The organism is Ottowia sp., from assembly GCF_046348305.1.
In the GTDB taxonomy this organism is placed as follows: domain Bacteria; phylum Pseudomonadota; class Gammaproteobacteria; order Burkholderiales; family Burkholderiaceae_C; genus Ottowia.
Map to the genome: position 1 here is coordinate 509129 of NZ_JAXMEM010000003.1, position 115343 is coordinate 624471.

The 115343-nt window shown below is 67.2% G+C and carries 97 protein-coding genes, 4 tRNA genes, 1 other RNA gene, 1 pseudogene, 1 CRISPR repeat array and 1 riboswitch (2 of these 105 running past the window's edge); of the genes and pseudogenes, 61 read left to right on the plus strand and 42 right to left on the minus strand.

All coding sequences use genetic code 11. The annotated features are described in order from the left end of the window. The 5 genes from U1F38_RS02500 to U1F38_RS02520 all read left to right on the plus strand — a co-directional run. Positions 1-71 carry the 3' portion of a glutathione S-transferase N-terminal domain-containing protein gene (locus U1F38_RS02500; protein WP_409985475.1) on the plus strand. It extends 625 nt beyond the left edge of the window, so 71 of the gene's 696 nt are visible here — the last part of the coding sequence; the start codon falls outside the window, past its left edge; it ends in the stop codon at positions 69-71. Between the two features lie 34 nt (positions 72-105). Continuing rightward, positions 106-182 (plus strand) — tRNA-Pro (locus tag U1F38_RS02505). Positions 183-227: 45 nt separating this feature from the next. Beyond that, positions 228-304, plus strand: a tRNA-Arg gene (locus U1F38_RS02510). A gap of 316 nt (positions 305-620) precedes the next feature. Continuing rightward, positions 621-1865: a tyrosine-type recombinase/integrase gene (locus U1F38_RS02515; protein WP_409985476.1), complete on the plus strand. Its 1245-nt coding sequence runs from the start codon at positions 621-623 to the stop codon at positions 1863-1865. A 324-nt stretch (positions 1866-2189) separates the two neighbouring features. Then, positions 2190-2783: a hypothetical protein gene (locus tag U1F38_RS02520; RefSeq protein ID WP_409985477.1), complete on the plus strand. Its 594-nt coding sequence runs from the start codon at positions 2190-2192 to the stop codon at positions 2781-2783. Here U1F38_RS02520 and U1F38_RS02525 read toward each other — a convergent pair. After that, on the minus strand, positions 2764-3990 hold the full coding sequence (locus tag U1F38_RS02525; RefSeq protein WP_409985275.1) for an ISL3 family transposase: 1227 nt from the start codon (positions 3988-3990) through the stop codon (positions 2764-2766). The genes U1F38_RS02520 and U1F38_RS02525 overlap by 20 nt on opposite strands. A gap of 188 nt (positions 3991-4178) precedes the next feature. Here U1F38_RS02525 and U1F38_RS02530 point away from each other — a divergent pair, with 188 nt between their 5' ends. The 10 genes from U1F38_RS02530 (at position 4179) to U1F38_RS02575 (ending at position 16101) form a co-directional block, all read left to right on the plus strand. Then, complete coding sequence (locus tag U1F38_RS02530; protein WP_409985478.1) at positions 4179-6053, plus strand: DEAD/DEAH box helicase family protein; 1875 nt, start codon at positions 4179-4181, stop codon at positions 6051-6053. Next, positions 6050-6664: a restriction endonuclease subunit S gene (locus U1F38_RS02535; RefSeq protein WP_409985479.1), complete on the plus strand. Its 615-nt coding sequence runs from the start codon at positions 6050-6052 to the stop codon at positions 6662-6664. Before U1F38_RS02530 ends, U1F38_RS02535 begins: the two co-directional genes overlap by 4 nt. 136 nt (positions 6665-6800) lie before the next feature. Then, a complete protein-coding gene (locus U1F38_RS02540; RefSeq protein ID WP_409985480.1) occupies positions 6801-8162 on the plus strand; it encodes an ATP-binding protein in 1362 nt (453 codons plus the stop codon). Then, positions 8159-10105, plus strand: coding sequence for an N-6 DNA methylase (locus U1F38_RS02545; protein WP_409985481.1), 1947 nt, complete (start codon positions 8159-8161; stop codon positions 10103-10105). The genes U1F38_RS02540 and U1F38_RS02545 overlap by 4 nt, the downstream gene beginning before the upstream one ends. 72 nt (positions 10106-10177) lie before the next feature. Continuing rightward, positions 10178-10957 carry a hypothetical protein gene (locus U1F38_RS02550; protein WP_409985482.1) on the plus strand — a complete coding sequence of 260 codons (780 nt, stop codon included), beginning with the start codon at positions 10178-10180 and terminating at the stop codon, positions 10955-10957. 67 nt (positions 10958-11024) lie between these two features. Beyond that, positions 11025-11351, plus strand: coding sequence for a helix-turn-helix transcriptional regulator (locus U1F38_RS02555; RefSeq protein ID WP_409985483.1), 327 nt, complete (start codon positions 11025-11027; stop codon positions 11349-11351). A 9-nt stretch (positions 11352-11360) separates the two neighbouring features. Next, entirely contained in the window at positions 11361-13010 is a 1650-nt protein-coding gene (locus tag U1F38_RS02560) for a DNA-primase RepB domain-containing protein (protein ID WP_409985484.1), read from the plus strand. A gap of 165 nt (positions 13011-13175) precedes the next feature. After that, positions 13176-14402 (plus strand): ISL3 family transposase, encoded by a 1227-nt coding sequence (locus U1F38_RS02565; RefSeq protein WP_409985275.1) that lies wholly within the window; start codon positions 13176-13178, stop codon positions 14400-14402. Positions 14403-14429: 27 nt separating this feature from the next. Continuing rightward, the gene (locus U1F38_RS02570; protein ID WP_409985485.1) at positions 14430-15362 is read left to right on the plus strand and encodes a hypothetical protein; all 933 of its coding nucleotides are present in this window, start codon (positions 14430-14432) and stop codon (positions 15360-15362) included. Positions 15363-15504: 142 nt separating this feature from the next. Continuing rightward, positions 15505-16101 carry a hypothetical protein gene (locus U1F38_RS02575; RefSeq protein WP_409985486.1) on the plus strand — a complete coding sequence of 199 codons (597 nt, stop codon included), beginning with the start codon at positions 15505-15507 and terminating at the stop codon, positions 16099-16101. A gap of 129 nt (positions 16102-16230) precedes the next feature. On the opposite strand, the gene U1F38_RS02580 is transcribed toward U1F38_RS02575, so the two are convergent. Then, complete coding sequence (locus U1F38_RS02580) at positions 16231-16914, minus strand: NUDIX hydrolase (protein ID WP_409985487.1); 684 nt, start codon at positions 16912-16914, stop codon at positions 16231-16233. Positions 16915-16956: 42 nt separating this feature from the next. Between U1F38_RS02580 and U1F38_RS02585 the strand changes: the two genes are divergently transcribed. Further along, entirely contained in the window at positions 16957-17943 is a 987-nt protein-coding gene (locus tag U1F38_RS02585; RefSeq protein ID WP_409985488.1) for a metallophosphoesterase, read from the plus strand. Next, positions 17940-18503 carry a hypothetical protein gene (locus U1F38_RS02590; RefSeq protein WP_409985489.1) on the plus strand — a complete coding sequence of 188 codons (564 nt, stop codon included), beginning with the start codon at positions 17940-17942 and terminating at the stop codon, positions 18501-18503. The genes U1F38_RS02585 and U1F38_RS02590 overlap by 4 nt, the downstream gene beginning before the upstream one ends. Here U1F38_RS02590 and U1F38_RS02595 read toward each other — a convergent pair. Beyond that, on the minus strand, positions 18491-19717 hold the full coding sequence (locus U1F38_RS02595) for an ISL3 family transposase (RefSeq protein WP_409985275.1): 1227 nt from the start codon (positions 19715-19717) through the stop codon (positions 18491-18493). The genes U1F38_RS02590 and U1F38_RS02595 overlap by 13 nt on opposite strands. Positions 19718-19745: 28 nt before the next feature. On the opposite strand from U1F38_RS02595, the gene U1F38_RS02600 reads away from it, so the two are divergent. Continuing rightward, positions 19746-20120: a hypothetical protein gene (locus U1F38_RS02600; RefSeq protein ID WP_409985490.1), complete on the plus strand. Its 375-nt coding sequence runs from the start codon at positions 19746-19748 to the stop codon at positions 20118-20120. On the opposite strand, the gene U1F38_RS02605 is transcribed toward U1F38_RS02600, so the two are convergent. Further along, positions 20095-21276, minus strand: coding sequence for a hypothetical protein (locus U1F38_RS02605; protein WP_409985491.1), 1182 nt, complete (start codon positions 21274-21276; stop codon positions 20095-20097). The genes U1F38_RS02600 and U1F38_RS02605 overlap by 26 nt on opposite strands. Before the next feature lie 324 nt (positions 21277-21600). Here U1F38_RS02605 and rpmB point away from each other — a divergent pair, with 324 nt between their 5' ends. The 8 genes from rpmB (at position 21601) to U1F38_RS02645 (ending at position 27512) form a co-directional block, all read left to right on the plus strand. Next, the gene (gene rpmB, locus U1F38_RS02610; protein WP_293219891.1) at positions 21601-21834 is read left to right on the plus strand and encodes a 50S ribosomal protein L28; all 234 of its coding nucleotides are present in this window, start codon (positions 21601-21603) and stop codon (positions 21832-21834) included. Positions 21835-21858: 24 nt separating this feature from the next. Then, positions 21859-22029 carry a 50S ribosomal protein L33 gene (gene rpmG, locus U1F38_RS02615; RefSeq protein WP_006298735.1) on the plus strand — a complete coding sequence of 57 codons (171 nt, stop codon included), beginning with the start codon at positions 21859-21861 and terminating at the stop codon, positions 22027-22029. 103 nt (positions 22030-22132) lie between these two features. Beyond that, a tRNA-Ser gene (locus U1F38_RS02620) sits at positions 22133-22220 on the plus strand. Between the two features lie 102 nt (positions 22221-22322). Beyond that, complete coding sequence (locus tag U1F38_RS02625) at positions 22323-23633, plus strand: replication-associated recombination protein A (protein ID WP_409985492.1); 1311 nt, start codon at positions 22323-22325, stop codon at positions 23631-23633. Positions 23634-23859: 226 nt separating this feature from the next. Beyond that, a complete protein-coding gene (locus tag U1F38_RS02630; RefSeq protein ID WP_409985493.1) occupies positions 23860-24789 on the plus strand; it encodes a branched-chain amino acid ABC transporter permease in 930 nt (309 codons plus the stop codon). A 19-nt stretch (positions 24790-24808) separates the two neighbouring features. Further along, the gene (locus U1F38_RS02635) at positions 24809-25996 is read left to right on the plus strand and encodes a branched-chain amino acid ABC transporter permease (protein WP_409985494.1); all 1188 of its coding nucleotides are present in this window, start codon (positions 24809-24811) and stop codon (positions 25994-25996) included. Positions 25997-26017: 21 nt separating this feature from the next. Continuing rightward, a complete protein-coding gene (locus U1F38_RS02640) occupies positions 26018-26794 on the plus strand; it encodes an ABC transporter ATP-binding protein (RefSeq protein ID WP_409985495.1) in 777 nt (258 codons plus the stop codon). 1 nt (position 26795) lies between these two features. Beyond that, positions 26796-27512, plus strand: a complete 717-nt coding sequence (locus U1F38_RS02645; RefSeq protein ID WP_409985496.1) for an ABC transporter ATP-binding protein — start codon at positions 26796-26798, stop codon at positions 27510-27512. A gap of 67 nt (positions 27513-27579) precedes the next feature. On the opposite strand, the gene bktB is transcribed toward U1F38_RS02645, so the two are convergent. The 9 genes from bktB to U1F38_RS02690 all read right to left on the minus strand — a co-directional run bounded on the left by bktB (position 27580) and on the right by U1F38_RS02690 (position 36058). Next, the gene (gene bktB / locus U1F38_RS02650) at positions 27580-28764 is read right to left on the minus strand and encodes a beta-ketothiolase BktB (protein WP_409985497.1); all 1185 of its coding nucleotides are present in this window, start codon (positions 28762-28764) and stop codon (positions 27580-27582) included. Positions 28765-28923: 159 nt separating this feature from the next. After that, the gene (locus U1F38_RS02655; RefSeq protein WP_409985498.1) at positions 28924-29697 is read right to left on the minus strand and encodes an SDR family NAD(P)-dependent oxidoreductase; all 774 of its coding nucleotides are present in this window, start codon (positions 29695-29697) and stop codon (positions 28924-28926) included. A gap of 233 nt (positions 29698-29930) precedes the next feature. After that, positions 29931-30542 carry a YSC84-related protein gene (locus U1F38_RS02660; RefSeq protein WP_409985499.1) on the minus strand — a complete coding sequence of 204 codons (612 nt, stop codon included), beginning with the start codon at positions 30540-30542 and terminating at the stop codon, positions 29931-29933. Positions 30543-30681: 139 nt separating this feature from the next. Next, complete coding sequence (locus U1F38_RS02665; RefSeq protein ID WP_409985500.1) at positions 30682-31362, minus strand: RluA family pseudouridine synthase; 681 nt, start codon at positions 31360-31362, stop codon at positions 30682-30684. A gap of 131 nt (positions 31363-31493) precedes the next feature. Continuing rightward, entirely contained in the window at positions 31494-32645 is a 1152-nt protein-coding gene (locus U1F38_RS02670; protein ID WP_409985501.1) for a hypothetical protein, read from the minus strand. 93 nt (positions 32646-32738) lie between these two features. After that, positions 32739-34037, minus strand: a complete 1299-nt coding sequence (locus U1F38_RS02675) for a c-type cytochrome (protein WP_409985502.1) — start codon at positions 34035-34037, stop codon at positions 32739-32741. After that, positions 34034-34726: a c-type cytochrome gene (locus U1F38_RS02680; RefSeq protein WP_409985503.1), complete on the minus strand. Its 693-nt coding sequence runs from the start codon at positions 34724-34726 to the stop codon at positions 34034-34036. The genes U1F38_RS02675 and U1F38_RS02680 overlap by 4 nt, the downstream gene beginning before the upstream one ends. 205 nt (positions 34727-34931) lie before the next feature. After that, entirely contained in the window at positions 34932-35525 is a 594-nt protein-coding gene (locus U1F38_RS02685) for an OmpA family protein (RefSeq protein WP_409985504.1), read from the minus strand. Next, the gene (locus tag U1F38_RS02690; RefSeq protein ID WP_409985505.1) at positions 35522-36058 is read right to left on the minus strand and encodes a FecR domain-containing protein; all 537 of its coding nucleotides are present in this window, start codon (positions 36056-36058) and stop codon (positions 35522-35524) included. Before U1F38_RS02690 ends, U1F38_RS02685 begins: the two co-directional genes overlap by 4 nt. Before the next feature lie 181 nt (positions 36059-36239). Between U1F38_RS02690 and U1F38_RS02695 the strand changes: the two genes are divergently transcribed. From U1F38_RS02695 to U1F38_RS02715, 5 genes are all read left to right on the plus strand, one after another. Next, positions 36240-37259 carry a tRNA dihydrouridine synthase gene (locus tag U1F38_RS02695; protein ID WP_409985506.1) on the plus strand — a complete coding sequence of 340 codons (1020 nt, stop codon included), beginning with the start codon at positions 36240-36242 and terminating at the stop codon, positions 37257-37259. A 100-nt stretch (positions 37260-37359) separates the two neighbouring features. After that, entirely contained in the window at positions 37360-37596 is a 237-nt protein-coding gene (locus U1F38_RS02700; RefSeq protein ID WP_409985507.1) for a type II toxin-antitoxin system ParD family antitoxin, read from the plus strand. Continuing rightward, entirely contained in the window at positions 37593-37952 is a 360-nt protein-coding gene (locus U1F38_RS02705; protein ID WP_409985508.1) for a type II toxin-antitoxin system RelE/ParE family toxin, read from the plus strand. Before U1F38_RS02700 ends, U1F38_RS02705 begins: the two co-directional genes overlap by 4 nt. A 1010-nt stretch (positions 37953-38962) precedes the next feature. Next, positions 38963-39973 (plus strand): IS5 family transposase, encoded by a 1011-nt coding sequence (locus tag U1F38_RS02710; protein WP_409985509.1) that lies wholly within the window; start codon positions 38963-38965, stop codon positions 39971-39973. Between the two features lie 165 nt (positions 39974-40138). Further along, complete coding sequence (locus tag U1F38_RS02715; protein WP_409985510.1) at positions 40139-40327, plus strand: hypothetical protein; 189 nt, start codon at positions 40139-40141, stop codon at positions 40325-40327. 70 nt (positions 40328-40397) lie between these two features. Here U1F38_RS02715 and U1F38_RS02720 read toward each other — a convergent pair whose 3' ends face one another. Next, entirely contained in the window at positions 40398-41951 is a 1554-nt protein-coding gene (locus tag U1F38_RS02720) for an acyl-CoA synthetase (RefSeq protein ID WP_409985511.1), read from the minus strand. Between the two features lie 28 nt (positions 41952-41979). Further along, positions 41980-42867, minus strand: coding sequence for an NUDIX hydrolase (locus tag U1F38_RS02725; protein WP_409985512.1), 888 nt, complete (start codon positions 42865-42867; stop codon positions 41980-41982). 58 nt (positions 42868-42925) lie between these two features. On the opposite strand from U1F38_RS02725, the gene U1F38_RS02730 reads away from it, so the two are divergent. After that, positions 42926-43843 carry an SDR family NAD(P)-dependent oxidoreductase gene (locus tag U1F38_RS02730; RefSeq protein ID WP_409985513.1) on the plus strand — a complete coding sequence of 306 codons (918 nt, stop codon included), beginning with the start codon at positions 42926-42928 and terminating at the stop codon, positions 43841-43843. An 85-nt stretch (positions 43844-43928) separates the two neighbouring features. Then, positions 43929-45491: a glutamate--cysteine ligase gene (gshA, locus tag U1F38_RS02735; RefSeq protein WP_409985514.1), complete on the plus strand. Its 1563-nt coding sequence runs from the start codon at positions 43929-43931 to the stop codon at positions 45489-45491. A gap of 117 nt (positions 45492-45608) precedes the next feature. Here gshA and lapB read toward each other — a convergent pair whose 3' ends face one another. From lapB to gyrA, 9 genes and pseudogenes are all read right to left on the minus strand, one after another. Further along, the gene (gene lapB / locus U1F38_RS02740; protein WP_409985515.1) at positions 45609-46769 is read right to left on the minus strand and encodes a lipopolysaccharide assembly protein LapB; all 1161 of its coding nucleotides are present in this window, start codon (positions 46767-46769) and stop codon (positions 45609-45611) included. Next, positions 46759-47058, minus strand: a complete 300-nt coding sequence (locus U1F38_RS02745) for a lipopolysaccharide assembly LapA domain-containing protein (protein ID WP_409985516.1) — start codon at positions 47056-47058, stop codon at positions 46759-46761. Before U1F38_RS02745 ends, lapB begins: the two co-directional genes overlap by 11 nt. A gap of 20 nt (positions 47059-47078) precedes the next feature. After that, on the minus strand, positions 47079-47378 hold the full coding sequence (locus U1F38_RS02750) for an integration host factor subunit beta (protein ID WP_409985517.1): 300 nt from the start codon (positions 47376-47378) through the stop codon (positions 47079-47081). A 61-nt stretch (positions 47379-47439) separates the two neighbouring features. Next, a pseudogene (gene rpsA, locus U1F38_RS02755) lies at positions 47440-49121 on the minus strand (30S ribosomal protein S1). A 231-nt stretch (positions 49122-49352) separates the two neighbouring features. After that, positions 49353-51356, minus strand: a complete 2004-nt coding sequence (locus tag U1F38_RS02760; protein ID WP_409985518.1) for a bifunctional 3-phosphoshikimate 1-carboxyvinyltransferase/cytidylate kinase — start codon at positions 51354-51356, stop codon at positions 49353-49355. Positions 51357-51623: 267 nt separating this feature from the next. After that, on the minus strand, positions 51624-52496 hold the full coding sequence (locus U1F38_RS02765) for a prephenate dehydrogenase (RefSeq protein ID WP_409985519.1): 873 nt from the start codon (positions 52494-52496) through the stop codon (positions 51624-51626). After that, positions 52489-53595: a prephenate dehydratase gene (pheA, locus tag U1F38_RS02770; RefSeq protein WP_409985520.1), complete on the minus strand. Its 1107-nt coding sequence runs from the start codon at positions 53593-53595 to the stop codon at positions 52489-52491. The genes U1F38_RS02765 and pheA overlap by 8 nt, the downstream gene beginning before the upstream one ends. 55 nt (positions 53596-53650) lie before the next feature. After that, positions 53651-54271, minus strand: coding sequence for a hypothetical protein (locus U1F38_RS02775; protein WP_409985521.1), 621 nt, complete (start codon positions 54269-54271; stop codon positions 53651-53653). Between the two features lie 6 nt (positions 54272-54277). Further along, a complete protein-coding gene (gene gyrA / locus U1F38_RS02780; RefSeq protein WP_409985522.1) occupies positions 54278-56935 on the minus strand; it encodes a DNA gyrase subunit A in 2658 nt (885 codons plus the stop codon). Positions 56936-57166: 231 nt separating this feature from the next. Here gyrA and ompA point away from each other — a divergent pair, with 231 nt between their 5' ends. The 4 genes from ompA (at position 57167) to ssrA (ending at position 59743) form a co-directional block, all read left to right on the plus strand. After that, positions 57167-57823, plus strand: a complete 657-nt coding sequence (gene ompA / locus U1F38_RS02785; RefSeq protein ID WP_409985523.1) for an outer membrane protein OmpA — start codon at positions 57167-57169, stop codon at positions 57821-57823. A gap of 143 nt (positions 57824-57966) precedes the next feature. Beyond that, positions 57967-58686: a bifunctional 2-polyprenyl-6-hydroxyphenol methylase/3-demethylubiquinol 3-O-methyltransferase UbiG gene (gene ubiG / locus U1F38_RS02790; RefSeq protein ID WP_409985524.1), complete on the plus strand. Its 720-nt coding sequence runs from the start codon at positions 57967-57969 to the stop codon at positions 58684-58686. After that, positions 58683-59354, plus strand: coding sequence for an HAD family hydrolase (locus tag U1F38_RS02795; RefSeq protein WP_409985525.1), 672 nt, complete (start codon positions 58683-58685; stop codon positions 59352-59354). The genes ubiG and U1F38_RS02795 overlap by 4 nt, the downstream gene beginning before the upstream one ends. A gap of 13 nt (positions 59355-59367) precedes the next feature. Next, positions 59368-59743, plus strand: a transfer-messenger RNA (tmRNA) gene (gene ssrA / locus U1F38_RS02800). Between the two features lie 47 nt (positions 59744-59790). Here ssrA and U1F38_RS02805 read toward each other — a convergent pair. The 3 genes from U1F38_RS02805 to U1F38_RS02815 are packed head-to-tail and all read right to left on the minus strand — an operon-like array spanning position 59791 to position 61945. Beyond that, positions 59791-60213, minus strand: coding sequence for an acyl-CoA thioesterase (locus tag U1F38_RS02805; RefSeq protein ID WP_409985526.1), 423 nt, complete (start codon positions 60211-60213; stop codon positions 59791-59793). Beyond that, positions 60210-61106, minus strand: a complete 897-nt coding sequence (locus U1F38_RS02810; protein ID WP_409985527.1) for a DMT family transporter — start codon at positions 61104-61106, stop codon at positions 60210-60212. The genes U1F38_RS02805 and U1F38_RS02810 overlap by 4 nt, the downstream gene beginning before the upstream one ends. 56 nt (positions 61107-61162) lie before the next feature. Continuing rightward, positions 61163-61945: an SDR family oxidoreductase gene (locus tag U1F38_RS02815; RefSeq protein ID WP_409985528.1), complete on the minus strand. Its 783-nt coding sequence runs from the start codon at positions 61943-61945 to the stop codon at positions 61163-61165. 146 nt (positions 61946-62091) lie between these two features. On the opposite strand from U1F38_RS02815, the gene U1F38_RS02820 reads away from it, so the two are divergent. From U1F38_RS02820 to U1F38_RS02830, 3 genes are read left to right on the plus strand one after another with little or no spacing between them, the layout of a single operon-like run. Beyond that, positions 62092-63792 carry an electron transfer flavoprotein-ubiquinone oxidoreductase gene (locus tag U1F38_RS02820; RefSeq protein WP_409985789.1) on the plus strand — a complete coding sequence of 567 codons (1701 nt, stop codon included), beginning with the start codon at positions 62092-62094 and terminating at the stop codon, positions 63790-63792. Positions 63793-63824: 32 nt separating this feature from the next. Next, positions 63825-65018: a PLP-dependent aminotransferase family protein gene (locus tag U1F38_RS02825; protein WP_409985790.1), complete on the plus strand. Its 1194-nt coding sequence runs from the start codon at positions 63825-63827 to the stop codon at positions 65016-65018. Positions 65019-65034: 16 nt separating this feature from the next. Beyond that, positions 65035-66537 (plus strand): glycosyltransferase family 39 protein, encoded by a 1503-nt coding sequence (locus U1F38_RS02830; protein ID WP_409985529.1) that lies wholly within the window; start codon positions 65035-65037, stop codon positions 66535-66537. A 71-nt stretch (positions 66538-66608) separates the two neighbouring features. On the opposite strand, the gene U1F38_RS02835 is transcribed toward U1F38_RS02830, so the two are convergent. Beyond that, positions 66609-68171, minus strand: coding sequence for a glycosyltransferase family 39 protein (locus U1F38_RS02835; protein ID WP_409985530.1), 1563 nt, complete (start codon positions 68169-68171; stop codon positions 66609-66611). Positions 68172-68336: 165 nt separating this feature from the next. Between U1F38_RS02835 and trxC the strand changes: the two genes are divergently transcribed. Together trxC and U1F38_RS02845 are read left to right on the plus strand one after the other, a co-directional pair. Then, positions 68337-68783, plus strand: coding sequence for a thioredoxin TrxC (trxC, locus tag U1F38_RS02840; RefSeq protein ID WP_409985531.1), 447 nt, complete (start codon positions 68337-68339; stop codon positions 68781-68783). Between the two features lies 1 nt (position 68784). Continuing rightward, positions 68785-68934, plus strand: coding sequence for a hypothetical protein (locus U1F38_RS02845; protein ID WP_409985532.1), 150 nt, complete (start codon positions 68785-68787; stop codon positions 68932-68934). A gap of 9 nt (positions 68935-68943) precedes the next feature. Here the strand turns inward: U1F38_RS02845 and U1F38_RS02850 are convergent, their stop codons facing one another. From U1F38_RS02850 to U1F38_RS02865, 4 genes are all read right to left on the minus strand, one after another. Next, positions 68944-69549 carry a hypothetical protein gene (locus tag U1F38_RS02850; protein ID WP_409985533.1) on the minus strand — a complete coding sequence of 202 codons (606 nt, stop codon included), beginning with the start codon at positions 69547-69549 and terminating at the stop codon, positions 68944-68946. A gap of 10 nt (positions 69550-69559) precedes the next feature. Further along, positions 69560-70009, minus strand: coding sequence for a transcriptional regulator NrdR (nrdR, locus tag U1F38_RS02855; protein WP_409985534.1), 450 nt, complete (start codon positions 70007-70009; stop codon positions 69560-69562). An 85-nt stretch (positions 70010-70094) separates the two neighbouring features. Further along, entirely contained in the window at positions 70095-71339 is a 1245-nt protein-coding gene (glyA, locus tag U1F38_RS02860) for a serine hydroxymethyltransferase (RefSeq protein WP_409985535.1), read from the minus strand. Between the two features lie 33 nt (positions 71340-71372). Then, a riboswitch (ZMP/ZTP riboswitch) is annotated at positions 71373-71517 on the minus strand. A gap of 60 nt (positions 71518-71577) precedes the next feature. Continuing rightward, a complete protein-coding gene (locus U1F38_RS02865; RefSeq protein WP_409985536.1) occupies positions 71578-72405 on the minus strand; it encodes a transglycosylase SLT domain-containing protein in 828 nt (275 codons plus the stop codon). An 840-nt stretch (positions 72406-73245) separates the two neighbouring features. On the opposite strand from U1F38_RS02865, the gene U1F38_RS02870 reads away from it, so the two are divergent. From U1F38_RS02870 to cas3, 3 genes are all read left to right on the plus strand, one after another. Next, the gene (locus U1F38_RS02870; protein ID WP_409985791.1) at positions 73246-77553 is read left to right on the plus strand and encodes a DUF748 domain-containing protein; all 4308 of its coding nucleotides are present in this window, start codon (positions 73246-73248) and stop codon (positions 77551-77553) included. A 100-nt stretch (positions 77554-77653) separates the two neighbouring features. Then, positions 77654-80662, plus strand: coding sequence for a DUF349 domain-containing protein (locus tag U1F38_RS02875; protein ID WP_409985537.1), 3009 nt, complete (start codon positions 77654-77656; stop codon positions 80660-80662). Positions 80663-80828: 166 nt separating this feature from the next. Then, positions 80829-83492 carry a CRISPR-associated helicase Cas3' gene (cas3, locus tag U1F38_RS02880; RefSeq protein ID WP_409985538.1) on the plus strand — a complete coding sequence of 888 codons (2664 nt, stop codon included), beginning with the start codon at positions 80829-80831 and terminating at the stop codon, positions 83490-83492. Here the strand turns inward: cas3 and U1F38_RS02885 are convergent. Further along, complete coding sequence (locus U1F38_RS02885; protein WP_409985539.1) at positions 83483-83851, minus strand: DUF86 domain-containing protein; 369 nt, start codon at positions 83849-83851, stop codon at positions 83483-83485. The genes cas3 and U1F38_RS02885 overlap by 10 nt on opposite strands. Next, positions 83848-84138, minus strand: a complete 291-nt coding sequence (locus U1F38_RS02890; RefSeq protein WP_409985792.1) for a nucleotidyltransferase family protein — start codon at positions 84136-84138, stop codon at positions 83848-83850. The genes U1F38_RS02885 and U1F38_RS02890 overlap by 4 nt, the downstream gene beginning before the upstream one ends. Before the next feature lie 187 nt (positions 84139-84325). Here U1F38_RS02890 and U1F38_RS02895 point away from each other — a divergent pair, with 187 nt between their 5' ends. The 7 genes from U1F38_RS02895 (at position 84326) to cas2e (ending at position 90399) form a co-directional block, all read left to right on the plus strand. Next, the gene (locus U1F38_RS02895) at positions 84326-85903 is read left to right on the plus strand and encodes a type I-E CRISPR-associated protein Cse1/CasA (protein WP_409985540.1); all 1578 of its coding nucleotides are present in this window, start codon (positions 84326-84328) and stop codon (positions 85901-85903) included. Beyond that, entirely contained in the window at positions 85896-86459 is a 564-nt protein-coding gene (locus U1F38_RS02900; protein WP_409985541.1) for a type I-E CRISPR-associated protein Cse2/CasB, read from the plus strand. Before U1F38_RS02895 ends, U1F38_RS02900 begins: the two co-directional genes overlap by 8 nt. A gap of 81 nt (positions 86460-86540) precedes the next feature. Further along, complete coding sequence (cas7e, locus tag U1F38_RS02905; RefSeq protein WP_409985542.1) at positions 86541-87725, plus strand: type I-E CRISPR-associated protein Cas7/Cse4/CasC; 1185 nt, start codon at positions 86541-86543, stop codon at positions 87723-87725. A 3-nt stretch (positions 87726-87728) separates the two neighbouring features. Further along, positions 87729-88439: a type I-E CRISPR-associated protein Cas5/CasD gene (gene cas5e, locus U1F38_RS02910; protein ID WP_409985543.1), complete on the plus strand. Its 711-nt coding sequence runs from the start codon at positions 87729-87731 to the stop codon at positions 88437-88439. Further along, positions 88436-89206: a type I-E CRISPR-associated protein Cas6/Cse3/CasE gene (locus U1F38_RS02915; RefSeq protein ID WP_409985544.1), complete on the plus strand. Its 771-nt coding sequence runs from the start codon at positions 88436-88438 to the stop codon at positions 89204-89206. The genes cas5e and U1F38_RS02915 overlap by 4 nt, the downstream gene beginning before the upstream one ends. 10 nt (positions 89207-89216) lie before the next feature. Beyond that, positions 89217-90110, plus strand: a complete 894-nt coding sequence (gene cas1e, locus U1F38_RS02920) for a type I-E CRISPR-associated endonuclease Cas1e (RefSeq protein WP_409985545.1) — start codon at positions 89217-89219, stop codon at positions 90108-90110. Next, complete coding sequence (gene cas2e, locus U1F38_RS02925; protein ID WP_409985546.1) at positions 90082-90399, plus strand: type I-E CRISPR-associated endoribonuclease Cas2e; 318 nt, start codon at positions 90082-90084, stop codon at positions 90397-90399. Before cas1e ends, cas2e begins: the two co-directional genes overlap by 29 nt. A gap of 55 nt (positions 90400-90454) precedes the next feature. Further along, positions 90455-97862: a CRISPR direct-repeat array (repeat unit 29 nt; unit sequence GGTTGCCCCGCGCGAGCGGGGATAGGCCC). A gap of 226 nt (positions 97863-98088) precedes the next feature. Here the strand turns inward: cas2e and U1F38_RS02930 are convergent. Beyond that, positions 98089-98173, minus strand: a tRNA-Leu gene (locus U1F38_RS02930). A gap of 41 nt (positions 98174-98214) precedes the next feature. On the opposite strand from U1F38_RS02930, the gene cysM reads away from it, so the two are divergent. From cysM to U1F38_RS02965, 7 genes are all read left to right on the plus strand, one after another. Continuing rightward, positions 98215-99117 (plus strand): cysteine synthase CysM, encoded by a 903-nt coding sequence (cysM, locus tag U1F38_RS02935; RefSeq protein ID WP_409985547.1) that lies wholly within the window; start codon positions 98215-98217, stop codon positions 99115-99117. A 65-nt stretch (positions 99118-99182) separates the two neighbouring features. Then, positions 99183-99731: an NUDIX hydrolase gene (locus U1F38_RS02940; protein WP_409985548.1), complete on the plus strand. Its 549-nt coding sequence runs from the start codon at positions 99183-99185 to the stop codon at positions 99729-99731. Positions 99732-99771: 40 nt separating this feature from the next. After that, a complete protein-coding gene (locus U1F38_RS02945; protein WP_409985549.1) occupies positions 99772-100713 on the plus strand; it encodes a metallophosphoesterase in 942 nt (313 codons plus the stop codon). Positions 100714-100737: 24 nt separating this feature from the next. After that, positions 100738-102390, plus strand: a complete 1653-nt coding sequence (locus U1F38_RS02950) for an AAA family ATPase (protein WP_409985550.1) — start codon at positions 100738-100740, stop codon at positions 102388-102390. A 125-nt stretch (positions 102391-102515) separates the two neighbouring features. Continuing rightward, positions 102516-103124: a YqiA/YcfP family alpha/beta fold hydrolase gene (locus U1F38_RS02955; protein WP_409985551.1), complete on the plus strand. Its 609-nt coding sequence runs from the start codon at positions 102516-102518 to the stop codon at positions 103122-103124. A gap of 73 nt (positions 103125-103197) precedes the next feature. Beyond that, positions 103198-103962, plus strand: a complete 765-nt coding sequence (locus U1F38_RS02960) for a hypothetical protein (RefSeq protein WP_409985552.1) — start codon at positions 103198-103200, stop codon at positions 103960-103962. 82 nt (positions 103963-104044) lie between these two features. Beyond that, positions 104045-104272, plus strand: a complete 228-nt coding sequence (locus U1F38_RS02965) for a sulfurtransferase TusA family protein (protein WP_409985553.1) — start codon at positions 104045-104047, stop codon at positions 104270-104272. A gap of 110 nt (positions 104273-104382) precedes the next feature. Here the strand turns inward: U1F38_RS02965 and U1F38_RS02970 are convergent, their stop codons facing one another. The 5 genes from U1F38_RS02970 to U1F38_RS02990 form a co-directional block, all read right to left on the minus strand. Then, the gene (locus U1F38_RS02970) at positions 104383-106548 is read right to left on the minus strand and encodes a DUF262 domain-containing protein (protein WP_409985554.1); all 2166 of its coding nucleotides are present in this window, start codon (positions 106546-106548) and stop codon (positions 104383-104385) included. Between the two features lie 57 nt (positions 106549-106605). Next, positions 106606-107598, minus strand: coding sequence for a helix-turn-helix transcriptional regulator (locus U1F38_RS02975; protein ID WP_409985555.1), 993 nt, complete (start codon positions 107596-107598; stop codon positions 106606-106608). Positions 107599-107603: 5 nt separating this feature from the next. Next, positions 107604-109100, minus strand: coding sequence for a DUF2779 domain-containing protein (locus tag U1F38_RS02980; RefSeq protein ID WP_409985556.1), 1497 nt, complete (start codon positions 109098-109100; stop codon positions 107604-107606). Positions 109101-109196: 96 nt separating this feature from the next. Further along, positions 109197-109514, minus strand: a complete 318-nt coding sequence (locus U1F38_RS02985) for a type II toxin-antitoxin system ParD family antitoxin (RefSeq protein WP_409985557.1) — start codon at positions 109512-109514, stop codon at positions 109197-109199. A gap of 221 nt (positions 109515-109735) precedes the next feature. Beyond that, positions 109736-111766 carry an AAA family ATPase gene (locus U1F38_RS02990; protein ID WP_409985558.1) on the minus strand — a complete coding sequence of 677 codons (2031 nt, stop codon included), beginning with the start codon at positions 111764-111766 and terminating at the stop codon, positions 109736-109738. Positions 111767-111927: 161 nt separating this feature from the next. Between U1F38_RS02990 and U1F38_RS02995 the strand changes: the two genes are divergently transcribed. After that, complete coding sequence (locus tag U1F38_RS02995; RefSeq protein WP_409985559.1) at positions 111928-112155, plus strand: sulfurtransferase TusA family protein; 228 nt, start codon at positions 111928-111930, stop codon at positions 112153-112155. Between the two features lie 4 nt (positions 112156-112159). Here the strand turns inward: U1F38_RS02995 and galU are convergent, their stop codons facing one another. After that, positions 112160-113047 carry a UTP--glucose-1-phosphate uridylyltransferase GalU gene (gene galU / locus U1F38_RS03000; protein ID WP_409985560.1) on the minus strand — a complete coding sequence of 296 codons (888 nt, stop codon included), beginning with the start codon at positions 113045-113047 and terminating at the stop codon, positions 112160-112162. Between the two features lie 101 nt (positions 113048-113148). On the opposite strand from galU, the gene U1F38_RS03005 reads away from it, so the two are divergent. Beyond that, positions 113149-114105, plus strand: coding sequence for an NAD(P)-dependent oxidoreductase (locus tag U1F38_RS03005; protein WP_409985561.1), 957 nt, complete (start codon positions 113149-113151; stop codon positions 114103-114105). A 258-nt stretch (positions 114106-114363) separates the two neighbouring features. Here the strand turns inward: U1F38_RS03005 and U1F38_RS03010 are convergent, their stop codons facing one another. Continuing rightward, positions 114364-115343 carry the 3' end of a valine--tRNA ligase gene (locus U1F38_RS03010; RefSeq protein WP_409985562.1) on the minus strand. It continues 2038 nt past the right edge of the window, so 980 of the gene's 3018 nt are visible here — the last part of the coding sequence; its start codon lies off the right edge, out of view; the stop codon is at positions 114364-114366.

Below are 115343 nucleotides of genomic sequence, written 5' to 3' on the forward strand. Positions count from 1 at the left end.
GCCGCAAGGCCCAGCGCACCCAGGCCGAGAAAGAAGTGCTGTTCGGCGCCACCCAGTACCAGCGCCACTGAAACGGCGCCCGGCACGGTAGAATGCGCCCCTTGTCGGAACGTAGCGCAGCCTGGTAGCGCATCTGCTTTGGGAGCAGAGGGTCGCGAGTTCGAATCCCGCCGTTCCGACCACCGAACTCACACAGGCCCGCATTCGTCGGGCCTGTTTTCGTTTCACTGCCCGTAGCTCAACTGGATAGAGCAGCTGCCTTCTAAGCAGCAGGTCGGGGGTTCGAGTCCCTCCGGGCAGGCCAAATTCCCACATCACCAGACTTCAGGCCATCTCAAAACCCGCATGATCACTGGCTTTGCGGGTTTTTTGTTGCATCACATCCTGTCAGGACCTATCATCACATACCAACAGTTTGTTGGTATTTGTGTTGGTAGTTTGGATCGCCAGCAGGACACATACCAACAAATGACGGCGATGGCCCTGGCGAGCACCGCGCGCCACGCGCATCGAACACGCGGCCAGGACGACCCGCGGGATGGCGACCAAAACGTCTTCGTGCCGGGCTCGTGTTGGTATTTCGGGCCACCGGCGGGACAGATACCAACAGGGGATGGAACATGGCGCTGACGGACACCTTCGTGCGACAGGTCAAGCACAGCGGCCGCGCGGCCGGTGACAAGCATGCGGACGGCGGCGGCCTGTACCTGCATGTGTTGGCCGCCGGCAAGTATTGGCGGCTGGCGTATCGCTTCGACGGCAAGCAAAAGGTGCTGTCGCTGGGCGTCTATCCCATCGTGACCCTGGCTGCGGCACGGCGCAAGCGCGATGATGCCAAGCACCTGTTGGAGGCCGGCACCGACCCCGGCCTGGCCAAACGCATTGCCAAGGTCACGGCGCGCGCGTGCGCCAGCAACACCTTCGAGGCCGTGGCCACCGAATACCACGCCAGCAAGTCGCCGGCGTGGTCACCCGCGTACGCCGAACGCTGGCTGCGGCTGCTGCGCAAAGACCTGTTCCCCTACATCGGTGCCATCCCGTTGGCCGACATCACCGCGCCAATGGTGCTGGACGCGCTGCGCAAGGCGGAAAGGCGCGGCGTGCTGGAAGTGGCCCACACCCTGCGCCAAAGTGCCGGCCAGGTCTTTCGCTACGGCGTGCAGACCGGCCGCTGCGCCCACAACCCGGTCACCGACCTGCGTGGCGCCCTGACGCCCACCGTGGTCAAGCACATGGCCGCCGTGCTGGAGCCCGCCAAGGCGGGCGAACTTCTGCGCGCCATCGACGGCTACACCGGCCAGCCCATGACCCGCGCCGCGTTGCTGCTGTCCGCCCTGCTGTTTCAGCGCCCCGGCAATATCCGCGCCATGGAATGGTCGTGGCTGAACCTGGACGACGGCGTGCTGACCATCCCCGCCGAATCCATGAAGCGCCGCCTGCACGAAAAGATCAACGGCCGTCCGCACTTCGTCCCGCTGGCGCCACAGGCCGTCCAGGTGCTGCGCGCGCTGCAACCGCTGACCGGTCATGGCCGCTACGTCTTCCCCAGCCTGCGCACCGGCGAGCGGCCGATGAGCGAGAACACCGTCAACGCGGCGCTGCGGCGGCTGGGCTTCGGCAGCGAAGAAATGAGTGCCCACGGCTTTCGGGCGATGGCGCGCACCCTGATCGTGGAAAACATCCCTGGCATCCACCCCGACGTGATCGAAGCCCAGCTTGCGCACGGCAAAAGCGGCCCCCTGGGCGCCGCCTACGACCGCGCCGAATTCATGCAGCAGCGCCGGCAAATGATGGTGACCTGGGCCGACTACCTGGACAAACTGCGCACCGGCGCGGACGTGATCCCGCTGCACCGCACCGGCTGAGCGCCTGCGCGCCCACACCACATACCCAAGCGACTCGCATGCCGTTGCGCGGGACCGCACCTCCTGGCCGTTGATCTCTCAATCCAGTCAGGGTACAGAAAAGCACGGCCCCGCAAACGGGGGCGGTTGCCTTCTCCGCTTAGACTTTCAGAACCTTGGGTTGTCCTTGGACCGCCACATAAATCAAGGGCACATCGCCTGCCGCAGGAATTCTTCGCACACCGACTGTGCAGCCGCCGAGTGTGTCAAGGCCGAAGGCGTCCAGGGTAAACGTTTGAATTGGGGATCGGAAATGACGATGAAGGCAAGGGAGGAAAAATCTGCATGAGCATGAACGAAGCAGACACGCGCTTTCACCTGATCGATCCGGTGCTGCGCGACAAGGGCTATACCAGCCGCGATCGCATCACGCTTGAAACCATAGAGACGCCCGCGCCCGTCGAGCCGACCGGGCCGAAGGGCCGGCGCCGAAAGGGCACGGGCCGCACCGACTACCTGCTCTGCGTGCAGGTCGGTGACATGCCCAAACCGCTGCCTGTTGCCGTGCTTGAAGCCAAACGTGAAAGCGAAGACCCCCTCAAGGGCATGGAGCAGGCCAAGGGCTACGCCGACTGCGCGCGCTTCGACGTGCAATACGTGTTTGCCAGCAACGGCCACCTGTATGGCGACTACGACAAGCCCAGCGGCATCCAGACCGGCCCGCACCCGCTGCAAGACTTCCCGCCGCACGCCGACTTGTGCGCGCGCTACGCCAAGGACAAAGGCATCGACCTGGCCTCGCCCGATGCCGCGCTGCTGTTTCAGGCCGACAGCCCCGCGTGGTCGCAAAGCCGCTACTACCAGGACGCCGCCATCCGCGCCGCGTTTGAAAAAATGGCTCTGTTGAAAATCGAGTGGGTTACCGGGCATGAGGGTTGACGGCATGGAAGTCGAGCTTGCCGGCGATCAGGAAGACGACGACCTTGATCGTGTTGAAGGTCGCGAAGCCGCGGGCTCGGCGCTTGGCGGCTTGGAACAGGCCGTTGAGTGCTTCGAGGAAGCCATTGGTCTGGCGGGTTTGTGCCCAGGCGACGATGCCTTCGATGTGACGCCGCACGAGGGCGGCGACGTCTTTCATCGGCTCGACCTTGGAGCGCATGACGCAGGTGCACCAGTGCTCGAGCATCGAGCGCACGACGTTGATCTGCTTGCGCTCGAGGATCTCGCGCAGCCGTTCCTTGTAGACCCAGGCGCGAGCCGTGCGCACCGTGGTCATCCTGGCGACCAGCGCATCGAGATCGGCAGCGGCCTCGGGGTTGAGACTGGCGCGATCCTTCAGCAGCGACCAGCGCAGCCCCTTGAGCGACTTGTCGCTGCGCTGCTCGATGCGCCGCATCTTGTCCACGGCCGCATTGGCATGCCAGACGACGTGGAACTTGTCGAACGTGATGCGGGCGTTGGGCAACTCATCGGTGCAGCCCTTGATGAACGCCGGCGACATGTCGATGCTGACCGAGTCGATTTGCTCGGGCGGGCAGCCGTGCTTGGCCAGTTCGCCAGCGATGGTTGTGATCGTCTTGGCATCGCGTCCTTCGGTCACGGCCAGCACTCGGCGTTTTTGCGCATCGGCGGCCAGCGTGATGTAGTCGTGGCCCTTGGCGCGCGAGGTCTCGTCGATGGCCAACGCGGTGACGTCACTGAAATCGGCGGCCTCCAGCGCCAACTCGACATAGCGACGGCAGATGGCCAGCACCCGGTACGCCGAGATGCCCACGATGCGCGCCACCGCCGCAAACGGCATCTGCGGCGCCAGCATCAGCACCAGCGCCTCGAACAAGAGCGTGAAGCCCGAGAGTTTACCTGCGAACGGCGGCTTGATCAGCGCTACCCGCCCGTCGGGCAGCCTCACGCGCGGCGTGCGCACCTGCAGCACGCATTCGTGCTGGAAGAAGTTCAGGTGCCGGTAGACCTTGGTCACGGTGTCGTGCACCGGATGCTCGCCGGCCACCGCCTCGACGGCAAAGCAGCTGCCGGCGGTGAAGTCGATACCCACCGTCAAGACCTTGGAGGCCTCGTCGAAGCGGACGCCGGCAACGAACCACGGCTGCGTGATGCCGAGCGCCGCTTCGAACAACTTGTCATGCATGCGAATCGCTCCCTGTTTGTCATGGCCGATGCGTCAACGTGCCGCATCGGCCAAGACGACAGCGTACCGGTTGCTGGCCAGCGTCAAGGGTTCGCTGCGCCGGGCTTCGCCTGCCCTTGACCCCGGCCAGCAACCAAAACACCCTCGATTCCGCCCACTCAAAATTCAAGAGAGGCGAAAAAATCATCTTGCAGCGCCAGGCAGTCCAGGCCCCGCGCGTGCTGCTCACGCTCGCCACCGGTGCGGGAAAAACCATCATCGCCACCAACCTGCTGTGGCGCATGACGCAGGCGGGGCTGTTGCCCAAGCCCGCCCTGTTCCTGTGCGACCGCGACGAACTGCGTGAGCAGGCCTACACCAAGCTCAAGGCCGCTTTTGGCGGCAATGCCCGCATCGTGCAGACCGAGCGGGGGCAAAACTCAGCCGCCAACGCGCGCATCCACATCGCCACCTACCAAACACTGGGCATCGACGAAAACGGCGACGGCAGCTTCCTCACCGACCACTATGGCGAGGATGCCTTCAGCGTCATCGTCATCGACGAATGCCACCGCAGCGCCTGGGGCAAGTGGTCGCAGGTGCTCACGCGCAACCCCAGCGCCATCCACATCGGCCTGACCGCCACGCCGCGCAAGCTGAAAGAGCCCAGACGCGCAAAGCAGTCGCAAGAAATCGAAAAAGCCATCGCCGAAGACGACGCCATCACCGCGCACAACGTCCAGTATTTCGGCGAGCCGGTGTACGAATACACGCTGGCGCAAGCGCAGGAAGACGGCTATCTGGCGGCGTGTGAAATCGTCAAGCGCAAGGCCGACATCGATGCGCGCGTCTTCACCCGAGCGGAAATCCTCCAGGCCGGCGTGCGCGACATCAAAACCGGCAAGCCGCTCACCGAGGACGACCTGAGCAAGCAGGAATACACCGGCAAGGACTTCGACGACGAGCTGTTCATCGACCTGCGCACGCCCAAGATGTGCGAAGACCTGTTCCAGCTGCTGTGCGCCAACGGCGGGCCGGAGCAAAAGGCCATCATCTTCTGCACCCGCGACCTGCACGCCGACCGCGTGGCCATGCAGATGAACAACCTCTACGCCCAGTGGTGCAAGGCCAACGGCCAACCGCGCAAGGACGACTACGCCTTCAAATGCACCGCAGCGGGCGGCGCGGACAAGATCGAGGTCATGCGCGGCAGCGGCCAGCGCGCCTTCATCGCCTGCACGGTGGATCTGCTCGAAGCCGGCGTGGACATCGAGCGCCTGAATGCCGTGGTGTTCTTCCGCTACCTGCAGTCGGCCATCAAGTTCTATCAGATGGTCGGGCGCGGCACGCGCATCCACGAAGAAACGCAGAAGTACAAGTTCTGGCTGTACGACTACACCGGCGTGACCGACCTGTTTGGCGCAGAGTTCATCACCAACCCGCCGCGCCCCGGTGGTGGGGGCGGTGGCGGCGGCAACAGCGGCGAGGACGAAGGGGAGGGTGAGGGCGACGGCCCCGCCGTGCCCGTCATCGGCGGGCAGCCGGTCATCATCAACGCCCAGGGTCGCTTCATCCTGGGCAATCGGGGTGGTGTGGCCACGCCGATTCCGGTGGACGAATACCGCCGCGAAGTCATCACCCGCGTGCTGGCCGAGGCGCACAACCTCGACGATTTCCGTGCGCTGTGGGTCACCGCGCAAAAGCGTCGCCAACTGATTGACCACCTGCTCGGCGACAACTTCAGCCCCGACGTGATCCGCGAGGTGGATCAGATGGGCGACTTCGACCTGTTCGACTTCTTCGGCAAGCACGGCTACCACGCCCGCGCCCTGCGCCGGCCGGAGCGCGGCGCGGAATACGTGAGCGCGAATGCCGCATGGTTTGCGGGCATGGATGCCAAGTCCGCCATCGTGCTGCGCGGCCTGGGCACGCAGTTCGCGCAGGGCGGCACCGATGCGCTGGAATCGCGCGCACTGTGGGCCGTGCCAGAGATCGCGCAGGCGGGCGGGTTGGATGCGTTGCGTCCATTGGGCGCGCCGGTTCAGGTGATGCAGGACGCGAAGATGAGGTTGTTTGGGGTATGAGCGAGAACTTCAAGCTTGGCGATGTTCTGCATGACATCCAGACCGGCAAGAGCTTTTTGACGTCCGAAGTTTTGGCTCGACCCGATGAATTGGGCGTGCTGAAGGTCAGCGCAGTGTCGTGGTCGGAATTTCTCCCCAATGAGGCGAAATCCTTGACCGGCGACTACACGCCAGCCGAAAGCCACAAAGTCCGAAAAGACGACCTACTGATTTCCCGGGCCAATACAAGGGAACTCGTTGGCGCCGTAGTGCTGGTTGAGCGCGACTATCCGATGCGTCTGCTCTCGGACAAGACCTTACGCCTGATCGTGGACGAAGGCCGAGCCTGCAAGGACTACTTGCTGTTCGCGTTGCGCTCGGCGCAAGCACGAGAACACATCGAACTTTACGCCACTGGCACCAGTGACTCGATGCGCAACATTTCTCAGGATGTCATCAAGGCAATTCCTGTGTGGTTGCCGCCGATATCGGTACAACGCCGCATCGCCGCCCGTCTGAAAGCCCAACTGGCCGAGGTGGAAACCGCGCGGCAGGCCGCTCGCGCCCAACTGACCGAAATCGAGCGCCTGCCGCAGCGCCTGCTGGCCCAGGCGTTTGACGGCAGCGCCTGAGCCGGGCGGCCATCCGGACGTGCTAGAGTTAAGCACAACAACCTGTGCTTAACCCATATTTAACGTGAAAGACGTTTCAAATCAACAAGTTGCAGAACATCTTAAGCGGCTGAACCCGTGGTGGCAGAGCGCCGCGATGGACGGCGCGACCCTGGCCCTGCGCCCGCGCGCTTATCTGGACCCCGTGCGACAGCTGCTGCTGGAGCCCAGCCTGCGCCGGGCCGTGGTGCTGCTGGGGCCGCGCCGGGTGGGCAAGACCATCCTGATCCGGCACCTGATCGCCGATCTGCTGGCGCGCGGAACGCATCCGCAGCGCATCGCCTATGTGGAAATGGACCACCCGCTGCTGCACGGGCAGTCGCTGGAGACTTTGATCCGCCAGATCGAGGACGCCGCGCCCGGCGGCGAGGGCGTGCGCCATCTGTTTTTCGACGAGATCCAGTCGCACAAGGACTGGGAAAAGCACCTCAAGCCGCTGGTGGACCACCGGCCCGATCTGCGCATCCTGGTGTCCGGCTCGGCCGCTGCCGCGCTCAAGCGGCAAAGCACCGAATCCGGCGCGGGGCGCTTCACCGACTTTCTGCTGCCACCGCTGACCTTCTCCGAGTACCTGCACCTGCGTGACGAACCGGCGGCGATCCGCGAGGAGACGCCGGGCGTCTATCTGCTGGAAGACATCGCGCGGCTGAACACGCAGTTCGCCGAATACGTCAACTACGGCGGCTACCCGGAGCTGGCGCTGTCGCCGCTGGTGCGTGGCAACCCGGAGCGTTTTGTCAAATCCGACATCGTGGACAAGGTGCTGCTGCGCGACCTGCCGCAGCTGTACGGCATCAAGGACATCCAGGAACTCAATTCGCTGTTCACCCTGCTGGCCTTCAACACCGCCGAGGAGGTGGCGCTGGAGCCGCTCTCAAAACGCAGCGGCGTCGGCAAGCAGACCATCCAGAAATACATCGAATACCTGGAGGCGGCCTTCCTGATCAAGCGCGTGTTTCGCGTGGACCAGGACGGCAAGCGCTACCAGCGTGAGCGCAACTTCAAGGTGTACCTGACGAACTCGGCGATGTACACCGGCCTGTTCGGCGCCAAATCGCCGGATGAACCCGAGTTCGGGCATCTGGTCGAAACCGCGCTGTTCGCGCAGCGCTTTCACGAGGATGCGCGGCTGAACTACGCGCGGTGGGGCAACGACGACTGCGAGGTGGATCAGGTGGAATCGTCGCCGGCGCTCAAGCCGGTGGCGGCGCTGGAAATCAAGTGGAGCGACAAGTACGCGGATCGACCGGAGGCGCTGAAGGGACTGATGCGCTTCGCCCGGGGCAACCGGTTGTCGCTGGCCTGGGCCACCACCCGCAGCCGGGTGCGGCAACAGACGGTCGATGGCGTCGAAATTCGGCAGTGGCCGGCCGCGGCGCTGGCATTTCATTACGGCGTGCGCGCCGTGCAGGGCCGCTTGGCGGGCTTTGAAGCACAGATCAAGGAAATCGTCGAGTGACCACCGCAGTCAAGACCCGCAAGACCACTGCGCCGAAATCGGTCAGGGCCATCGCCAGCACGCAGTCACTGTCTGCATTCGTGAAAAGCATCTGCGACGTGATGCGCCGCTCCAACTGCGCCAGCGCCTTGCAGTATGTGCCGGAGCTGACGTGGATTCTGTTTTTGCGCATTCTCGACGCGCAGGAGGCGCGCGCGGCGGAGCAGGCCGAGGTGCTGGGCGCGGACTTCTCGCCCGCGCTGCGCTCGCCTTGGCGCTGGCAGGACTGGGCCGCGCCTTGGTCGGACAAGGCCGACCACCCAAAAACCTCCGACGGCAGGGCGCAGGGCTGGAAGCGGCAGGAGCTGTTTGCCGCCGGTGATGGCCGCTTGTTCGACTTCATCAACAAGGAGCTGCTGCCGCACCTGCACGCACTGGATGTGGACCCCGCTACCCGCCTGCCCAACCCGGCGGCCAGCCCCAAGCAACGCATCATCGGCCGCATCATGACGGCGGTGGAGCGCGTGCGCGTGGACGATGAGGCGAATCTGCGCGACATACTCGACCGCGTGCACGAGATCAGCATCGACGACATCGACGACACGCATTTCTTCACGCTGTCGCAGGTGTACGAAGACCTGCTGCTGAAGATGGGCGAGAAGAACTCTGACGGCGGCCAGTTCTTCACCCCGCGCGAGGTGATCCGTGCGATGGTGCATACGGTGAACCCGGCCCTCGGCCAGACGGTGTACGACCCCTGCTGCGGCACGGGCGGCTTTCTGACCGTGGCCTACGAGCACATGGCGCGCAAGCTGGGCAACGCGGCGGCAAGTATCGACATCGAGAAGCTGAAACACGAGACGTTCTTCGGGCGCGAGAAGGAAAACCTGGTGTTCCCCATCGCGCTGGCGAACCTGGTGCTGCACGGCATCGACCAGCCCAACCTGTGGCACGGCAATTCGCTGACGCGCCGGGCCACCTATGCCGCGCTGTTCCAGCAGGCGCCCGCGCAGTTCGACGTGATCCTGACCAACCCGCCCTTCGGCGGCAAGGAGGGCCGTGACGCGCAAAAGAACTTTGCCTTCGAGACCAGCGCCACGCAGGTGCTGTTCGTGCAGGACATCCTGGCCGAACTGGCGCCGGGCGGAACCTGTGCCATCGTGCTGGACGAGGGGCTGTTGTTTCGCACCAATGAATCCGCTTTTGTCGAGACCAAGCGCAAGCTGCTGGATGAGTGCGATCTGTGGGCCATCGTCAGCCTGCCGGGCGGTGTGTTTTCCACGGCGGGCGCGGGCGTGAAGACCAACTTGCTTTTCTTCACCAAGGGCCGCCGGACCGAGCGCATCTGGTACTACGACCTGTCGTGGGTGAAGGTGGGCAAGAAGACGCCGCTGACGCTGGCGCACTTCGGCTTCGCGCCGGACGGTTCGGTGTTGGACGACGCGCAACTGCCCGCTGCGCTCATGGCCGACTGGCGGGCCGACGAAGCCAATGCCAGTCAGCCTTTCCCAAGTTACGCCCGCCAGTTGGGCCGACGCGGCACCGCCAAGGCCGATAGCCGGTGGTCATGGACGGCGGAGTTTGACGCACGCCGATCCAAGGCGCGCGCAGACATGCAGCCGCTGCTGGACGATGCGTCTGCCCTGAGAACCGAAATCGTGGACCTCAAGGACAAGGTGAGGCGTCTGAAGAAGGACGGGACAGCTGTTGAGTTTTTGCAGGCGCATGAAGCGCAGATTCGCAAAAAGGACAAGGCAGCACACGACCTGGAGGTGCAGGCGGCCGACATCGATGCCGCGGTGTTCGATCTGAAGGCAGTCAACCCGAACACCGTTGCCACAGTGGATCAGCGAACATCGGCCCAGATCATCGACAGCATCAATGCACAGGGGCACATCGTCGCCGAAGCCTTGGCGCGATTGAGCGCGCTGCTGGCCAGCGATGCACGGTCGATCCGGAATTGATGGTGCTCCGCCGCAATTGTCACAAACCCCAAGGGCGGAATCGTTGTCGAGTTCGATGACTGGGAGAAAATTTTGAATCTGGTGATTCCGATCAACGACCGGGAGGCCATTCCGGTGCGGGCGATACCGTTGCTGACGTACTGGGAGGTTCTTTCGCCTGATGACCTGGCCGCGGCGCTGACAGGCGAGGATGATTTCAACCAGTCATTCAAGGAGCTGCAGGCACATAAATTGCTCGACGGCGGCACGTCCAAGCCGGTAGCTAAGAGCTTCTGGGCGAACTTCATGGTGCGCGAACTCGCGGCTGTGAGCGATCGCATCCAGCATTCCGAGGTGTCGCATGAAGACGGCTACGACCAGTGGCGTCGTGAATCGCTGGTGACGCTGCCAGCAGGGGTTTTTGTCTGGCGCGACGAGTTCGAAGAGTGCTTTTGGCGCAAGTTCGGGCCAGACGGTGAAATGACCTGGATTTCAGGCGACACGCGCGCACCGAGGAACGAGTCGATTCAACTGGACTTCGACCCCTTCATTCCCAGCTTCGAGTTGCAGGGGGTGGTGATGGAGGGGTTCTCGCCAGCGACGCCCGGTGCCGCAGCGACCTCCACTCGGACGATGCCAGCAGCGAGCCCCAAGGCCAGCGACGGGAAAGCGCTCGGCACCAGGGAGCGCAATACCCTGCTCACCATCATTGCTGTGCTGTGCAAGGAAGCCAAGATCGACTTCGAGAAGCACGCGAAGGCAGGAAATTTGATCGAGGGAATGGCAGCTCGAATGGCGCTTCAGATCGATGAAAAGACGATCTCGCTGCATCTGAAGAAAATCCCGGGTGCCCTGGAAAGCCGCATGAAATAACGGTTTCGACGGCAATTACCTATTTGCTTTCGGTAATTACCCCCTTTCGATGGGAGGTAGGACGACAGTGCGGCCCATCAACTTCATGGGACCGCACAACATGGCACTCCACCTCAAGAAGCCGCTTGCCGCGACAGCCACGAACACTGCATTGGCGACCGAGGCGATCTGCCCTTCGTACTTCGACGCCCTGCCAGACACCGCCTTCATCCGCGAAGCGCAATTGGTGCAAAGCCCCAGACGCCCGGACAACCTGGCCCCCTTGCCCTTCAGCGCACCCACGCTGTGGCGCAAGGTGAAGGCAGGCACCTTTCCAAAACCCGTCAAGTTGTCCCAGCGCGTGACCGCGTGGAAGGTGGGCGAGGTGCGGGCGTGGATTGCAGCGCAATCGTAAGGGTGCGTCATGTCTGAGCCGACACTTTCTGCCAGCGGTCTGACGCAAACCCCTGAAACCGCTGAAACCACCAATCAGGCCTTCCTGGAAGCCATCTTTGGCCCCTGCAACCCCGCCGCAGACGTGCGCCCGCTGCTGTGCGCGAAACACGGCGACCCGGACGACAAGAAAGCCGGATGGGCGCCTCAACCGTGGGGTGAAACCCCGCCCGAGAATCCGGACCTGAACTGGTACGTGCAACCGAGCACTTTCGCCAGCATCGACGGCAAGTGGAGGGCGCAGAAAGCCGCCGTCGTGGCCGTTCACGCCGTCATGCTGGATGACGTGGGCACCAAGGTTCCGCTGGTTCGCCTGACCGCCTGCCCGCCGTCCTGGCTGCTGGAAACCTCGCCTGGAAACTTTCAGGCGGGCTACATCTTCAGCACGCCCATCGATGACGGCAAGCAGGCCGACGCGCTCAAGGAGGCGCTGATCGATGCCGACCTCTGTGATTCCGGCGCGTCAGGTGGAGCGGCCCGCTGGATGCGCCTGCCTGTGGGCATCAATGGCAAAGCCAAGTATGTACAGTCTGACGGCACTCCGTGGCGCTGCCGCCTGAGCGAGTGGCATCCCGAGCGCCGTTACAGCATGGACGAGCTGATCGAGCGCCTGGAACTGACACCGCCTGCGCCGCCCGGACGCCCAAAGCGCCAAAAAAAAGCCAAGGTGACCGGCGAGCGCCTGGCCGAGCTGATCGAACAGAGTGCAGACAACGTGCATATCCCCCGCGCGGCAGAGAACCCTGTCCTGGCCGCGCTGGCGCAGCGTGGCCTGTACAAACGCCCGCTGGGTAGTGGCAAGCACGACATGACCTGCCCGTGGGCGCATGAGCATACGGACGGCATCGACCACGGCAGCGCCTACTTCGAACCGACCGACCTCTACCCCATCGGCGGCTTCAAGTGTCAGCATTCGCACGGCGACAAGAAGCGCATGGGCGCCCTTCTGGAGTGTCTCGGCGTCACGCCTGCGCAGGCAAAACACAAGGCGGTGATCCGGGTCAGCGCGGGCGAACTGGATCGTGTGGTGGACGCCGCAGAGCGGGAGTTGGCCGCCAGCGGTAGGTATTACCAGCGTGGAAACCTGATCGTGCGTGTGCTGACCGATCCCGGCTCGCAGGAGACACGCATCAAGCCGTTGACCGGCAACGCCCTGACCCGCGCGCTGTCGGAGTGCGCGAACTGGGAGCGCTACGACGGCCGTACAGGGGATTTTGTCCCCAGTGACCCGCCCGCGCGTCATACCAGTGTGCTGTTCGATGCCGAGGCCTATAACCACCTGCCGGTGCTGCAAGGCATAGCCCGCCAGCCGTACCTGCGCGCCGACGGCAGCCTCATGACCGAGGCCGGCTTCGACTCCGTCAGCGGCATGTTCGGCGCATTCGACGTGCGCGCGTTTCGCGTCCCCCAGGCACCGACGAAAGCGGACGCGCAGCGCGCGCTGGCGGAGTTGAACGGGCTGCTGTCGGAGTTTGCCTTTGCCAACGCCACCGCCTGCAGCGCCGCCCTGGCCGCGATGTTGACCGCCGTCGTGCGGCCGGCCCTGCCTGTAGCGCCGATGTTCCATGCACTTGCGCCGCAGATTGCCAGCGGCAAGACCTACCTTTTGAGCCTCTCTTGAATTTTGAGTGGGCGGAATCGAGGGTGTTTTGGTTGCTGGCCGGGGTCAAGGGCAGGCGAAGCCCGGCGCAGCGAACCCTTGACGCTGGCCAGCAACCGGTACGCTGTCGTCTTGGCCGATGCGGCACGTTGACGCATCGGCCATGACAAACAGGGAGCGATTCGCATGCATGACAAGTTGTTCGAAGCGGCGCTCGGCATCACGCAGCCGTGGTTCGTTGCCGGCGTCCGCTTCGACGAGGCCTCCAAGGTCTTGACGGTGGGTATCGACTTCACCGCCGGCAGCTGCTTTGCCGTCGAGGCGGTGGCCGGCGAGCATCCGGTGCACGACACCGTGACCAAGGTCTACCGGCACCTGAACTTCTTCCAGCACGAATGCGTGCTGCAGGTGCGCACGCCGCGCGTGAGGCTGCCCGACGGGCGGGTAGCGCTGATCAAGCCGCCGTTCGCAGGTAAACTCTCGGGCTTCACGCTCTTGTTCGAGGCGCTGGTGCTGATGCTGGCGCCGCAGATGCCGTTTGCGGCGGTGGCGCGCATCGTGGGCATCTCGGCGTACCGGGTGCTGGCCATCTGCCGTCGCTATGTCGAGTTGGCGCTGGAGGCCGCCGATTTCAGTGACGTCACCGCGTTGGCCATCGACGAGACCTCGCGCGCCAAGGGCCACGACTACATCACGCTGGCCGCCGATGCGCAAAAACGCCGAGTGCTGGCCGTGACCGAAGGACGCGATGCCAAGACGATCACAACCATCGCTGGCGAACTGGCCAAGCACGGCTGCCCGCCCGAGCAAATCGACTCGGTCAGCATCGACATGTCGCCGGCGTTCATCAAGGGCTGCACCGATGAGTTGCCCAACGCCCGCATCACGTTCGACAAGTTCCACGTCGTCTGGCATGCCAATGCGGCCGTGGACAAGATGCGGCGCATCGAGCAGCGCAGCGACAAGTCGCTCAAGGGGCTGCGCTGGTCGCTGCTGAAGGATCGCGCCAGTCTCAACCCCGAGGCCGCTGCCGATCTCGATGCGCTGGTCGCCAGGATGACCACGGTGCGCACGGCTCGCGCCTGGGTCTACAAGGAACGGCTGCGCGAGATCCTCGAGCGCAAGCAGATCAACGTCGTGCGCTCGATGCTCGAGCACTGGTGCACCTGCGTCATGCGCTCCAAGGTCGAGCCGATGAAAGACGTCGCCGCCCTCGTGCGGCGTCACATCGAAGGCATCGTCGCCTGGGCACAAACCCGCCAGACCAATGGCTTCCTCGAAGCACTCAACGGCCTGTTCCAAGCCGCCAAGCGCCGAGCCCGCGGCTTCGCGACCTTCAACACGATCAAGGTCGTCGTCTTCCTGATCGCCGGCAAGCTCGACTTCCATGCCGTCAACCCTCATGCCCGGTAACCCACTCGATTTTCAACAGAGCCCCTTTTGAACATGGTCGCCACCCTGGCGGGGCCGGGCACGGTTTCGGCCTACGCCTTTCCGACCAAGGACGAGGAGTGCAGCAAGCTGCTGCTGTCGGCGTTCCTGGAAGGCCCTGCGGTGGTCATGTTCGACAACCTGACCAGCAACCTGATCCCGTTCAAGAGCCTGTGCAGTGCCCTGACCTCGGAGCAATTGACGGATCGCATTCTCGGGATCAGCAAGACCGCCACCGTCAACACCCGGGCGCTCATGCTCAGTAGCGGCAACAACGTCGGGCCGGTGGGCGACATGACCCGCCACACCGTGACGATTGCCCTCGATCCTCAGTGCGAGACACCAGCGACAAGGCAGTTCAACGACGACCCGCTGGCCAAAGTGCAGTCGTGTCGCGCCCACTATGTCAGCCTCGCTCTGACGGTGGTGCTGGCCTATCTGCACGCTGGCGCACCCGCGGTGGCTGTTGACGGCAAACCGTTGCAACCGCTGGGCAGCTACGCGCAGTGGACACGCCTGGTACGGTCGCCGCTGGTATGGCTGGGTCAGCCCGACCCAGCGGTACCGGTGTTCGATCGCATGGCAGACGATCCCGACCGCGAAACACTGGGGCGCCTGCTACAGGCCTGGCACGCCAAGTTCGGCAAATCTCCTACTGCGGTGCGCGAGGTCGTGGCCGCAGTGGACGCCATCGTGCCCGACCCGGAACTGGCGGAGGTGGTTCACGAGGTTTCGGAGGAGCGTGGCGTCGTCAATCGTCGCCGTCTGGGCCGATGGCTCGCCCGACATCAAGGCCACCTCGTTGACGGCATGAAGTTGGTCAGGGCCTCCAGGATCAGCGGTAGCGAACGCTGGCAGGTGGTTATGGGGGTTCCGGCGGTTTCCCGCAGCCGACCCGAAGAAAGTGTCCACGCGCAAGAGAACGCAGAGGTTGAAGCATGAGTTCCAGCAAAGGACAGCCCGCTGCCGATTCCGGTCACCCATGGCGCCTACGTGGCAACTTGCATGCGGCCCCGGATGCGCCAGCCATTGGTGAAATTTGCCAAATGATTTCGGAAAATTCTGCTGGGAAGGAGGTCTGACCATGGGTGGCTTTGGCAGTGGACGCAAGTGGGGCAAACCAACGGTTGACGACCGGCGCTCGCTGGATGTGCGGCGGCTGGCGCGTGACGGTCATCTGACGCCAGGCACGGCCTGTTCATGGGAATGGACGCGACGCGGTGAGGTGGTGTCGTCCATCGGCTTTTATGTGCAGTGCGATCGGATTTGGCTCACCTACCAACACCAGGAACGCGGCGGTGAATGGCGGAACATGAGTTACCCGGTGATCCTCGATCGAACGCCATGCCATCTCGGCGGTCAGCGCGTCTGGTGGCGATGCCCTGCACGCAACTGTGGGCGCCGGGTGGCCGTCCTGTACGCGGGCGAGGTATTTGCATGCCGGCACTGCTACAAGCTGGCGTATCCAAGCCAGCGCGAAACCTGTGACGACCGGTCAAGCCGGCGCGCGAACACGCTGCGCCGGCGGCTGAAGTGGGAGCCAGGCATTCTCAACGGCAACGGAGTCAAACCCAAGGGAATGCACTGGCGCACGTTCTGGCGGCTGCAAGCCCAGCACGATGCCTTCGTCAACGTGACGCTGACCGGCTTGGCTCGGCGGTTCAGGTTGCTGGACAATTAGACCCGGCATGGGCACCTGATTTGCTGGATTGCTCGGAGCAAGAGCGCCGACCAGCCTGGTACCCATGGCGGACCGGCGCCAAGAACGATGAACTCGACAGCCTCCAGCTTCTTCATTGGCGCGAGTCGCTCACGCGATCCGCCACACCTGCGCCGGCCGATGCGCCCCGCCAATCATCTTGCCCGGCACCTGCTTCAAAGCTCCAGCTTCTTCGATCCGGCGCCTGAAGGTCACCTTGTTGAGCGGCGCGCCCAGCACCGCCTCGCACCGGGCCTGAAGCTGCGGCAGCGTGAACTCCTCGGGCATGAACCCCGGCGCAAACTGCAGCGCCAGCAACTCGGCCCGCAGCCCCGCGATGGCCTGCCCTACCAACTGTTCATGATCAAACGCCAGGCTTTCGTCCCGGCTGGCCTGATGGGCATCCACCCACAGCAATTCCTGCACGCGCTTTCCCGGTTGCACCGGCAGCTCGTCACTCAACACGGCCCGGTACACCACCGTCATCGCCCACGGCGCCCGCGGGTCGCGCTTGGCCCCACCGACCGCCACCACCTGTCTGACGTGAGGCAGGGTTGTTCCCAGACGCTCCTGCGCCACCCGCTGCGCCGCTGCCTCCAGTGAAGCATCCAGGTCGATTCGGAGCACTCCCCCTGGCAACCCCAGCTTTCCCACGAACGGCGCCTGCTGCCGCTTGGCCAGCAATACCTGGAGACGGTCGGCCTCTACCCGAAACACGATCAGGTCCAGCCGTACCAGCGGCATCGGGTGGATGGGACCCGCTGGGATTTCGCTGTTGCGCTGCGGAGACGACATAGTTTTCAAATTGATCTAACTAAGTTATACTTAGTTTATCCGATGAACGAACAAGCAACAAGAAAGGTGATTGTCATGAGACTGGGTTATGACGTGATCGGCGACATCCACGGCCATGCCGACAAGCTGGAAGGGCTGCTGGAATCCATGGGCTATGCGCGGACCGGCTCGGGTTACCGGGCGCCCCACGGTCGCCAGGCGGTGTTTCTGGGCGACTTGATCGACCGCGGGCCGGATCAGGTGCGTGTGCTCTCGATCGTGCGTTCGATGGTGGATTCGGGTGCGGCGCGTTGCATCTTGGGCAACCACGAGTTCAACGCCATCGGCTACCTGACGGACGATCCAGGCAAACCGGGTGAAGCCTACCGGCCCAACCGGGTCGAAACGCCCAAGGCGATCAAAAATCGCAAACAGCACGCTGAGTTTCTGGCTCAGGTGGGCGAAGGTTCGGCCAGCCACCAAGACTGGGTGCGCTGGTTCCGCACGCTGCCGGTGTGCCTGGACCTGGATGGTGTCCGCGTGGTTCACGGGGGTTGGGACGACGGCTCGGTCGCTGCGCTGCAAAGCGCCGGCTGGGTGGATGGCGTTGCTCTGGACGACGCGCTGTTGCACCTGGCCTATGACGAAGAGGGCGCCGTGGGCAAGGCGCGCAAGCGACTGACTTGTGGGCTGGAACTGGCCTTGCCGCAAGGCCGCTTCATCCGGGACAAGGCTGGCCACGAACACCAGGATGTGCGGGTGGCCGACTGGCGGTACGAAGCGACGGACTTCAGCCAGGTGGCGTTGGTGCCGCCCGGCCAAGAAGAACTTCTGGATGGGATGGACTGGCCTGCCGGGCTGGAGCTTCGCCCCATCGAGGGCTCGCCGATCCTGATCGGCCACCACTGGTTCCAGGGCGTGCCGAAGGTGGAATGCCCCAAACTCGCCTGCCTCGATTGGTCGGCTGCCAAGGACGGGCCGCTGGTCGCCTACCGGTGGGACGGTGAAGATGAGTTGAGCGACGAAAAACTGTTCTGGGTGCAAGCATGACGAATCTTGAGGAACAGCGCAAGGCGCTGCAGCGCCAAATGGAGTGGTTGCTGGAGGACGTGCCGATCAAGAACGTCCTGCAGGAACTGCGGATTCAATCCGTCAGCGATGGTTCAGCCTTGCAAGGCTTCATCGCGCTGAAGGGCAGGCGTCTGCAAGTGAATGCCGAAGTCGGTTGGGATGGGCGCTGGCGCGTGGTTGGAACCGGCTTCAACCAAGGCGGCGACTCGTTTCTCTGCGACGAGCGGATGCTGCCAGCCCGTCAGGAAAGGGGAAGAACCGTTCTGGCCGTGCTCGAAATGTGGCAGGCGCTGCATGGCGCCGATGCATCAACGCCCGAAGCCTTGCAATTCGGCCAGCAGTATGCGCACGCCAAGCGCGCGCTGAGTGGGTTTGCACTCCAGATGCCCGCGCTTGCCGTGGATGGCGTCGCTTTGCGGCACGCGCTCAAATGGATCAGGAGGCGCTGTGAAGCTGATTTGGTGCAAGCAGAAGGCAAAGACCGGCAGGTCCATCTAAATTTTGGCTCTGTTGAAAATCGAGTGGGTTACCGGGCATGAGGGTTGACGGCATGGAAGTCGAGCTTGCCGGCGATCAGGAAGACGACGACCTTGATCGTGTTGAAGGTCGCGAAGCCGCGGGCTCGGCGCTTGGCGGCTTGGAACAGGCCGTTGAGTGCTTCGAGGAAGCCATTGGTCTGGCGGGTTTGTGCCCAGGCGACGATGCCTTCGATGTGACGCCGCACGAGGGCGGCGACGTCTTTCATCGGCTCGACCTTGGAGCGCATGACGCAGGTGCACCAGTGCTCGAGCATCGAGCGCACGACGTTGATCTGCTTGCGCTCGAGGATCTCGCGCAGCCGTTCCTTGTAGACCCAGGCGCGAGCCGTGCGCACCGTGGTCATCCTGGCGACCAGCGCATCGAGATCGGCAGCGGCCTCGGGGTTGAGACTGGCGCGATCCTTCAGCAGCGACCAGCGCAGCCCCTTGAGCGACTTGTCGCTGCGCTGCTCGATGCGCCGCATCTTGTCCACGGCCGCATTGGCATGCCAGACGACGTGGAACTTGTCGAACGTGATGCGGGCGTTGGGCAACTCATCGGTGCAGCCCTTGATGAACGCCGGCGACATGTCGATGCTGACCGAGTCGATTTGCTCGGGCGGGCAGCCGTGCTTGGCCAGTTCGCCAGCGATGGTTGTGATCGTCTTGGCATCGCGTCCTTCGGTCACGGCCAGCACTCGGCGTTTTTGCGCATCGGCGGCCAGCGTGATGTAGTCGTGGCCCTTGGCGCGCGAGGTCTCGTCGATGGCCAACGCGGTGACGTCACTGAAATCGGCGGCCTCCAGCGCCAACTCGACATAGCGACGGCAGATGGCCAGCACCCGGTACGCCGAGATGCCCACGATGCGCGCCACCGCCGCAAACGGCATCTGCGGCGCCAGCATCAGCACCAGCGCCTCGAACAAGAGCGTGAAGCCCGAGAGTTTACCTGCGAACGGCGGCTTGATCAGCGCTACCCGCCCGTCGGGCAGCCTCACGCGCGGCGTGCGCACCTGCAGCACGCATTCGTGCTGGAAGAAGTTCAGGTGCCGGTAGACCTTGGTCACGGTGTCGTGCACCGGATGCTCGCCGGCCACCGCCTCGACGGCAAAGCAGCTGCCGGCGGTGAAGTCGATACCCACCGTCAAGACCTTGGAGGCCTCGTCGAAGCGGACGCCGGCAACGAACCACGGCTGCGTGATGCCGAGCGCCGCTTCGAACAACTTGTCATGCATGCGAATCGCTCCCTGTTTGTCATGGCCGATGCGTCAACGTGCCGCATCGGCCAAGACGACAGCGTACCGGTTGCTGGCCAGCGTCAAGGGTTCGCTGCGCCGGGCTTCGCCTGCCCTTGACCCCGGCCAGCAACCAAAACACCCTCGATTCCGCCCACTCAAAATTCAAGAGAGGCTAAATTTTCAAGCCGGTCTGCTGCGACTCGATGTGGCTGGGCAGGTCTACGGTTGCGCGGCGCGCGGTGTCTGGGCTGTTCCGGCAGCGGTGCGATTGGACGACCTTCTGGCCGCCCCGCCATGGTCACTTCGCGGTGGATGGATTCGACTGAATTGGGCGACCGACGGTCTGCACATCAACGGATGGCTTGCCGGCGCGATCAAGGAAGGCAGCGCGCATGGCTGATAACAGCAAATTCGTACCGGTTAAAATCGAACCGTTCGGAGGCGACTTCTAGCCCGAGGCGGTCAGGGTGCAGCGAAGATTCCTTGGCGACGGCAATTGAAGGTGACGCGGCTGCGACGTCACGGATTGGGAAGGTTAGGCGCCCAATCCTCTCCGAATTCCCCCACAAGTTCTGCGCATTGGTGAACGGGCGCACAGTCGTGATCGAATAGTGATCGCCGCGCCAGCCCGCCACCACGGCTTGCTTCATTTGGTGGTTCGCAAAAACGTAACCGCGACCGTCGTGGTGTACCGTTGAAACCCCGCGCAGCACGGCAACGGCCTGTCGCGCCAAGTCTTCCGCCAACTCCCCGGTTTCAGCCGTTGGCGCGCGCGCTGTATCGCGTCTGGCGTTGTCTGCCATGTGTTCGATGCCACGACCGCGATGCTGGCCTTCGGCCACGCCCACTGACAACCGAATCGGCCCCGCCTTGACGGTCTTACCCGCCGGCACTTGCGCTAGATCGCCGGTCAGGTTGCCCTCGTACTCGGGCGTCTCGGGAATCACCGAATCGTTCACCGTGCGGTATCCGTCACGCACAATGCGACGCGCCAGCATCGCCGCAGCCGGGTTCTTGCCGCGCCACTGCGCCATCAGCGACTCCAGCCCGTCGAAGTCGGCCAGCGCCATCGCGTCGGCGTTTTCGTAGCCCCGCTGGGCGGCCTGCTTGTTCAGCCACCGCGCCTGCTGTTGCGCGTCCACGGCCATGCTGCGCACCTTCGGCTTGCGCCCGGCCAGGTGCTCGCGCGCCGCCGTCATCAACTCAGCGGCCAGCAGGTCGGCGCGCTGCTGATCGGACAGCCGGCCATCCAGCCAGCGCTCCATGCGCGCGGCCAGCGCCGTGAAGCCCGAGCGCGCCAGCCATTGCTGCACCTTGGGGGCCACCCGGCGCCAGCCCTTGAGCTTCACCAGATCGGTTGCATCCACCAGCAGTTCCTCGGCCGCCGTGGTGACTGGGATGATCAGGCGTTTGGCCAGGGCGTTGGCCCGGAGGTTCAGGTCGTCGTTCAGGTTCAGCAGCGACTGCATCATCCGCGTGCGATCATCGCCCAGGATCGCGGCCAGACCGGCGTGCCCGGCCTCGTGCGTGGCCAGCACGTGCTCGGCGCGCTCCATGCTCGCCAGGTTGTCGGCAAGAGGTAGCTGCCGGTGAAACGACCTCCACCCAGCGCCAGCGCTTGTTGGTATTTTTGTTGGTATCTTTCAATCCAAATTGATCAAACGCGAGTACACATGCGGCACGGCGCATGAGGTTCGATTTCCTCCGGGGCCAATTTCGGGCTATAATCCAAGGCTTTTCGATTTTTGCTTTGCCCAGTCAGGTTGGGCAGCGCAAACCCCCGGGGCCACCGCCACCCCTTTCATGGCGAGGTGAGGCCGAGGCGAGTCGCGTTGTCATGCGGCGCCAAGCCGCGGCCGGTTTGACTGGAGAGTGATGACATGGCACGTGTGTGCGAAGTCACGGGCAAGAAGCCCATGGTCGGAAACAACGTTTCCCACGCCAACAACAAAACCAAGCGCCGGTTTCTGCCCAACCTGCAGTACCGTCGCTTCTGGGTCGAGAGCGAAAACCGCTGGGTGCGCCTGCGCGTGTCCAGCGCCGCGCTGCGACTGATCGACAAAAACGGCATCGAGTCCGTGCTCGCCGACATGCGCGCACGCGGCCAAGCCTGATTCACTTAGCCAAAGGAGCACATCATGGCCACCAAAGGCGGACGCGAAAAAATCAAGCTGGAATCCACGGCCGGCACCGGTCACTTCTACACCACCAGCAAGAACAAGAAGACCATGCCCGAGAAGATGTCGATCATGAAGTTCGACCCCAAGGCACGCAAGCACGTCGAGTACAAGGAAATCAAGCTGAAGTGAGCTTCGGCACCTGACCCGACGGCAACCCGCTGCGCCCGCAGCGGGTTTTTTTTGCCTGGAGCAGGGCACCCAACCGATAAAATTTCAAACTTCGCCCATTTTCGGAAGCGTGGCAGAGTGGTCGATTGCACCGGTCTTGAAAACCGGCGACGGGCAACCGTCCGTGAGTTCGAATCTCACCGCTTCCGCCAAGACCTCTCATTGATCCAAACAGCGATGGTGCCAGCGGGGTTCGTCATGCGTCGGCCTGACCGTGCCGAGGCTGCTGCGACGGTCATCCCGACGAGAACGCGATGACGGCGGCATCGACGCCCCCCAACCCGCTGCAACCCTTGGCGGAACGCCTGCGCCCGCGCAGCCTGGGCGAGGTTGTGGGCCAGCAGCACCTGCTGGGACCGGGCATGCCGCTGCGTATCGCGTTCGAGTCGGGTCGCCCGCACAGCTGCATCCTGTGGGGGCCGCCGGGCACGGGCAAGACGACCATTGCGCGGCTGATGGCCGACGCGTTCGACGCGCAGTTCATCGCCATCAGCGCGGTCCTGGGCGGCGTCAAGGACATTCGCGACGCGGTGGCGCTGGCCGAAAGCGCGCGTGACGGACTGCAGCGCCAGGCCACCATCGTGTTCGTGGACGAGGTGCATCGCTTCAACAAGAGCCAGCAGGACGCGTTTTTGCCGCACGTCGAAAGTGGCCTCTTCACCTTCATCGGCGCGACCACCGAGAACCCCTCGTTCGAGGTCAACTCGGCCCTGCTGTCGCGTGCCACGGTGTACGTGCTGCACGCGCTCACCGAGCAGGATTTGAAGCAAATCGTCGCCAAGGCCCAGGCGGAACAAGCGCTGCCAGCTATCGAATCGGAAGCGTTGGAGCGTTTGATTGCCTACGCCGACGGCGACGCGCGGCGCCTGCTGAACACGCTGGAGACGGTGGCCGTGACGGCCGCGGCCGAGCAGCGGGATACGGTGGACGACGCCTGGCTGCTCAAGGTGCTGGGCCAGCAGCTGCGCCGCTACGACAAGGGCGGCGAGCAGTTCTACGACACCATCAGCGCGCTGCACAAATCGGTGCGCGGCTCCGACCCCGACGCTGCGCTGTACTGGCTGGTGCGCATGCTGGATGGCGGCGCCGAGCCGCGCTACCTGGCGCGGCGCCTGGTGCGCATGGCCAGCGAGGACATCGGCCTGGCCGATCCGCGCGCGCTGCGTCTGGCGCTGGACGCGGCCGAGGTGTACGAGCGCCTGGGCAGCCCCGAGGGCGAGCTGGCGCTGGCCGAATGCGTGGTGTATCTGGCCGTGGCGCCCAAGAGCAACGCGGTCTACAAGGCCTTCAACGCGGCGCGCGCCTTCGTCAAGCAGGACGTGACGCGGCCCGTGCCGCTGCACCTGCGCAATGCGCCGACCAAGCTGATGAAGGAGCTGGACTACGGCAAGGGCTACCGCTACGCGCACGACGAGGAGGGCGGCTTTGCCGCCGGCGAGCGCTACCTGCCCGAGGGCATGGCCGAGCCCGGTTTTTATCAGCCGGTGCCGCGCGGGCTGGAGATCAAGATCGGCGAGAAGCTGGCCGAACTGCGCCGCCGCAACCGCGATGCAGGCCCCCGTTGACGGGTTTTGCGATGTGGGAAAAACAAGGCTTGACGAAGGGTAAACCCGCGTCAGATCGTTGGTGGATGCGGGGCGGGGCCCGATAAAATCGCGCACACTTTTTGCCCGTGGCGTTGTTGGGGGCGGATTGGTCTGACGGCCGAAGGCGCCCACAAGGCAGCCGACGGCCATCGCGCAAACCCGGCTGGCCTGGAGACAACGGGCCGGTCACAAGAGGAAAGTTGTTATGGACATTCTGCTTCAGCAGATCATCAACGGGCTGGTGCTTGGCAGCATGTACGCCCTGATCGCCCTGGGCTACACCATGGTGTACGGCATCATCCAGCTCATCAACTTCGCCCACGGCGAGGTGCTGATGGTGGGCGCCCTGACGGCCTGGTCCGTCATCGGGTGGTTGCAGGGCGTCGCGCCCGGCATGCCCGCCTGGGTCATGCTGCTGCTGGCCACGCTGGCCGGCTGCGTGGTGGCCTCCATCGTCAACGTGCTGATCGAGAAGTTCGCCTACCGGCCGCTGCGCAACGCGCCGCGCCTGGCGCCCCTGATCACCGCACTGGGCATGTCGATCCTGCTGCAGGCGCTGGCCATGATGATCTGGAAGCCCAACGTCAAGTCATTCCCCTCCATGCTGCCGACCGACCCGTTCTTCATCGGCGAGGCGGTCATCACGCCCACGCAGATCATGATCCTGGTGGTCACGGTCATGGCGCTGGCGGTGCTGACCTGGATCGTCAACTACACCAACATCGGCCGCGCCATGCGCGCCACCGCCGAGAACCCGCGCGTGGCCTCGCTGATGGGCGTCAAGCCCGACTCGGTGATCTCGGCCACCTTCGTCATCGGTGCGGTGCTGGCGGCCATCGCCGGCGTGATGTACGCGTCCAACTACGGCACGGCGCAGCACTTCATGGGCTTTCTGCCGGGCCTGAAGGCCTTTACGGCGGCGGTGTTCGGTGGCATCGGCAACCTGGCCGGCGCGGTGGTGGGCGGTGTGCTGCTGGGGCTGATCGAGGCCATCGGCTCGGGCTACCTGGGTACCCTCACCGGCGGCTTCCTGGGCAGCGACTACACCGACATCTTTGCCTTCATCGTGCTGATCATCGTGCTGACGCTGCGGCCCTCGGGCCTGCTGGGCGAGCGCGTGGCGGATCGCGCCTGATTCGAGGGGATTGCAAATCATGGCGCAAAAAAACAAGCTCGTTTTCTTTCTGCTGTGCGCGCTGGCGCTGCTGGTGCTGCCGCTGGTGCTGCAGGGCTTCGGCAACGCGTGGGTGCGCATCGTCAACATCGCGCTGCTCTACACCATGCTGGCGCTGGGCCTGAACATCGTGGTGGGCTATGCGGGCCTGCTCGATCTGGGCTACGTGGCCTTCTTCGCGGTGGGCGCGTACCTGTACGGGCTGCTGGCCTCGCCCCAGCTCACCGACAACTTCCCCGCCATCGCGGCGATGTTCCCCCATGGCCTGCACTTGTCCATCTGGCTGGCGCTGCCGCTGGGGCTGCTGGTGGCGGCCACCGCAGGCGTCCTGCTGGGCATCCCTGTGCTCAAGCTGCGCGGCGACTACCTGGCCATCGTGACCCTGGGCTTCGGCGAGATCATCCGCATCTTCATGAACAACCTGGACCACCCGGTCAACATCACCAACGGGCCCAAGGGCGTCAACCAGATCGACCCGGTCCACTTCTTCGGCATCAACCTCAGCAAGCCGCTGCACCTGTTCGGCTTCGACGTCGCTTCGGTGTCGCTGTACTACTACCTGTTTCTGGTGGCGGTGATCATCACCCTGATCATCTGCAAGCGCCTGGAGGATTCGCGCATCGGGCGCGCATGGATGGCGATCCGCGAGGACGACGTGGCGGCCAAGGCCATGGGCCTGAACGTGCGCAACCTCAAGTTGCTGGCCTTCGGCATGGGGGCGTCGTTCGGCGGCGTGTCGGGTGCGCTGTTCGCGTCGTTTCAGCAGTTCGTCTCGCCCGAGTCCTTCAGTCTGATGGAGTCGGTGATGATCGTCGCCATGGTTGTGCTGGGTGGCCTGGGCCACCTGCCGGGCGTGGTGGTGGGCGCGCTGCTGCTGTCGGCGCTGCCCGAGGTGCTGCGCTACGTGGCCGGCCCCCTGCAGCAAATGACCGACGGCCGCCTGGACGCCGCCATCCTGCGCCAGCTCTTCATCGCGCTGGCCATGATCATCATCATGCTGCTGCGCCCGCGCGGCCTGTGGCCCTCGCCCGAGCACGGCAAGGCCAAGATCGACCCGGCCGACAAGGTCATGCCGCTGACGGCCCAGCAAGACCCGCCGGGCATCGACTTTCCGTCCGACGCCACGCCCGGCGCGGTGGCGGTGCGCCAAGACGCCATCAACCCCTGACGGCCCGCGGAGACGAATGTCATGAGCAACACCGATATCGTTTTGCAAGTCCAGGGCGTGTCCAAGCGCTTTGGCGGCCTGCAGGCCCTCACCGACGTGGGCATCACCATTCGCCGCGGCCAGGTCTATGGCCTGATCGGCCCCAACGGCGCCGGCAAGACCACCTTCTTCAACGTGCTGACGGGCCTGTACACGCCCGACAGCGGCAGCTTCGAGCTGGCCGGCCAGCCCTACAAGCCGCAGGCCGTGCATCTGGTGGCCAAGGCCGGCATTGCCCGCACCTTCCAGAACATCCGGCTGTTTGCCGAGATGACCGCGCTGGAAAACGTCATGGTGGGGCGCCACGTGCGCACGCATTCGGGCCTTTTTGGTGCGGTGTTTCGCACCGCCGGCTTCAAGGCCGAGGAGGCCGCCATTCGCGCCCGCGCGCACGAGCTGCTGGACTATGTCGGCATCGGCAAGTATGCGCACTTTCGCTCGCGCACCCTGTCGTACGGCGACCAGCGCCGCCTGGAGATCGCCCGCGCCCTGGCCACCGACCCGCAGCTGATCGCCCTGGACGAGCCCGCCGCCGGCATGAACGCCACCGAAAAGGTACAGCTGCGCGAGCTGATCGACCGTATCCGCAAGGACAACCGCACCATCTTGCTGATCGAGCACGACGTGAAGCTGGTGATGGGCCTGTGCGACCGCGTGACCGTGCTGGACTACGGCAAGCAGATCGCCGAGGGCACGCCGGCCGAGGTGCAGAAAAACGAAAAAGTCATTGAAGCCTATCTGGGCACCGGAGGACATTGAGATGGCCCAGACCTTGTTGAAAGTTTCGGGCCTCAAGGTGGCCTACGGCGGCATCCAGGCCGTCAAGGGCACCGACTTCGAGGTGCGTGAGGGCGAACTGGTGTCGCTGATCGGCTCCAACGGCGCCGGCAAGACGACGACGATGAAGGCCATCACCGGCACGCTGCCGCTGGCCGGCGGCGACATCGAGTACCTGGGCAAGTCCATCAAGGGCCAGGGCCCCTGGGACCTGGTCAAGCAAGGCCTGGCCATGGTGCCCGAGGGCCGCGGCGTGTTCACGCGCATGACCATCACCGAGAACCTGCAGATGGGCGCCTACATCCGGCGCGACAAGGCGGGCATCCTGCAGGACATCGAGCGCGTGTTCAGCATCTTTCCGCGCCTGCGCGAGCGCAAGGACCAACTGGCCGGCACCATGTCCGGCGGCGAGCAGCAGATGCTGGCCATGGGCCGCGCCCTGATGAGCCGCCCCAAGCTGCTGCTGCTGGACGAGCCGTCCATGGGCCTGTCGCCCATCATGGTGGACAAGGTGTTCGAGGTGGTGCGCGACGTGTTCGCGCAGGGCGTCACCATCCTGCTGGTCGAGCAAAACGCCAGCCGCGCGCTGGCCCTGGCCAACCGCGGCTACGTGATGGAGTCGGGCCTGATCTCGATGACCGGTTCGGGGCAGGACTTGCTGGCCGACCCCAAGGTGCGCGCCGCATATCTGGGCGAGTGACGCCCCGGCGCAAAAAAGCCGGCTGCAAGGGCCGGCTTTTTTGCGCGTGTTCAAGACATCGGTGCGGTCACATGCGCTCGAACACCGCCGCAATCCCCTGGCCGCCGCCGATGCACATCGTCACCAGCGCGTACTTGCCCTGGATGCGCTGCAGCTCATACAGTGCCTTGACGGTGATCAGCGCGCCGGTGGCGCCGATCGGGTGGCCCAGCGAAATGCCCGAGCCATTGGGGTTGACCTTGGCCGGATCGGCGCCCAAGCCCTTGGTGACGGCGCAGGCCTGGGCCGCGAAGGCCTCGTTGGCTTCGATCACGTCCATCTGGTCCAGCTTCAGGCCCGTGCGCGCCAGCACCGCCTTGGTGGCGGGCACCGGGCCGATGCCCATGATCCTGGGGTCCACGCCGGCATGCGCATAGCCCACCAGGCGCGCCAGCGGCTTGGCCCCGCGCGCCTTGGCGGCGCCGGCTTCCATCAGCAGCACGGCGGCGGCGGCGTCGTTGATGCCGCTGGCGTTGGCGGCGGTGACGGTGCCGTTTTCCTTCAGGAACACCGGCTTCATCTTCTGGAAGTCCTCCAGCTTGGCGCCGGCGCGGAAGTGCTCGTCCTTGTCAAAGGCCACCTCGCCCTTGCGGCTCTTGAGCATGATGGGCAGGATCTGGCCGGCAAAGCGCCCCTCGGCCCACGCTGCTTCAGCGCGCTGGTGGCTCGCCAGGGCCAGCGCGTCCTGCTCTTCGCGCGTGATGCCGAACTCCTTGGCCACGTTCTCGGCCGTCACGCCCATGTGGATGGTCTGGAAGGGGTCGTGCAGTGCACCCACCATCATGTCCACCATCTTGGTGTCGCCCATGCGCGCGCCAAAACGCGTGGCCAGGCTGGCGTAGGGTGCGCGGCTCATGTTCTCGGCGCCGCCGCCGATGGCCACGTCGCAGTCGCCCAGCAGGATGGACTGGCTGGCGCTGACGATGGCCTGCAGGCCCGAGCCGCACAGGCGGTTGACGTTCATCGCCGGCGTTTCCTTGGGGCAGCCACCGTTGATGGCCGCCACGCGCGACAGGTACATGTCGCGCGGCTCGGTGTTGACCACGTGGCCGAACACGACGTGGCCCACGTCCTTGCCCTCGATGCCGGCACGGGCGATCACCTCCTTGACCACGGCGGCGCCCAGATCGACGGTGGGAATGTCCTTCAGGCTGCCGCCAAAGGTTCCGACGGCGGTGCGCACGCCAGCGGCGACGATGACTTCACGGCTCATGATGCAAGGCTCCTTGGTTGAGTGATGTAAAGGGTACTGCGCGAGCCTCGAGTATGCCGCGAACAGGGCGGGATGTTGCGTCGCAGCATGTTTGTGGCGCCGCGGGTCGGGCAGAGGCCTCGCTCCCTCCGCCCGATGAAGTGCGCAGGCCGAATGCGCTCAGGCCGGATCGCGCACGTCGGCCACCGGGTTCTGGCCGAAGTCGGGACGCTGCAGAAAGGCCAGCACGCACTGCGCGGCTGCCTCGGGCGAGGCGAGGGCGCCATCGGACTTGAGTTGCTCGAAGCGGGCGCGATCGGGAAAGGCCTGGGCATCGGCGCTGCGCAATTGCACCTGCATGTCGGTGTCGATCACGCCCGGCGCCAGCGAGCACAGCCTGGCGCCATTGGGCTGGTCGGCCTCGTCCAGCGCGGCGCAGCGGGTGAACAGGTCCATCCCGGCCTTGGCCGCGCAGTATGCGGCCTGCGAGGCCATGGGGCGGCGCCCCAGGCCCGAGGAGATGTTGAGCACGCGGCGCTTGCCGCGCCAGGCGCGCGTGGCGTCCAGGAACGCGGCCGTCAGCAGCATGGGTGCTTCCAGCCCCACGCGCAGGGCACCCAGGGTGCCTTCGTCCGGCGCATCGCGCAGCGGCACGATGGCGGGGATGGCGCCGGCGTTGTTGATCAGCGTGGCCTGCTCGAAGCGATCGCCCGGCAAACTGGCCAGCCACTGGCGCAGGCGCTGGCTGACGGTGCGGGCGTCGGCCAGATCGACCGGCCATTGCGTGAGCGTGGCGCCCGCATCCCGTGCCTGGTTGGCCAGCGCGGCGTCGGGATGGCGCGCCAGGGTCAGCAGGGTGTGGCCGGGCGCCAGCAACTGACGGGCCATGGCCGCGCCCATGCCGCGCGAGGCGCCGGTGAGAATGGTGAGGGACTGGGGGGCGGGTGGGGTCATGTCCGCAATCTAACGCATGAACAGAGCAACGAGCGTCGCGCACGGGGAAACGCGCACTCTGCATCTCGATGGTTCATCGCGCTGCGCGCACCCGCAGCGCATCAAACCCAAGGGGTCGAAAGACCGCGGAGCAGGCCAGGCCAGCGGACGCCGTGGAACGGGCTTTGCCCGGCCACCGGCGTCGTCCCCCTTCAGGGGGAAGGCGCCGAAGGCGACGCAGGGGGTGGTCTATTTCATGGGGTGATCGGGCTGATCTTGGCGCCGGTGAGCGACACGCCCACTTCCAGTCCCACGTTGTTCATGACGAAGCTGACCACCGGTTGACGCACGGTTTCGGAGTCGACCGAGCCGTTGGCGCTGACCTTGCCGATGGCCACCGTGGCGTCGGCACCGACAGTCCAGCCCTTGCTGGCCTGGAATTTCTGCAGCGCCTCGCGCGTGCTGAACACGTAGACCACCGCCTTGGACTGCCCACCGACCTGCCAGCCGACCGAGGCGCCCGTGGTGCTGTAGTAGCCGGCCGTGCGCCCGCGCACGCGCAGCGCGCCGCGCCCGTGCTCGGCGCCGACGATCAGTGCGCCGCCGATGACCTCGGGGAACACCAGCACGCCGGCGGCATGCTGCACCATCTCGCGCGATCCCGGGGCGACCCGGTACAGGCGATCGAGCGTGGCGGTGACGGCGCTGTCGAGCTTGGCCTGGGTGCTGAAACTGCTGGCTTCGGCCGCCGGCGGCGCGGTGTCCGTCGTGGTCGTGCAGGCGCTCAGGCCCAGGGCGCCGGCGGCCAGGGCCAGCACCAGGCCGGTGGGGCGTGACCAGGATGCGAGGGTGCGGGAGGTTTTCATGGGGGCTCCTTGTGATTCAAGTTTTGGAGGAGAAAGATCCTCGATGGCAACTGTAAGCGCTTGGCGATGGCTTTGTGCGCGTCCGTGAAAAGCCGAACGTAAGCGCATGTCATCAGGTGTCCGCGGGCGCTTCACGCCGTCAAAACGGTGCAGGGCGCGACAGCACCAGCGCTCGCCCCGACACCGGGTGCGTCAGCGCCAGCGTGCGGGCGTGCAACATCAGGCGCGGCGCGCCGTCTGCGGGGCCGTACAGCGCGTCGCCGACGATGGGGTGGCCGATGGCCTGCAGATGAACGCGCAACTGGTGCGAGCGGCCGGTGACGGGCTCCAGCTCGACGCGGCTGGTGGCGCTGGCGGCATGGTGATCCAGCACGCGCCAGCGGGTGCGGCTGGGTTTGCCGTGCTCGGCATCGACGATGCTGCGCGGGCGGCGCGGCCAGTCCAGCCGCAGCGGCAGCTCGATCTCGCCCCAGCCGTCGGCGCCGTCGGGCGCGGGGGGCCGGCCGTGCACGATGGCTTCGTAGCGCTTGCGGATGCGGCGCTCGGCAAAGGCGGCGCTGAGCGCGCGTTGCATGGCGGCGCCCCGCGCCAGCAGCAGCAGGCCGCTGGTGGCCTGGTCGAGCCGGTGCACGACCAGCGCGTCGGGCCAGCGTTGGCGCGCCCGGGCGCTCAGGCAGTCGGCCTTGTCCGGCCCGCGCCCGGGCACCGACAGCAGGCCGGCGGGTTTGTCCAGCACCAACAACGCCTCGTCCTCGTGCACCAGCCATTCATCGTCCAATGGGCCGATGGCGCTGGATGGAAGGGCGCTGTCAGCTATCATTAATGTAGTTGTCTGGGGCGTATCCGGACCGGCGCCGATTGACTCGCGGGGGCTTCACGTTCAAGGAATCAGGACGCCGCGGAGCAGGCCGTGCCAGCGAACGCCGTGGCGCGCAGCGACGCAGGGGGAGTTCACAGAACCCTGCAGAGCTCGAACACCAGCGCCGGCCCCAGCGCCTGGCCGAGCGCCGCCGCGGACACGTGGCCGGTGGACTCGTTGCCGACGGAGGAGGCGTGAAAGTCGGCGGCGCCAACCTGATCGTGGATTTCGATGAAGGCTGCGGGCGTGCCGGCGTTCTCCAGCAGTTGCCCGCGCAGCAGGCGCACGTCGCGGGCCGAGACGCTGGCGTCGTAGATCACGGCGTCGGGCAGGCGCTGCAGCGCCGGTTGCTGCGCCTGGTGCGTGTCTTCGGCGGTGTCGATGATCAGGCCGTAGCCGGCCAGCGCTTGCAGGCACTGGGCGCGCCGCTGGGCGTTGCCCGACACGATGAGCACGCGGCAGCCTGAGATGCCCGCCGACACGCTGGAAGGCTCCACCTGCGCCTCGGCCGCGTGGGCGATCTGCTCGGGCGTGGCCGCCGGCAGGCTGACGCTGATGCGCACGTGCCGCTCTTTCAGGTCCAGCTCGGTTTGCGCCCCCAGGGTGCGCGCCAGCTGGTGCCACAGCACCCAGCGCACGCCGCGCCAGACGGCGGCCGGCGCGGCCGAGGGCGCGCGCTGCGAGATCACCTGCAAGCGCGGGCGGCCGCTGGCCTGCGTCGCCTCGACGGTGACGGAAATGTCGGCGCCGAGCTGGCCCACCCACAGCAGCAGCTCGTCGATCAACTGGTAGAGCAGGGCCGCGTCGGCAAACACGGGTGCGGGCGAAAAACCCTTGCGCACGCTGATGCGGCGCAGGCGCAGCCAGTCGCTGCGCGCGGTCAGCGCGGCGTGCGCCACGTCGGCCAGGTTGAGCACCTCGCGGCGCTGCGGCGGCGGGTCTTCGCACAGGCGCAGCACGTGCTGCGCGGCCATGCCGGCCTGGCGCGCGCGCTCGACCGCGTCCTGCACGGGGCCCAGGCTGCGCACCAGGCCGGGCTCCAGGCGGTTCAGGCGCGCGAGTTGCTCGGTGGCGCTGTTCAGCGAGGTGGCCACTTCCTCGCCCAGCTGGCGCACCATGTCCTGCCAGGACGGCGTGAGCGCGTCAGCGCCGCCGCCGGCGGATGGCCCCGGCATCAGATGGTCGGCGTCGGGCGGCTCGCTCGAGGCGCGAACCACCCGGCTGGAAAACCAGTTCAACCCCATGGACAACTCCCCCACATGGCGCCGCCGGCCGAGGGTTTGCCGGTGCGCCGATCTTGTGGCCGAAGTATAGGCACGGCAGGCACTTCTGTCGCGTCAGCGCAGCGCCGCGGTGGCCGTGCGCGAGCGCAGCGCATGCACTTGCGCGGCGCTGACCTCGCTGGCCCGGTTGCCCCAGGCCGTGCGGATGTGGCTGAGCGTGGCGGCCAGCTCCTGGTCGCTGAGCGTGAGCAGGAAGGGCGGCATGCCGAAGGGGCGCGGATAGCCCGCGGTGGCGGCGTTGAAGCCGCCGTACAGCACGACCTGCAGCAGGTTGTCCACGGATTCGAGCGTGACGGCGCGGTTGCCCGCCAGGGGCGGGTAGGCCTGGCCCTGCCCCTGGCCCTGCTCGCCGTGGCATTGCGCGCAGTGCTGCTCGTACAGCTTGGCGCCCGCCGCGGCCAGGCGGCTGCGGGGCGCGGCGGCCGGTGGCGGCGCGGGCGCGGCTTGCGGCAGGGCGCGCAGATACACGGCCATGGCAGCGGCGTCGCTGTCGCTCAGGTGCTGGGTGCCGTGAAACACCACCTCGGCCATGGGCCCGCTGGCGCGCCCGCGCTCGGCCACGCCGGTTTGCAGCAGGCGGGCAACCTCGGCCACCGACCAGTCGGCCAGGCCGGCCTGGCGCGGGTCGTGCAGGGAGGGCGCGTACCAGCCCTGGGCCGCCATCCGGCCGCCGTGCAGGTCGCGCCAGTCGGCGCCGCCCAGCGCGTCGCGCGTGGCGTGGCAGGCCGAGCAATGCGCCACGCCGCGCACCAGGTAGGCGCCCTGGTTCCAGCGCGCGTCGTGCGCGGGCTCGGGGGTGTAGGAGCCGGCGCGAAAGTACAGCGCGCGCCACACGGCCAGCGCGGCCTGCGTGCCGTAGGGCCAGCGCAGTTCGTGCGCTGGCGTGGGCGTGCTGCTGGGCGGCAGGCTGCCGAAGTAGGCCCACAGCGCGTCCGAGTCGGCGCGCGTGAGCAGGGTGGTGTGCGTGTAGGGAAACGCCGGCACCAGCAGCCGTCCGTCCTGCGAGCGCCCGTGGTGCAGCGCGCGCCAGAACGCGGCAGCGCTCCACTGGCCGATGCCGTGCGCGGGGTCGGGCGTGAGGTTGCTGCTGAAGGCGGTGCCGAACCCGGTGGCGATCGCCTGGCCGCCGGCGCCGGGAGCGCCGCCGCGCGCGGTGTGGCAGGCCAGGCAGTTGCCCACCTGCGCCAGATACGCGCCACGCGCCCGCTGCTCGGGTGGGCTCAGGCGGGCGGCTGCGGCCGCGGCCGGCCCGTCGATGTCCACCCCGTCGTTGAAGTTGGTTTGCCACAGCCATGCGGCTGCGAGCATGGCCAGCACGGCCAGGCCCAGCAGGGCGCGCAGCAGGATTTTCATCTTGACGCGTTGGCCGGCAGGGCGGCGCTGCCGCAGCGCAGGTCGGCGGCGGGTGGCCGGGGCGCAAGGGGCGCGTCAGCGGCCTGGGTCTGGGCCGGCACCGGCTGGCTGGCCAGCCAGCTGACCACGGCGAAGGCGTCGGCATCGCTCAGGCGCTCGGCGATGCGCGCCATGCAGTCGGGGTTGGCGGCGCGGCGCTGGCCGGTCTTCCAGCCACCGAGCTGGGCCGTCAGGTAGTCGGCCGGCAGGCCCAGCAGGGCCGGGAAGTGCGTCTGCACCCCCATCAGCGCGCGGCCGTGGCAGTCGGCGCAGGCCGGCAGGCGCCGCGCGGCATCGCCTTGCAGCGCCAGCGTGCGCCCGCGTTGCAGCACCTCGGGCGCAGCGCGCTGGGTGGGCGGCGCAGGCGGCGGATAGGGCACCTGCAGGGACGCGAAGTGGCTTGCGATCTCGAACAGGTAGGCGTCGCTGAGCACGTCCACCATGTGTGTCATCAGCCCGTAGTGGCGCCGTCCGTCGCGGAAGTTGAGCAACTGGTTGTACAGATAGCCGGCGGGCTTGCCGGCCAGCCGCGGGTAGTAGCCGTCGGGTCCGGCGCGGCCCTGATCGCCATGGCAGGCGGTGCAGGCCAGGGTGCGCTGGGCGATGCTGTCTTCAAATGCGGGGGCGGCATCCGAACGGGTGATCAACACGAGGCCGCAGGCCAGCGAGCAAACGACCGTGCACAGGGACTTGATGGAGCACCACATCGGCACGACCAAGGCAGGAGTCAGAGGGCCGCGGAGCAGGCCGTACCAAGGCACCCCTGGCCGGGGTTCCCCCGGTCAGTGGGTGCGCCCCCTCGAAGGGGGGAAGCGCAACAACGCGCAGCGTGTGGAGCTTGGGGGTGGGCCATTTTTAGCGCACGATGACTTCGGTGCGCCGGTTGCGCGGCTCGGCCACTTCGTCGTCGGTGGGCACGGCGGGGTCGCGCTCGCCGCGGCCGGCCGCCGTGATGCGGTTGGGATCGAAGCCGTCGGCGATGATCGATTCACGAACGGCGCGCGCGCGTTGCAGCGACAGCGCGTCGTTGCTCTGCACCGAGCCGACGCGGTCGGTGTGCCCGATGACGGCGATCTCGCCGCCCGGGCGCTCGCGCGCCAGCGCCAGCAGGGTCTTGAGCGCGGCCTCGGACTGCGGCGTCAGCACAACCCCACCGGTGTCGAAGTACAGCGTGAAGTCCTGCGCCGGCGCGGGCTGCACGGCCAGCAGCGGGGCGTAGCGCGTATTGACCTGCGCGGCGTCGAGCTGCTGCGCGGTGATGGCGCCGCTGGCCTGCACGGTGGCCTCGGCGTAGCCGCGGTCGATCCGCTGGCTGCCGGCCGCGGTGCTGACCTCGACCGCGCCGGCGCCGCCCGGCTGGGGCAGCAGGATCACCTGGGTGGGAGGGGCGGCGCAGCCGGCGCACACGAGGGCCGCCAGGCCCGTCAACAGGAGGGCGGTGGCTTTCATGGGTTCTGCTCCACGATGAAGTCGGTGCCGCGCACCCCGATCACGGTGGTGGGCGTGGTCACCTTGACCTGCTCGGGCCGCAGCTTGGCGATCAGGCCAGTGACCAGGCGCAGGCTGCCCTTGGCCAGGGCGATCAGCACATTGCCCTCGTGGGTGGTGGCATCGAACTGGAACTGCGCCAGATCGACCGTGCTGTCGGCGCCGATGGACAGCACCGTGCCGTCGCGCAGCGTGACGGCAGCCGCGCTCTTGGGGCCGCTGGTGATGCGGTCGCCCTGCCACAGGGCGTCACCCACCTGGGCCGGGCCGCTCTGGCCGCCATGGGTGCGGGTGATCTGGCCCTGCACGGTCTTGAAGGTGCCCTGGCGGTCGTCGCCCGGCGTCAACGTCAGGGCAGGCGCCGCCGCGGACGCGGCGCTGGCCTCGGGCGCGGGCGGCGTTGCCGGCTGCGCCCCTGCGGTGCCGGCGAGCAGCAGCAACGCGAGCAGGGCCGCGGGCGCGGCCCGGGCGGGCAGGGTGTTGGTCGTCATCATCGTGTTCATCCCCTTGGTGTGGGCGCGCTCGGCCAAAGGGGTTGCAGAAACCCGCTCGCGCATCGGTGCAAAAAACAGGGCATGGTAGCCCAGATCGACCCGCCCGCCGGGTGCTGCGGGCGCGGGTGCGGCGACAATCATCGCTTTGCCCGCGTCGCCCGGGCCTCACGCCGCATTCGCCATGCTGATTCTCGCCCCGATGGAAGGCCTGCTCGACCACGGGCTGCGCACCGTGCTGACGCGCGTCGATGGCGTCGACCGCTGCGTGTCCGAGTTCATCCGCATCACCGACCAGTTGCTGCCCGTGCGCAGCTTCACCCGCGTGGTGCCCGAGCTGCTGCACGGCAGCCGCACCGCCAGCGGCGTGCCGGTGCGCCCGCAACTGCTGGGCAGCGACCCGGTGTGCCTGGCCGAGAACGCCGCGCGCCTGGCCACGTTGCAGCCGGCCGGCATCGACCTGAACTTCGGCTGCCCCGCCAAGACCGTGAACCGCCACCGCGGCGGCGTGGTGCTGATGGACGAGCCCGAGCTGATGCACGCCATCGTGGCCGCCGTGCGCCGCGCGGTGCCGGCGCACATCGCCGTGTCGGCCAAGATGCGGCTGGGCATCGACGACGACTCGCGCGCGCTCGAGTGCGCGCAGGCCGTCGAGGCCGGCGGCGCCGGCGAGCTGGCCGTGCATGCGCGCACCAAGGCGCAGGGCTACCGGCCGCCGGCGTACTGGGAGTCGATTGCCGCGGTGCGCGAGCGCGTGCGGCTGCCGGTGATCGCCAACGGCGACATCTGGACGGTGGAGGACGCCCTGCGCTGCCGCGCGGTGACGGGCTGCACGCAGTTGATGCTAGGCCGCGGCCTGGTGCGTCGGCCGGCCCTGGCGCGCGCCATTCGCCAGCGCGATGCGGGCGTAACCAATGACCGGGCGGACCTTGATCCCACCGTCGCCGCGCTGCCCTGGCCGCAGGTCGTGCCGCTGCTGGCCGAGTTCTGGCAGGACGTGTGCGGCCGGGTCGAGCGCCGCCACCGTGCCGGGCGGCTGAAGCAATGGCTGAACTACCTGCGCCATGCCTACGCCGAGGCGCAGCAGGCGTTTGATGCGCTGCGGCTGGTGAGCGAGCCCGAGGCCATCAGCGCCTGGTTACTATTGAATCAGGAGCTGGTTGCGCATGTAGATCAAGCGCTGGAGCCGGAAAATATCATGTGAATAAAGTGCTGCACGAACGGGAGCATGGCCGTGGATTCCCCACCAAGCCGAACAAAACGGGATATTTGCCAATTTTTGCCATGCGCTTTAACATCGCCAAATGAGCACGATGAACATTTCCCTGCCCGACATGCTCAAGACCTTTGTCGACGAGCAAGTCAGCCAGCGCGGCTACGGCACCAGCAGCGAATACGTCCGCGCGCTGATTCGCAAGGAGCAGGAACGCCAACAGTTGCGCGGCCTGCTGCTGGCGGGCGCGGCGTCCGAGCCGACCGAGGCGGTGGATGGGGCGTACTTCGACGCGCTGCGCGCGCGAGCCGGGCAGACGCGGGGATGAAGGCGCTGCCCATCATCCCCAGAGCCTTGGCCTTGCGGGATGTGGAGAGCGCGATCGACCATTACCGTGATGAGGCGGGTAGCGCGGTTGCGGTCGGCTTTGTCGAGGCGCTGCAACGGGCTTACGGTCACATCGCGCGCGCGCCCGTCACGGGTTCGTTGCGCTACGCGCATGAGCTGAATTTGGCAGGCCTGCGCTTCTGGCCGCTGCGGCGCTACCCCTATCTGGTGTTTTATTTTTTGCACCCGGGCCACGTGGATGTTTGGCGCGTGCTGCACGGCGCCCGGGATCTGCCGGCATGGCTGGCAATGGGCGTAGCGGGCGGCGCAGAGGATGACCCCGACGCACCCGCATGATGTCGTCCAAGTCCGTGACCTGCGGTTTCGCCCAGTCCGGAAAAGTTGAGCCCAATCGGCTTCTGGCTGCCACGCAACAAGCGCAGAAGGCTATTTTTTTTGTAGCGACAATACGCTTCGTGACGTCGGGCTGTCAACGCTGGGGAAAATTTTTATCTGACCCCATTTTCCCTCAATTTTCCCCGCGTTTGAACGGCTCTGGGCTTGGACGGCGTGAGGAAGTATTTCAGCAGCCTATTGGGGCCATCGCCTCTCTCGTACCGGGCGACCGTATTGATCCATATGAATGCCTGGTCCATAGGCGTTTGGCTTAATTTTTAGATGTTCCCCCGGAACCCCCCTGCCTTGCGGCGTCAAGGTGATTGCTTGTCCATACTCATTCATGTGAATACTAGGACCGTACGCATCGGGCACAATCACCTTTTTTCCAGACGCACTACTGGACCTCGGTAGCCGTGAGATAGTATTGACATGAATCTCCTGATCAAGAATACCACCAGGTAAACTTCCGCATGTAGAAATAACATCTGAAACCGTAAACCCTGATCGCCGAAGCCGTTCGATAGTTTCAGCGTCGCACGCTCCGGTTGGATGTACGTCGCCCTCATTGAACAATGCTGTACAGGCAGCGTATAGTCCCGCGTTAGATGCTCGTGCGCGCCCAGGATTTTTGTCGCTGGACGTTTCAAACACAACGCTTGAGTTGCTTGCATAAAATTTTCTGAAACCTATATAGGCACCAGATAAATTTTTCGCATTCACTTCGCCGCAGAGTATCCTTCCACCCTGGAAAGGTTTGATACGCACATCCTGATATTGAACATCTTTTGGATTAGCCAATGACGAGGTTACAACGTCAAGTATCTTTGCGACTAGATCTGTGGGTGCTACACCGGATTTAATAAATCCATCCAACTCGCTTGCACGATATTTCGCGACCCTAAGGAAACGCTGATTTATTCGGGCCAACCCCGATGGTCGATTGCTGCGTTTGCTACTAAACTCGGAGCATGAAACAAGTCAGCTTTGCCAGCTTGGAGTATGCAGGCAAGAAGCGCGTGACGCGCCGCGAGAAGTTCTTGGGCCAGATGCAGAAGGTGGTGCCCTGGCAGCGCCTGCTGGCCCTCATTGAGCCGCACTACCCCAGCAGTGGCCGCGTTGGCCGCCCGCCCATCGGCCTTGAGCGCATGCTGCGCATGTACTTCGTGCAGCAGTGGTACGCGCTCAGCGATGAGGCGCTGGAAGATGCGCTGTACGACAGCTGCGCCATGCGCGAGTTTGTGGGTATCGACTTGGCGCGCGAGAGCGCACCCGATGCCACCACGCTGCTCAAGTTCCGCCGCCTGCTCGAGCAGCGCGAGCTGGGCAAGGCGATCTTCGAGCAGATCAACCAGCACCTGAGCGAGCAAGGCCTGCTCATGCGTGAGGGAACGATGATTGACGCCACCATCATCGCCGCACCGAGTTCCACCAAGAACAAGGATGGCCAGCGCGATCCCGAGATGCACCAGACCAAGAAGGGCAATCAGTGGCACTTCGGGTTGAAGGCGCATATCGGGGCCGACTCTGACTCGGGTGCAGTGCACAGCATCCATGTCACCGCAGCCAACGAGTCGGACGTGGCCAACGCTCACCACCTGCTGCACGGTCAGGAAAGCGATGTACACGCCGATGCAGGCTTCACGGGCGTTGAAAAGCGCGAGGAGGTCAAAGCGGCGCAAGATGAGGGACGCATCAAAGCGGACGTCAACTGGCACGTCGCGGAGCGCCGTCACAAGATCAAGGCCATGCCCGAGGGCTTGACCAAGCAGTTGAAGCAGGCGCTGGAGCGGGTGAAGGCGCAGATTCGCGCGCGCATCGAGCATCCGTTTCACGTGGTCAAGAACCTCTTTGGCCACAAGAAGCTGCGCTATCGTGGCTTGGCCAAGAACGCGAGCCAACTGAACGTGATGTTCGCGTTGGCCAACCTGGTGTTGCTCAAGATGCCGCTATTGCAGTTGCAAGGCACAGGTGCGCCTTGAAAGCGCAAACGGGGCTTCAAAGAGGCCGAAAAGGCAAAAACAAGGCTTGAAAACAGCCCGAGTCGCAAACCGCAAGCCGCATCATGAAACGAAGGATGCAAATTCTGATGGCCGAGCTTTCGGCGGCCATTGTTCAGTGGTTCCCTAACGGATTCCTCTTCCAAAATGATCAAGCTGTTGTCACTTGGTCGAACCGGAGGGGTGCAACCGGTCAGGCAACCTAAAGTAATCACAATTGTTAAATGGATTTTAAATTTCATATTAAAAATTGTGAAAACCCGCAGTGATCACAACGCACTACAGCGCAAAGAACTCGCACAAAATTCGATTGGTGGAAAAATTTTGAGCGGATGATGGAAAAGGTCAGATGAAGATTTTCAGATGGAAAAAGAAAATTGGAGTCAGATGAAGATTTCCAGAAGTTTCAACCCACCGCAATCGTTTTCCTCAACTCCCGCTTCAAGAGCTTGCCGCTTGGGTTCTTGGGCAGCGCGTCGGTGAAAACCACGCGCTTGGGCGCCTTGAAGGCGGCCATGTGCTGGGTGCAGTGATCGATGAGCTGCTGCTCGGTCAACGCCTGCCCGGCCTTGAGCACGACCACCGCCGTCACCGCCTCGACCCACTTCGGGTCGGGCAGGCCGATGACCGCGACTTCGCTCACCTGCGGCAGGCGGTAGATCATCTCCTCGACCTCGCGGCTGGCGACGTTTTCGCCGCCGGTCTTGATCATGTCCTTCTTGCGGTCGACGACGGTGATGTAGCCCTCGTCGTCGATCACGCCCAGATCGCCCGAGTGGAACCAGTCGCCCGAGAAGGCCGCGGCGGTGCGCTCGTCGTCGTGGAAGTAGCCCAGCATCAGGTGCGGCGAGCGGTGCACGATCTCGCCGACTTCGCCCACGGCGACGTCGTTCATCGCATCGTCCACCACGCGCGTCTCGACGTTGAGCACGGCGCGGCCGGCCGAGCCGGGCTTGCGCAGTTGGTCGTCGGGGCCCAGCATCGTCGCCAGCGGGGCGATCTCGGTCTGGCCGTACAGGTTCCACAGGCGCAGGTGCGGCAGGCGGCGGGCGATTTCCTTCATTACCTCCACCGGCATGATCGATGCGCCGTAGTAGCCCTTGGCCAGCTTGCTCAGATCGGTCTGGTCGAACAGCGGCGAGCGCAGCAGCGCGATCCACACCGTGGGCGGGGCAAAAAAGCTGGTGATGCCGCGCGCGGCCATCATGGGCAGCAGGTTGTCGGGCGTGGGCGCGGCGGTGATGTGGTTCTCGCTGCCGATGTAGATCGCCGGGCCGAAGAACACATCGAGTTGCGCGCAGTGGTACAGCGGCAGTGCGTGCAGGGCCACGTCGTCCTGCGCCACCTCGGCGTTGATGCAGCAGCTCACGTACTGCCACAGCACGGCGTCGTGCGTCAGCATCGCGCCTTTCGGGCTGGACTCGGTGCCACTGGTGTAGACGATCTGCAGCAGGTCGGTGCTTTGCAGGGGCGTGTCGGGCAGGGCATCCTGGCAGGCGGCCAGATCGTGAAAGCTCGCCATGCCGGGCACCGGCTCGCTCGGGGCCTCGGAGGGCAGCCAGATGAAGTCCTTCACTTCAGTATCGATAGCGGCTGCCGCGCGCGCCAACTGGGCCAGGCCGCTGTCGGTGGCCAGCGTTTTGGCGCCGGCGTGGCGCAGGATGTAGGCCACCTCGTCGGCTTTCAGCATGAAGTTGATGGGCACCAGCACCGCGCCCAGGCGCGCCAGCGCAAAGCGCAGCGCGGCAAAGCCGTGCGAGTTGCGCGCCAGCACGGCAACGCGCTCGCCATGCGCAATGCCGCGCCCGGCCAGGCCGGCGGCCAGGCGCGTGACCAGGGCGTCGAACTCGGCATACGTCCAGCGCGTGTCGCCGCAGCACACGGCCAGCTTGTGGGGCAGGCGCTGCGCGGTGCGGCGCAGCAGGTCGGCCAACGTTTGGCGACGGGTGACGGGGTGCATGCGGGTCTCCAAAATGCAGTGTCAGAAGTCAATCGATCCAGGGACCAAAGCCCTCGGGGGGTTGAAAGCGTTCGTCGCGCCAGACCAGGCGCGTGGGGCGGGTCAGGGCGGGGGCGGCCACGGGATATTCCGGGTCGCCCGGATAGCACATCATGCGCTCGGCGCCATGCTGCAGGGTGTGCGGCTCCACCAGCGGCGGTGGGCGCGTGCGCGCGTCGGCCAGCGCCGCCGCCACGCTGCCAAAGGGCAGCAGATGCAGCAGGCTGACGATCTGCGGCGGCGCCAGGTCAATCTGGCGGTCGCGGTACTGCGCCAGCGCCGTGCGCGGCTTGAGCCAGCGTGCCTCGGTCACTTCGTGGTCGTCGTGCTGGGCCTCTTGTTCGTCGGGCACGGCGGCCAGAAAAAACCGCGTGTCGAAGCGCCGGTTCATCATCGCCGGGCGGCGCGGCGTGATCCAGCGCGACCAGGGCGCCAGCGCGCGGGAGTCGAGCTGCCAGTCGTGCTGCACCAGCAGCGCGTCAAACGGCGTACCGGCGCGGATGGCCGCCACGGCGCGCTGGCGCGCGCCAGCGTCCGGCGGCCGGCCGGCCTGCGTGGCCAGCAGCACGCCGGATTCTTCAAACGCCTCGCGCAGCGCGGCGACGAACAGGCCGGCCGCCACGTCGGGGTTCAGCGCGCTCTCGCCCAGGGCGGCGTGCAAGGTGGCGGCCGGTGCGTCCAGGCGCGCCTGCGTGGCGGGGGCCGAGTCGCTGCGCTCAAGCTTTCCGCCCGGAAACACGTAGGCGCCGCCGAGAACCTGCGAACTGGCGTGGCGCCGCAGCAGCAGCACCTCCGGGCCGCTGGCGCCCTCGCGCAGCAGCACCACGCTGGCGGCGTCGCGCGGCGGGGTGTCGATCGTGGTGTCGTTGAGTTGCATGAAGGCGGTGGGGTGGGCGGCGCGGGTACAGTTCAGCTTTCATTTTGACAAGGAAAGCATGACGATGAGCACAATCGATTTCACCGGCCGTGTCGCCATTGTGACGGGCGCCGGCGGCGGCCTGGGTCGCCTGCATGCATTGGGCCTGGCCCAGCGGGGCGCGCGGGTGGTGGTCAACGACCTGGGCGGCGCTGTGGACGGCAGCGGCGGCTCGGCCACGGCGGCGCAGAAGGTGGTGGACGAGATCACCGCGCTGGGCGGCCAGGCGATTGCCAACGGCGCCTCGGTGACCGACTTTGCCGCCGTGCAGGCCATGGTGCAGCAGGCCATGGACGCCTGGGGCCGCGTGGACGTGCTGGTCAACAACGCCGGCATCCTGCGCGACAAGAGCTTTGCCAAGATGGAGCTGGCCGATTTTCGGCTGGTGCTGGACGTGCACCTGATGGGCGCGGTGCACACCACCAAGGCCGTGTGGCCGATCATGCAGGCGCAAAAATACGGTCGCATCCTGATGACCACCTCGTCCACCGGCCTGTACGGCAACTTCGGCCAGAGCAACTATGGCGCAGCCAAGCTGGCGCTGGTGGGCCTGATGCAGACCCTGAGCCTGGAAGGCGCCAAGCACGGCATCCACGTCAACTGCCTGGCACCGACGGCGGCCACCCGCATGACCGAGGGCCTGCTGCCGCCCGACGTGATGGCCGCCATCCAGCCTGAAGCGGTGGTGCCCGCCATGCTGGTGGCCGTCAGCGAGCAGGCGCCCACGCGCGCCATTTTGTGCGCCGGCGCCGGCACTTATGAATCGGCGCACATCACCCTGTCGCAAGGCGTGCACCTGGGCCTCACCGACGACACGCCCGAGCGCCTGCTGGCCCAATTGCACCAGGTGATGAGCCTGGACCATGCCACGGTGCCCGGCAGCGGGGCGGCCCAGGGCGAGAACGAAGTGCGCCAGGCCTTGGCCGCACGGCGCTGACGCCGCGCCCGGGCGCAAGCACCCTGGCCAGCGCGGCATTGTCCGTCTGTGCTACCGTGCTTGCCCCGAAATCAAGGACAAGACAATGAGCAAGCTGAGGGACCGACTGGCCGGGCTGTCGGCCGAGCGGCTGCGTGGCATCGGTCGAGGCATCGAGAAGGAGAGCCTGCGGGCCCAGCCCGATGGCACGCTGGCGCTGACCCCGCACCCGGCCGCGCTGGGTGCGCCGCTGACGCACCCGCACATCACCACCGACTACAGCGAGTCGCTGATCGAGTTGGTGACGGGCGTGCACCCGGACGTGCCGGCCTGCCTGCGCGAGCTGACGCAGATCCACCAGGTGGTGCACCACGAGATGGCCGCCATCGGCGACGAAATGCTGTGGGACTACAGCATGCCCTGCAGCCTGCCGACCGACGAGAACATCCCGCTGGGCGTGTACGGCACGTCCAACGTCGGGCGCGCCAAGAGCGTTTACCGCATGGGCCTGGGGCACCGCTACGGGCGGCGCATGCAGACCATCGCCGGCATTCACTACAACTGGTCGCTGCCGGGGCTGGGCAACGCCGACTACTTCGGGCTGATCCGCAACTTCCGTCGCCAGGCGTTCTTGCTGATGGTGCTGTTCGGGGCCTCGCCGGTGGTCGGCGCCAGCTTTGTCGCCGGGCGCGATCACGGCCTGCAGCCCCTGGGCGAAGGCAGCATGCACCTGCCGCACGCCACCTCGCTGCGCATGGGACGGCTGGGCTACCAGAGCGACGCCCAGGCCTCGCTGGCGGTCAGCTACAACTGCCTGGACAGCTACGCCAATTCACTGGAGGGCGCGCTGACCCAGCCCTATCCACCCTACGAGGCCATCGGCATCCGCAACCTGGGTGGCGAGTACAACCAGCTGGCCACCACGCTGTTGCAGATCGAAAACGAGTTCTACGGCACCATCCGCCCCAAGCGCGTGATCCGCTCGGGCGAGCGCCCGCTGCACGCGCTGCGTGAGCGCGGCGTGGAGTACGTCGAGGTGCGCCTGATGGACCTGGACCCGTTCGAAACCATCGGCATCAACGCCGATACCGCGCGCTTCATCGACCTGTTCTTGCTGCACTGCCTGCTCAGCGACAGCCCGCCCGACACGCCGCAGGAGATTGCCGCGCTCAAGCGCAACCAGCACCTGACGGCCGCGCGCGGGCGCGAGCCGGGCCTTGAGCTGGAGCGCGATGGCCGGGCCGTGCTGCTGACCGACTGGGCCCAGGAGCTGCTGGCGCAACTGGCGCCCATCGCGCAGGCCATGGACGGGGTGGACGGCGCCACGCGCTACGCCGACGCGCTGGCGCGGGCGCAGGGCGCTTTCAAGACCTTCGACGATCTGCCCTCGGCGCGCGTGCTGCGCCACGTGCGCGAGCAGCACCAGGGCAGCGTCATCGACTTCGTGCGGGCCTGCTCGCAGCGCTCGCGCGGCGAGCTGCTGGCGCTGCCCTATCCGGCCGCGCTCAAGCAGCGCTTCGATGCGCTGGCGGCCGAATCCTGGGCCGAGCAAAAACGCATCGAGGCCGCCGACCACGTGGACTTCGAGACCTTCCGCCAGGCCTACATCTCGCCCGATCGTCTGGCGCCGGGGGCGCAGGCCAACATGGACAGCGAAGCGGCGATTTGAGGGCGCCCGCCGTGGCATGCCGCCGCATGCCGGATTTGAATGAAATCAGGCTGTAGCGCCCATCAATAAAGCGCGATATGCTATCGTTTTCGTAGTATTTCGGCGCTGAGCGGAGGCTCACAGCTCTTCGATGCGCCGCGGCGGAAAACTCTCCCAAGCCTGGCAGCCCGGGCATTGCCAGAAATAGCCCTGGGCTTCAAATCCGCAGGCGGCGCAGCGGTAGCGGGCCAGCGGTCGCATGGCGTGCTCGACGGAGCGCTGCACGGTGGCGTGCACCCCGTCGTGTGCAAAGGCCTCGTGGCTGAGCCAGCGCGAGGCCGCGATCAGCGAGGGTTCTTGCGCCATGTGCCGGACATAGCCCTCGCGCGCCTGCTGCATGGGCACGCCGGCGGCGACCTGTGCCTGCACCAGCGCATCGGCCACGTCGATCGACGGGGTCTGGGCATAGCTGTGCTCCAGCTGCTCGCGGGCCTGCGGCAGGCGCGCGCACAGGCGCGCCAGGCGCACCCACTCGCTGGCGATCAGGGGGACGGCCTGCGGTGCGTGGATTTGCAGTTGCACCAGTTGGTCGAAAGCGCCGCTGGCGTTGCCGGCGCCGGCCAGCATGCCGGCCAGCTGGATGTGCGGGCGCGCCGCATGCGGGGTGCTGGCGATGGCCTGCTCAAGCAACTGGCGCGCGGTGGCGGGGTCGTCATTCTTGTGCAAGGCGTGCTCGGCTTGCTCGCACTGGTAGTGCGCCAGGCGCACGCTGAAGTCGCCCTGGCCGGCCTGCTGCAGGCGCGTGGCCATGTCGGCGGCCTGGGCCCAGCTGCGCGAGCGCTCGTGCAGGCTCAGGAGCGTCAGCCAGGCCTGGTCCTGGTAGCGCGTGCCCTCCAGCTTGTGCAGCGCGTCCTCGGCGCGGTCGAGCAGGCCCGCCTTGAGAAAATCCAGCGCCAGCGCGTGCTGGGCGCGCTCGTGGTCGCCGCGACTCAGGTCGGCGCGCGAGAGCAGGTGCTCATGCACGCGCACGGCGCGCTCGTATTCGCCGCGGCGGCGAAACAGGTTGCCCAGGGCAAAGTGCAGCTCGGAGGTGTCGGGGTCTTTTTGCACGGCCTCGATGAAGGCATCGATGGCCTGGTCCTGCTGCTCGTTGAGCAGGTAGTTGAGGCCGCGAAAGTAGGCCTTGGGCGCCTGGCGGTTCTCGAGGCGGAGCTGGCGCAAGTCCAGGCGCGAGGCGAGCCAGCCGAGCGCGAACGCCATCGGCAGGCCCAGCAGGATCCAGCCGAGATCAAACTCCATCGGGCGGAGGCGATGCGGGCATCGCGGTTACGGCCGCCTGGGGCGCCACAGCCACGGCGGGCGCCGGGCGCTGGCGGCGCGCCCACCAACCGGGCAGCATGCCCAGCACGCCCACCACCATGCCCAGCGCAAAGGCGACCAGCACGATCAGCGTCATCGGCGCGCGCCACTGCTGACCGAACGCCAGGTGGACCGTGGCGTCCTGCTGATTGTTGAGCGCGAAAGCAAACAACACAAAAAAAACGGCTGCCTTCAGTATCCACTTCAGCAGCCGGATGAGTCCGGTCATGGATTCCCCTTGCGGAACCCTCAAATTTTAGCGGCAGGGGGCGGCGCTTCGATGGCTTGGCGCAAGGCCTTGCCCGGCTTGAAGTGCGGCACGCGGCGCTCGGGAATGGGCACGGACTCGCCCGTGCGCGGGTTGCGGCCCAGGCGCGGTGGCCGGCGATTGACCGAGAAGCTGCCGAAGCCGCGGATCTCGATGCGATGGCCGCGCACCAGGGTGTCGCCCATCGCTTCGAGGATCGCCTTGACGGCCGCGTCGGCGTCGCGCTGCGTCAGCTGGCCGAAGCGTTCGGCCAGTTGTTCAACCAGGTCGGAGCGGGTCATGCGGTGGCGTTTTCAGCGATGGGCGTCGAGCGCGGGTGCGCCCGACGCCCAGAGGTCTGCATCAGGCCTTGTCGCCGCTGTCCAGCTTGGCGCGCAGCAGGGCGCCCAGGCTGGTGGTGCCGGCATTGCCGGTGGACTGGTTCAGGCTGGCCATGGCTTCCTGCTGGTCGGCGGCGTCCTTGGCACGCACCGACAACTGGATGTTGCGCGTCTTGCGGTCGACGTTGACCACCACGGCGGTCACTTCGTCGCCCACCTTCAGCACCTGGCTGGCGTCTTCCACGCGGTCGCGGCTGATCTCGGAGGCGCGCAGGTAGCCCACCACGTCGTTGCCCAGGTCGATCTCGGCGCCACGCGCGTCCACCGATTTGACGGTGCCGGTGACGGTCTGGCCCTTGTCGTTGACGGTGACGAAGGTGGTGAACGGGTCCTGGTCCAGTTGCTTGATGCCCAGGCTGATGCGCTCGCGCTCGACGTCCACGGCCAGCACGATGGCCTCGACGTCCTGGCCCTTCTTGTAGTTGCGCACGGCGGCTTCGCCGGGCTCGTTCCAGGACAGGTCGGACAGGTGCACCAGGCCGTCGATGCCGGCGGCCAGGCCGACGAACACGCCAAAGTCGGTGATCGACTTGATGGGGCCGTGCACGCGGTCGCCGCGCTTGGTGTTCTGCGCGAACTCTTGCCAGGGGTTGGCGCGGCACTGCTTCATGCCCAGGCTGATGCGGCGCTTGTCCTCGTCGATCTCGAGGATCATGACCTCGACCTCGTCGCCCATCGACACGATCTTGCTGGGGGCCACGTTCTTGTTGGTCCAGTCCATCTCGGACACGTGCACCAGGCCTTCGATGCCGGGCTCGAGCTCGACAAAGGCGCCGTAGTCGGCGATGTTGGTGACCTTGCCGAACATGCGCGTGCCCTGCGGGTAGCGGCGGCTCACGCCCATCCACGGGTCGTCGCCCATCTGCTTCAGACCCAGGCTGACGCGCTGCTTCTCGGTGTCGAACTTGAGGATCTTGGCCGTGATTTCCTGGCCGGTCTGCACCACCTCGGACAGGTGGCGCACGCGGCGCCAGGCCATGTCGGTGATGTGCAGCAGGCCGTCGGTACCACCCAGATCGACGAAACACCGTACTCGGTGATGTTCTTGACCACGCCGTGCACCACGGCGCCTTCCTTCAGGGTCTCCATCAGCTTGGCGCGCTCTTCGCCCATGCTGGCTTCGACCACGGCGCGGCGCGAGAGCACCACGTTGTTGCGCTTGCGGTCGAGCTTGATGACCTTGAACTCCATGGTCTTGTTCTCGTAGGGCGTCAGGTCCTTGGTGGGACGCGTGTCGACCAGCGAGCCGGGCAGGAAGGCGCGGATGCCGTTGACCAGCACCGTCAGGCCGCCCTTGACCTTGCCGCTGGTGGTGCCGGTGACGAATTCGCCGGAGTCCAGCGCTTTTTCAAGCGCCAGCCACGAGGCCAGGCGCTTGGCGGTGTCGCGCGAGAGGATGGTGTCGCCGTAGCCGTTTTCGATGGAGCCGATGGCCACCGGCACGAAGGAGCCGGGCTCGACGTCGATCTGGCCCTGATCGTTCTTGAATTCCTCGATTGGAATGTAGGCTTCGGACTTCAGGCCCGCGTTGACAACCACGAAGTTGTGCTCGACGCGCACGACTTCGGCGGGAATGACCTCGCCCGGGCGCATGACGGTGCGCTGCAGGGACTCTTCGAACAACTGGGCAAAAGATTCAGACATGTGGGTTTCCTGGTCCACGCACGCAGGTTTGCGACGGCACGATTGCAATCGCTTCAAAGGCTGAATGGTGGAGGGTGGTGACGGCGAAAGGGCCGTGGTTGGAGGTTGATAAACCACCAGGCTCGGTGCACGCCGAAGGTGCGAAGGGCAAGCCGGTGGAGCTTGTCGAAAGGCCGTCCCGATCCGTGCGGGGCCGCCGTTCGCGGGTGGCGCCTGGCTGCCCCGGGTGGGTCAGAAAGGCTGCCTGGCCTGCCACCAGCTCAAGACCTGATCGACCGATTGCTCGATCGACAAGGCGGAGTTGTCCAGCAGCAGGGCATCTGGGGCAGGCTTGAGCGGGGCCGCAGCGCGCGATTGATCGCGTGCATCGCGCTCCTGCAAGTCTGCGCAAAGACCATCGATTGTAACCGAAATGCCCTTGGAAATCAACTGCTTGTACCGGCGCTCGGCGCGTTGCCGCACGCCGGCGGTGAGAAAGACCTTCAGCGGCGCGGTCGGGAAGATCACCGTGCCCATGTCGCGCCCGTCGGCCACCAGGCCGGGCAGGCGCGCGGCGTCGCGCTGCCGGGCCAGCAGGGCGGTGCGCACGGCGGGCAGCGCCGACACGCGCGAGGCATCCATGCCGGCCTGCTCGGTGCGGATGGCGTCGCTCACGTCCTGCTCGTCCAGCCACACGCGATCGGCCTCGAAGCGAACGGGCAGGCTGCGGGCCAGATCGGCCAGGGCGCCTTCGTGGGCGGGCGCCAGCTCGACGCCCTGGCGGCGCGCGGCCAGGCCCAGCACGCGGTACAGCGCGCCCGAGTCCAGGTAACGCCAGCCCAGTTGCTGCGCCACGCGACTGGCCAGCGTGCCCTTGCCCGACGCGGTGGGTCCGTCCACGCAGATCACCGGCACCGGCGCGGCCGCCTGCGCGATGGCGAACAGGGTCTCAAAATAGTCCGGAAAGGTCTTGGCCACGCACCGGGGGTCTTCGATGCGCACGGGCAGCCCGGCGGGGTTGAAGGCCGCGAGCGATGCGCACATGGCCATGCGGTGGTCGTCGTAGGTGTGGATGCTGGCCGCGCGCCACTGGCCCGGCGCGATGGGCGTGACGCGCAGGAAGTCGGGCCCTTCCTCGACCGCCGCGCCGAACTTGCGCAGCTCGCAGGCCATGGCGGCCAGGCGGTCGGTTTCCTTCACGCGCCAGCTGGCGATGTTGCGCAGCGTGCTGGGCGCGTCGGCAAACAGCGCCATCACCGCCAGGGTCATGGCGGCGTCGGGGATGGCGTTGCAGTCCAGATCGATGGCCTTGAGCGGCCAGGCGCCGCGGCGCACGTGCAAGCAATTGGGGCCGCCGGTGATGTCGGCGCCCATCTGGCGGGCGGCGTCGACAAAGCGGATGTCGCCCTGGATGGAGTCCAGGCCAACCCCCTCGATTTTCAAGCCATTTTGGCCGCCAGCGCTTTCAGACAGGGCGCTGGCAGCTATGAAATAACTAGCAGACGAGGCGTCGGCCTCGACGTGGATCTCGCCGGGCGAGCGCAAGCGGCTGCCGTGCGGGATGACAAAGCGCTGCCAACCGGCGCGCTGCACCACCACGCCGAAGCGCGCCAGCAAGGCCAGCGTGATCTCGATGTAGGGTTTGGAAATCAGCTCGCCCACCACCTCGATCACGATGCCGTCCTCGCCCGCCTGGTCGGCGGCCAGGGGCAGGGCCATCAGCAGCGCGGTGAGGAACTGGCTGGACACGTCGCCGCGCACGGGAATGGGCTGGTCGAGCCGGAGCGCGGGCATGCCGATGGCCAGCGGCGGGTAGCCTGCCTGGCCGGTGTAGTCGATGCGGCAGCCCAGGGCGCGCAGGGCATCGACCAGATCGCCGATGGGGCGCTCGTGCATGCGCGGCACGCCATGCAAGGCGTAGTCACCGCCCAGCACCGCCAGCGCGGCCGTCAGTGGGCGCATGGCCGTGCCGGCGTTGCCCAAAAACAGGTCGGCGCGATGGCGCGGCGCCTGTCCGCCCAGGCCGTCGATGGTGGCGCTGGTGCCTGCCAGATGGACGCCGCAGCCCAGCTGGCGCAGCGCCTGCAGCATCACCTGGGTGTCGTCGGAGTCCAGCAGGTCGTGCACCCGCGTGCGCCCCTCGCACAGGGCAGCCAGCAGCAGCACGCGGTTGGAAATGCTCTTGGAGCCCGGCAGGCGCACGCGCCCCTGCACGGCGCGCAGGGCGGGCACATCGAGAAAGGGCAACTGGTACACGTGGCCTCGCGAATCAGTGACAGTTGGAAGAAGGGACGCCCACGATGGAGAGGGCCAGGATCAGATGGCCGCGGAGCAGGCCGATTCAGTGCACCCGTGGCCGGGGTTTCCCTGGCCACTGGGTGGCCTTGCAGGCCGCGCCGGGCCAGCAGCCCGGCCCTTCGCCAGCCAACAAAAGGTCCACTGGACCTTTTGTGCGCAGGCTCAGCCCCCTTGAGGGGGGATGCCGCAACATCGCGCAGCGAGTGGAGCAACGGGGGTGGGTCATTACTGTGCGCCGGGTGTCAATCGCCAGGTGGCCCGTGCGTGGCTGGCCTGGGTGATCAACTGCTCCAGCGCGTCGGCCTGACCGGCGGCAATGAGTTGCTCGAACTGCGCCAACGCCTGCTGGAAGTGGCGCATCTGTTCGGCCAGCTCCTCGCGGTTGGCGATCAGCACGTCGCGCCACATGTGGGGGTCGCTGGCGGCAATGCGGCTGAAGTCGCGAAACCCGGGGCCGGCCAGCGACAGGAATTCCTTGCCGCGTGGCTGGCCGGCAATGCTCATCATCAGCGCGAAGGCAATCAGGTGCGGCAGGTGGCTGACGGCGGCAAAGGCGGCGTCGTGCGATTCGGGCGACATGCGCGAGACGCGGCAGCCCAGGGCCTGCCACATCGCTTCGGCCTGATCGATCTTCTTGGTCAGCGTGCGCTCGATGGGCGTGAGGATGACGGGCTTGCCCTTGTACAGTTCGACGTCGGCGTTTTCCACGCCCGACACCTCGCGCCCCGTGATCGGATGGCAGGGCACGAAATTGCCCACCGCCCCCTTGAGGGCGCGCCGCGCGGCATCCACCACATCGCGCTTGGTCGAGCCCACGTCCACCACCAGCATTTCGGGCGTGAGCAGGTGGCGAATGGACTTGAAGGTGGTTTCGGTGGCGGCCACGGGCACGGCCAGCAGCACCAGGTCGGAGCCGGACACCGCCTGCAGCGCCGAGGGGGCCTCCACGTCGATCACGCCCAGCTGGCGCGCCCGTTCGGTGGTGGAGGGCGACTTGCTGTAGCCTACCACGCGCCGCACCAGGCCGGCGCGCTTGGCGGCCAGCGCAAACGAGCCGCCCATCAGGCCGCAGCCGATCAAGCCAAGTTGTTCAAACATCGTTTGCGAGGGGATAGGCGCCCAGCACCTTGTAGAACGCGCACAGGCCGCGCAATTCCTCCAGCGCCGCGTGGATGTGCGGCTCGCTCGGGTGGCCGGCCAGGTCGATATAAAAATAGTATTCCCACTGGCCCGACTTGGCCGGGCGCGACTCGAAGCGCGTCATGCTCACGCCATGCTTTTTCAGCGGGGTCAGCATGTCGTGCACCGAGCCGGGCTTGTTGGGCACCGACACCACGATGCTGGTGCAGTCGCGCCCCGTGGGCGCGGGCGTGCTGAGGGTTTGCGGCAGGCAGATGACGGCAAAGCGCGTGCGGTTGTAGGCCTCGTCCTGGATGGCGTGGGCCACGATGTGCAGGCCGAATTGCGCAGCCGCCCGCTCGCTGGCCAGGCTGGCCCAGGCGGCGTTTCCGGCCGCCAGGCGTGCGCCCTCGGCGTTGCTGGACACCGCGCGGCGCTCGGCTTGCGGCAGATGCTGGTTGAGCCAGCCCTGGCATTGCATGAGCGCCTGCGGGTGGGCCATCACGACCTCGATGCCCGCAAGCCCCGCATTGCTGCGCAGCAGGTTGTGGCGCACCAGCAGGCTGACCTCGCCGACGATGTGCACCGGCGAATGCAGGAACAGGTCGAACGAGCGCGCCACCACGCCTTCGGTCGAATTTTCGACCGCCACCACGCCGAATTGCGAGGTGCCGGCGGCCGTGGCGTGAAACACCTCGTCAAAGCTCTGGCAATAGATCAGGTTGGCCGCGCTGCCGAAAAACTCGACCGCGGCCTGCTCGGTGAAGGTGCCTTCGGGACCCAGCACCGCCACGCGCTGCGGCACCTCCAGCGCCAGGCAGGCCGACATGATCTCGCGCCAGATGGCGGCCACGTGCTGATTCAGCAGCGGGCCCGGGTTGGCCTGCTGCACCTTGGCGATGACCTGGGCCACCCGGTCGGGGCGGAAGAAGGGTGTGCCCTCGTGGCGCTTGAGTTCGCCCACCTCCTCGGCCACTCGCGCGCGCTCGTTGAGCAAGCTCAGCAGCTGCGCGTCCAGGCCGTCGATGCGGGTGCGCAGTCGGGCCAGGGCTTCGGTCTGGATGGGGGTGTTGCTCATGGAGGGTCAAAAAAGGGCGCCGGCCATCGGGCCGGCGCCGCGCTGGGGCACGAGCTTACTTCTTGCTGGCCGAGGCCGGCGCTGCCGGCGCGGCCTGGGACTTGCCGTTGGCGCCGCCGCCCGGCGAGGCGGCCGGCACGCCGACGATCTTGCTGGCCGCGGCGTCAAAGGACTTGACGTTGGCTTCCACCGTCGGGCGCGTGGCGTCAATCACCTTTTGCGCCCAGGCATTGCCCGCGTCGGCGCTGAGCGACTGGAATTTGACCGCGGCGGGCGACTCCATGTAGGCGATGATGGTCTTCATCTCGTCTTCGCTCAGCTTGTCCATGAAGACGGGCACCAGGGCGGCTTCGGCGGCCTTGCTGACCTGCGCGTCGATGGCCTTGTGCGTGTTGTCGGCGAATTTCTTGAGTTCGACGTCCAGCTTGTCGCGCACGTCCTTCTGGCGTGCCGGCGGCACGGATTCGTCCAGGCGCTGCGACCAGGTGGACAGGGGCAGCTGCACCGCGTCGGCCGTCAGCTGGTTGGCCATGGCGGCGCCATCGGTCTTGGCCTGCATCTGGGCCAGCTTGGTGGCCAGGGCCTTTTTGGCATCCTGGGCATTGGCGCCCGTCGAGGCGGCGCAGGCCGCGACGAACAAGAGGGCCAGGGGCAATTTGGAAAAAGCAGCTTTCAAAATGGATCACTCCGTTGGTTCATTGGGTTGGGGGTCGTCGCCCGCATCCTGGGCGTCATTTTCCACGATGCGTTGCAGGCCCGACAGTTGCGTGCCTTCGTCCAGCGCGATCAGCGTGACGCCTTGCGTGGCGCGGCCCATCTCGCGGATTTCGGCGACGCGGGTGCGCACCAGCACACCCTTGTCGGTGATGAGCATGATCTCGTCGTCGGCGCCGACCAGCGTGGCGGCCACGACCTTGCCGTTGCGCTCGCTTTGCTGGATCGCGATCATGCCCTTGGTGCCGCGGCCGTGCCGCGTGTATTCGGTAATGTTGGTGCGTTTTCCGTAACCGTTTTCGGTCGCGGTGAGGACGCTGGTGCGCGCATCGCCGCCCGCACTTTCGGCGCTGACCTCGCCCTCGGCCACCAGCATGGCAATCACGCTCTGGCCGTCTTCGAGCGACATGCCGCGCACGCCGCGCGCGCCGCGGCCCATGGGACGCACGTCGTTTTCGTCGAAGCGCACCGCCTTGCCGCCGTCCGAGAACAGCATCACGTCGTGCGCGCCATCGGTCAGCGCCGCGCCGATCAGAAAGTCGCCCTCGTCCAGATCGACCGCGATGATGCCGGCCTTGCGCGGGTTGCTGAACTCCGACAGCGCCGTCTTCTTGACCGTGCCCATCGAGGTGCTCATGAACACGTAGCGATCCTCGGGAAAGCTGTGCATCTCGCCCGTGAGCGGCAGCACCACGTTGACCTTTTCGCCATCCTGCAGCGGGAACATGTTGACGATGGGCCGCCCGCGCGAGCCGCGCGAGCCCGAAGGCACCTCCCAGACCTTGAGCCAGTACACCCGCCCGCGGTTGGAAAAGCACAGGATGTAGTCGTGCGTGTTGGCAATGAAGAGCTGGTCGATCCAGTCGTCTTCCTTGGTGGCCGTGGCCTGCTTGCCGCGCCCGCCGCGCTTTTGCGCCCGGTACTCGGACAGCGGTTGCGCCTTGATGTAGCCGGTGTGGCTGAGCGTGACCACCATGTCGGTGGGCGTGATCAGGTCTTCGGTGGCCAGGTCCTGCGCGTTGTGCTCCACCTGCGAACGGCGCGCGCCCAGCCTGGTCTGGCCAAATTCGGTCTTGAGGGCCGTCAGCTCTTCGCCAATGATGGTGGACACGCGCTCGGGCTTGGCCAGGATGTCCAGCAGGTCGTCGATCAGCGCCATCACTTCCTTGTACTCGGCAATGATCTTGTCCTGCTCCAGCCCGGTCAGGCGCTGCAGGCGCATCTGCAAGATTTCCTGGGCCTGCGTCTCCGACAGGCGATACAGGCCATCGCCCTGCATGCCGAAGCTGCGCTCCAGCCCGTCGGGACGGTAGTCGTCGGCGCTGATGGTGCCGCCGTCGGCGCGCGTGCGGGTCAGCATCTCGCGCACCAGGGCGCTGTCCCAGCTGCGCGCCATCAGCTCGGCCTTGGCTACCGGCGGCGTGGGCGATTCGCGGATGATGCGGATGAATTCGTCGATGTTGGCCAGGGCGACGGCCAGGCCTTCCAGCACGTGGCCGCGCTCGCGCGCCTTGCGCAGGTCATGCACCGTGCGCCGGGTGATCACTTCGCGCCGGTGCTGCAGGAAGACGCTCAGCAAATCCTTCAGGTTGCACAGCCGGGGCTGGCCGTCCACCAGCGCCACCATGTTGACGCCGAAGGTGTCCTGCAGCTGGGTCTGCTTGTAAAGGTTGTTGAGCACCACCTCGGGCACTTCGCCGCGCTTGAGTTCGATCACCAAGCGCATGCCGGATTTGTCGGATTCGTCCTGGATGTGGCTGATGCCCTCCAGCTTTTTCTCGTGCACCAGCTCGGCCATGCGCTCTTGCAGCGTCTTCTTGTTGACCTGGTAGGGCAGCTCGTCGACGATGATGGCCTGGCGCTGGCCGCGGTCGATGTCCTCGAAGTGCACCTTGGCACGCATCACCACGCGCCCGCGCCCGGTGCGGTAGCCGTCCTTGACGCCCTGGATGCCGTAGATGATGCCGGCGGTGGGGAAGTCCGGCGCCGGGATGATCTCCATCAACTCGTCGATGCTGGCGTCTGGCGCGCGCAACAGGTGCAGGCAGGCGTCCACTACCTCGTTCAGGTTGTGCGGCGGGATGTTGGTGGCCATGCCCACCGCAATGCCGGCGCTGCCGTTGACCAGCAGGTTGGGCAGCCGGGTGGGCAGCACCAGAGGTTCCTGCTCGCTGCCGTCGTAGTTGGGGCCGAAATCGACGGTTTCCTTGTCGATGTCGGCCAGCATCTCGTGGGCGATCTTGGCCAGGCGGATTTCGGTGTAGCGCATGGCGGCGGCGTTGTCGCCGTCCACACTGCCAAAGTTGCCCTGGCCATCCACCAGCATGTGGCGCAGCGAAAAGTCCTGCGCCATGCGCACGATGGTGTCGTACACCGCGCTGTCGCCGTGCGGGTGGTACTTGCCGATCACGTCGCCCACGATGCGTGCCGATTTCTTGTACGGCCGGTTCCAGTCGTTGTTCAGCTCGTGCATGGCATACAGCACGCGCCGGTGCACGGGCTTCAGGCCATCGCGCGCATCGGGCAGGGCGCGGCCCACGATCACGCTCATGGCGTAATCCAGATAGCTTCGCCGCATCTCCTCTTCGAGCGTGACCGGGAGGGTTTCCTTGGCGAATGAAGTCATATATATGGAAAGGGCGCTTCTGGGCGAAAGAGACTGATTTTAGGTGCTTTGGGGTGTCGCGACAAAGCAACATATCGGGCGATTTCGGGCCTTGTGGGGCCCTCAAGGGGCTTGAACGCTTCGGATTGCGCGGGGACGTGTGGCACAATCAATTTCAGCGTTTTTGGTGGTGGTCACTCAAAGCGTCCGTTTTCGCAGCTTGGCTGCAGCTTTTTCCCCATGAGGAGAATCATGAACAAACTGAACAAAGTCGCGGTCTTGTTTGCCACTGCCGCCCTTGCGACGGCCGCTGGCGCGCAAATCAAGGCTGCCGATGGCGGCAACGTCGTTGACAACTGGCAGAACGGCTCCAGCGAGCTGGTCTGGAAGAACGGCACCAACGAACTGTGCTGGCGCGATGCCAACTGGACGCCCGCCACTGCCGCTGTCGGCTGCGACGGCGCGCTCGAAGCGCCCAAGGCTGCTCCGGCTCCGGCCGCTGCCCCGCCGGCCGCTGCTCCGGCCCCGGCTCCTGCTCCCGCACCCGTGGCGGCCCAGAAGGTCACTTACGCTGCCGACGCCTTCTTCGACTTCGACAAGTCGGTCCTGAAGCCCGAAGGCCGCGCCAAGCTGGATGACCTGGTCAGCAAGATCAAGGGCATCAACCTCGAGGTGATCATTGCCGTGGGTCACACCGACTCCGTCGGTTCCGCCGCCTACAACCAGAAACTGTCGGTGCGTCGTGCCGAGTCCGTCAAGGCCTACCTGGTCTCCAAGGGCATCGAGCGCAACCGCATCTACACCGAAGGCAAGGGCAAGACCCAGCCGATCGCCAGCAACAAGACCGCTGAAGGCCGCGCCAAGAACCGTCGTGTCGAGATCGAAGTGGTCGGTACGCGCGCCAACTGATCGAAACTCGATCCAGACAGAGCCGATTTTTCGGCATCTGACCTGAAAACCTTGGGGGCGAAAGCTCCCAAGGTTTTTTTTGTTTTGGCCACCCCGGTGCATGGGTCAAACGTGCTTCGTCATCGGCGTGGGAAAATCACGTCATGACTGTTGCCAATGTGGACCCGGCCGAGCTGGCCAAATTTTCGGCGCTGGCGCATCGCTGGTGGGACTTGGACGGTGAGTTCGCTCCGCTGCACCAGATCAACCCGCTTCGCCTGGACTGGATTGACCGAACGTGCCCCCTGAACGGCGCCCGGGTGCTGGATGTCGGCTGCGGCGGAGGCATTCTGGCCGACGCCATGGCGCGGCGCGGGGCGCAGGTGCTAGGCATCGACCTGGCCGAAAAGTCCTTGAAAGTGGCGCAACTGCACGCACTGGAAGCGCAAACCCCGCAGATCGAGTACCGCACCGTGGCCGCCGAGGCGCTGGCCGCCCAGTCGCCGCAGGCGTTCGACGTCGTCACCTGCATGGAGATGCTCGAGCATGTTCCAGACCCGGCATTGGTGGTGCAGGCGTGCGCCACACTGGTCAAGCCCGGCGGATGGGTGTTTTTCTCCACCATCAACCGCAGCCCCAAGTCATTTGCCATGGCCATCCTCGGTGCCGAATATGTCCTGAAGCTGGTGCCCCGCGGTACCCACGAATACGCCCGGTTCATCCGCCCCAGCGAACTGGCCCGCCATTGCCGGGCCGCCGGCCTGGACATCGCGCGCAGCAGCGGTCTGGCCTACAACCCGATGTCGCGGCGCTACCGCCTGACGGACGATACCGGCGTCAATTACATGATCGCCACCCGCAAGCCCGCAGCGCCTGCGCCATGACGCCGCTGGAGGACGTGCGCTGCGTGCTGTTCGACCTGGATGGCACCCTGATCGACAGCGCCACCGACCTGGGCCAGGCGGCCGATGAAATGCGGCGCCTGCGCGGCCTGCCGTCCTTGCCTGATGCGGCCTATCGCGGAAGCGCTGGCTCCGGCGCGCGCGGCATGCTCAAGGTGGCCTTCGGGCTTTCCCCGGACGACGCCGGGTATGCGGCCATGCGCGACGAATTCCTGCAGCGCTACGAACAGCGGATGATGCACACCACCCGGCCGTTCGACGGCGTGGCGGCCCTGTTGGCAGACCTCGTCGCCACGGGCCGCACCTGGGGCGTGGTGACCAACAAGGCTGCGCGCTTTACGCTGCCGCTGACAGCCTCCATGCCCTTGTTCGGCACCGCCTCGGTGATCGTCTGCGGCGACACCACGCCGCACCTCAAACCCCATCCCGCGCCCTTGCAGGAGGCGCAGCGGCAACTGAGCCTTCCCGCCCGCCAGTGCATATACGTCGGTGACGACGAGCGCGACATGCGGGCCGGCATCGCGGCGGGCATGCGCACCGTCGCGGCGCGCTACGGCTATCTCGGCGTCGGTGTCTGCACGGACGACTGGGTTTGCGACGCGGCAATCGATTCTCCGCTGGAGCTCTTGAAATGGCTCGATTGCCCCTAAAATGAGGCATCCAGGGGCTGCATTGGTTTCGACGTGGGTTGGAATCGCCTCAGGGCATGCCGAGGTTCAGTCACCTCGTTAATCCGCTGAAACAAACTAACTGCAAACGACGAACGTTTCGCACTCGCCGCCTAAACACCGGTGAGCCTCGCAACAGCAGGCCGATGGGCTGGGCAAGGGCGGCGCAAGCCGTCCCGGCTGCGAGGGAATCCACATCGGCTGGCCTGCATCCGGGTGCCTTGGGCGCAGGCGAGACTCAAGGGCACTGGCTGCCCGCATAGCGTGCGACTGCGCGATGCGGGTGGCGAGATTCAAACCAGACCGCTAAGCATGTAGAACTGGGCGTGGAAGATTTGCGGACGGGGGTTCAAGTCCCCCCAGCTCCACCATATTGAAGGGCCCGGATTTTATCCGGGCCCTTTTTCCTGGACTGCCGTCATTCAACAAGCTGCCGGCGCAAGCGCTCGGGCAGCGGCGCCGATTTTTTCGCCGGGGTGTTGATCCATACCACGGTGGCGCCGCCGGTTGCGCATATCTGCTCGGGTTGCTCGGCGCGCGCCATGGTGACCCAGGTGTCGAACGAGCTGCGCCCGGGCGCGCTGACGAAAGTCTTGATCAGCACGGTGCCGGGGTATTCGAGCTGGCGGATGAAATTGCAAAAGGCGTTGACGATGACGATGCCCTCGCCGGTCGGGTCGGGTGCCACGCCAAGGCTGGTCACCCACTCGATGCGCGCCGTCTCCATGTAGCGGAAGTAGACGGTGTTGTTGATGTGGCCCATGGCGTCCATGTCGCCCCAGCGGATGGGAATGAGCATCTCGTGGACCAGCCGCTTTTCGTCGGGGATGTCGATTTTCATTGATGTGCCTTGATGGAGGCCAGGATGCCGAGGGTGAACAGAAAGGCTGCCGACAGCTGCATGGCGCTGGGCCAGCGGCCATCCCACGCAAAAGAATACAACAGGGCAAACAGCGTCTCGCTGACGATGAGCTGACCGCACAGGCTGGCGGCCAGGCGCTGGCTGGCCAGGTTCCACAAGATGGTGGCCAGCCAGCTCGACCCAAAGCCGATGCCCAGCACCACCAGCGCAAACAACGGCCAGCCGGGCTGCGCCATCAACCGGGGCAGCGGCGTGCCCAGGCCCAGTGCCAGCACCAGACCGCCCAAACCGGTGGCCACGCCCAGCCAGTTGGCCCAGTCGGTGGCGCTGACGTCGGGGTGGCGGCGCAGCCAGGCGGCGTTGAGCAGCGAAAACGCCGTCCAGCAGGCCATGGCCAGCACCGACAGGGCCAGGCCGCGCGTGTAGTGGGGCAGGGCGCCGGCCGCGCTCGCGCCGGCATGCACGGCACGCGACATCAGGAAAAGGCCGGCCGCCGTCAGCAGCAGGCCCGGCGCCAGCGTGCGCCAGCGCAGGTGGCCGGGCTTGCCCAGCAGCATGACCCACAGCGGGATCAGCCCGACGATCAGCGCCGGCATTTCGGTGCCGGCGTCGCGAATGGCCAGCACCAGCACCCAGTAGTAGCCGGTGAAGCCGAGGATGGACAGCCACAGCGCGCCCCAAGCCTGCGCCCAGGTGGGCCGGCGCGCGCGCCGCCACGACAGCGCCAGCACCGCCAGCGAAACGATGCCGTAAACCAGAAAGCGCCCGGCCGTGAGGTCGATGCCGGCAAAGCCACGCGTCATGCGCGGGGCCACGAAGACCAGGCCCCACAGCGCGCCGGCGGCCAGGCCGGCGAGGATTCCGCTGCCCATTGAATGCTATGAAATATGGAGCTTGTCGCGCTTGACGGGTGCGCGCAAAGGGCCCATCACACGGCAAACCCGTCATCGGCGCTGATGATCGCGCCGTTGACGAAATGGCTCTCATCCGAGGCCAGCATCATCAGTACCGCGTCAAGGTCGGCGGGCGTGCCCACGCGCTGGCGCGGCAGCAGGCCGATGAGTTTTTTGCCGCTCTCGGTCTGCCAGTGGTGGCGGTTCAGCTCGGTGTCGATGTAGCCGGGGCAGATCGCGTTGACGTTGATGCCGTGGCGGCCCCACTCCAGCGCCATGGCGCGGGTCATCTGGATCACGGCAGCCTTGCTCATGCAGTACACGCCGATCTTGGGCAGCACCTTCAGGCCCGCCATGCTGGCAATGTTGATGATGCGCCCGCCGGTGAAGCTGCCCGGCGCCGCGCCCTTGGCGCGCGCCAGCATGCGTTTGCCCACCTCCTGCGCGACAAAGAAGGCGCCGCGCACGTTGGTGTGAAAGATGTGGTCGTAATCGTCCTCGCCCACGTCCTGCAGACGCTGGGTGCTGGACACGCCCGAGTTGTTGACCAGGATGTCGATGGAGCCCATCTCGGTTTCGGCGTGCGCCACCGCCGCCTTGATGGACTGCACGTCGGTCACGTCGCATTCCACCACGTGCGCGTCGCCGCCGTCGCCCTCGATGCGGGCGCGCAGGTTCTTCAGATGTTCCAGCCGGCGGCTGGCCAGCACCACGCCGGCGCCGGCCCGCGCCAGGGTGCGGGCAAACTGCGCGCCCAGGCCGCCCGATGCGCCGGTGACGAGGGCCACGCGGCCCGACAGGTCGATGTGATAGCTCACGATGGATACTCCCGGAAAACGAGGGCGGCAACGGGCTCGAGAACCCGGCTGCGCCGATGCATAGAATCGATGGGCCGGCCGGCACGCACCGTGCTGCCGTCCGGCCTTGTGGTTTCCATTATTTCAAAGGCCTACCCACCATGCCCATGAACCCTGCAGAAATCCTCGAGAAATTCGGCCCGCGCGAGTCCATGGACTACGACGTGGTCATCGTCGGCGCCGGCCCCGGGGGCCTGTCGGCCGCCATTCGCATCAAGCAGCGCGCTGCCGAGCTGGGCAAGGAGGTGTCGGTGGTGGTGCTCGAAAAAGGCTCCGAGCCGGGCGCGCACATCCTCTCGGGCGCGGTGATCGACCCGAAGGCCTTGAGCGAGCTGATCCCCGACTGGAAGGCCAAGGGCGCGCCGCTGAACCAGCCGGTGACGGACGATGCCTATGTTTTCTTGAGCGAAACCGGCGGCACGCGTGTGCCCAACCTGTTTTTGCCGCCTTTTGCCAACAACCACGGCAATTACATCGCCAGCCTGGGCAAGGTGGTGCGCTGGCTGGCGGCGCAGGCCGAAGAGCTGGGCGTGGAAATCTTCCCCGGCTTTGCCGCAGCCGAGGTGCTGTATGACGAAAACGGCGCCGTGCGCGGCGTGGCGACCGGCAACATGGGGCTAGGCAAGGACGGCGAGCCGACCGAGAACTTCCAGCTCGGCATGGAGCTGCGCGGCAAGTACACCCTCTTTGCCGAGGGCTCGCGCGGGCACCTGGGCAAGCAGCTGATCGCGCGCTACAAGCTGGACGCGCACAGCGACCCGCAAAGCTACGCCATCGGCATCAAGGAGATATGGGAGATCGACAAGAGCCGCCACACGCCGGGCATGGTGATGCACACCGCCGGCTGGCCGATGGACGAGCACACCTACGGCGGCGCCTTCATGTACCACGCCGAGGACAACAAGATCTTCTGCGGTTTCGTGGTGGGGCTCAACTACAAGAACCCGTACATGAGTCCGTTCGAGGAGTTCCAGCGCTGGAAGACGCATCCGCGCGTCAAGTGGTACTTCACCGACAGCGAAGGCAACGTCAACGCCAAGCGCTTGTCCTATGGCGCGCGCGCCATCACCGCGGGCGGCGTGCTGGCCTTGCCCAAGACGGTGTTCCCCGGCGGCGCGCTGGTGGGCTGCGACGCGGGCTACCTCAATGTCGGGCGCATCAAGGGCAGCCATGCGGCGATGAAGACCGGCTCGCTGGCCGGCGAGGCCGCCTGCGACGCGGTGCTGGCGGGGCGCCAGCACGACGAGCTGACGGCCTACCCCGAGGCCTTCGACAACAGCTGGCTGGCCGCCGAGCTCAACAAGGACCGCAACTTCAAGAACTGGTTCAAGAAGGGCCTCACGGTCGGCACGGTGATGAACGGCTTCGAGCAGTACCTGCTCCGTGGCCACATGCCCTGGACGGTGCACCGCACGCAGCCCGATCACGTGCAGCTCAAGCCCGCCGAGCAATGCAAGCCCATCGACTACCCCAAACCCGACGGCAAGCTCACGTTTGATCGCCTGTCCAGCGTGTTCATCAGCAACACCAACCACGAAGAAAACCAGCCCGCGCACCTGACGCTCAAGGACCCGACGGTGCCGGTGCGCATCAACCTGCCGCAGTACGCGGGGCCCGAGGGCCGCTACTGCCCGGCCGGGGTGTACGAGTTCGTGCCCGACGAGGCCAAGGGCGGCGGTGCCATGCGCCTGCAGATCAACGCGCAGAACTGCGTGCACTGCAAGACCTGCGACATCAAGGACCCGACGCAGAACATCGTCTGGGTCACGCCCGAGGGCGGCGGCGGGCCCAACTACTCCGAAATGTGAACCCCCTCGATCCGCGCGAGACCATCATGTCGATCCCCTTTGCCAAACGCCTCGACAACGTCGAAACCTCGGCCATCCGCGAGCTGTTCAAGCTGCTGGGCAAGCCCGGCATCATCAGCTTTGCCGGGGGCTTTCCCGACAGCGCCATGTTCGACGTGGCGGGCATCCAGTCCGCGGTCGATCAGGCCTTGAAGGACGAGCCCGGCGCCGCCCTGCAGTACGGCGCCACCGAGGGTTACCAGCCGCTGCGCGAGCAGCTGGCCGGCTTCATGCAGTCCAAGGGCGTGCAGGGGCTGGCGCCCGATCAACTCATCGTCACCACCGGCAGCCAGCAGGCGCTGGATTTGCTGGGCAAGACCCTGCTGGAGCCGGGCAGCACCGCCATCGTCGAAGGCCCCACGTTTCTGGCCACCATCCAGTGCTTTCGCCTCTATGGCGCCGAGCTGGTCAGTGCGCCCATCGACGGCGAGGGCGTGCAGGTCGACCGGCTGGAGCAACTGATCGTGCAGCACAAGCCGCGGCTGGTGTATCTGATCCCCACCTTCGGCAATCCCAGCGGCGCCATGCTCAGCCTGGCACGGCGCAAGCGCGTGCTCGAATTGGCCGTCAAGCACCAGACCCTGATCGTCGAGGACGACCCCTACGGCGACCTGTACTTCGATGCGCCGCCGCCGCCCAGCCTGCTGGCGCTGTCCGCGCAGGTGCCGGGCAGCCGCGACTGGCTGGTGCACTGCGGCTCGCTCAGCAAGGTGCTCTCGCCCGGCCTGCGCGTGGGCTGGATGGTGGCGCCGCCCGCGCTGCTGGCCAAGGCCGTCATGTGCAAGCAATTTTCCGACGCGCACACCAGCACCTTCGCGCAGGCCACCGCCGCGCGCTATCTGTCCGCCGGGCTGATGCCGACCACCCTGGCCAAGGTGCGCGCCACTTACGGCCGGCGCGCCCAGGTCATGGGCGATGCGCTGCGCCAGGAGCTGGGCGCGGCCGTCGATTTCGTTCAACCGCAGGGCGGCCTGTTCGTGTGGGCGCGCCTGACGGGCGCGGGCGGCAAACCCAGCGATGCGGGCGAGCTGGCCAGGCGCGCCATCGAGCAGGGCGTGGCCTTCGTGCCCGGCGCGCCGTTTTATTGCGCCCAGCCCGACCGCAGCACCTTCCGCCTGTCGTTTGCCACCGTGGGCGAGGCGCTGATCCGCGAAGGCGTGGGGCGCCTGGCGCGCGCGCTGGCTTGATTCGGCGCGTTGCCGCATGCGAGCGCTGACCGCTGTTGGCGCGCGCGCGTGGCCCGTCCCGCCCTGGGTCGTTGGCCTGGCCGCCTACGTGCTGGCGTGGACGGTGCTGCCCGCCCTGCTGACCACCAGCCTGCCGCTGGATGTGGTCGAGGGCATCGCCTGGGGCCGCGAATGGCAGTGGGGCTACTTCAAGCACCCGCCGCTGCCGGCCTGGCTGCTGTATCCCGCGTTCGAGGCGCTGGGCCGCTTCGGGCCTTTCCTGCTCAGCCAGCTGGCCATCCTGTTGGCCCTGTTTTACGTGCACCGCCTGGCGCGCGATCTGCTGGGCCCCGAGCGCGCGGGCCTGGCCGCCGCCCTGCTGTACGGCGTGCTGTTCTACACCTGGCCGATGCTCAGCTTCAACCACGACAGCGCCCAGGTTCCGGTGTGGGCGGCGCTGGCCTGGCATGCCCACCAGGCCATGCTGCGCGATCGCCGGCGCGACTGGGTGTGGCTGGGCGCCTGGGCTGCCATCGGCATGTACACCAAATATTCCACCGGCGTGTTCCTGGCCTGCCTGGCGGGCTATCTGCTGATCGGCCCCGAGCGGCGCCTGCTGCGCCGGTCGGGCCCGTGGCTGGCGCTGGCCGTGGCCCTGGTCCTGGTCGCGCCGCATGGGCTGTGGCTGCTGCACGACAACGGCGGACCCCTGGCCTACCTGGCCGCGCGCAGCTACGGCGACACGGCGCAGGCCAATCATGCGGCCGGCCTGCGCTTTCTGGCCACCCAGCTCGTGGCCTTGGTGCCCCTGGGGGTGATCGTGCTGGCCGCGGGCCTGCGGCCTTGGGGCGGCCGGCTGTACCTGCGGGACCCGTCGCAGCGTGCGTGGCTGTACACCATCGCCCTGGGGCCGGCCCTGCTGGTGGCGGCGGGGGGCTCGCTGCTCGGGGCCGAACTGCACGACATGTGGGGCATGCCGATGTGGAATTTCGCGGCCCTGCTGCTGCTGGCCGCCGTGCCGCCCGAGCGGTTTGCCCGTCGGCGGCGGGCGCTGGTGCGCGCCCTGGCCGTGTGGATGGCGCTGATCACGCTGGCCATGGCCGCGTACGCGGGCCGCAGCGCGCAGTGGCTGGGCCAGCCGGCTCGCATGGATTGGCCGGCCCAAGCGCTGGGCGAGCAGGCGCGGCGCCAATGGCAGGCGCTGTCGCGCTGCCCGCTGCAGGTGGTGGCCGGCAGCATCTGGGAGGCCGGCCTGGTGGCCGAGCAGCAGCGGCCGATGCCGTCGGTGCTGATCGACGGCGACGCGCGCTACGCCCCGTGGGTCTCGGCGGAGCGCTTGCAGCAGACCGGCGCCTTGCTGGTGTGGCGCCTGGGCGACTATGCCGACGCACCCGAAGCCCCGCTGCTGGCTGCCGTCCCGCCCGCCTCCTGGCACATCAGCGAAGGCCAATGGTCGATTGCCTGGCCGCGCAACACCGGTGGCGCGCCCTTGCAGATTCGCTGGCGCGCCTATGTCCCGTTTGCGTGTCAGCCAAGCTGAAATCGGCTGCGCCCCTTGTCAATGGTGCGCGATACACTATCTTATTGATAGTATATTGTTGACCGCCGGCTTCAATGCCTCGTCAGCACCGCCGTGGCGCAATCCGGCTGCGTTGCCGCCACGATTCCCCAATCCACCGTCAGGCGCGGCCCATTGGGGCGCGACGTCCAGGGCACGCTGATCTGCCCGTGCTCGCGCGCCTGGGCCATGAGCTGGGTGAGCGGCGCCGCCACCGCCGGCGCGTCCGGGCTGCGGTCGATCAGTACCAGCAGGTCGCAGCGTGCGAGCGCCGGCGTGTTGATCCACGGCGCACGGGCCGGGTCGCCGTCGATGAACACCAGCGGCTGCGAGGGCAGGTGGATGGTGATGTTGCCGGCCAGCCAGGTCTCCCCCGCCAGCACGCGCAGCGGCGTGTGGCCGTGCTGGCGCCACACCTGCTCCAGCTGCTGCGCCATCGCCAGCGCCGGAAAGTTGGAGCGCGCGTTGCGCCCCAGCCGGTCCACCAGCGGTCCGCGTGCCAGCGACAGGCCGCCGGCCAGTACCAGTTGAAACGCCAGGCCCAGGATGAAGGTGGTCTTGAGCAGCCGCGCCGGCTCCACCGCCGGCACCCAGCGCAGCAGCAGCAGGCCGAACAGCACGTAGAACGTGGTGGCCCAGGACGAGGCCAGGTACAGGCCGGCAACACCCATGGCCAGCGTGAGCGCCAGCGGGCCCAGGCCCATGAACAGCGCAAAGCGCCGCTCGGCCCAGGGCGGCGGCGCCGAGCCCGGCGCTGCCGCGCGCAGCCACCAGCGCAACAGCGCCAGCGCGATCAGTGCCGGTGCGATGCGGGCCAGTTGCGCCGTGATGAAGAACCACAGGTCGGTCCAGTGGCTGGGCGCGCCGCTGATGCCGTGCTCCACCGAATGCTCGGCATAGCGCAATGGCGCAAAGCCCGACTGCGCCAGCCAGGTGATGTGCGGCGCCACCCCGGCCGCGCCGATCGTCGCCGCCAGCAGCACCGGCGCCCAGGCTTGCCAGCGGTGCATGCGCGCATCCTGCAGCAGCCACACGCCGATGACGGCAAACCACACCAGCGCGCTGTACTTGGACAACAGCGTCAGGGCCGCTGCCGCGCCCACCAGCGCCCATTGCAGCCAGCGCCGCGCGCCCTGGCTGCGCACGGCGGCCAGCACCGCCCACAGCAGCAGGCCGACGGGCAGCAACTGCAAGGTGTTGTGGTTGGCCATGATGCCGCGCAGGCTGTGATAGGCCACCAGCGAGGTCAGCACCACCGCCACGAAGGCGCGCAGCGGCGTGGTGACCATCAGCGCCACGCGCCACACGCACCACAGCATGCCCACCACGCTCAGTTGCGCGGCAAAAAACGTCACCCACACCCGGCGTCCCAGCAGCTCGGTCCAGGCATACATCCACCAGGTGGGCGCCGGCGGGTGCTTGTAGTAGCCCCATTGCAGCGACTGCGTCCACACCAGCTGCTCGATGTTGTCCCACGGCGGCGCGCGATGGCTGATGCCGGGCAGCAGTGTCCACAGCAGCAGGTGCAGCAGCAGGAACACCGCCGTGACCCGGCCCATGTGGCGCGGGTTGGCGGGGTCGATGGACAGGCGCAGGGGTGGGACGGACAGGTTCATGGAGCACGGTGCGGCGCGTGCGCGAGTGTACGGCCCCGGCGGGTGGCGCGATCACGCCGCGCGGGGGCTTGCAATCGGACGCGGCAGCCGCACCTGTGATGCAGATGTTGTCGGTGTGCGGCCTGGCGCCGCGCCCCGATCCCGATTTTGCCGGAGTGCTTGCCCATGACCGAAACCCTGCACATCGTCTGCCCCCACTGCCACACCACCAACCGCGTGCGCGCAGACCAGTTGGCCAGCGCGCCCACCTGCGGCCAGTGCAAGCAGCCGCTGTTTGCCGGCCACCCGGTGGCGCTCCCTGATGAGGCCAGCTTCGACAAGCACGTCGCGCGCAGCCAGATCCCCGTGCTGGTCGACTTCTGGGCGCCCTGGTGCGGGCCCTGTCGCATGATGGCCCCCGCCTACGAGCAGGCCGCCGCGCTGCTGGAGCCGCAGATGCAACTGGCCAAGGTCGACACCGAGGCCGTGCCCGCGCTGGGCACGCGCTACAACATCCGCAGCATCCCGACGCTGGCGCTGTTTGTCGGCGGGCGCGAGGTGGCGCGCCAGGCCGGTGCGCTGACGGTGCCGGGCCAGATCGTGCAATGGGCGCGGACGCACGCGCCGGCGTGACTTGACCCAAGCCGGGGTAGCCAGGCTGCTTGCCCGCGAGGCCATCGGCGCGCCGCGCGACGTGACGCTGGCCGAGCTGACGCTGGAGCTGTTCTACACGGCCGACGTGGCCAGCGAGACCGTGCTGCGGACGGCGGCCGCGGCGGCTTGAGCTCGCGGGTCAGCGCACCAGGGCTTCGTAGTCGCGGCGCGTCTCGGGCGCTACCGCCGCCAGCACCTGCGCGTAGCTGCTCCTGTGGCGCGCCAGCAGCCGCGCCGAGGCCAGATTTTTCGAACGGCAGAACCAGTGGCAGCTGTGCTGCATCAGGTACAGCTCGGCCGTCATCCGGTAGGCGCGCTCCTTGTGAGGCAGGCCGGCGGTGTTGCGTGCCAGCGCGTCGATGGCGCGGGCGTGCAGCTCGAACAGGCGGCGCGCGTCGAACAGCCAGCGGCCGGGCAGCAGCGGCTGGGCGTATGGCAGGGCAAAGGGCAGCTTGCTGATCTGCGCCTGCGGCGCCGGGACGCGGGCAAAGTCGGCGGCAAAGCGGCTGAACTGGGCCGCCAGCGTCTGCTCGGTGGCCGCCAGCGTGCCCCAGATCTGGGCGCGCCGCTCGGCGTCGGCCTCGTGCAGCCAGCGCAGATAGCCTTCGGTCAGGCTCTCCAGCATGGGCTCGATGCGGTAGGGCCCCAGCACGCGGCCCAGCAGGGCGATGCGGTGGGCCTGCTCGCGTCCGCGCAAGACGGCGAACACGGCAAAGGCCAGCGCCAGCGCAATCAGAATGTCCATGTGGGCGCGGTCAACGTTTGACTTCGTCCACGAGTGCGCGGAATTCGTCGATGTCCTCGAAGCTGCGGTACACGCTGGCAAAGCGCACGTAGGCCACCTTGTCGAGCTTCTTCAGCTCGCGCATCACCAGCTCGCCCAGGCGGCTGGAGGCCACTTCGCGCGCGCCGGTGGCCAAGAGCTTTTCTTCGATGCGCTCGATGGCCGCGTCCTGCTGCTCGGTGCTGACGGGGCGCTTGCGCAGCGCCAGTTGCAGCGAGGCCTGCAGCTTGGGCCGCGCGTAGGGCACGCGCCGGCCGTCCTTCTTGACGATGGCCGGATAGCTGACGTCGGGCCGCTCGTAGGTGGTAAAGCGCTTGCCGCAGTGCGCGCATTGGCGCCGGCGGCGGATGAAGTCGCCCTCGTCCGACACCCGGCTGTCCACCACCAGGGTTTCGCTGTGGGTGCAGAAGGGGCAGCGCATTTTTAAGTCAAATCGGGCTCTGGCGCTTGTCCATCAAGCGCAGGCAGCTATCATAAACAGAGTAACCCAGAGCCCGGGTGCGCGCTCAGCCGTAGACCGGGAAGGCCTTGGTCAGCGCGGCCACCTTGGCGCGCACGGCCGCCAGGTTGGCTTCATCCTGGGGCTTGTCCAGCACATCGGCCACCAGGTTGGCGGTCAGGCGTGCCTCGTCTTCCTTGAAGCCGCGCGTGGTCATGGCCGGGGTGCCGATGCGCACGCCGCTGGTGACCATGGGCTTTTCCGGGTCGTTGGGGATGGCGTTCTTGTTGATCGTCATGTGCGCCTGGCCCAGCACGGCTTCGGCGGCCTTGCCGGTGATGCCCTTGGCGCGCAGGTCGACCAGCATCACGTGGCTTTGCGTGCCGCCGCTGACGATGCGCAGGCCGCGCTGGGTCAGTGTCTCGGCCACCACCTGGGCGTTCTTGCGCACCTGGGCGGCGTACTGCTTGAACTCGGGCTGCAGCGCCTCCTGGAAGGCCAGCGCCTTGGCGGCAATGATGTGCATCAGCGGGCCGCCCTGCAGGCCGGGAAAGACGGCGCTGTTGATGGCCTTCTCGTGCTCGGCCTTCATCAGGATGAAACCGGCGCGCGGGCCGCGCAGGCTCTTGTGCGTGGTGCTGGTCACCACGTCGGCGTGCGGCACCGGGTTGGGGTAGCAGCCACCGGCGATCAGGCCGGCGTAGTGCGCCATGTCCACCATCAGGATGGCGCCCACGTCCTTGGCCACCTTGGCAAAGCGCGCCCAGTCGATCTCCAGGCTGTAGGCGCTGGCACCGGCGATGATGAGGCGGGGCTTTTTCTCGTGCGCGGTGCGCTCCATGGCGTCGTAGTCGATTTGCTCCCGCGCGTTCAGCCCGTAGCTGACCACGTTGAACCACTTGCCCGACATGTTGAGCGCCATGCCGTGCGTCAGGTGCCCGCCTTCGGCCAGGCTCATGCCCATGATGGTGTCGCCGGGCTTGCAGAAGGCCAGCAAGACGGCCTCGTTGGCGCTGGCGCCGCAGTGCGGCTGCACGTTGGCGGCCTCGGCGCCAAACAGTTGCTTGACGCGGTCGATGGCCAGCTGCTCGACCACGTCCACGTGCTCGCAACCGCCGTAGTAGCGCCGGCCGGGGTAGCCCTCGGCGTATTTGTTGGTCAGCTGCGTGCCGGCCGCCTGCAGGACGGCGGGCGAGGCGTAGTTTTCGCTGGCGATCAGCTCGATGTGGTCTTCCTGGCGCTGGTGCTCGGCCAGGATGGCGGCCCAGACGGCGGGGTCCTGCTGGGCAATGGTGGTGCTGCGGTGGTACATGGCAATCCTTTTGGACGGAATCCCCTGGCGGGCAGGGGCTGCCCAGGCGAACGGCTGAATGCGCCACGCGTGCCAGACACGGGGGCGGTGTGCTTCCCCGTGGTGATCGGCCCAAGGGCCGCAGTCCACGTCGGCCCGGGTTTGCGACCCGGGCCTATCGCCAGTTGCACACGCCGGCAAGTTTAGCTGACGCCGCCGCGCATCGGGCGCCGGGCGCGCCGCGCGGGTGCGCCCGCGCTCAGGACGCCAGCTTGGCGACCACGGTGGGCGCCGGGGCGCCGCCCGTGCTGGCGCGCAGGTCGGTGGCGCCCGCGGGTGCGGTGCGCTGTGCGGGGGGCAGGGCGTGGCCCTTGGCCACCTGGTACAGGCGCGCGTACTCGGCCATCACCTTGTCGGCGTAGCCGCCGTCGGTGGGCAGGTTGGCGGCACCCACGTAGTACTTCAGCCCGCCGACCAGCGAGCCGGCGCGCGCAACGCATTCCTGCAGCACCTTCACGCCCACGCGCAGGTTGGTGCGGGGGTCGAAGGCGGCGTAGTTGCCACCGAAGTGCTGGTACTTGTCGGTGTGCACGCTGGTCATCACCTGCATCAGGCCCTGCGCGCCCACCGTGCTCTGCGCAAAGGGGTTGAAGCTGGACTCCACCGCCATGATGGCCAGGATCAGCGTGGGCTCCAGCTTGGTGCTGCGGCTCACGTCGTAGGCCTCGGCCACCAGCGCGGCCACCGGCTCGGGTGCCACGCGGTACTTGCGGGCGATCCACTGGGTCACGCTGGCCTGCTCGCGCGGCAGCTCCCTGGGGTCGGCCGCGGTGGCGCGCTCGATGGCGCCCGGCTCGGGCGTGATGCCCATGGCCGCCACCTTGCGCGCCAGCAGGCGGTCGGCCAGCCAGTCTTCGCCCTGCTGGCGCAGGTCGGCACGGGTGCCCAGCAGCACCACCGTCAGCACGGTGAGCACGCCCAGCAGCGCCAGGCCGTTGTGGGTGATTTCAAAAAATCCTTCAGCCACGTCACCGGCGAAGGTCCTCAGGCCGCTTCCCACGGCGGCGAGCTGTCCGGACGCTGTCATAACACTCCTTGTCAGGGCGGTCCGTCGTCGCGGCCGGTGCGGCGTGTCGGCCAGTCGGACGACGCGCGGGCACTGCGGCGATGAAACGGTGGTCGCCCCGATGTCAGTTGATGGGCCGGGTTGCAAGGCGCCCATGACGACAGGCGCGGAAGCTCCAAAACTGCTTCGATCGGATTGCAACCCTGGCTTGCCGGGATCGGCAGCGGATCAGGGAATCCCCTTGGTTGGCGGGGAAGTGGGCATTCTAGGAAAGACCTTCATATTCAGTCAACCCTGAAAATTCGAGTCCACATACTAATTAAAATATATTGATACATATTCCGATCGCGCGTGCTCAGGACTTGAAAGCAGCCGGCGCCGCGCCGGCAAGCCCTGCTGCGCCGAACCCCGCGCGCGATTGAGGGGGGCAATTTCAGCCACGCTCGGCATTGAAATTCGCGACTGGCGCGGGCGCGGGCCAACCCCTACAGTGGCGTTGTCCGATGCTTTCGGACGCTCCGGTCGGTGAAGAGCCGGTTCGCGGTAGCGATACCGCGGCATGGCAGCCCTCGGCCACCCCTGAAGAAGGCAATCTATTGCCTTCCCCGCAGCCGGAAACAGCCAGCTTTCCGATGCGGATCCAGGCAGACCATGACGCTTTTGTCACGCTGCCTGAAAGCCCGGCGGGCAACCGCCGGGCTTTCTTGTTGGTGGGGTCTGCATGGCGTGCGGTTTGGGCGCACTTGGCCGGTGATCGCGCCCGATTTCGTACGATTGCATGCAGTTGTTACGGTTGTTTCTTGCGCCGAAGCACCCGCGCGGCCGATGGCGCACGGCTTGCGCGGACAATCGGGCCCCGTGATGCCAGCCCAACCTTCCGATACCCTGCCAGTTCCCGCTGCCGCGCCCCCCCGGCGGCCCCCGCCCGGCCGTGGTCGCCGCTGGCTGCGCCGCGCCCTGATCGCCGCCGCCGTGGTGCTGGCCCTGGGTGTGGCCAGCTGGCTGGGCGTGCCGCCGCTCATCAAGTGGCAGGGCGAGAAGATCGGCAGCGAGCAGCTCGGGCGGCCGGTGCACATCGGGCGGGTGGACTTCAAGCCCTGGTCGCTGGAGCTGACGGTGGACGATCTGTCCGTCGGCGGGCTGCCCGGCGCGCCCGACCTGCTCAGCATCAAGCGCATCTACGCCAATGCCGCGCTGCAATCGATCTGGAAGCTGGCGCCCGTGCTGGACGCGCTGCAGGTGGACGAACCCGCACTGCGCCTGACCCACCTGGGTGAGGGCCACTACGACGTCGACGACATCCTGGCGCGCTTTGCCGCCCAGCCCCAGCCGGCCAAGCCCGGCGAGCCGCCGCGTTTTGCGCTCTACAACATCGCGCTGAAGGACGGGCGCATCGACTTCGACGACCGCACCGTCGAGCGCGTGCAGCAGGTGCGCGGGCTGCAACTGGCCGTGCCCTTCATCAGCAACCTGCCGGCGGCGCGCCAGATCACGGTGCAGCCGCGCCTGGCCTTTGCGCTCAACGGCAGCGCGTTCGACTCGCAGGCGCAGGCGCTGCCCTTTGACGAGTCGCAGCGCACCAGCGCCACGATGCGGCTGTCCAAGCTTGATCTGAAGCCCTACCTGGGCTACCTGCCGGCCGGCTTGCCGATTCGGCTGCAGGGGGCCACGGTCGACGCCGACCTCAAGCTGGCGTTCGAGCAGACCCCGCACCCCTCGCTGCGCGTGGACGGCACGCTGGGCGTGAGCGATCTGAAGGCGCTGGACGCGCACGGCGACGACGCGCTGGCCTTCGACGCGCTCAAGATCCAGGTGGACGAAGCGCGACCGCTGGAGCGGCAGGTGCATCTGGGCCTGGTGCAGCTCGACGGCCCGCGCGTGGACCTGCGCCGCGACCGCGACGGCGGGCTGAACCTGGTGCCGCCGCAGGCAGCGGCTTCGGCGCCCGAGCGCCCACGGCAGAAAGCCGCCGATACCGCCAAGGCACCTGCCAGCACCCCATCGGGCGCCGCCACGGCCCAGGAGCCGGCCGGCGAGCCGGCGCTGGCCCTGACCATCGACCAGGTGGCGGTGCGCGGCGGCGCGGTGAACTGGCGCGACGAAAGCACGGCCAGCGACGATGCTCCGGCCGCCGACCTGCGCGTGAGCCGGCTGGCGCTGAACGCCAAGTCCATCGCCTGGCCCCTGCAAAAGCCCTTTGCCTTCGACGGCACGCTCGCGCTGGCCGGCGCTGATGTGCCGACCCCGGCTCGGACCGCGCCGGCTGCATCCGCCGCGCCGCCGGCGCGCGGCGGCGCCAAGGGCCAAGCCAGGGATTCGCGCAAGCCCCAGGCCAAGGCCGAGGCGGCGGCGCCGGCCACGCCCGCCGGCCCGGCCACCCTGGCCTTCGACGGCCAGGCCACCGACCGGCAGGCCGAGCTGACGCTGCGCGCCGCCCAGGTGCCGCTGGCGCTGGCCCAGCCGTATCTGGCGGCTTACCTGGTGCCCAGGCTGACCGGCCGCGTGCAGGCCGAGGCCAGCCTGAGCTGGGCCGCGCCCCAGGGCCGGGGCGCCGCGCCCGACTGGAGCGTAAGGGCCAGGCAGGTGGTGCTGGAGCAGCTGCTGCTCCGCGGCGAGCCGATGGTGGCGACCAAGCGCGATGAAGCGCGCGAGTTGCCCGCGGAGGCGTCGTCCAGCGGCCCGCGTGAATCCCGCCCGGCGCGCGCGGCCCGTGCGCCGCGCAAGGCGGCGACCGTCACCCGGGTGCGCCGCGCGGACGACCCGCGCGCGCCGGACGAGCTGGCCAGCATCGAGCGCGTGGAGCTGACCGACGCGCAGGTTGATGGCAAGAGCCACGCCGTGACCGTTGCGCGCCTGCAGGTGCAGGGCCCGCGCGTGGACGTGGAGCGCGACGCCCAGCAGCACTGGATGGCCGAGCGCTGGCTGCGCACGCCCCAGGGCGCGGCCGAGCCGGGTGCGCAAGCCGGCGGCAAGCCCACCGGTGCCGCCGACACGCCCTGGTCCGTGCGACTGGACGAGCTGGCGCTCACCGGCGGCACCGTGGGCTGGCGCGACGAAGGCATGCGCCGCGTGGCGCGCGCCGAGCTGAGCGACTTGCAGATCGCGGCGCGCAAGCTCACGCTGGACGGCAAGCAGCCCATGGAGATCGAGCTCAAGACCGGGGTGGGCACCGGCCGGCGCTCGGGCGGCGAGCCCGGGCGGCTGGCCTGGCGCGGCCAGGTGGGGCTGGAGCCGCTGTCCGCGCAAGGCACGCTGGAGGCCACGCGCCTGCCCGTGCAGGCCTTCGAGCCCTACTTTGGCGACTTGCTCAACGTGGACCTGCTGCGTGCCGACGCCGGCTTCAAGGGCCGCGTGGCCTTCACGCAAACCGCCCACGGCCCGCGCCTGCGGGTGGAGGGCGACGCGCGGGTCGAGGAATTGCGCACCTTCAGCCGCCCCGGCACGGCGGTCAGTGGCGACGCGCCGGTGCCTGCGGCGGGCGCTTCGGCACCGGCCAATGCGACGCGGGCCGAAGTGAAATCCCAGGCCGCGCTGGCGCCCACCGCCGCGCGCTCTGCCACCGGCCTGGGCAGCGAGCTGCTCAGCTGGAAGCAGCTGCGGCTGGATGCGCTGGACGCCCGGCTGGAGCCCGGCCAGGCGCCGCAGGTGGCCATCGGCGGCACCCAGTTGTCGGACTTTTATGCCCGCCTGGTGATCGACCCGAGCGGGCGCTTCAACCTGCAGGACATCGTCAAGTCCGATGCCGCCGCGACCGGGCCCGGCACTGCGGCGTCTGCTCCTGTTTCAGGAGCGGCCAGCGCCTCGGCCGGCGGCGCCGCGCCTGCCGCCGCAGCGCCCGACCCGCTGGCGCCCGTCATCCGCTTTGGCCCCACCAGGTTGGTCAACGGCCGCATCGACTTTGCCGACCACTTCATTCGCCCCAACTACTCGGCGGACCTGACCGATCTGAACGGCAGCCTGGGCGCCTTCAGCTCGGTGACGCAGGCGGGCGCGCCGCAAATGGCCGACCTGGTGCTCACCGGCCGTGCCGAGGGCTCGGCCGCGCTGGACGTGCGCGGCCAGCTCAACCCGCTGGCCACGCCGCTGGCGCTGGACATCCAGGCCAAGGTGAGCGATCTGGACCTGCCGCCGCTGTCGCCGTACTCGGTCAAGTACGCCGGCCACGGCATCGAGCGCGGCAAGCTCAGCATGGACGTGGCCTACAAGATATTGCCCGACGGCCAGCTCACGGCCACCAACAAGCTGGTGCTCAACCAGCTCGAGTTCGGCGACGCGGTGCCCGGTGCGCCGGCCAGCCTGCCGGTGCAGCTGGCCACCGCGCTGCTGGCCGACAGCGACGGCGTGATCGACTTGGACCTGCCCATCAGCGGCTCGCTCAACGATCCGCAGTTTTCCCTCGGCCCCGTCATCTTCAAGGCCATCATCAACCTGATCGGCAAGGCCATCACGGCGCCGTTCACGCTGCTGGCGCGCGCTTTCGGCGGCGACGCAGGGCAGGACCTGTCGCAGGTCGTCTTTGCGCCCGGCAGCGCGGCGCTGAACGCCAAGGCGCGCACGCAACTGGACAAGGTGGCCAAGGCGCTGGCCGACCGCCCGGGCCTGAAGCTCACGGTGGCCGGCAGCGCGCACCTGGACAGCGAGCGCGAGGGCGCGCAGCGCCAGCGCCTGTACGCCCTGGTGGCGGCCGAGCAGCGCAGCGCCGCGCAGGCAGTCGGGTCGACAGCAGGGGCGGGCGCGCCGGCCGCGTCCGCGTCCGCCGCCGCGTCGGCGCCGGCGGCCAGCGCCTCCGAGGCCGCTGCCGCCGCCTCGATCGCCAACTCGCCCGACTACCCCGCGTTGCTGAGGCGCCTGTATCGCCGCGCCGACATCCCCGACAAGCCGCGCAACGCCATCGGCATGCTGCGCGACATCGGCGTGCCCGAGATGGAGGCGCTGCTGATGGCCCACATCGATGTCGGCGAGAGCGCCATGCGCCAGCTGGCCGTGCAGCGCGGCGTGACCGTCAAGGACTATCTGGCGGGCAAGGGCATTGCCGCCAACCGGCTGTTCCTGGGTGCAACGCAAACCGATGCGCAAGCCGCCGACGCCGGCGCCGCCCCGGCCAGCGCGGCCAGCGCCGCAGGGGCGGCCTGGGTGCCCCATGCCGAGCTGAGCCTGGGTACCAAGTGACACAAAACGGGTGATGCGGATCGCCGCTGCGTTGCGGCGACAATACGGGGCTGTGCGGGCGCGCCGTGGGCGCGCCGTTTTCTGTTCATCCTGGCTTGTCATGTTCCCCTTCTCCCGCGACCCGAAAGATCCGCAACCCGCCGTCGAAGCGCCCGCGCCCAAGCCGGCCGAGACCCACCCGCTCGATGCGCTGACGGGCGGCGTGTTCTCCGCCGCCACCTCGGGCGAGCGCGCCCAGCGCGTGCGCGACTGGCTGGCCACCGAGCCCACGCCCGAGCACATGCAGGAGGTGTTCAAGGAGCTCTCGTCCAAGGACAAGGGCGCCGCCAAGGCCCTGCGCGAAAAAATCGACGAGCTGCGCCGCGCCAAGGGCCAGGACGCCGTGGCCGCCGAATGGCAGGCCAAGGCGCAGACCTTGCTGGACGCCGCGCGCCTGAACATCGCCGACGCCCTGGCCTGGCAGCGCGACGCCGCCAAGGCCGGCGCGCCGCTGTCGCGCGAGCCGCTGGCCGGCCTGCGCACGCAACTGGTCGAGCGCATCAAGGCGGTCGAGGACTTGCAGCAGCGCGTGATGGTGCAGCGCGAAGCCGCGGCCCTGCTGGCCCAGCGCATCGAGATCTTGTCCACCAAGCCTTGGGCGGATGCGCAGGCGCAGCAGGCCGCGCTGGACGCCGACATCACCCATTGGCGCGCGCAGGCCGCCGCGTTGCACGCCGACGGCCAATGGCCCAGCGTCGATCTGCGCTACCCGCCGCAACTGGAGGCGGCGCAGACCCAGCTGGAGGCCGTGTGGAGTGCCTTCGTGCCGGCCCTGGCGCAAGCGGTCGCCGCCGCGCAAGATGCGGCCGCGCCGCTGCCGCCCGTGCCGGTGTGGGCCGACGAGCTGCGCGCCGCGCGCGGCGAAAAGCCGGCCGGCGAAGCCGCCGCCCCGGCGCCCGCCAAGCCGCGCATCGACCCCGAGCAACGCGCCGCCGCCAACAAGGCCGTCGAAGCCGGCGTGATGCTGCTCGAGCAGGCCGTGGCCGCCGGCCACAGCAAGAACATGAACAGCGCCACCCAGGCGCTGCGCCAGTCGCTCAAGACCCACGGGCGCCTGATCGACGAGGCGCTGGACGCGCGTGTGCATGCCGCTCTGGTCTCCGCCGGCGAGCTGGGTGGCTGGCAGCGCTGGAGTGCGGACAAGGCGCGCGAGCAGCTGGTCGCCCGTGCCGAGGCGCTGCTGGTGCGGCGCAAGCCCCGGGGCACGCCGACGGCCGCTTCCGACGAGGCAGTGCCAGCGCCGGCGCCGGACGCCGAGGCGCCCGCTCCGGTCGCTGACGCGGCCCCCACGCAAGGCGCTGCGGCCACCGCGGCCGCAACCGATACCGCCGCTGCCGACAGTGACACCGCCGCCATTGCCGCGACCGCCGCGCCGGCCGAGCCCAACGCCCTTGAGTCCGCCGCAGCGCACGCCCCCGCTGACGCGCCGGCCGCAGACGCCACCGCCACCAACGCGCCCGCACCGGTGCCGTCCGCACCGGCCGACGAGCTGGTGCCCGCCATGGGCGGGCGCAAGCTGCAAGACGCCATCCGCAAGCTGCGCGAGGAGTGGAAGACCGCCGACCAGGGCGGCCCGCCCAACCACGCGCTGTGGAAGCGCTTTGACCGCGCCTGCAATGCCGCGCACGAGTTCGTCGATGCCTGGCTGAGCCAGGTGCGTGCCGAATCGGCCGAGCACAAGGCCCAGCGCGCGGCCCTGATCGAAGAAGTCAAGGCCTGGGGCGCGGCGCAGCAGGCGCAGGCCAGCGCCGACTGGAAGGCCATGGGCCGGCAGATCCATCAATTCTCCGAACGCTGGCGCAACGCTGGCCACTTGTCGGAGAAGGCGTACACCGATTTGCAAGCCCAGTGGAAGGCCGCCATCCACCAGGCGGCCGCGCCGCTGGAGGCCGAGCAAAAGGCCAGCACCGCACGCCGCCAGGCGCTGATTGCCGAGGCCGAGCAGCTCGGCGCGGCGCCGCAGCTGCGCATCGACGCCGTGCGCGCCCTGCAGCAGCGCTGGCAGGCCGAGGCGCAGACCGTGCCGCTGGAGCGCCGCCACGAGCAAAAGCTGTGGGACGCCTTCCGCAAGCCCATCGACGAGGCCTTCAATCGCAAGAGCGCCGAGCGCGAGCAGCAGCAGGCGGCCATGAGCGCGCACGACCGCGCCGTGCTCGACGCCGCCAAGGCGCTCGAAGCGGCCAACGCCAGCGGCGACGCCCAGCGCATCCGCGCCGCCATGGCGCAGCTGGAGGCTGCCACGCGCGGCCAGGTGGCGGTGCCGTCTGAACAAAAACCGGCTCCAGCGGCCGCCGATCCTGCGCAAGCAGCTCCTGAAAACGCAGCAACCGACGCGCCCGCCGCAGCCGACGCCGAAGCCGGCGAGGCCCCGGCGCCGGCCGCGCCCGCGCCCAAGCCCGCCAAGCCGCTGATCGCCATGCGCGGCGACGACCGGCCCGGTGCCAAAAGGGCAGAGGCCCCTGCCGGCCGTGGCCCCGGCCGCCCGGGTGATCGCCCCGGCGGGCGTGACGGTGCCCGTGGCGGCCCCGGCCGTGGCGATCGTTTTGGTGACCGGCGTGACGCGGGCCGCTTTGGCGATCGCCCGCCGCGTGAAGACCGCGGCCCGCGCCTGGGCGACGCCGCCTTCCGCGCGCAGCGCGACGCGGTGGACAACGCCCAGGCCCAACTGCGCAAGCTGGCCGCGCAAGCCCATGGCGAGGCGCTGACGCAGCTGCTGGGCGCCTGGCAGCAGCGCCAGCCCGAGCAAGTGCCCAGCGTGCAAGAGCTGGGCCGCGCCGTCAGCCCGGCGGTGCGCAGCGCCTGGACGCAAGCCATCGGCAGCGCTGCGGGCGACGCCGGCAAGGCGGGCGAAGCCCTGCTGCGCCTGGAAATGGCCGCCGAGGTCCCGACGCCCGCCGATCAGCTGGCCGCGCGCCGGGCGCTGCAACTGCAGCTGCTGACGCGCCGCAACGACCCGGCACCGGCCGAAACCTGGGCACAGGACACCGCCGCCGTGCTGGCCAGCGCCCACGACGAGGCGCAGGCGCGCCGCCTGCAAAACGCGCTCAAGGCGCTGCTGCGAAAGGGGTGAGGAGGGCGCGGTTGAGCGTTGCCGGTGGCACACGGAAATCAGCACATTTGGATCTCCGTGTGGTTTGGGTGCAGCCACGTACTGAATCGCCTTGAGCGAGCGATTTTTTGCAAGGTGAATGATGGAAGTGGGTTGCTCGGATCCACTGGAGCGTGAACCAGGCTCCATGACGTCAATCGATACCGCGACTTGCGTCTTCCCATGGGGAAAGCTCCAGCGATCGTTGGATCAGACCGCTACGTACAGTCTGCCCAACCACATGACGGACGTGGCTGCCGTCCTGCGCCGGCTGCTGCTCATCCCCGCCATCGCCCGCGCGTTGCAGCGCGCGGCGGGTCGGGCTTTGGACGATGTCGATCGCGCACGCTTGACGGTGCTGGCCTATCTGCACGACCTCGGCAAGGCCAATGCGGGTTTTCAAGGCAAATATTGGAGTGATCCCACGCAGCGCCCGTCCGGCTGGCCTGGCCACCGTGGCCACGGCCCCGAAGGCTGGGATTTGATCGACGTCTGTCTGTCTGGCCAGCACTGGGCGCAGCAGGTGGCCGCCGGGCTGCCGCTGGCGGCGATGTGCGATTGGGGTGAGGCCTTCATCCCCCTGCTGCACGCCAGCATCAGCCACCATGGCCGGCCGGTGCAGGGTGATGGCAGCGCGGTGTTCTGGCGGGCCGTTCCCGGCTACGACCCCGCGCAGGCGCTGACGGCAATGGGCCAGGCCATCCAAGCGCAGTACCCCGAGGCTTTTGCGGCGGACGCCCCCGATCTTCCCAGCGCGCCGGCTTTCGGCCATCTATTTGCCGGCCTGGTGCAGCTGGCCGACTGGCTGGGCTCGGACACTCGCCCCGGTTTCTTCGCCTATTCCCGGCCTGGAGAAATCAGATCAAAAACGGCCCCAGCGCTTGCTGAAAAAGCGCTAACAGCTATTGGGTTGATAGCCGAAGATGCGCCCAACCGCCCCGCCGCCACCTCGGCAGACTTTGGCCAAGTGTTTGGCCTGCCCTCCGCACGCCCCATGCAGGCCGCCATGGCCCAGGACGATTGGGGGCCCGTGGTGGTGCTGGAGGCCGAAACCGGCAGCGGCAAGACCGAGGCCGCGCTGTGGCGCTTTCTGCATCTGTGGCGCGCGGGTGCGGTCGATGCGCTGTACTTCGCCCTGCCCACGCGCGTGGCGGCCACCCAACTTTACGAGCGGGTGTACGCCTTTGTGCAGCGCGCATGGAAGGGGCAACCCCCCGTCGTTGTGCGCGCCCTGCCGGGCTATGCGGCCGCCGATGGTCAGGGCTATAAGCCGCTACCCGGCTTTCAAGTGCTGTGGCACGATGAACCTCAAGACAAAGAGGCTGAACGTCGCTGGGCCGCCGAATCGCCCAAGCGCTATCTGGCCGCACCCATTGCTGTGGGCAGCATAGACCAGGCCCTGCTGGGCGCGCTGCAAATCAAGCACGCCCACCTGCGCCATGCACTGCTGGCGCGCAGCCTGCTGGTGATCGACGAGGTGCACGCCTCCGACGCCTATATGACGCGCCTGACGGAGCAGCTGCTGCGCGCTCATGTGGCCTGTGGCGGCCAGGCGCTGTTGTTATCGGCCACGCTGGGCGCGGTGGCGCGCAGCCGCTATTTGGCGATAGGCCAGCGCGGCCCCAGTGCCACGCCGCCATTGGCCCAGGCCCAGGTGCTGCCCTATCCCGCCATCAGCCACCGCAGCGCCAGCGGCCCGCAGCTCCTGCCCGTGGAAGGCAACCCGCGCCAGAAAACCGTGCACTGGCAGACGCTAGACGCCATCGCCGACCCCGAGCGCATTGCCCGCCTGGCTGTGGATGCCGCCGCCCAGGGTGCGCGTGTGCTGGTGGTGCGCAACACCGTGCCCGCAGCCATCGCCACGCTGCAGGCCGTCGAAGCGCTGGCCCAGGCGCGCGACCTGGATTGTCTGTTTTGCGTGAAGGGCGTCAGCACCCTGCACCACAGCCGCTTCAGCCGCCAGGACCGGCCGCTGCTCGACGCCCAGGTGCAGGCGCAAATGGGCAAGGAGCGCCCGCAGCGCGCCACCGGTCTGGTGCTGGTGGGCACGCAAACGCTGGAGCAAAGCCTGGACATCGACGCCGACCTGCTCATCACCGACCTGTGCCCTATGGACGTGCTCTTGCAGCGCCTGGGCCGCCTGCACCGCCATGCGCGCGACACACGTCCGGCGGGCTGCGCGCAGGCGCGCGCCTGGGTGCTCACGCCCGAACAGCACGACCTGCGCCCCTTGTTGCAGCGCCAAAGCCACGGCCTGGGGCCGATACGCATCAAGGGCCAGCCCATGGGCGGCGTCTATCCCGACCTGCGCGTGCTCGAAGCCACGCGCCGCCTGGTGGATGCTGCCGCCACACGCAGCATTCCGGCCGACAACCGCGCCCTGGTGGAGCAGGCCACGCACGGTGAGGCGCTGGATGCCATTGCGCAGGATATGGGGGCGGATTGGGTCAAGTTTGGCCAGGACTACGAGGGCAGTTTGGCGGCCAGCAAGACCACGGCCAGCCTGCACACCCTGGACGTTGAGCGCGAATTTGGCGAGCAGTTCTTCCCAAACGATGTGGTCATCGGCAGCCGCCTGGGCGCAGCCGACCGCTTGGTGGTGTTCGGCCCCGCACCCACCGGCCCTTTCGGCCTGGCCGTGCAACAGCTGGCGCTGCGCCACCACATGCTCCCGCACGACTTGCCGGACGACGCGCAGCCAGACCACATCGAGGAGCTGGCGCCGCAAGCCGGATTCACGTTTGCCTTGGGTGGCCGGTGTTACCGCTACGACCGGTTTGGCTTGGCGGCCGTCGCCAAGGCTCAAGGCTGATCGGGCTTGTCCGCCAGCTTGCGCACGGCAGGCCACAGTGACAGCAGCTCTGGCAAGGCCGTCTGCACGGTGTCCCACACCAGGTCCAGGTTGATGTCGAAGTATCCATGGGCAATGCGATTGCGCATGCCGCGCATGTGGCGCCACGGCACCTGTGGGTGGGCCTGTACAAAGCCGGGGTAGCCCTCCATCACCTTGGTGGCGGCTTCGCCCAGGATGACGAGGCTCATGACCACGGCCTGTTGGGTGCGCTTGTCCGCGCGGAAGTCGTCCGGCCCCATTCCATCGATAAATGCGCAGGCGTCCAAGGCCGCCTGCTGCATGTGATCCAGATAGTCCGGGAGCCGGTTTTCGTTCATACCGGCTGCGCCTGCGCCAGCACCTGGGCGCGAAACTTGGTCGGCAAATCTGCCGGGGTCAACACATCGACGGGTACGCCGAGCAGGGTCTGCAGTTCGTCCTGCAAGCCCCCCAGATCGAACAGCGTGGCGCCAGGCAGCGCATCCACCAGCAAATCGAGGTCGCTGCCATCGCGATCATTGCCCTGCAGCACCGACCCGAAGACGCGCGGATTTGTAGCGCGGTAGCGACCTGTCGCCTCCCGCACCAAGGTGTGCTTGAGCTGGAGTGCAACAGAGGGGCGCATGGTCATCCTTTCATCTTCGGCAGCCATACCCGCATTGTCACCGCCGGGCGACGATTGCCGATGGGCTGGTACAAGATAGCAGAAGCCTGGATGAAACAAAAATCCGTGTTAAGTTGCAAAAATTACATGAGGAGAGGAGGTGCCTATGCCGTCTTCAGGTGTTGGGATTGAACTGAGTTTGAATCTCTTGGACGAGCCATTGATTTGCTGGCGTGACACGCACGCCGCCGTGCAGCGCGGCAGCCTGCCCGAACTGCTGGTCGCACTGGCCGCCAATGGCGTGCGCGACTTTCCCCGGCTGCGCCCGCACCAACGTCATCCCTGGCACGCCTTTCTGGTGCAGCTGGCCGCCATCGCCTTGCGCCATGCGGGGCAGGATCAGCCCTGGACAGAAGCGGCCGACTGGCGCGTGGCGCTACGGGATCTCACGCCCGACGATGCCGATGGCGCCCCCTGGTGTCTGGTGGCGCCGCCGGACAGGCCGGCGCTGTTGCAGGCGCCGGTGCCGGGCGAAAACATTGCCGCCTGGACCAATTTGCTCCACGCGCCGGATGCGCTGGACATGCTGGTTACCTCCAAAAACCATGACCTCAAGGCTGCCCGTGCCCATGGGGCCGAGGCCGACGACTGGCTGTTTGCCTTGCTCAGCCTGCAAACACAGGAGGGATTTCTGGGGGCGGGCAACTACGGCATCTCGCGCATGAACGGCGGTTTTGCCAGCCGGCCCGGCGTCGGTGTGGCCCCGGTGGGCGCCTGGGGCGCGCGCTGGCGGGCAGACGTCACCAGCGCGCTGGCAGAGCGCGGACACATCGCAGAGAAGTTTGGCGTGGCCCAAGAGGGCGGCCATGCTCTGCTGTGGCTGCTGCCCTGGTCGGGGGCAGACTCGCTGGCTCTGGCAGCGCTCGATCCCCTATACATTGAAATTTGTCGCCGCGTGCGCCTGGCGGCGCCAGGCGGGCGCATCCAGGCCCATGTCACCGGCAGCAAGGTCGCGCGCATCGCTGCCAAAGACAGCAACGGTGTCACGGGCGATGTCTGGACGCCAGTGGAAACCGCCAAGAGCAAAGCGCTGACCGTTTCCCGCAACGGCTTTGACTACAAGCTGATGAGCGAGCTGCTGGCGGGCGAGAGCTACACCCAGGGCGCAGCCTGGCGGCTCGATGGCTGGCCCCAGGGCACGGCTTTGCAAGCCATCGCCCAGGCCACCGTGCGCGGGCAGGGCAAGACCGAGGGCTACCACGAACGCCGCGTGCCCCTCTCACCCAAGCTGCGCCGCTACCTCGTGGGCGATCAACGCCCTCTGCTGGCTCGCATGGCCAGGCGGCGCATCGACGCCATCGCTGCCATGCGCAAGCTGCTCTGGACGGCGCTGGCCCTGCTGTTTGCCAATGGCGAGAACGACAGCGGCAACGACGCCGTCAGCAACCGCGCCAGCCGCTTCGCCCAGCCCTTCGAGCAACGGGAAGACGCTCGCTTTTTTGACGACCTGACGGCGCATATCGAGGCCGACGGCGAACAGCAGGAGGCTGTCTATCTGCACTGGCTGCTCGGCCTGGCCGAGCGCGCGCAGGCGGTGCTTGAAGCGGCTTTTGACGCCGGCCCGCGCAGCGCCATGCAGCGCTACAAGGCCCAGGCCGCCGCCCTGTCGCGCTTTGACAGTGGGCTGCGTGGCGGTAAGAAACCTCTTTTCCCCGAACTGGTGGCGCATTACGCCCAACAACGTAGCGCCCGCACCCTCTCGACCGAAGGAGAAGCCCATGCTTGAAACCGATGCCGTTGCTTCAGACAGTGAAGCCTCCACCGATGCCGTGGCAACGCGCAGCCCCTACGGTGCCTTGGCCGCTGCTATAGCACGCGCCAGCACCGGCGAGCGCGCGGCGTTGGCGCGCCTGGATCCCGACCAGCCGTTGCGCCCGCAGGCCATTGCGGCGCTCTCGCGCGCGCTGGTGGACACCCGCCTGGAGCCAGAGAACTGGCTCCCCGCCACCTGGCAGCGCTGGGCCTTGGTGGCCCACGGCATGGCCCTGGCCGGGCATGACCGCAGCGCCCGCCTGGGCGCGCAACTGGCACGCGCCCAGGTGGCCGAATCGCGCGTGACCCGACTGCTCACGGCGCGCGGCGACGCCTTCACCCAACTACTGCCGCGCCTGCTGCGCCTGCTGGCCAGCCAGGGCGTGCGCCCCAACTGGGACGAGCTGGGGCCGCTGATCCACAAGGAAAGCAAGCCCGACAGCGGCGTCCAGCAAGAGGCCGATGCCATCCGCCTGGGTATTGCCAAAGCCTATTTTCTGGCTATTCAAAAGAGCGAAAAAGTCCGTTGACCCTTGTATATCAAGCGCAAGCAGCTATCAATTCAGCAGTTGTCACTCAATACTTCTTTCCTGCCATCCTCCGGAGCCCTCATGACCTTGCCCCGCTTTCTGCAAATCCACACCCTGCACAACTACAGCGCCACCTTGCTCAACCGCGACGATGCGGGTCTGGCCAAGCGCCTGCCCTATGGCAACGCCATGCGCACGCGCATTTCCTCGCAGTGCCAAAAGCGCCACTGGCGCGTGGCCGACGATGCTTTTGCGCTGAAGAACCTTAATGTGCCGATGGCCGTGCGCTCGCGCGAAACCCCGCGCCTGATCAAAGACAGGTTGATGGCGGCCGGCGTGGCTGAGCCGCTGGCGCAGCTGTGCGTCGAGGGCTTGCGCGCTTGCGGGCTGGTGGACAAGGCCAAGGATCTCAAAGGTGAGGAAGCACTGGAAACCGGCCAGGCCGTGCTGCTGGGCTACGCCGAAATCGACTACTTGGTGCAGCGCTGCGCGGAGCTCGCGGGCGAGCACACCGAGGAAAAAGCCCTGAAAGCGGCGATTGCCGCCTTTTTGAAAGAAGAGAAGAAAAACATCGAAGCCATGCGACTGGGCAGCGGCCTGGAATCGGCCCTGTTCGGCCGCATGGTCACCTCCGACGTGCTCGCCAGCCGCGACGCAGCGGTCTATGTGGCGCACGCCTTCACCGTGCATGAGGCGCAGGTGGAAAACGACTATTTCACCGTCGTCGATGACCTGACGCGCGAAGCCGGCGAGGCCGGATCGGCTGGTATTTTTGATACTGAACTGGCCAGCGGCCTGTACTACGGCTACACCGTGGTCGATGTGCCGCAGCTCATCGCCAACCTCGAAGGCCTGAAGATCAGCGACTGGTCCAGCGCTGCGCCTGAACAGCGCACACTGGCCGCACGCGTGGTGCAAAGCCTGCTGCACCTGGTGGCCACCGTCAGCCCCGGTGCCAAGCGCGGCTCGACGGCGCCGTTTGAATGGGCCAAGTTCATGCTGGTGGAAGCCGGCGACTGGCAGCCGCGCAGCCTGGCCGGGGCGTTTCACAGTGCCCTTTCCACGCGCCAGCCGCAACTGCGCCAGGCGGCGGTGCAGTCGCTGGGCGATGAAATCTCCCGTCTCGACGCTGCCTACGGCGCACCGCTGGCGCGGCGCTTTCTGGCCGTGGACGATGTGGCCGTGCCCGGTGCGCAGCGCCTGTCACTCAAAGAGCTGGCCGACTGGGCGCACAACGCCGTGGTGCAGGCGCAGGCGGAGGTCTAGGCCGTGCAGCGCTACCTTGTACTGCGGTTGGCCTCGCCGCTGATTGCCTTTGGTGGTGAGGCCATCGACAACCTGGGCGTGATCCGCGACTTTCCCGCCCTGTCCATGCTCACCGGGCTGCTGGCCAACGCCCTGGGCTGGGATCGCGCCGAGGCCGAGCGCCACAACCGCTTGCAGCAGCGCCTGCGCATGGGGTGCGTGCTGGCTCCAGGGGCGCAGCGGGTGCAGGATTTTCAAACCGCGCAACTGGCCAAGGACGACAAGGCCTGGACGACCTGGGGCACGCCCGAAGAACGCGCCGGCGGCGCCGGTACCTACGCCGGCCCACACTTGCGCTGGCGCGACTACCACGCCGATCTGACGGCCTGGGTTGCCCTCACCCTGGCGCCAGCAGACGAAGCGCCCACGCTGGACGACATCGCCAGCGCCTTGGATCAACCCGCCCGCCCGCTGTTCATAGGCCGCAAACCCTGCTTGCCCACAGGCCGGCTGGTGGCAGGCTGGCAAGAGGCAGCCGATGTGCGCAGCGCCTTGCACGCCATCGTCGGCGCGCAGCAGGGCCAGGGCTGGCGTGCCCAGTGGCCCGATGGCGAAGGCGAGCAACCGGGCGATCGCCTGTCGGACATTTGCGACGAGCGCAACTGGCAAACCCAGTTGCACGGCGGCTGGCGACCGGTGCGCCAAGGCCTGCTGCACGCGGGGGGCTGCGCATGAGCCAGGCCGCCGCCCCTTTGTACCTGCTGCACACCCAGCCCGATGCCCGGCTGCTGGCCACCTGGATGGCGCGCCACCGCACGCATGACGAAGGCGAAGCCTTGCACGGCCTGCTGCGCGCCACCTTTGGCCCCGCCGCGCCCCAGCCGTTTCGCTACCTGGACGAAGCACGGGGTTTGCTGGCCTACACGCCGCTCGATGCCCAGGTACTAGCTGCTCAGGTGGCTAAAGCCGTTGATGCCGACCCGCTGGCTGCCCGTACCCTGGGGCTGAGCGCCAGCACCCAGCACGACGGCTACCGCCTACGCCCCTACCCCACACAATGGACGCAGGGGCAGATGCTGGGCTTTGAGGTGCGCGTGCGCCCGACGGTGCGCGGCACCAAGGGCGAGCAAGACGCCTTCTTGCACGCCGTGGCCCAGGCGGGCGGTAAGGACGGCGCCCCAGTACAGCGCGAAGCGGTGTATGCGCAGTGGCTGCGCGCGCAACTGGCGCTGCGCGAAGGCCAGCCGCGCCAGCCCTGGCAGGGCGCAGTGGAGTTGCTGGACGTGAAGTTGCAGGCCTTTGCCCGCAACCCCATCACCCGCCGCAGCCAGCCTGGTGCCGGTGGCGAGCGCAAGGGCCACATCATCGACGGCCCAGACACCACCTTGACCGGCCGCCTGCGCGTGCTTGATCCCATCGCCTTTGCCCAGCTGCTGGCGCGCGGCGTGGGTCGCCACCGCAGCTACGGCTTTGGCATGTTGCTGCTACAGCGGGCTACTTGAGGCGTAGCCCATGCTCAAAGGCCGCCTGGGGCTGGAGAAAGCCCGCATCCCCCACGCCGACCGCCACGGCCTGCTGTGGCTGTCGCGCGGCGAACTGTGCGTGATCGACGGCTGTTTGCACTTCGTGCGCGGCAAGGACAGTCTGACGCCCGGCATCGACCAGATCCCGCACCAGGCCGTGTCGATGATCTTGCTGGGCCCCGGTAGCAGCGTGACGCAAGACGCGCTGCGCCTGCTGGCGCGCCACGGCACCTTGCTGGCCGCCGTTGGCGAAGACGGCGTGCGCAGCTACACCGCGCCGCCGCTGCTGCCCGACCGCTCCGACGTGGCGCGCCGCCAGGCCGAGCTGTGGGGCAGCCCCAAACGACGCATCAGCGTGGCGCGCCACATGTACGCGCTGCGCCTGGGCGAGGTGCTGCCGCATCGCGACCTGGATACTCTGCGCGGCATCGAGGGCGCACGCGTCAAGACCATGTACGGCCTGATGGCGCAAAAGCACGGCATCACCTGGAAGGGCCGCCACTATGACCGCGCCAACCCCAATGCCGCCGACATCCCCAACCAGGCTATCAACCACGCCGCCACCGCCGTGCAAGCGGCCGCTGCCATCGCGGTGCAGGCCGTGGCAGCGCTGCCGCCGCTGGGCTTCATCCATGAGGATTCAGGCCAGTCGTTTGTGCTCGACATTGCCGACCTATACCGCGACAGCGTGACGCTGCACATCGCCTTCACCGCCGCGCGACAGGCGGAAAAATCCAGCGACACCGTCGACCGGCTGGTGCGGCGCGAAGCGGCCACGGTGTTTCGCAAGCGGCAGCTCATCGCTTCGATGATCGACAGCATCCAGAAAGTCTTACGCATGGACGAAGTAGAGCATGGCGCTGGTGACGATCGTGATCCGTGACATGGCCAACCGTCACCACGGCTTTCTGTCGTCGGTGATGCTGGAGGTGGCGCCCAATGTGTTCATCTCACCACGCATGAACCCTGGTGTGCGCGAGCGGGTTTGGGGCGTGCTCAGTGATTGGTATGGCCAGGAGCCGCAAGGCAGCGCCGTCATGGTCTGGCGCGATAGCAACGCCATCGGCGGCGTCGGCATCGCCAACCTGGGCAGCCCACCGCGTGAATTGGTGGAGCTGGACGGCATGTGGCTGGTGCACAGGCGCTCATCGGACGCCGGAGAGGCTCTTTAAAATTTGAAGTCGTATTTGCAGTTTTCTCTTGTATGGCAACAGGTTGAATACAAGAGGTTGCCCCGCGCGAGCGGGGATAGGCCCTGGGTTCTGTATTCACAGGCCATAGCGGCCGGGGTTGCCCCGCGCGAGCGGGGATAGGCCCCGTTCTCGACTGCATGGCTCTAGTATAGTGAAGGTTGCCCCGCGCGAGCGGGGATAGGCCCTCGCCATCGTTGTAGTAGATGCAGCCCACTTTGGTTGCCCCGCGCGAGCGGGGATAGGCCCACTATTCCCAGGTCTTCTTCATAAATTGTTACGGTTGCCCCGCGCGAGCGGGGATAGGCCCTGGATGGGCACCGGCGCCGGCGCGGGCATGGGGGTTGCCCCGCGCGAGCGGGGATAGGCCCCTAGTCAAGCCCAATGTGTCCGCGCTGGCCACGGTTGCCCCGCGCGAGCGGGGATAGGCCCGGCGCGACCTTTGGAGACTCAGGCGGCGCGGCGGTTGCCCCGCGCGAGCGGGGATAGGCCCGCCCTGCCCAAGGCCGGCGGCACCATGACCGGGGTTGCCCCGCGCGAGCGGGGATAGGCCCTGCGCGTGCTTCAATCGCGCCCCGTCAAGCGCGGTTGCCCCGCGCGAGCGGGGATAGGCCCGCGTGGCCATCTTCCGCCCGGGCGACCTGCTGGGTTGCCCCGCGCGAGCGGGGATAGGCCCGTCGAGGCCGACATCACGCTCGACCGCCTGGAGGTTGCCCCGCGCGAGCGGGGATAGGCCCTGCAGTCACGAAGCGCATGTTTCCTACAGCGAGGTTGCCCCGCGCGAGCGGGGATAGGCCCATCTTCACGTACTCCCACCAGCGCGGCTTCTGGGTTGCCCCGCGCGAGCGGGGATAGGCCCTGCTGGTGCGCCCGTCGAGGGTGATGTTGCTGGGTTGCCCCGCGCGAGCGGGGATAGGCCCTTGTCGCGCAGACGAAATCCCAGCAGCGGCCAGGTTGCCCCGCGCGAGCGGGGATAGGCCTTACGCGCTGGTGCAGGAGCTGACGGGCATGGAGGTTGCCCCGCGCGAGCGGGGATAGGCCCTGCTTGGTGGCGTTGGCGTCGGCCTTGTTCATGGTTGCCCCGCGCGAGCGGGGATAGGCCGTGGACGACCGCGCGCACGTTGACGCTGGGCGCGGTTGCCCCGCGCGAGCGGGGATAGGCCCCTCTACGACCGGGCCGACGCACTGGATGACGTGGTTGCCCCGCGCGAGCGGGGATAGGCCCGTGGCTGATCCCGGGCGGCACCTACGGCGAGCGGTTGCCCCGCGCGAGCGGGGATAGGCCCGACATGATCGTCAACACCAGCTACGTGCTGACGGTTGCCCCGCGCGAGCGGGGATAGGCCCGAGGCATACCTCGACATCGGTGCAGGGGTCAAGGTTGCCCCGCGCGAGCGGGGATAGGCCCCATCCGAGGTGCTCGAGTTCTTCCGCGATCTGGGTTGCCCCGCGCGAGCGGGGATAGGCCGCAAAAGGAGCTGACCGATGCACGAAAAGAAAAGGTTGCCCCGCGCGAGCGGGGATAGGCCCTTGGCAGCGTGCGCGGTGCCGCAAGTGGCCAGGGTTGCCCCGCGCGAGCGGGGATAGGCCCATGAGCAAGGAGGCCGCATGAGCACCACCACAGGTTGCCCCGCGCGAGCGGGGATAGGCCCCATCGCCGCCGTCGCCTTGCTGGCCGGCTGCGGGTTGCCCCGCGCGAGCGGGGATAGGCCCGACGGCCGATTCCCTGAGCATCATCTTTTCGAGGTTGCCCCGCGCGAGCGGGGATAGGCCCAGGCTACGACGTGAAGATCGTTGGCCGGGTCAGGTTGCCCCGCGCGAGCGGGGATAGGCCCGGCACGATGGCCCACACCTCGGGGCGATCTTGGGTTGCCCCGCGCGAGCGGGGATAGGCCCTGACGGACCGGAATCTTTTTGTTGCAATGTCAGGTTGCCCCGCGCGAGCGGGGATAGGCCCTGCTCTGGCTGGATGATCAGCGCCTGACGCCGGTTGCCCCGCGCGAGCGGGGATAGGCCCTACAGCGGCGGCTGCCCGAGCGACGAAAGCCCGGTTGCCCCGCGCGAGCGGGGATAGGCCCTGCTTGCCGAGGTCGTGAAGAACCGCGATCCCGGTTGCCCCGCGCGAGCGGGGATAGGCCCCCAGCACCAGCGCCATTTTCGGAGTCCTCTCCGGTTGCCCCGCGCGAGCGGGGATAGGCCCCCCAGCACGTCGAACAGGTGGCGGTGCCGAAAGGTTGCCCCGCGCGAGCGGGGATAGGCCCTGGACGGCCTTGGCGGTGGCCTCTTCGTCGAGGGTTGCCCCGCGCGAGCGGGGATAGGCCCACCAAGGACACCGCCTCATTGGCCCAGCTTGAGGTTGCCCCGCGCGAGCGGGGATAGGCCCATGACGGCGTCCACTTCGACGGAGCCGGACATGGTTGCCCCGCGCGAGCGGGGATAGGCCGTTTTCAATGGGCGTCGGCTCGATGATCGTGGTGGTTGCCCCGCGCGAGCGGGGATAGGCCCGCCATCGCCGGCCAGTTTGCAAACCAGATCACGGTTGCCCCGCGCGAGCGGGGATAGGCCCATCGAAAACGGCCGGTTTGCGAAGCTCTGCCAGGTTGCCCCGCGCGAGCGGGGATAGGCCCCGGCTTGCGCGAAAAAGACGGCTCCTGGATCAGGTTGCCCCGCGCGAGCGGGGATAGGCCCGAGGCATACCTCGACATCGGCGCGGGCACCAAGGTTGCCCCGCGCGAGCGGGGATAGGCCTTCTTGAGGCCATCCACCAGGGCAGCCCCGAGTGGTTGCCCCGCGCGAGCGGGGATAGGCCCTGCGCGAGGCGATCGACGCGGCGCGCGGCGGCGGTTGCCCCGCGCGAGCGGGGATAGGCCCCAGCTCGAGCTCGCCGACGCCATGGGCAAGACGGTTGCCCCGCGCGAGCGGGGATAGGCCCGGCCGAGCCATGCAGACGGAGACCTCGCCATGGGTTGCCCCGCGCGAGCGGGGATAGGCCCCCAACTCACTGAAAGCTGCCTACCCAAGTCCCGGTTGCCCCGCGCGAGCGGGGATAGGCCCCCAGCCAGCGCTCCCGCTCGATGGTCAGCGCTGGTTGCCCCGCGCGAGCGGGGATAGGCCCGACGGCGAGTTTCTGGCATCGATCGGGCGCACGGTTGCCCCGCGCGAGCGGGGATAGGCCCCACGGCGAGCGGCCCATGAAAGCCGGACTGAAGGTTGCCCCGCGCGAGCGGGGATAGGCCCGTTTCGTGAGCAGCACGCTACACCGCATCGTCGGTTGCCCCGCGCGAGCGGGGATAGGCCCCAACGTTGTCAGTGTGTACATCAAGCCTGCTGGGTTGCCCCGCGCGAGCGGGGATAGGCCCACGAACGCCGCGATCTGCGCCGCTCGCTCCCCGGTTGCCCCGCGCGAGCGGGGATAGGCCCTGTTGCTGGCCGGGCAGCTGGGCGAGATGGAGGGTTGCCCCGCGCGAGCGGGGATAGGCCCTGTCCTCCTTGCTGTGGGTGGCCGTCTCGATCGGTTGCCCCGCGCGAGCGGGGATAGGCCCTCACGGCGCTGGAGCGGCGCGGCTGGGCGGCGGGTTGCCCCGCGCGAGCGGGGATAGGCCCTGCTGATCGGCTGGGCGCGCAAGGCTACCGGCGGTTGCCCCGCGCGAGCGGGGATAGGCCCTACACCAGCGGCGGCAGCACCGTTGCGCACCCGGTTGCCCCGCGCGAGCGGGGATAGGCCCGGGTCGGCCAGCGGCGGCGGTGGTGGTGGTGGGGTTGCCCCGCGCGAGCGGGGATAGGCCCAGCCAGCACCCACCAGCGCGGATCGAGCGCGGGGTTGCCCCGCGCGAGCGGGGATAGGCCCCTGTTTGCAGACTCGCGTGCATTTCTGACGTCGGTTGCCCCGCGCGAGCGGGGATAGGCCCTACAGCGCTGAACGACTGTGCGCGGTGTGGCCGGTTGCCCCGCGCGAGCGGGGATAGGCCCATGCTCTGGCTTGACGATCAGCGACTGACGCCGGTTGCCCCGCGCGAGCGGGGATAGGCCCAAGTGGGGCGACTCCGGCGTCAGCCCCATCAAGGTTGCCCCGCGCGAGCGGGGATAGGCCCGACCCACAAGATGGCGCGGCGCACCGGCCGGCGGTTGCCCCGCGCGAGCGGGGATAGGCCCGCGTGCTGCGCCAGGTCTGCATGCCGCAGCTCGGTTGCCCCGCGCGAGCGGGGATAGGCCCTTCACCCCCGGCGCCGTCGTTGCCAACGTCATGGTTGCCCCGCGCGAGCGGGGATAGGCCCTGGAGAGACTGAGATGGGCAAAGCCGATACCCGGTTGCCCCGCGCGAGCGGGGATAGGCCCCTGATCGCCGGCAACGCCGACGAGCAAAAAGCGGTTGCCCCGCGCGAGCGGGGATAGGCCCCCGCGGCCACTGTAGCACAGCGCCCCCATCACGGTTGCCCCGCGCGAGCGGGGATAGGCCCTGCGCGTCAATGGCGCGCTCACGCCGGTGAAAGGTTGCCCCGCGCGAGCGGGGATAGGCCCGACTGGGCCAGCCGCAAACTCTTCCTGATCGCGGTTGCCCCGCGCGAGCGGGGATAGGCCCGAGCATCGATGCGGCGGCCGTCACCAGCGAGCGGTTGCCCCGCGCGAGCGGGGATAGGCCCCGGCTTGCAACTTGTCCAGCCCGCCGGCCAGGGGTTGCCCCGCGCGAGCGGGGATAGGCCCGAGCTTGCGCAGCAGTTGATCGGCACGTGGGAGGTTGCCCCGCGCGAGCGGGGATAGGCCCCGCAAATCGCGGCTGGTGCCGTTTGTGTTCTCGGTTGCCCCGCGCGAGCGGGGATAGGCCCAAGTGGACCGGCTACTGGATTCCGTCGCTCAAGGTTGCCCCGCGCGAGCGGGGATAGGCCCTGGGCTGGGCGCACTCGACTCCCGAGGACGAAGGTTGCCCCGCGCGAGCGGGGATAGGCCCCCGGCTCGCCAGCCCGCCCGAGTGCGGTACGGGGTTGCCCCGCGCGAGCGGGGATAGGCCCGGGTGCCTCTCGACGGAGATGCTTGGTAACGAGGTTGCCCCGCGCGAGCGGGGATAGGCCCTCAAGCCAATGGTGTCTACGCCGGCAGCTCTTGGTTGCCCCGCGCGAGCGGGGATAGGCCCCAACTTCGATCTGACCCGTCCGGCCGGTGTGGGTTGCCCCGCGCGAGCGGGGATAGGCCCCCGGCTCGCCAGCCCGCCCGAGTGCGGTACGGGGTTGCCCCGCGCGAGCGGGGATAGGCCCGCGGTCAGCATGATTCCAGCGGCAAGCGTTGAGGTTGCCCCGCGCGAGCGGGGATAGGCCCATGGCAGCAGGCGCGGGAAACTGCGCTGCAGCGGTTGCCCCGCGCGAGCGGGGATAGGCCCCCCTACGGCACGGGCCTTGGGCTGCAGCTGTAGGTTGCCCCGCGCGAGCGGGGATAGGCCCCGGCACCCCACTCATAGGCGCGAGCCCAGGCGGGTTGCCCCGCGCGAGCGGGGATAGGCCCCTGCGGCGCCGTGTTCAGCGGGTCGCCGGGAAGGTTGCCCCGCGCGAGCGGGGATAGGCCCCCGACGGCGGCTGAGTTGTCCGACAAGCTGTAGGTTGCCCCGCGCGAGCGGGGATAGGCCCTGCTGGACGATGCGCAGATCGACTTGGAGCATGGTTGCCCCGCGCGAGCGGGGATAGGCCCGACGGCGAGTTTCGGCACCGCCATCTTTTCGAGGTTGCCCCGCGCGAGCGGGGATAGGCCCTCGACACCGAGCTGATCCGGGCCATGAAGGCGGGTTGCCCCGCGCGAGCGGGGATAGGCCCTGGAAAAAGCGCGGCGTGCCATATGAGCAGTGGGTTGCCCCGCGCGAGCGGGGATAGGCCCAGAATGAGCGCCATCTGATCAGCCCTCGCCCAGGTTGCCCCGCGCGAGCGGGGATAGGCCCCGAGGTCAGGGCCGGAAGCTGCGCATCGGCTAGGTTGCCCCGCGCGAGCGGGGATAGGCCCTTGCCAGCGACGGATGTTCAACACCTGGTGCCGGTTGCCCCGCGCGAGCGGGGATAGGCCCCTACAAGATGACTGCGTACAAGGTGTGTTCCGGGTTGCCCCGCGCGAGCGGGGATAGGCCCTTTTTGGATGGCGCGGCGCGGCTGCGGCTGCGGGTTGCCCCGCGCGAGCGGGGATAGGCCCATGATGGATGCGTCGATTCACGCGGCGAGGCAGGTTGCCCCGCGCGAGCGGGGATAGGCCCGACGGCGAGTTTCGGCATCGCCATCTGTTTGAGGTTGCCCCGCGCGAGCGGGGATAGGCCGTCAAAGAGGGCGATTTGATCCCTGGCACTTCCGGTTGCCCCGCGCGAGCGGGGATAGGCCCTTTCCCGCCGCCGCGCACCGTTCCAGTGGTCCGGTTGCCCCGCGCGAGCGGGGATAGGCCCTTGCTGGACGCATTGGAGGCGGCCACACCAGCGGTTGCCCCGCGCGAGCGGGGATAGGCCCTTTTTCCCTTGCCGGAATAGCGCGTCACCCACGGTTGCCCCGCGCGAGCGGGGATAGGCCCAGCAGATGTGGGCCAAGCCAGTAGCTGCGCCGGGTTGCCCCGCGCGAGCGGGGATAGGCCCCAAGCAAAGAGCGTGATTGGCCAGGCCATGGGGGTTGCCCCGCGCGAGCGGGGATAGGCCCCATCGGCAACCTGGAAGCGGGCTCGCGAGGCTGGTTGCCCCGCGCGAGCGGGGATAGGCCCCGGCATGGCCGGGATATGCCCGCAAACGCCTCGGTTGCCCCGCGCGAGCGGGGATAGGCCCTACTGCACGCCGCAGGGCCATCCGATGGCGAAGGTTGCCCCGCGCGAGCGGGGATAGGCCGCTGACCGCCGCGCTGATCGCCGGCAAGGCCGAGGTTGCCCCGCGCGAGCGGGGATAGGCCCGGTGATTGCCCGAGCGACGCAGACCCTGCATCGGTTGCCCCGCGCGAGCGGGGATAGGCCCGCGGTCAGCATGATTCCAGCGGCAAGCGTTGAGGTTGCCCCGCGCGAGCGGGGATAGGCCCCTATTGCAGAAGATTGGCCTACCGGGCTGGCGGGTTGCCCCGCGCGAGCGGGGATAGGCCCCGGGAAGGGCAGCGAGTAAAGCTGCCGCTCCAGGTTGCCCCGCGCGAGCGGGGATAGGCCCTTTCCCTCGACAACAAGGACCTGAAAGGCGACGGTTGCCCCGCGCGAGCGGGGATAGGCCCATGGCAGCAGGCGCGGGAAACTGCGCTGCAGCGGTTGCCCCGCGCGAGCGGGGATAGGCCCTGGCCGGCCAGCGACTCGACGGGCTTCATCTTGGTTGCCCCGCGCGAGCGGGGATAGGCCCTGGCCGGCCAGCGACTCGACGGGCTTCATCTTGGTTGCCCCGCGCGAGCGGGGATAGGCCCCTTAAACGCAAAGAGCGCGACGCATCAGATATGGTTGCCCCGCGCGAGCGGGGATAGGCCCGCGCAGCTGCACAAGGCTCCGCTGACGGTCGGGGTTGCCCCGCGCGAGTGGGGGCCATCCAAGTTGTCCTACGCAATCTGACGTCACGAAAATGTGCCCCCAAATGTGCCCCCACGTGCCCCCGGATGGCCCTACACTTTGCCGGCCGCTTGCGCACTAAAAGCGCTGCGCTACAGAGGGAAAAAGAAAAGGCCCGCACGTCGTTGGAACTGTGCGGGCCTTCATGTGGTGCCCGGGGCCGGAATCGAACCGGCACACCTTTCGGTGGGGGATTTTGAGTCCCCTGCGTCTACCAATTTCACCACCCGGGCGGTGTCGAATGCGAGCCGCAAATTATGGCACAGTGATGTCCATGAACTACCCAACGATCGAAGACGCGGTGGGCCGCACGCCCCTGGTTCAACTGCAGCGCATGGGCGCTGCCGAGCAGGCGGCGCGCGGCACGGTGGTGCTGGCCAAGCTGGAGGGCAACAACCCGGCGGGCTCGGTCAAGGACCGCGCGGCGCTGTGGATGATTCGCGGCGCCGAGGCGCGCGGCGAGATCAAGCCGGGCGACACGCTGATCGAGGCCACCAGCGGCAACACCGGCATTGCGCTGGCCATGGCCGCCTGCGTCAAGGGCTACCGCATGATCCTGATCATGCCGGAGGATTTGTCGGTCGAGCGCGCGCAGACCATGAAGGCTTACGGCGCCGAGCTGATCCTGACGCCGCGCTCGGGCGGCATGGAATACGCGCGCGACCTGGCCGACAAGATGGTGGCGCAGGGCAAGGGCCGCGTACTGGACCAGTTTGCCAACGCCGACAACCCGCTGGCCCACTACGAGAGCACCGGCCCCGAGCTGTGGGAGCAGACCGGCGGGCGCATCACGCACTTCGTGTCGGCCATGGGCACCACGGGCACCATCATGGGCGTGGCGCGCTTTCTGCGTGAGAAGAACCCCCAGGTGCGCATCATCGGCGCGCAGCCGGCCGAGGGCGCGCGCATTCCGGGCATCCGCAAATGGCCCGAGGCCTATCAGCCCAGGATCTACCAGCCCAGCGAGGTCGATGAATGGGTGCCCGTGCTGCAGGACGACGCCGAGGAAACCGCGCGGCGCCTGGCGCGCGAGGAGGGCATCTTCGGCGGCATCTCGTCCGGCGGCGCGGCCTGGGTGGCGCAGCAGGTGGCGGCGCGCGAGGCGGGCGCCACCATCGTCTTCGTGGTGTGCGACCGCGGCGATCGCTATCTGTCGACCGGCGTCTTTCCTGCCTGATTCAAGGCAAATCGTCCTGTAGCGCATGTGGATCGTGCGCAGGTAGCTATAAAAATAATAGTAACATGAACGCCTTCAGATTCTGTCCCGGCTGCGCCACCCCGCTCGAATGGATCGTGCAGGACGAAGACAGCGGCCCCAAGGAGCGCCTGCGCTGCCCCGCCTGCGGCTATACGCACTGGAACAACCCCACGCCCGTGCTGGCGGCCATCGTCGAATACCGCGGCCAGGTGCTGCTGGCGCGCAACGCCGCCTGGCCGGCCAAGATGTTTGCGCTGATCACCGGCTTCATGGAGGCGGGCGAGACGCCGCAAGAGGGCATTGCGCGCGAAGTCAAGGAAGAAACCAACCTGGACGTGACCGAGACCCACATCGTCGGCGCCTACGACTTTCAGCGCATGAACCAGGTCATCATCGCCTACCACGTGGTGGCCGAAGGCGAGGTGCGCCTGTCGCCCGAACTGGTGGACTGGCGTCTGTACGACCTGCCCGATCTGAAGTGCTGGCCCGCCGGCACCGGCTACGCGCTGGCCGACTGGCTGCGCACGCGCGGGCACGAGCCGGTGTTCTTCACGCCCGAGGAAAATGCCGAGCGGCGGCGGGGCCTGGATTGACCCAGCCCAAGGCAATTGCCGCATCGCGTCCACCAGGCCCATGAGCTTTCACATCATCGGCGACATCCACGGCCAGGCCGGCAAGCTCAAGGCCTTGCTGCACCGACTGGGCTATGAACAGCGCCAGGGTGCGTATCGACACCCCAATGCGCAAGTGATCTTCGTTGGCGACTTCATCGACCGCGGCCCGCACCAGCTGGAAACCCTGGACATCGTGCGCCGCATGGTTGATGTCGGGTCGGCCCGCGCCATCATGGGCAACCACGAGTTCAATGCCATTGCCTGGCACACACCCGACCCCGATGCGCCCGGTGAATCCCTGCGTCCGCACGGTGGCCTCAAGGGCGAGAAGAACCGGGCTCAGCACCAGGTTTTTTTGCGCGAACTGCAAGACCAGCCCGCACGCCACGCCGATATCGTCGATTGGTTCAAAACCCTGCCGCTGTGGCTCGACCTGCCCGGCCTGCGCGTGGTGCACGCCTGCTGGCACGAGGGCCACATGCAAGCCCTGCGCCCGCTGCTCACGCCCGACCATCGGCTCACCGACGCCGTCATCGTGCAAGCCAGCCGCGATGGCAGCCCGGCATTTCGCGCCGTGGAGACGCTCCTCAAGGGCATCGAGCTGCCCTTGCCCGACGGTCACAGCTTTCATGACAAGGATGGTCACGAGCGCCACAACGTGCGCGTGCGCTGGTGGCTGCCCGGTGTGCACAGCTATCGAGACCTGGCCCTGATGCCCGACGCTGCGGCGCGGGCCGCGCTGCCCGACACCCCCATCCCCGCCCACGCCGTTCCACCCTTTGCGCCCGACAAGCCCCTGTTCTTTGGCCACTACTGGATGACCGGTGCCCCCGCGCCGCTGCACGCCATGGCGGCCTGCGTGGACTACAGCGCCGGCAAGAACGGCCCCCTGGTGGCCTACCGCTGGGAGCAGGACGGGCCGCTGGAGGCGGCGTGCTTTGTCAGCAGCGCTGACACGTAGCGCGCCCAACACCGGCTGACCCTCATGGCCCTGCTGCATCCCTCCGCCCCTCTGGTGCCCCCCGCGACGCTCGGCGTGCAGCGCGAACACGACGTGCTGAGGCTGCTGGAGGCCAGCCTGCCGGACGGCTTCGACGTGTTTCACAGCGTGGACTGGTCGTGTGTCCTGGACGGCCGGCAACTGCATGGCGAGATCGACGTGGCCGTGGTGGCGCCCAATGGGCACATCGTGCTGCTCGAGATCAAGGCAGGCCCCGTCATCGAGTCCAGCACAGGCGTCGAAAAGCGCTACGGCACCGGCCAGATCGCCATGGCCAAGGATGTTGGGCATCAGGTGCGGCGCCTGTACGCCAGCGTGCGCACCCGCCTGCATGACGCGGGGCTGGGCCACGCCATCATCACCACCATGCTGGTGCTGCCCGACCACAAGGTCATGTCGTCCGTGCTCGCCTTTCCGGGCGACCGCGTGGTGGATGCGGACGGCCTGCCGGATTTGCACCACCACATCCGCAACGCCAATGCGTCCGCGCCGCCGCTGGACGCTGCGCAGCGCGATCGCATCCTGGACTTTTTGGGGCAGACGCTGGCGGTGGTGCCCGATGTCGCCACCCGCATCGGCCAACTGCGCACCCTGTCCACCGCGCTGTCGGCGGGCCTGGCCACCTGGGTGCCCAAGATCGAGCACGCCAGCGGCGCGTTTGTTGTCGATGCCACGGCCGGCTCCGGCAAAACCCAGCTGGCCGTGCAACTGCTGGCCGATGCGCACCGGGCGCGCCAGCGCAGCGCCTACGTGTGCTTCAACCGCCCGCTGGCCGACCACATGGCCCGCATTGCGCCCACCTCGACCGACGTGGGCTCGTTCCACGAGCTGTGCGTTGCCGAGGCCCGGCGCGCAGGGCATGAACCCCGGTTTGACACCCCCGGCGTCTTCGACGAGCTGGCCACCCGCTGGGCGCAGCAGGCCGCCAGCCAGCCGCCGCGCTGGGACTTGCTCGTCATCGACGAAACCCAGGACTTTGAACCCGGCTGGGTGCAAACGCTGCTGAGCCTGCTCAAGCCCGAAGGCCGGGTGTACCTGCTGGGCGACTCCGAGCAAAGCCTGTACGAGCGCGACAGCTTTCAGCTGCCCGACGCCGTCACCATCCGCTGCCGCGACAACTTTCGCAGCCCCCGCGCGGTGGTGGATGCCATCAACCAGCTGCGCCTGCTGGCCGAGCCGGTGCAGGCGCGCTCTGCCTACCCAGGCGAGGCGCCGGGCTTTGCCACCTATGCGCCGGGCCAGCTGGGGCTGGTCACCGCCGTCGAGGCGTGCGTCAAGCGCCTGCAGCAAGATGGCATTGCTGCGCAAGACATCGCGCTGCTCAGCTTTGCGGGCCAGCAGCGCTCTGAAGTGTTGAAGCAGGACGCGATCGCAGGCCTGGCGCTGCGCAAGCCCACCGGCCGCTACGACGCGGCGGGCAATGCGCTGTGGACCGATGGCGTGCTGCTGGCCGACACCATCTACCGCTTCAAGGGCCAGAGCGCCCCGGTGGTGGTGCTGGCTGAAATCGACTTCGAGCAAGCGAGCGAGCGCGAACTGCGCCGCTTGTTTGTGGGCCTGACCCGCGCCCAGTACCGCGTGGAATGCGTGCTGTCTGAACCCGCTGCGGCGGCGCTGATGGCGCGGCTGGACGGCTGACCGGGCTTGGGCACTGCGCCCTCTTGTTGGTGTGCGACGCATCTTGTCGCATTCTTTCCTATGATCCAAATCACTCGCCCACCAGCACGGGCACGGATCATCGCCACAGGGAAGGAAACACGAACATGCCCGCCACCACCCATCTGCTCTACCTGCACGGTTTCCGCTCGTCGCCCCAGTCCACCAAGGTGCAGCACCTGCGGCGCCATGTTGCTCAGCACCATCCGCAGGTTGAATTCATCGCGCCGCAATTGCCGCCATCGCCCAAAGCTGCTGCCGCCCTCATGCTGGATGTGACCAGCGCCTGGGCCAGCGTGCCGTCTGACTGCATCGCCGTCATCGGTTCGTCGCTGGGCGGTTTCTACGCCACCTGGCTGGCGCAGCAGCTGCGCTGCAAAAGCGTGCTGCTCAACCCTGCTACCCAGCCATGGGTCACCCTGCAACGCCACCTGGGCCAGCTCAGCCAGTGGGACAAGCCCGAGGAAACCTTCGACTTCCGCCCCGAACACCTGGACGAGCTGAAAGCCCTGGACGTCACGCACCTGCCCGCTGTCGCGCCCCAGCTGCTGATTGCCGCCAAGGGCGACGAGGTGCTGGACTGGCGCGACATGGTCGCCCGCTACCCGCAAGCCACGCTGCGGCTGCAAGAGGGCGGCGACCATGGGCTGTCCAGCTTTGCCGACTACCTGCCCGAGATCGACCAGTTTCTGCACTGGCCAGCCCGAGCCCATTGATCGGCCCACGCCCCTTCACCCTCGGGGCGTTTGAACAACGGGCGCCACACACCTCATTCACGAACAACGCACCATGCACAAAGACCCGACCGAATCCGCCACCACCCAACCCGCATACGCCGCACAAGCCCCTGCCACCGAAGACAGCAAGACGCCTGTCTACGAAAGAAGCACCTCGCTGCACACCTTCATCGGGCGCCTCACGCACATGCTGCACGACCTCGACCCCATGGGCACGTGCTGCCGCCTCAACCTCGACATGGAAGACGAGTACGCATCGGAAGCGCCGCCCATCGCCCGCCTGCTGGACAGCGGCGTGCCGCTGCGCGACGCCGTGTGCCAGGTTTTTGATGAATGGTTCTGGGAAGACTGCCTGAAAGATCGAGTGGGATACGAAGGGTTGAACACCCTGATCGCAAGACTCGACAAGGGTCTTGAGCAACTGTCGAGCCACCACGACATGCCCGCCTTGCACGAGCGACTGTTCCACCGCATCTTGCCCGACCTGTCCATCGACGACCTGGGCTGGAGCTATGCCACCTTCATGCAAACCGCCCCCGAGCAACTGGACCCCGCAGCCCTCGATGGCGAACCCACAGCCCGGGCAGGACTGATCGAGATCAGCTTGGACGACCCCGAAGACGAAGACATCGACAGTGAGCCCGCGAGCGACACCGACCAGTCGGTCATACCCCGCCCCAACGAGCCCGACCCCACCAACGCCTTGCCGTGGCTGCACGCCTTGCTGTTTGAGAAAACCCACCGCCGCGCGCTGCCGGAGCACCTGCTGAGCTACCCGCAGTTTCTCCAGCAAGTGCGCTATCGGCTGAAAGCCTGAAACAACGGTGCCGGTGGCGCCAACGCGGTACAGTCCGAAGAACGAATGACCCCGGCACCGCTGGGCAAGGACTGCTGAAACCATGGACATCCACAAAGAAATCGACACCCGGGGCCTGAACTGCCCCCTGCCCATCCTCAAGGCCAAAAAGGCCCTGGCCGACATGGCCAGCGGCCAGCTGCTCAAGGTGGTAGCGACCGACGCCGGCTCGCTGCGCGACTTCCAGGCGTTTGCCAAGCAGACGGGCAACGAGCTGGTGGAGCAGCAGACGGTGGGGGATGAGTTCATCCACGTGCTGCGGCGGCGATAGATTCTGAGTCAAATTGGCTGCTGGCGCTTGCTGGGTAAGCGCTGGCAGCTATTGTTTTTGAATTTTCGCCATGGGCTTCTGCTCTATGCCTCGCGGTGTCCTGTCGGTTTCTAGTCGACCCGGTGCTTCTGCCCCGCAATGAAGTCGATCAGATCTTTTCGGATCAGCGCATCGCGTGTGTGGATGGCTTTCTTGATGTCCGTAAAGGCTGATGCGTCCGGCAATGTCAGTGTGGGTGTGAGTGCAAGCGCCGTTTCCCAGTCAGCCATTTGCACCTTGCCATCCTTGAACTCGTGAACCTGCTGCAAGAAGTGGCGCATCGACTCATCGCTCTTCGAGATATTGAATGATTTGTCCAACAAGGAGCAGTTGCCCAGTAGGTTGATGTAGGCAATTGCTTCATCGCGGGATTCAAAGTTGTCTGGGGCAATCAACGCTTTTTCTGCATCGGTTCCGGTGAAATTCGCCAGCTTCGCTTTGATTTGCTGCTCCATCAAACGCACCCACCATGCGTCGGCCACCGTGTGATCCACTTCGAGCTTGCTGGTGCGCTTTCGGCCTGTGCGCATCTGGATGGAAGAGTTCTTCCAGCGACCATCGTCCAGCCGATGCCACACCCAAAGAAATGGATAGTAGGCGTGAACCCGTCGCCGATCTCTGACCAGCACGTTATTGATTTGTTCGATCGCCTTGGTGGACACCCGTGCCATCATCTGGCTGATGCTGTCATCGACAGTGGTAATGAGATCAGCAGCCTGCGCGGTACTGAATTTGATAAAAATGGCGTGCAGCTCGGTGGCAAAGTTCTGGAAATTGAGTACGGCTCCGTCACCCCACACATTGGCCCACTGCGAGCCGAAAATCCAGCGATCGAGAAACTGTGTGGCACGCTGGTGAAGCTGCTTTTCAAGGCTGTCGCGCTCAATCACCGAGACGTTTGCGGCCACCGCATCGAAGCGGTCGAACGCAAGGCGATACCACGTCAGGTAAACAATGATCGCGTTGAATGAACCTTGGTTTTCCAGCAGATCTCGCTCTTTGATCAGCTCTGCGCAGCTTTCGGCTCTCGGTTTCAGCTTCGTCCACGCGGCAGCAACCGACGCGGCCATGGAGCGAACGATGTCGCCCTTGAGCAAATCCTTCGAATCGAGAAGCGTTCCGACTCGAAATTCGACGGCCCAGACGAAAGAAATGAGACGAACGATCTCATCAGTCTCCAGGCGAAAGCCGCGATCGCCTAGCGCTGCGCGCAGCTCTTCAAGGCATTGGCCAGCAGTCTTGTTATCGGTTTTCTCCGGCAGCCATCCCACTTTCAGCCAAGCCAGGGTAATTTCCTCGCGGGTCAACGTGCGTCCGGCTGTGTTCAGCCGCGTGAAGATGTTGACGATGGCATCGCTGTAATCGTCCTTGCTCCACTGCGGTGTCAACTCAAAGGACTCAATCTGGAGTGCGTGAACAAAGCTGTTGGTCTTGACGTTCTCGACGACCTTCATGAACACCGCCAACGGACCCAGAAGTTCTGAGCGAACATCGTCGCTGACGCTGTGCTCCTTGAGCATAGGATCCAAGAGTTTCTTGTATTCATCCTCCGAGAGGTCTTTTTGAACCATCTCCCAGAATCTGGACAGCCGAATGAAACGCCCTGGGCTGCCTTTCGCGGTTTCAAGAGGATGCACATAGTTGGCAGGACGCGGTTCTGCAGACTGTCCGGAAACTGGGTCGAGAATGGCCCAATCCAGAATCTTTCCGACCTCAATTTTGCGAACGATGTCGTTTTTTGCCTTTAGTTCGGCGGTGAACTTCTGTAGGTCGATGCACATTGATGCCTTGGACCAGTGGCTGCTGGGTTTCACTCGGCGATCTTGAAGATCCAGCGCCCACTCCGAATCCAGCAATTGAAATCCCCACTGATCACCACCCAACGCGAGGATCAGACTTTGGACGCGTTGTTGGCCATCCAAGACCATTTGGTAGGTGGCAGGTTGACCGAGTGCCGAGTTCTGTGAACCCTTGTCGTTCCCGGTTCGATCCACAACTTGCCAGAACGGGCGATGTGGAATTCCTTCGTTGGCTTCAAAGCAATCCGGTTTCACCTCCCACAGCAGCAAGGAACCAAACGGCCAGCCCCGAAACAGGGAGTCAATGAGCATGGTGACTTGCCGAGGACTCCAAACGTACGGACGCTGAAGGTCCGGGATGACGTAAGTCGCATTAATGGTGGCCTTTTTGATGATCTCGGCCAGGGGCTCGCGTTTGGAGTCGTATTTGATGCTCATTTTTTGTCCTTCATTTGAATCGTGGTGCGTAGCGACTGTGGATTGTCATGCGTCCTCTCATACATTCTCCGGCGCGAGTGAGACATCACGCAGGACATCCCGCACAGCCTCCCCAAACCCCCGCAACCACCACTCCAGCATCGCACTGTCCACCACCGTTGCGGTAATTTCCATCCACCCGTCGCCCAAGTCCCGTACCTGCTGATCTTTGGATAAGGGCGACTCCCGCAGGTGCAGCCCCGCGTCGTGGGTGATGTGGAACGTCAGCCGCACCCGCCGCCCGTCGCCAAACCCAAAGCGCCCATCGTCGTCGTATTTCTGCAGGTCGAAATCCGCCGGGCGCTCAAACGCCAGCGTGGATGCCTCGGCCTTGCGAATGCGGTGCAGGGCCAGACTGCGCTCGTTGTCAAAACCCTCATACCGGCACACCAGGTACAGGCGCGGCCCTTGCTGGGCCAGGCCCAGGGGCATGACCTGGATGGGTTTGCGCTTGCCGGCGGCGTTCTGGTAGTCCAGCGCCAGCCAGCGGTTGGCGTACAGGGCTTCGCTCACGGCTTCGAGCACGCCGGGTTCGATCTTGGGCGGCAGCAGCGGCTGGCTGGTGGCCACCACGCGCACCTTGCGCGGCCATTCTCGCTCCAGCCGGGCCGGGTCGGCGCCTTGGCCCTGGCTGTCGCCCAGGTTGCGCCGGGCCTGGGTGAAGAAGCCGTCCATGGACTGCATCAGCCGCGCGGGCAGCAGGTTCTTCAGGTGCTCCTGGGCCAGCAGCAGCAGCAGCGATTCTTGCGGGGTGAGGCGGGGCACGGCCAGGCCCTGGGCGCGCTCCAGCCAGCGGTAGCCATAGGGCTTGCTGCGCTCGTCGCGTTCGATGTCGAAATGCTCGCTGAGGATTTCCAGCTGGCGCTGGATGGTGCGCAGGTCGCGGTCAAAGCCCGCGCTTTTCAGCTGCTGGTGCAGCTCTCCGGTGGTGACCTTGCGCCCGCGCGGGATGCGGCGCAGCAGCTCGACCATGAGCAGGGCGGTGTCCAGGGTTTCGGGGCGTTTGGCCATGGGGGTCAGGCTTTCAAAAGGGTGTGGGTAAACGCGGCCCACAGCCGCACCATCGCCCAGGTGTCGAGGTGGCAGTAGGCGAGCAACTGGCGCTCCAGTTCGGCCTTGCGCGCCGCGCTGGTGGCGGGGGCGATGGCCTCCAGGTACGCCTGCTGGGCCCCGCCGCCGTCCTGCACGCCGTCGAGCGTGTCGTAGCACAGCTCCGGACACAAGGTGGGCAGCACGGCCTTGATGCTCCAGCTGCCTTGCTGGCTGGGGTGGTAGTAGTGCTGGCGGGCGATGGGCAGCAGATCGACGATACGTGCATTCAGCGCGTGCAGCGCGGGGGCCAGGTGCGGGTGGCGTTCGGCCAGCTCGCGGATGCGGGTGGCTTCGAACGCGGCGTTATAGACAAACACCGGGCCGCGCTCGCCGCAGGAGGCGATGAGGGCCTGGGCAAAGGCCAGCGAGGGGTTGCCGCCCGTCAGGTCGAGAAACGCTTGATGCGCCACGCGCCCCGTGCGCCCCAGGCGGTGCACGCTGAACTGGAAGGGGATTTGCTGATAGGGCCGCGTGCCGGGCCAGATGGGCACGGCGAATTGGATGGTTTCAAAGTCCAGAAAGTAGCCCGGCAGCTTGTGTGCAGCCAGGGCCTGCGCAGTGGCGGCCTGGTTGAAGAAGGCCTGGCCCGACAAGGTGGCGGTTTTCACGCGCTGCTGCGTGGGGTTGAGCAGGCTGTCGGGCAGGTCGCGCAGTTCACGGGTGCCGTGCTCCTCGATGTGTGCATTGAGCGCATTGCTGCGGCGTGGCAGCCAGTGCACGGGGTGTTCGGCCTGCGGCTCCTGGCTTTGGCAGTGGGCGAGAAAGCCGCATTCGTAAGGGGCACTGCACTGGCTGCCGGTGCTGACGCACGGCGCGGTTTGGCGCGTCACAACGGCCTGGGCCTCGGCGATCCAGCCCCGCACTTCATCGGCGCGGGCAAAGGCGTCTTCGCTCAGGTCTTCTTCCACCAGCAGGCCGCGGTAGTCGCCGTGGCCGGGGTAGGTCCACTGGCTGTCGATGTGCGCGAGCGCGATGGATTGCAGCGGCACGCCGCAGGCGCGGGCCACAAAGGCCTGCACGGCAGCATCGTCGCGGTGGTAGTCCTTGACGGAGGTTGACGACTTCACCTCCACCATGCGCCAGCCGCCGCCGCGTGTGGGCAGCAGCACGTCGGCAAAGGCCAAAGCCCCTTCGGCACGAAAGCCCGCTTCAAAGATCGGCTGGCGCGATTGCAGCAGCGCCTGCGTGCGGGCAAAGACGGCGTCAAAGCCCTCGACCTGCGGGTCGATCAAGTGGCCGCGCTGCTGGGGGTCGTAAATCTGCCGCGCAATGTCGCCCACCTGGTGGCCGGCAGCAAAGCTGGCCAGGGTGGCGCCCGAGTCCTGGCGGGCCTGCGGCTGGTGCACTTCCAGCCACAGGCGCTTGGGGCATTGGCGCAAGGCCAGCAGCTTGGATTTGGACAGGGTGCGTGGGGTGGTCATGCCGGGCATGGTGGCGGAGGTGTGACAAATTGTGCCGTACAAAATCGCGCCAGCCCAACAAGGCGAGCCAGCCTCGCAAGACGGTGGGCAAGCACGTTACTGCGGCTGCGCGGCTTTGCCGTCACAGATGTCGATCGGTGTCCTGCCGTTGGTGCTGCGTGCGGCTGGGGCTTGGCGATGCTGCGCATGCCTCCGGCTCAGAAACGCCTCGCTGTCGAACACGCGTGGCTCGCCAGATTGACGGCCGGCATTCAGCGCATCTTGCAAAGCCTTCACCCTGGCTTCGTGTTCCTCCAGCAAGCGCAACGCGGCCCTGAGCACGTCGCTGGCGGTGCTATAGCGCCCGGCTTGCACCTGGGCATCAATGAAGTCGGCGAAGTGCTGTCCGAGGGCTACGGATGTATTTCGGCTCACGGCGTCCTCCTTTTGGCGTACCAATGCATCTTGAATATTGGTTATTTGCTGCCGCGATACCCTGCGGGCGTCATCGCGGTACGGCTGGGCCTGGTCGATTGTGTTGCCCCATCATGGGCCGCGGCAGATCCATCAGTGACGTCAATCCATTACTTCAATTTGGATAGCTGATCACGCTTGTTCTATAAGCGCTGCAAGCCAATTTGCCTACAAATTGGGCATCAAACAAACCCCATCGCCTTCCTGCCGTCCTGCTTCAATCTGCATTCGGCTTCCAGCCCCGCCACCAGCGCCGCCGCGCTGGCCAAGGGCATGAAACGGCTTTGCCGCAGCACCGCAGCAAAGTCCCCGGGCGTGAGCTGCCTTAACCGCTCCACGCGGGCCTGTTCTGCCGCGCCGGGCGCGGGCAGGCCGAGTTGCGCGCAGTGGCGTTGCAGCAGTGCCCAGGCTTGGGGCGGGCGCAGGTAGTCCAGCTTCACCTTCAAATCGAAGCGGCGCAGCGCGGCCGGGTCCAGCCCATCCATCAGGTTGGTGCTGGCGATGAACACGCCGCAATAGCCCTCCATCTGCGTGAGCATCTCGTTGACCTGGGTCACTTCCCAGCTGCGCTGCGCGACGCGGCGGTCTTGCAGAAAGCTGTCCACCTCGTCGATGAGCAGCAGTGCATCGTTGTCCTCGGCTTCGCGGAAGGCGCGGGCGATGTTCTTCTCGGCCTCACCCACGTACATCGACAGCAGGTCGGACGCGCGGTGCACGAGCAGCGGCTTGTCCAGTTGCTCGGCCAGCCAGCGCCCGAAGGCTGTCTTGCCCGTGCCCGGCGGGCCATACAGGCACAGCCGCGCGCCGCCGTGGCCGGTGCCCTGTGCGGCGACCAGGCGGCGGGCGATGTCGGCCAGGTCGGCGTCGGCGTGCAGAAAATCGGGGGCATACACCTCGGGCAGGCGGTGCGGGTCGTGGCGCGGCAGCGGGCGGTGGCCCTGGGCCTGCAGCGTCTGGCTGACCATGTGCTCGAAGGCCCGGGCGCTGGCGGCGCGGCCCACCTCGGCTTCGATGGCGTGCGCCACGGTGCTGGCACGGGCAACCACGGCAGGGGCCAGGTGTCCGGCCTCGGCCATGCGGGCCAGGCGCGGCGCGTCCAGCAGGTCGCCGCAATGCGCCTGCACGATGCGCGCGCGCTGGCTGCGCGGCGGCACGGGCAGCTCGAACACCATGTCGAAGCGGCGGATGAAGGCCGCGTCCACCCCGTGCACGGCGTTGGACAGCCACAGCGTGGGCACGGGGTTGTCCTCCAGCATGCGGTTGAGCCAGCCCTTGTGCGACTGGGCCGTGCTGCGCTCCAGCGGGCCTTCGCTGAAGACGTCTTCCACCTCGTCGAACAGCAGCAGCGCCTTGCGCTGGGCCAGAAAGCTTTGCGCGGCGCGGAAGGCGCGCAGGCGGCTGGTTGCGCTGATGGGGTCGCCGTCCTCATCCTCGCTGGCCACCTCGAACAGCTCGCATCCCAGGTCCTGCGCCAGGGCGCGGGCCAACTCGGTCTTGCCCGTGCCGGGCGCGCCATGCATGTACAGGTTGACGCCGCGCCGCCGCGTGGCCTGCGCGTGGCGCAGCCAGGGACGCACGATGTCCAGCGTGGGCTGGATGTGGCCGTAGTCGGCCAGCGCCAAACAACCCGGCGCGGCGGGGCGGATCTTGCCGCGCAGCATGTCAATCGGGTCGGCGTCGGTGCACACCATCTGATCGGCAAAGGTGTGAGAGAGCAAATCGAGCTTGGACTTGAGGCGCGATGAGCCGGTGCGATCGACCACGACCAGGCCCGAGCGAGCCAGCAGGCCCTGGCTGCCCAGCGCCTGGCGCACCTGCGCGTCGGGCAGCTCCAGCACCATGGCCAGGATTTGGGTCAACTTGGAGGTGGTGAGCGATTCGAGCAGGTCGGCGGTGTCATCGAGCAGCGGCTCGTTGTGCAGGCACACGGCAAACGCGAGGATTTGTGCATCGACCGCGCTCAGGCCCACCAAGCTTGCCAGGCGCTGCACGTTGCCCTGCAGCAGGGTGGGCAGGGGCGCCCTGGCACAGGCGCGCTGCACGGTTTTCAGCTGCTGGTACAGCTCGGCGCGCACGGCCTGGGGGTTGAAGGGGCGGTCTTCGGGGTCGATCCAGTGGTCCAGGCCCAGGGCATGGGCGATGTCGTCGCGCGCAAAGTCATCCTTGCGCACGAAGCGGCGCAGGACGTCGGGCGAGGTGATCAGGCGCAGCATCCACAGTGCGATGTGCGGCGCAAGCCCTTGGGGTGGACGGGAGTGACGGCGGGCGATGGGCTTCTCCTGAAGTGGCAGGAGCCATCATCTCCATCGGTGCGACAACCTGTGTCGCAGACGCTCGCCGCTCAGGGCCGGCTCGATTGACCGACAATTGGCCGATGGATATCACCAAGGAAGTCGATGCGCGCGGACTGAACTGCCCGCTGCCCATCCTGAAAGCCAAAAAGGCCTTGTCGGAATTGACAAGCGGCCAGCTGCTGCGGGTGCTCAGCACCGACCCGGGTTCGGTGCGCGACTTTCAGGCCTTTGCCAAGCAGACGGGCAACGAGCTGGTCGAGCAGCAAAGCACGCCCGAGCAGTTCGTGCACGTGCTGCGCCGGCGTTGAGCGGCTACAGCGCCAGCGACTTCAGGTAGTCGCGAAAGCCGGCGCCCATCTGCGGGTGCTGCAGGGCGAGTTCGACGGTGGCCTGCAAAAAGCCTTCTTTGCTACCACAATCGTAGCGTTTGCCCTTGTATTGATAGGCGTAGACGGCTTCCTTGGTCATCAGCCGGGCAATGGCGTCGGTGAGCTGGATTTCGCCGCCCGCGCCCGGTGTCTGCTCGCGAATCTCGTCGAAGATGCCGGGGCTGAGCACATAGCGGCCGGCCACGGCCATGCGTGAGGGCGCCTGATCGGGCACGGGCTTTTCGACAATGCGCTCGATGTCGATCAGCCGTTCGCCCGCCGGCTGGCCGGCCACGATGCCGTAGCGGCGCACCTGGTCGGCCGGCACCTCCTGCACCGCCAGCACCGAGCGCCCCAGGCGGGCGTAGGCGTCCACCATCTGCTTGAGCACGGGCGCGCCGCCGGGCGGGCCCACCATCAGGTCGTCGGCCAGCAGCACGGCAAAGGGCCGGTCACCGACGATGTGCGCGGCGCACAGCACGGCGTGGCCCAGGCCCAGCGAGCGCGGTTGGCGCACGTAGGAGCAGTTCATGTCGTCCGGCGAGACGGCGCGCACCATCTCGATCAGGGCGTGCTTGCCGGCGGCCTCGAGCTCGCTTTCCAGCTCGTAGGCGGTGTCGAAGTGGTCTTCGATGGCGCGCTTGCTGCGCCCGGTGACGAACACCATGTGGCGCATGCCGGCGGCGTAGGCCTCCTCGACGGCATACTGGATCAGCGGCTTGTCCACCACCGGCAGCATTTCCTTGGGGCTGGCCTTGGTGGCGGGCAAAAAACGGGTGCCCAGGCCGGCCACGGGAAAGACGGCGGTGTGGATTTGGCGGGGGGTAGTCATGGTGGCGGCAAAGTGTTACATTTTCACCCTGCTGTCAGCAAGGTCGGCCGGTATGGTCGGCGCATCGACTGGGCAAAACGGGGATGAGCGTGGAGATATTGTTGTTGGAAAACTTGGCTGCCGATGCCCGCCAGTGGCTGGCTGCACGCCACCACGTGGATTATCGGCCAGAGTTGGCGCGCGATCCGCAAGCCCTGCGCGCGCACCTGTACAAGACCGATGCGCTGGTGGTGCCTTCGTGGCTGCGCGTGGGCAAGCCGCTGCTGGACTTTGCGCCGCGCCTGGTGGCCGTGGGACGCATCCACGAAGGCGGCGACAACATCGACTTCGAAGCCTGCCAGCGCCGGTCTGTGCGCGTGGTGCAGGCCTCCAGCGCGACAGCGCGCGCCACGGCGGAATACCTGCTCACGGCCCTGCTGACCCTGTTTCGCACCAGCGGCAACCTCAACGTCGGCGCTGAGCCAGGCGACTTGCAATCGCCCGGGCGCGAGATCAACGACAGCGCGATCGGCCTGTTCGGCCTGTCGGCGCCGGCGCAGATGCTGGCGCCCATGCTGGTGGCGCTGGGCGCGCGGGTGCTGGGCTACGACCCAACGCTGCATCGCAGCGCCGAGATTTGGACCCGCCTGGGTGTGCATCCCTTGTCGCTGGCCGAAATGCTGGAGACGGTTGACGCCGTGTCCATGCAGACCGCGTACGCCTCACGCTATCGTGGCTTGGTTGGCGAGCGCGTGCTTCAGTCTTGCAAGCCCGGCCAGTTGTGGGTGAGCGCCAGCCGCGCGGCGCTGTTCGACCTGGACGCCCTGGCGCAGGCGCTGCGCTCGGGGCGCCTGGCCGCCTGCTGGATGGACAGCGACGACGATCTGCTGGCCCAGCCGGGGTGCCCGGTGCGGGGCTTGCCCAATCTGCGCATCACGCCGCGCCTGGCGCCGCGCACGCAGGAGTCGTACTTGCGCGGCAGCTGGTATCTGGCCGACCGCCTGCATCAGACGCTGGAGATGAGCGCGCAGCAGGGTGGCTGGAAGGGCACGGCCACGAAGCCGATGCCATTGGGCTGAAAGCGCCGCCCCTGTCCACCCACGGCGCCCTGTTGCGCAATCCCGCCTGGCCGGCTTTTGCGGCCAGGCATGCCGCCGGCTTGTGGGGTCGGGACCTCGGAGGTTGAGAGTTTTTTGGGCGTGCCCGAGGAGCGCGTCAAAACGCGTCCAATCGAGACGCAAAGCGCAGACGTAGCTCGGGCTACGGCGAGCATTTGCAACGACGAGTGGGCGTGTTTTGGCGTGATCAGCGGGCATGGGCAAAAGACTCTCAAGCTCTCAGCCCAGCCGCGCGAGTTGCGCCTGAATTTTTTCCAGCGCCGCGCCAAAGTCGGCCACGCGCTTTTGCTCCTGCTCGATCACCGCCGGCGGCGCCTTGGCCGTGAAGGCGGCGTTGCCCAGCTTGCCCTGGGCCTTGGCCAGTTCGCCCTGTAGGCGCGCGGCTTCTTTGGTCAGGCGGGCCTTTTCGGCGGCCACGTCCACTTGCATGAACAGCGCCAGGCGCGCATCGCCCACCACGGCCGTCGGTGCGGCCTGGGCGGCGGCGGCCCAGTCGGCTTCGCTGGCGAACACCTTGACTTCGCTCAGCTTGGCCAAGCCTTGCAGCGCGCCGGCGTGCTGCTGGATGAAGGCCGCATCGCCCAGCGCAAACAGGGGCAGGCGCTGCGCGGGCGACACGCCCATTTCGCCGCGCAGGTTGCGGCAGGCGTCCACCAGCGCCTTCAGGTGCGCGATCTGCGCTTCGGCCGCCTCGTCGATGTTGGCCGCTTGCGCTTCGGGGTAGGGCGCCACGGCGATCGAGTCGCCCGTCTTGCCGGCCACGGGCGCCACGGCCTGCCACAGCGCCTCGGTCACGAAGGGGATGATGGGGTGCGCCAGGCGCAGGATGACCTCCAGCACGCGCACCAGGGTGCGGCGGGTGGCGCGCTGCTGCGCGGGCGTGCCGGCCTGGATCTGCACCTTGGCGATTTCGAGGTACCAGTCGCAGAACTCGTTCCAGACGAAGTCGTAGAGGGCGCTGGCCACGGTGTCCAGGCGGTAGTCGGCAAAGCCCTTGGCCACGGCGGCCTCGGTCTTTTGCAGCAGGCTGACGATCCAGCGGTCGGCGGCGCTGCGCTCGAGCGCCTGATCCGCCTCGGACCCGCCGCCGGGCCGCCCCAAGGCGGGGCCAGCCCCCTCAGGGGGCAGCGCACCATGCGCAGCAGGGAGCGTGGGGGCCTCATTGCCGCAGTCCTGGCCTTCGCAGTTCATCAGCACAA

Bases quoted from the DNA above. Each gene is read 5' to 3' on its own strand.
- U1F38_RS02515 (WP_409985476.1), top strand. From the start codon at position 621: ATGGCGCTGACGGACACCTTCGTGCGACAGGTCAAGCACAGCGGCCGC.
- U1F38_RS02520 (WP_409985477.1), top strand. From the start codon at position 2,190: ATGAGCATGAACGAAGCAGACACGCGCTTTCACCTGATCGATCCGGTG.
- U1F38_RS02525 (WP_409985275.1), bottom strand. From the start codon at position 3,990: ATGCATGACAAGTTGTTCGAAGCGGCGCTCGGCATCACGCAGCCGTGG.
- U1F38_RS02535 (WP_409985479.1), top strand. From the start codon at position 6,050: ATGAGCGAGAACTTCAAGCTTGGCGATGTTCTGCATGACATCCAGACC.
- U1F38_RS02540 (WP_409985480.1), top strand. From the start codon at position 6,801: ATGGACGGCGCGACCCTGGCCCTGCGCCCGCGCGCTTATCTGGACCCC.
- U1F38_RS02560 (WP_409985484.1), top strand. From the start codon at position 11,361: ATGTCTGAGCCGACACTTTCTGCCAGCGGTCTGACGCAAACCCCTGAA.
- U1F38_RS02565 (WP_409985275.1), top strand. From the start codon at position 13,176: ATGCATGACAAGTTGTTCGAAGCGGCGCTCGGCATCACGCAGCCGTGG.
- U1F38_RS02575 (WP_409985486.1), top strand. From the start codon at position 15,505: ATGGGTGGCTTTGGCAGTGGACGCAAGTGGGGCAAACCAACGGTTGAC.
- U1F38_RS02580 (WP_409985487.1), bottom strand. From the start codon at position 16,914: ATGTCGTCTCCGCAGCGCAACAGCGAAATCCCAGCGGGTCCCATCCAC.
- U1F38_RS02585 (WP_409985488.1), top strand. From the start codon at position 16,957: ATGAACGAACAAGCAACAAGAAAGGTGATTGTCATGAGACTGGGTTAT.
- U1F38_RS02590 (WP_409985489.1), top strand. From the start codon at position 17,940: ATGACGAATCTTGAGGAACAGCGCAAGGCGCTGCAGCGCCAAATGGAG.
- U1F38_RS02595 (WP_409985275.1), bottom strand. From the start codon at position 19,717: ATGCATGACAAGTTGTTCGAAGCGGCGCTCGGCATCACGCAGCCGTGG.
- U1F38_RS02600 (WP_409985490.1), top strand. From the start codon at position 19,746: ATGCGTCAACGTGCCGCATCGGCCAAGACGACAGCGTACCGGTTGCTG.
- U1F38_RS02605 (WP_409985491.1), bottom strand. From the start codon at position 21,276: ATGGAGCGCGCCGAGCACGTGCTGGCCACGCACGAGGCCGGGCACGCC.
- rpmB (WP_293219891.1), top strand. From the start codon at position 21,601: ATGGCACGTGTGTGCGAAGTCACGGGCAAGAAGCCCATGGTCGGAAAC.
- rpmG (WP_006298735.1), top strand. From the start codon at position 21,859: ATGGCCACCAAAGGCGGACGCGAAAAAATCAAGCTGGAATCCACGGCC.
- U1F38_RS02625 (WP_409985492.1), top strand. From the start codon at position 22,323: ATGACGGCGGCATCGACGCCCCCCAACCCGCTGCAACCCTTGGCGGAA.
- U1F38_RS02630 (WP_409985493.1), top strand. From the start codon at position 23,860: ATGGACATTCTGCTTCAGCAGATCATCAACGGGCTGGTGCTTGGCAGC.
- U1F38_RS02635 (WP_409985494.1), top strand. From the start codon at position 24,809: ATGGCGCAAAAAAACAAGCTCGTTTTCTTTCTGCTGTGCGCGCTGGCG.
- U1F38_RS02640 (WP_409985495.1), top strand. From the start codon at position 26,018: ATGAGCAACACCGATATCGTTTTGCAAGTCCAGGGCGTGTCCAAGCGC.
- U1F38_RS02645 (WP_409985496.1), top strand. From the start codon at position 26,796: ATGGCCCAGACCTTGTTGAAAGTTTCGGGCCTCAAGGTGGCCTACGGC.
- bktB (WP_409985497.1), bottom strand. From the start codon at position 28,764: ATGAGCCGTGAAGTCATCGTCGCCGCTGGCGTGCGCACCGCCGTCGGA.
- U1F38_RS02655 (WP_409985498.1), bottom strand. From the start codon at position 29,697: ATGACCCCACCCGCCCCCCAGTCCCTCACCATTCTCACCGGCGCCTCG.
- U1F38_RS02660 (WP_409985499.1), bottom strand. From the start codon at position 30,542: ATGAAAACCTCCCGCACCCTCGCATCCTGGTCACGCCCCACCGGCCTG.
- U1F38_RS02665 (WP_409985500.1), bottom strand. From the start codon at position 31,362: ATGATAGCTGACAGCGCCCTTCCATCCAGCGCCATCGGCCCATTGGAC.
- U1F38_RS02670 (WP_409985501.1), bottom strand. From the start codon at position 32,645: ATGGGGTTGAACTGGTTTTCCAGCCGGGTGGTTCGCGCCTCGAGCGAG.
- U1F38_RS02675 (WP_409985502.1), bottom strand. From the start codon at position 34,037: ATGAAAATCCTGCTGCGCGCCCTGCTGGGCCTGGCCGTGCTGGCCATG.
- U1F38_RS02685 (WP_409985504.1), bottom strand. From the start codon at position 35,525: ATGAAAGCCACCGCCCTCCTGTTGACGGGCCTGGCGGCCCTCGTGTGC.
- U1F38_RS02690 (WP_409985505.1), bottom strand. From the start codon at position 36,058: ATGATGACGACCAACACCCTGCCCGCCCGGGCCGCGCCCGCGGCCCTG.
- U1F38_RS02695 (WP_409985506.1), top strand. From the start codon at position 36,240: ATGCTGATTCTCGCCCCGATGGAAGGCCTGCTCGACCACGGGCTGCGC.
- U1F38_RS02700 (WP_409985507.1), top strand. From the start codon at position 37,360: ATGAGCACGATGAACATTTCCCTGCCCGACATGCTCAAGACCTTTGTC.
- U1F38_RS02705 (WP_409985508.1), top strand. From the start codon at position 37,593: ATGAAGGCGCTGCCCATCATCCCCAGAGCCTTGGCCTTGCGGGATGTG.
- U1F38_RS02710 (WP_409985509.1), top strand. From the start codon at position 38,963: ATGAAACAAGTCAGCTTTGCCAGCTTGGAGTATGCAGGCAAGAAGCGC.
- U1F38_RS02715 (WP_409985510.1), top strand. From the start codon at position 40,139: ATGATCAAGCTGTTGTCACTTGGTCGAACCGGAGGGGTGCAACCGGTC.
- U1F38_RS02720 (WP_409985511.1), bottom strand. From the start codon at position 41,951: ATGCACCCCGTCACCCGTCGCCAAACGTTGGCCGACCTGCTGCGCCGC.
- U1F38_RS02725 (WP_409985512.1), bottom strand. From the start codon at position 42,867: ATGCAACTCAACGACACCACGATCGACACCCCGCCGCGCGACGCCGCC.
- U1F38_RS02730 (WP_409985513.1), top strand. From the start codon at position 42,926: ATGACGATGAGCACAATCGATTTCACCGGCCGTGTCGCCATTGTGACG.
- gshA (WP_409985514.1), top strand. From the start codon at position 43,929: ATGAGCAAGCTGAGGGACCGACTGGCCGGGCTGTCGGCCGAGCGGCTG.
- lapB (WP_409985515.1), bottom strand. From the start codon at position 46,769: ATGGAGTTTGATCTCGGCTGGATCCTGCTGGGCCTGCCGATGGCGTTC.
- U1F38_RS02745 (WP_409985516.1), bottom strand. From the start codon at position 47,058: ATGACCGGACTCATCCGGCTGCTGAAGTGGATACTGAAGGCAGCCGTT.
- U1F38_RS02750 (WP_409985517.1), bottom strand. From the start codon at position 47,378: ATGACCCGCTCCGACCTGGTTGAACAACTGGCCGAACGCTTCGGCCAG.
- U1F38_RS02765 (WP_409985519.1), bottom strand. From the start codon at position 52,496: ATGTTTGAACAACTTGGCTTGATCGGCTGCGGCCTGATGGGCGGCTCG.
- pheA (WP_409985520.1), bottom strand. From the start codon at position 53,595: ATGAGCAACACCCCCATCCAGACCGAAGCCCTGGCCCGACTGCGCACC.
- gyrA (WP_409985522.1), bottom strand. From the start codon at position 56,935: ATGACTTCATTCGCCAAGGAAACCCTCCCGGTCACGCTCGAAGAGGAG.
- ompA (WP_409985523.1), top strand. From the start codon at position 57,167: ATGAACAAACTGAACAAAGTCGCGGTCTTGTTTGCCACTGCCGCCCTT.
- ubiG (WP_409985524.1), top strand. From the start codon at position 57,967: ATGACTGTTGCCAATGTGGACCCGGCCGAGCTGGCCAAATTTTCGGCG.
- U1F38_RS02795 (WP_409985525.1), top strand. From the start codon at position 58,683: ATGACGCCGCTGGAGGACGTGCGCTGCGTGCTGTTCGACCTGGATGGC.
- U1F38_RS02805 (WP_409985526.1), bottom strand. From the start codon at position 60,213: ATGAAAATCGACATCCCCGACGAAAAGCGGCTGGTCCACGAGATGCTC.
- U1F38_RS02810 (WP_409985527.1), bottom strand. From the start codon at position 61,106: ATGGGCAGCGGAATCCTCGCCGGCCTGGCCGCCGGCGCGCTGTGGGGC.
- U1F38_RS02820 (WP_409985789.1), top strand. From the start codon at position 62,092: ATGAACCCTGCAGAAATCCTCGAGAAATTCGGCCCGCGCGAGTCCATG.
- U1F38_RS02830 (WP_409985529.1), top strand. From the start codon at position 65,035: ATGCGAGCGCTGACCGCTGTTGGCGCGCGCGCGTGGCCCGTCCCGCCC.
- U1F38_RS02835 (WP_409985530.1), bottom strand. From the start codon at position 68,171: ATGAACCTGTCCGTCCCACCCCTGCGCCTGTCCATCGACCCCGCCAAC.
- trxC (WP_409985531.1), top strand. From the start codon at position 68,337: ATGACCGAAACCCTGCACATCGTCTGCCCCCACTGCCACACCACCAAC.
- U1F38_RS02850 (WP_409985533.1), bottom strand. From the start codon at position 69,549: ATGGACATTCTGATTGCGCTGGCGCTGGCCTTTGCCGTGTTCGCCGTC.
- nrdR (WP_409985534.1), bottom strand. From the start codon at position 70,009: ATGCGCTGCCCCTTCTGCACCCACAGCGAAACCCTGGTGGTGGACAGC.
- glyA (WP_409985535.1), bottom strand. From the start codon at position 71,339: ATGTACCACCGCAGCACCACCATTGCCCAGCAGGACCCCGCCGTCTGG.
- U1F38_RS02865 (WP_409985536.1), bottom strand. From the start codon at position 72,405: ATGACAGCGTCCGGACAGCTCGCCGCCGTGGGAAGCGGCCTGAGGACC.
- U1F38_RS02870 (WP_409985791.1), top strand. From the start codon at position 73,246: ATGCCAGCCCAACCTTCCGATACCCTGCCAGTTCCCGCTGCCGCGCCC.
- U1F38_RS02875 (WP_409985537.1), top strand. From the start codon at position 77,654: ATGTTCCCCTTCTCCCGCGACCCGAAAGATCCGCAACCCGCCGTCGAA.
- cas3 (WP_409985538.1), top strand. From the start codon at position 80,829: ATGACGTCAATCGATACCGCGACTTGCGTCTTCCCATGGGGAAAGCTC.
- U1F38_RS02885 (WP_409985539.1), bottom strand. From the start codon at position 83,851: ATGAACGAAAACCGGCTCCCGGACTATCTGGATCACATGCAGCAGGCG.
- U1F38_RS02890 (WP_409985792.1), bottom strand. From the start codon at position 84,138: ATGCGCCCCTCTGTTGCACTCCAGCTCAAGCACACCTTGGTGCGGGAG.
- U1F38_RS02900 (WP_409985541.1), top strand. From the start codon at position 85,896: ATGCTTGAAACCGATGCCGTTGCTTCAGACAGTGAAGCCTCCACCGAT.
- cas7e (WP_409985542.1), top strand. From the start codon at position 86,541: ATGACCTTGCCCCGCTTTCTGCAAATCCACACCCTGCACAACTACAGC.
- U1F38_RS02915 (WP_409985544.1), top strand. From the start codon at position 88,436: ATGAGCCAGGCCGCCGCCCCTTTGTACCTGCTGCACACCCAGCCCGAT.
- cas1e (WP_409985545.1), top strand. From the start codon at position 89,217: ATGCTCAAAGGCCGCCTGGGGCTGGAGAAAGCCCGCATCCCCCACGCC.
- cas2e (WP_409985546.1), top strand. From the start codon at position 90,082: ATGGCGCTGGTGACGATCGTGATCCGTGACATGGCCAACCGTCACCAC.
- cysM (WP_409985547.1), top strand. From the start codon at position 98,215: ATGAACTACCCAACGATCGAAGACGCGGTGGGCCGCACGCCCCTGGTT.
- U1F38_RS02940 (WP_409985548.1), top strand. From the start codon at position 99,183: ATGAACGCCTTCAGATTCTGTCCCGGCTGCGCCACCCCGCTCGAATGG.
- U1F38_RS02945 (WP_409985549.1), top strand. From the start codon at position 99,772: ATGAGCTTTCACATCATCGGCGACATCCACGGCCAGGCCGGCAAGCTC.
- U1F38_RS02950 (WP_409985550.1), top strand. From the start codon at position 100,738: ATGGCCCTGCTGCATCCCTCCGCCCCTCTGGTGCCCCCCGCGACGCTC.
- U1F38_RS02955 (WP_409985551.1), top strand. From the start codon at position 102,516: ATGCCCGCCACCACCCATCTGCTCTACCTGCACGGTTTCCGCTCGTCG.
- U1F38_RS02960 (WP_409985552.1), top strand. From the start codon at position 103,198: ATGCACAAAGACCCGACCGAATCCGCCACCACCCAACCCGCATACGCC.
- U1F38_RS02965 (WP_409985553.1), top strand. From the start codon at position 104,045: ATGGACATCCACAAAGAAATCGACACCCGGGGCCTGAACTGCCCCCTG.
- U1F38_RS02970 (WP_409985554.1), bottom strand. From the start codon at position 106,548: ATGAGCATCAAATACGACTCCAAACGCGAGCCCCTGGCCGAGATCATC.
- U1F38_RS02975 (WP_409985555.1), bottom strand. From the start codon at position 107,598: ATGGCCAAACGCCCCGAAACCCTGGACACCGCCCTGCTCATGGTCGAG.
- U1F38_RS02980 (WP_409985556.1), bottom strand. From the start codon at position 109,100: ATGACCACCCCACGCACCCTGTCCAAATCCAAGCTGCTGGCCTTGCGC.
- U1F38_RS02990 (WP_409985558.1), bottom strand. From the start codon at position 111,766: ATGCTGCGCCTGATCACCTCGCCCGACGTCCTGCGCCGCTTCGTGCGC.
- U1F38_RS02995 (WP_409985559.1), top strand. From the start codon at position 111,928: ATGGATATCACCAAGGAAGTCGATGCGCGCGGACTGAACTGCCCGCTG.
- galU (WP_409985560.1), bottom strand. From the start codon at position 113,047: ATGACTACCCCCCGCCAAATCCACACCGCCGTCTTTCCCGTGGCCGGC.